115 protein-coding genes, 1 other RNA gene and 1 pseudogene (2 of these 117 cut by a window edge) are annotated in these 115,343 nt (G+C 52.2%); 39 read left to right on the top strand and 78 right to left on the bottom strand.

Annotated features, from left to right (window positions below; all coding sequences use genetic code 11):
• Positions 1-118: the end of a protealysin inhibitor emfourin gene (locus tag CRO33_RS14735; protein ID WP_034825682.1), read on the top strand. The gene continues 209 nt to the left of window position 1, outside the view; only the last 118 of its 327 coding nucleotides appear in the window; its start codon lies beyond the left edge, outside the window; its stop codon occupies positions 116-118.
• Positions 119-223: 105 nt separating this feature from the next.
• Positions 224-406 (top strand): general stress protein, encoded by a 183-nt coding sequence (locus tag CRO33_RS14740; RefSeq protein ID WP_045814915.1) that lies wholly within the window; start codon positions 224-226, stop codon positions 404-406.
• 88 nt (positions 407-494) lie between these two features.
• On the opposite strand, the gene CRO33_RS14745 is transcribed toward CRO33_RS14740, so the two are convergent.
• The 12 genes from CRO33_RS14745 to CRO33_RS14800 form a co-directional block, all read right to left on the bottom strand.
• Positions 495-2,933, bottom strand: a complete 2,439-nt coding sequence (locus tag CRO33_RS14745; RefSeq protein WP_097118604.1) for a glucose/quinate/shikimate family membrane-bound PQQ-dependent dehydrogenase — start codon at positions 2,931-2,933, stop codon at positions 495-497.
• A gap of 418 nt (positions 2,934-3,351) precedes the next feature.
• A complete protein-coding gene (gene der / locus CRO33_RS14750; RefSeq protein WP_034825679.1) occupies positions 3,352-4,845 on the bottom strand; it encodes a ribosome biogenesis GTPase Der in 1,494 nt (497 codons plus the stop codon).
• Positions 4,846-5,022: 177 nt separating this feature from the next.
• The gene (gene bamB, locus CRO33_RS14755; RefSeq protein WP_097118605.1) at positions 5,023-6,204 is read right to left on the bottom strand and encodes an outer membrane protein assembly factor BamB; all 1,182 of its coding nucleotides are present in this window, start codon (positions 6,202-6,204) and stop codon (positions 5,023-5,025) included.
• A 19-nt stretch (positions 6,205-6,223) separates the two neighbouring features.
• Positions 6,224-6,841 (bottom strand): YfgM family protein, encoded by a 618-nt coding sequence (locus CRO33_RS14760; protein ID WP_045814917.1) that lies wholly within the window; start codon positions 6,839-6,841, stop codon positions 6,224-6,226.
• 39 nt (positions 6,842-6,880) lie between these two features.
• On the bottom strand, positions 6,881-8,155 hold the full coding sequence (gene hisS / locus CRO33_RS14765) for a histidine--tRNA ligase (RefSeq protein WP_097118606.1): 1,275 nt from the start codon (positions 8,153-8,155) through the stop codon (positions 6,881-6,883).
• A gap of 106 nt (positions 8,156-8,261) precedes the next feature.
• Positions 8,262-9,383, bottom strand: coding sequence for a flavodoxin-dependent (E)-4-hydroxy-3-methylbut-2-enyl-diphosphate synthase (gene ispG, locus CRO33_RS14770; protein ID WP_034825671.1), 1,122 nt, complete (start codon positions 9,381-9,383; stop codon positions 8,262-8,264).
• A 38-nt stretch (positions 9,384-9,421) separates the two neighbouring features.
• Positions 9,422-10,438 carry a cytoskeleton protein RodZ gene (gene rodZ, locus CRO33_RS14775; protein ID WP_097118607.1) on the bottom strand — a complete coding sequence of 339 codons (1,017 nt, stop codon included), beginning with the start codon at positions 10,436-10,438 and terminating at the stop codon, positions 9,422-9,424.
• Positions 10,428-11,162, bottom strand: a complete 735-nt coding sequence (pilW, locus tag CRO33_RS14780; protein ID WP_097118608.1) for a type IV pilus biogenesis/stability protein PilW — start codon at positions 11,160-11,162, stop codon at positions 10,428-10,430. The genes rodZ and pilW overlap by 11 nt, the downstream gene beginning before the upstream one ends.
• Before the next feature lie 76 nt (positions 11,163-11,238).
• Complete coding sequence (locus CRO33_RS14785) at positions 11,239-12,408, bottom strand: bifunctional tRNA (adenosine(37)-C2)-methyltransferase TrmG/ribosomal RNA large subunit methyltransferase RlmN (RefSeq protein ID WP_034825665.1); 1,170 nt, start codon at positions 12,406-12,408, stop codon at positions 11,239-11,241.
• A 187-nt stretch (positions 12,409-12,595) separates the two neighbouring features.
• Positions 12,596-13,027, bottom strand: a complete 432-nt coding sequence (gene ndk, locus CRO33_RS14790; protein WP_007884899.1) for a nucleoside-diphosphate kinase — start codon at positions 13,025-13,027, stop codon at positions 12,596-12,598.
• A 169-nt stretch (positions 13,028-13,196) separates the two neighbouring features.
• On the bottom strand, positions 13,197-15,515 hold the full coding sequence (gene pbpC / locus CRO33_RS14795) for a peptidoglycan glycosyltransferase PbpC (protein WP_097118609.1): 2,319 nt from the start codon (positions 15,513-15,515) through the stop codon (positions 13,197-13,199).
• A gap of 6 nt (positions 15,516-15,521) precedes the next feature.
• Positions 15,522-20,408, bottom strand: coding sequence for an alpha-2-macroglobulin family protein (locus tag CRO33_RS14800; RefSeq protein ID WP_097118610.1), 4,887 nt, complete (start codon positions 20,406-20,408; stop codon positions 15,522-15,524).
• A 153-nt stretch (positions 20,409-20,561) separates the two neighbouring features.
• Between CRO33_RS14800 and sseA the strand changes: the two genes are divergently transcribed.
• Positions 20,562-21,404, top strand: coding sequence for a 3-mercaptopyruvate sulfurtransferase (sseA, locus tag CRO33_RS14805; RefSeq protein WP_058959144.1), 843 nt, complete (start codon positions 20,562-20,564; stop codon positions 21,402-21,404).
• 239 nt (positions 21,405-21,643) lie between these two features.
• On the opposite strand, the gene sseB is transcribed toward sseA, so the two are convergent.
• The 5 genes from sseB to trmJ all read right to left on the bottom strand — a co-directional run bounded on the left by sseB (position 21,644) and on the right by trmJ (position 26,636).
• Entirely contained in the window at positions 21,644-22,411 is a 768-nt protein-coding gene (sseB, locus tag CRO33_RS14810; RefSeq protein WP_097118611.1) for an enhanced serine sensitivity protein SseB, read from the bottom strand.
• Positions 22,412-22,651: 240 nt separating this feature from the next.
• Positions 22,652-23,938, bottom strand: coding sequence for an aminopeptidase PepB (gene pepB / locus CRO33_RS14815; protein ID WP_097118612.1), 1,287 nt, complete (start codon positions 23,936-23,938; stop codon positions 22,652-22,654).
• A 62-nt stretch (positions 23,939-24,000) separates the two neighbouring features.
• Entirely contained in the window at positions 24,001-25,170 is a 1,170-nt protein-coding gene (locus tag CRO33_RS14820; protein ID WP_058959147.1) for an IscS subfamily cysteine desulfurase, read from the bottom strand.
• Positions 25,171-25,259: 89 nt separating this feature from the next.
• Complete coding sequence (gene iscR, locus CRO33_RS14825) at positions 25,260-25,757, bottom strand: Fe-S cluster assembly transcriptional regulator IscR (protein ID WP_034825654.1); 498 nt, start codon at positions 25,755-25,757, stop codon at positions 25,260-25,262.
• A 135-nt stretch (positions 25,758-25,892) separates the two neighbouring features.
• Positions 25,893-26,636: a tRNA (cytosine(32)/uridine(32)-2'-O)-methyltransferase TrmJ gene (trmJ, locus tag CRO33_RS14830; protein WP_097118700.1), complete on the bottom strand. Its 744-nt coding sequence runs from the start codon at positions 26,634-26,636 to the stop codon at positions 25,893-25,895.
• 121 nt (positions 26,637-26,757) lie between these two features.
• Between trmJ and suhB the strand changes: the two genes are divergently transcribed.
• The gene (suhB, locus tag CRO33_RS14835) at positions 26,758-27,561 is read left to right on the top strand and encodes an inositol-1-monophosphatase (RefSeq protein ID WP_058959149.1); all 804 of its coding nucleotides are present in this window, start codon (positions 26,758-26,760) and stop codon (positions 27,559-27,561) included.
• A gap of 42 nt (positions 27,562-27,603) precedes the next feature.
• On the opposite strand, the gene CRO33_RS14840 is transcribed toward suhB, so the two are convergent.
• On the bottom strand, positions 27,604-28,587 hold the full coding sequence (locus CRO33_RS14840) for a nickel/cobalt transporter (protein WP_058959150.1): 984 nt from the start codon (positions 28,585-28,587) through the stop codon (positions 27,604-27,606).
• On the bottom strand, positions 28,578-29,204 hold the full coding sequence (locus CRO33_RS14845; RefSeq protein ID WP_058959151.1) for a DUF1007 family protein: 627 nt from the start codon (positions 29,202-29,204) through the stop codon (positions 28,578-28,580). Before CRO33_RS14845 ends, CRO33_RS14840 begins: the two co-directional genes overlap by 10 nt.
• Before the next feature lie 156 nt (positions 29,205-29,360).
• Between CRO33_RS14845 and csiE the strand changes: the two genes are divergently transcribed.
• Complete coding sequence (gene csiE, locus CRO33_RS14850) at positions 29,361-30,629, top strand: stationary phase inducible protein CsiE (protein ID WP_045814928.1); 1,269 nt, start codon at positions 29,361-29,363, stop codon at positions 30,627-30,629.
• Here csiE and CRO33_RS14855 read toward each other — a convergent pair.
• Together CRO33_RS14855 and glyA are read right to left on the bottom strand one after the other, a co-directional pair.
• The gene (locus CRO33_RS14855; protein WP_097118701.1) at positions 30,626-31,762 is read right to left on the bottom strand and encodes a 3-phenylpropionate MFS transporter; all 1,137 of its coding nucleotides are present in this window, start codon (positions 31,760-31,762) and stop codon (positions 30,626-30,628) included. The two genes, csiE and CRO33_RS14855, sit on opposite strands and share 4 nt — an antisense overlap.
• A gap of 286 nt (positions 31,763-32,048) precedes the next feature.
• Positions 32,049-33,302 carry a serine hydroxymethyltransferase gene (gene glyA, locus CRO33_RS14860; RefSeq protein WP_045814929.1) on the bottom strand — a complete coding sequence of 418 codons (1,254 nt, stop codon included), beginning with the start codon at positions 33,300-33,302 and terminating at the stop codon, positions 32,049-32,051.
• 338 nt (positions 33,303-33,640) lie between these two features.
• Between glyA and hmpA the strand changes: the two genes are divergently transcribed.
• Entirely contained in the window at positions 33,641-34,825 is a 1,185-nt protein-coding gene (gene hmpA, locus CRO33_RS14865; RefSeq protein WP_097118613.1) for an NO-inducible flavohemoprotein, read from the top strand.
• Between the two features lie 49 nt (positions 34,826-34,874).
• Here the strand turns inward: hmpA and glnB are convergent, their stop codons facing one another.
• The 5 genes from glnB to purL form a co-directional block, all read right to left on the bottom strand.
• A complete protein-coding gene (glnB, locus tag CRO33_RS14870) occupies positions 34,875-35,213 on the bottom strand; it encodes a nitrogen regulatory protein P-II (protein ID WP_034825643.1) in 339 nt (112 codons plus the stop codon).
• A 205-nt stretch (positions 35,214-35,418) separates the two neighbouring features.
• Positions 35,419-36,750, bottom strand: a complete 1,332-nt coding sequence (gene glrR / locus CRO33_RS14875; protein ID WP_058959153.1) for a two-component system response regulator GlrR — start codon at positions 36,748-36,750, stop codon at positions 35,419-35,421.
• Positions 36,751-36,752: 2 nt separating this feature from the next.
• Positions 36,753-37,424: a two-component system QseEF-associated lipoprotein QseG gene (gene qseG / locus CRO33_RS14880; protein ID WP_097118614.1), complete on the bottom strand. Its 672-nt coding sequence runs from the start codon at positions 37,422-37,424 to the stop codon at positions 36,753-36,755.
• 3 nt (positions 37,425-37,427) lie between these two features.
• Positions 37,428-38,855: a sensor histidine kinase gene (locus tag CRO33_RS14885; protein WP_097118615.1), complete on the bottom strand. Its 1,428-nt coding sequence runs from the start codon at positions 38,853-38,855 to the stop codon at positions 37,428-37,430.
• A gap of 660 nt (positions 38,856-39,515) precedes the next feature.
• A complete protein-coding gene (purL, locus tag CRO33_RS14895) occupies positions 39,516-43,406 on the bottom strand; it encodes a phosphoribosylformylglycinamidine synthase (RefSeq protein ID WP_097118617.1) in 3,891 nt (1,296 codons plus the stop codon).
• A 270-nt stretch (positions 43,407-43,676) separates the two neighbouring features.
• Here purL and mltF point away from each other — a divergent pair, with 270 nt between their 5' ends.
• Positions 43,677-45,134: a membrane-bound lytic murein transglycosylase MltF gene (gene mltF / locus CRO33_RS14900; RefSeq protein WP_058959158.1), complete on the top strand. Its 1,458-nt coding sequence runs from the start codon at positions 43,677-43,679 to the stop codon at positions 45,132-45,134.
• On the opposite strand, the gene tadA is transcribed toward mltF, so the two are convergent.
• Positions 45,131-45,625, bottom strand: a complete 495-nt coding sequence (gene tadA / locus CRO33_RS14905) for a tRNA adenosine(34) deaminase TadA (RefSeq protein WP_097118618.1) — start codon at positions 45,623-45,625, stop codon at positions 45,131-45,133. The genes mltF and tadA overlap by 4 nt on opposite strands.
• A 56-nt stretch (positions 45,626-45,681) precedes the next feature.
• Positions 45,682-46,320 (bottom strand): phosphatidylglycerophosphatase C, encoded by a 639-nt coding sequence (yfhb, locus tag CRO33_RS14910; RefSeq protein ID WP_097118619.1) that lies wholly within the window; start codon positions 46,318-46,320, stop codon positions 45,682-45,684.
• Between the two features lie 204 nt (positions 46,321-46,524).
• Here yfhb and CRO33_RS14915 point away from each other — a divergent pair, with 204 nt between their 5' ends.
• Positions 46,525-47,364, top strand: a complete 840-nt coding sequence (locus tag CRO33_RS14915) for a MurR/RpiR family transcriptional regulator (protein ID WP_034825629.1) — start codon at positions 46,525-46,527, stop codon at positions 47,362-47,364.
• Between the two features lie 411 nt (positions 47,365-47,775).
• Entirely contained in the window at positions 47,776-48,024 is a 249-nt protein-coding gene (locus CRO33_RS14920) for a YfhL family 4Fe-4S dicluster ferredoxin (protein WP_058959160.1), read from the top strand.
• Here CRO33_RS14920 and acpS read toward each other — a convergent pair.
• The 11 genes from acpS to rpoE all read right to left on the bottom strand — a co-directional run bounded on the left by acpS (position 48,021) and on the right by rpoE (position 57,386).
• Entirely contained in the window at positions 48,021-48,401 is a 381-nt protein-coding gene (acpS, locus tag CRO33_RS14925) for a holo-ACP synthase (RefSeq protein WP_034825626.1), read from the bottom strand. The genes CRO33_RS14920 and acpS overlap by 4 nt on opposite strands.
• A complete protein-coding gene (gene pdxJ, locus CRO33_RS14930; RefSeq protein WP_097118620.1) occupies positions 48,401-49,132 on the bottom strand; it encodes a pyridoxine 5'-phosphate synthase in 732 nt (243 codons plus the stop codon). Before pdxJ ends, acpS begins: the two co-directional genes overlap by 1 nt.
• 70 nt (positions 49,133-49,202) lie before the next feature.
• Complete coding sequence (gene recO, locus CRO33_RS14935; RefSeq protein WP_097118621.1) at positions 49,203-49,931, bottom strand: DNA repair protein RecO; 729 nt, start codon at positions 49,929-49,931, stop codon at positions 49,203-49,205.
• Between the two features lie 3 nt (positions 49,932-49,934).
• Positions 49,935-50,837 carry a GTPase Era gene (gene era / locus CRO33_RS14940; protein ID WP_034825620.1) on the bottom strand — a complete coding sequence of 301 codons (903 nt, stop codon included), beginning with the start codon at positions 50,835-50,837 and terminating at the stop codon, positions 49,935-49,937.
• 54 nt (positions 50,838-50,891) lie between these two features.
• Positions 50,892-51,572 carry a ribonuclease III gene (rnc, locus tag CRO33_RS14945; protein WP_034825618.1) on the bottom strand — a complete coding sequence of 227 codons (681 nt, stop codon included), beginning with the start codon at positions 51,570-51,572 and terminating at the stop codon, positions 50,892-50,894.
• A 132-nt stretch (positions 51,573-51,704) separates the two neighbouring features.
• A complete protein-coding gene (lepB, locus tag CRO33_RS14950; RefSeq protein ID WP_034825616.1) occupies positions 51,705-52,676 on the bottom strand; it encodes a signal peptidase I in 972 nt (323 codons plus the stop codon).
• 9 nt (positions 52,677-52,685) lie between these two features.
• Positions 52,686-54,485 carry a translation elongation factor 4 gene (gene lepA, locus CRO33_RS14955; protein WP_034825613.1) on the bottom strand — a complete coding sequence of 600 codons (1,800 nt, stop codon included), beginning with the start codon at positions 54,483-54,485 and terminating at the stop codon, positions 52,686-52,688.
• A gap of 218 nt (positions 54,486-54,703) precedes the next feature.
• Entirely contained in the window at positions 54,704-55,168 is a 465-nt protein-coding gene (gene rseC / locus CRO33_RS14960) for a SoxR-reducing system protein RseC (RefSeq protein ID WP_058959162.1), read from the bottom strand.
• Complete coding sequence (rseB, locus tag CRO33_RS14965; protein WP_097118622.1) at positions 55,165-56,121, bottom strand: sigma-E factor regulatory protein RseB; 957 nt, start codon at positions 56,119-56,121, stop codon at positions 55,165-55,167. The genes rseC and rseB overlap by 4 nt, the downstream gene beginning before the upstream one ends.
• A complete protein-coding gene (gene rseA, locus CRO33_RS14970; protein WP_034825605.1) occupies positions 56,121-56,780 on the bottom strand; it encodes an anti-sigma-E factor RseA in 660 nt (219 codons plus the stop codon). Before rseA ends, rseB begins: the two co-directional genes overlap by 1 nt.
• 27 nt (positions 56,781-56,807) lie before the next feature.
• Positions 56,808-57,386 (bottom strand): RNA polymerase sigma factor RpoE, encoded by a 579-nt coding sequence (gene rpoE, locus CRO33_RS14975; protein WP_038645348.1) that lies wholly within the window; start codon positions 57,384-57,386, stop codon positions 56,808-56,810.
• Between the two features lie 442 nt (positions 57,387-57,828).
• On the opposite strand from rpoE, the gene nadB reads away from it, so the two are divergent.
• Positions 57,829-59,448, top strand: coding sequence for an L-aspartate oxidase (gene nadB / locus CRO33_RS14980; protein ID WP_097118623.1), 1,620 nt, complete (start codon positions 57,829-57,831; stop codon positions 59,446-59,448).
• Here nadB and trmN read toward each other — a convergent pair.
• Positions 59,433-60,182, bottom strand: a complete 750-nt coding sequence (gene trmN, locus CRO33_RS14985; RefSeq protein WP_097118624.1) for a tRNA(1)(Val) (adenine(37)-N(6))-methyltransferase TrmN — start codon at positions 60,180-60,182, stop codon at positions 59,433-59,435. The genes nadB and trmN overlap by 16 nt on opposite strands.
• Before the next feature lie 137 nt (positions 60,183-60,319).
• Here trmN and srmB point away from each other — a divergent pair, with 137 nt between their 5' ends.
• Positions 60,320-61,648, top strand: a complete 1,329-nt coding sequence (srmB, locus tag CRO33_RS14990; protein WP_097118625.1) for an ATP-dependent RNA helicase SrmB — start codon at positions 60,320-60,322, stop codon at positions 61,646-61,648.
• Positions 61,649-61,845: 197 nt separating this feature from the next.
• Here srmB and grcA read toward each other — a convergent pair whose 3' ends face one another.
• Entirely contained in the window at positions 61,846-62,229 is a 384-nt protein-coding gene (gene grcA / locus CRO33_RS14995; protein ID WP_097118626.1) for an autonomous glycyl radical cofactor GrcA, read from the bottom strand.
• 264 nt (positions 62,230-62,493) lie between these two features.
• On the opposite strand from grcA, the gene ung reads away from it, so the two are divergent.
• Positions 62,494-63,171 carry a uracil-DNA glycosylase gene (gene ung, locus CRO33_RS15000; RefSeq protein WP_097118627.1) on the top strand — a complete coding sequence of 226 codons (678 nt, stop codon included), beginning with the start codon at positions 62,494-62,496 and terminating at the stop codon, positions 63,169-63,171.
• A gap of 49 nt (positions 63,172-63,220) precedes the next feature.
• On the opposite strand, the gene grpE is transcribed toward ung, so the two are convergent.
• Positions 63,221-63,799 (bottom strand): nucleotide exchange factor GrpE, encoded by a 579-nt coding sequence (grpE, locus tag CRO33_RS15005; protein ID WP_097118628.1) that lies wholly within the window; start codon positions 63,797-63,799, stop codon positions 63,221-63,223.
• 122 nt (positions 63,800-63,921) lie between these two features.
• Here grpE and nadK point away from each other — a divergent pair, with 122 nt between their 5' ends.
• The 3 genes from nadK to bamE all read left to right on the top strand — a co-directional run bounded on the left by nadK (position 63,922) and on the right by bamE (position 67,079).
• Positions 63,922-64,800, top strand: a complete 879-nt coding sequence (nadK, locus tag CRO33_RS15010) for an NAD(+) kinase (RefSeq protein WP_034825588.1) — start codon at positions 63,922-63,924, stop codon at positions 64,798-64,800.
• An 85-nt stretch (positions 64,801-64,885) separates the two neighbouring features.
• The gene (gene recN, locus CRO33_RS15015) at positions 64,886-66,547 is read left to right on the top strand and encodes a DNA repair protein RecN (protein ID WP_097118629.1); all 1,662 of its coding nucleotides are present in this window, start codon (positions 64,886-64,888) and stop codon (positions 66,545-66,547) included.
• Between the two features lie 184 nt (positions 66,548-66,731).
• On the top strand, positions 66,732-67,079 hold the full coding sequence (gene bamE / locus CRO33_RS15020; protein ID WP_034825584.1) for an outer membrane protein assembly factor BamE: 348 nt from the start codon (positions 66,732-66,734) through the stop codon (positions 67,077-67,079).
• Between the two features lie 53 nt (positions 67,080-67,132).
• Here the strand turns inward: bamE and CRO33_RS15025 are convergent, their stop codons facing one another.
• A complete protein-coding gene (locus CRO33_RS15025) occupies positions 67,133-67,423 on the bottom strand; it encodes an RnfH family protein (RefSeq protein ID WP_097118630.1) in 291 nt (96 codons plus the stop codon).
• Positions 67,416-67,850, bottom strand: coding sequence for a type II toxin-antitoxin system RatA family toxin (locus tag CRO33_RS15030; RefSeq protein WP_034825580.1), 435 nt, complete (start codon positions 67,848-67,850; stop codon positions 67,416-67,418). Before CRO33_RS15030 ends, CRO33_RS15025 begins: the two co-directional genes overlap by 8 nt.
• Positions 67,851-68,008: 158 nt before the next feature.
• Here CRO33_RS15030 and smpB point away from each other — a divergent pair, with 158 nt between their 5' ends.
• Together smpB and ssrA are read left to right on the top strand one after the other, a co-directional pair.
• Entirely contained in the window at positions 68,009-68,491 is a 483-nt protein-coding gene (smpB, locus tag CRO33_RS15035; protein ID WP_034825578.1) for an SsrA-binding protein SmpB, read from the top strand.
• 44 nt (positions 68,492-68,535) lie between these two features.
• Positions 68,536-68,897: a transfer-messenger RNA gene (ssrA, locus tag CRO33_RS15040) on the top strand.
• A 169-nt stretch (positions 68,898-69,066) separates the two neighbouring features.
• On the opposite strand, the gene CRO33_RS15045 is transcribed toward ssrA, so the two are convergent.
• The 19 genes and pseudogenes from CRO33_RS15045 to CRO33_RS15135 all read right to left on the bottom strand — a co-directional run bounded on the left by CRO33_RS15045 (position 69,067) and on the right by CRO33_RS15135 (position 87,563).
• Positions 69,067-72,465 carry a phage tail tip protein J-related protein gene (locus tag CRO33_RS15045; RefSeq protein ID WP_097118631.1) on the bottom strand — a complete coding sequence of 1,133 codons (3,399 nt, stop codon included), beginning with the start codon at positions 72,463-72,465 and terminating at the stop codon, positions 69,067-69,069.
• Positions 72,466-72,516: 51 nt separating this feature from the next.
• A complete protein-coding gene (locus CRO33_RS15050) occupies positions 72,517-73,203 on the bottom strand; it encodes a tail assembly protein (protein ID WP_441339540.1) in 687 nt (228 codons plus the stop codon).
• Positions 73,145-73,516: a C40 family peptidase gene (locus CRO33_RS15055; protein ID WP_097118633.1), complete on the bottom strand. Its 372-nt coding sequence runs from the start codon at positions 73,514-73,516 to the stop codon at positions 73,145-73,147. The genes CRO33_RS15050 and CRO33_RS15055 overlap by 59 nt, the downstream gene beginning before the upstream one ends.
• Positions 73,516-74,214: a phage minor tail protein L gene (locus CRO33_RS15060; RefSeq protein ID WP_097118634.1), complete on the bottom strand. Its 699-nt coding sequence runs from the start codon at positions 74,212-74,214 to the stop codon at positions 73,516-73,518. Before CRO33_RS15060 ends, CRO33_RS15055 begins: the two co-directional genes overlap by 1 nt.
• 10 nt (positions 74,215-74,224) lie before the next feature.
• On the bottom strand, positions 74,225-74,554 hold the full coding sequence (locus CRO33_RS15065; RefSeq protein ID WP_097118635.1) for a phage tail protein: 330 nt from the start codon (positions 74,552-74,554) through the stop codon (positions 74,225-74,227).
• Positions 74,554-77,130 carry a phage tail tape measure protein gene (locus CRO33_RS15070; RefSeq protein WP_097118636.1) on the bottom strand — a complete coding sequence of 859 codons (2,577 nt, stop codon included), beginning with the start codon at positions 77,128-77,130 and terminating at the stop codon, positions 74,554-74,556. Before CRO33_RS15070 ends, CRO33_RS15065 begins: the two co-directional genes overlap by 1 nt.
• A complete protein-coding gene (locus CRO33_RS15075; RefSeq protein WP_097118637.1) occupies positions 77,111-77,416 on the bottom strand; it encodes a phage tail assembly protein T in 306 nt (101 codons plus the stop codon). The genes CRO33_RS15070 and CRO33_RS15075 overlap by 20 nt, the downstream gene beginning before the upstream one ends.
• 8 nt (positions 77,417-77,424) lie before the next feature.
• The gene (gene gpG / locus CRO33_RS15080) at positions 77,425-77,823 is read right to left on the bottom strand and encodes a phage tail assembly chaperone G (RefSeq protein ID WP_097118638.1); all 399 of its coding nucleotides are present in this window, start codon (positions 77,821-77,823) and stop codon (positions 77,425-77,427) included.
• Positions 77,824-77,879: 56 nt separating this feature from the next.
• Positions 77,880-78,341, bottom strand: a pseudogene (locus tag CRO33_RS15085) (phage tail tube protein); the annotation flags it as partial.
• 9 nt (positions 78,342-78,350) lie between these two features.
• Positions 78,351-78,749, bottom strand: coding sequence for a phage tail terminator protein (gene gpU, locus CRO33_RS15090; RefSeq protein WP_097118640.1), 399 nt, complete (start codon positions 78,747-78,749; stop codon positions 78,351-78,353).
• The gene (locus CRO33_RS15095) at positions 78,746-79,312 is read right to left on the bottom strand and encodes a phage tail protein (protein WP_176505779.1); all 567 of its coding nucleotides are present in this window, start codon (positions 79,310-79,312) and stop codon (positions 78,746-78,748) included. Before CRO33_RS15095 ends, gpU begins: the two co-directional genes overlap by 4 nt.
• Positions 79,278-79,589 (bottom strand): hypothetical protein, encoded by a 312-nt coding sequence (locus CRO33_RS15100; protein ID WP_097118642.1) that lies wholly within the window; start codon positions 79,587-79,589, stop codon positions 79,278-79,280. Before CRO33_RS15100 ends, CRO33_RS15095 begins: the two co-directional genes overlap by 35 nt.
• On the bottom strand, positions 79,582-79,905 hold the full coding sequence (locus tag CRO33_RS15105) for a DUF2190 family protein (protein WP_097118643.1): 324 nt from the start codon (positions 79,903-79,905) through the stop codon (positions 79,582-79,584). Before CRO33_RS15105 ends, CRO33_RS15100 begins: the two co-directional genes overlap by 8 nt.
• A gap of 83 nt (positions 79,906-79,988) precedes the next feature.
• Entirely contained in the window at positions 79,989-81,914 is a 1,926-nt protein-coding gene (locus CRO33_RS15110) for a ClpP-like prohead protease/major capsid protein fusion protein (protein WP_255253280.1), read from the bottom strand.
• A gap of 13 nt (positions 81,915-81,927) precedes the next feature.
• The gene (locus CRO33_RS15115) at positions 81,928-83,433 is read right to left on the bottom strand and encodes a phage portal protein (protein ID WP_097118645.1); all 1,506 of its coding nucleotides are present in this window, start codon (positions 83,431-83,433) and stop codon (positions 81,928-81,930) included.
• Entirely contained in the window at positions 83,433-83,645 is a 213-nt protein-coding gene (locus tag CRO33_RS15120; RefSeq protein WP_097118646.1) for a hypothetical protein, read from the bottom strand. The genes CRO33_RS15115 and CRO33_RS15120 overlap by 1 nt, the downstream gene beginning before the upstream one ends.
• A complete protein-coding gene (locus tag CRO33_RS15125; RefSeq protein WP_097118647.1) occupies positions 83,642-85,741 on the bottom strand; it encodes a phage terminase large subunit family protein in 2,100 nt (699 codons plus the stop codon). Before CRO33_RS15125 ends, CRO33_RS15120 begins: the two co-directional genes overlap by 4 nt.
• Positions 85,738-86,250: a DUF1441 family protein gene (locus CRO33_RS15130; protein WP_097118648.1), complete on the bottom strand. Its 513-nt coding sequence runs from the start codon at positions 86,248-86,250 to the stop codon at positions 85,738-85,740. Before CRO33_RS15130 ends, CRO33_RS15125 begins: the two co-directional genes overlap by 4 nt.
• Positions 86,251-86,660: 410 nt before the next feature.
• Positions 86,661-87,563, bottom strand: a complete 903-nt coding sequence (locus CRO33_RS15135; protein ID WP_141399020.1) for a LysR family transcriptional regulator — start codon at positions 87,561-87,563, stop codon at positions 86,661-86,663.
• A 136-nt stretch (positions 87,564-87,699) separates the two neighbouring features.
• Here CRO33_RS15135 and CRO33_RS15140 point away from each other — a divergent pair, with 136 nt between their 5' ends.
• The gene (locus CRO33_RS15140; RefSeq protein WP_097118650.1) at positions 87,700-88,266 is read left to right on the top strand and encodes a UbiX family flavin prenyltransferase; all 567 of its coding nucleotides are present in this window, start codon (positions 87,700-87,702) and stop codon (positions 88,264-88,266) included.
• Positions 88,267-88,328: 62 nt separating this feature from the next.
• Positions 88,329-89,837 (top strand): UbiD family decarboxylase, encoded by a 1,509-nt coding sequence (locus CRO33_RS15145; RefSeq protein ID WP_097118651.1) that lies wholly within the window; start codon positions 88,329-88,331, stop codon positions 89,835-89,837.
• A 222-nt stretch (positions 89,838-90,059) separates the two neighbouring features.
• On the opposite strand, the gene CRO33_RS15150 is transcribed toward CRO33_RS15145, so the two are convergent.
• The 5 genes from CRO33_RS15150 to CRO33_RS15175 all read right to left on the bottom strand — a co-directional run bounded on the left by CRO33_RS15150 (position 90,060) and on the right by CRO33_RS15175 (position 92,225).
• Positions 90,060-90,401: a hypothetical protein gene (locus CRO33_RS15150; RefSeq protein WP_097118652.1), complete on the bottom strand. Its 342-nt coding sequence runs from the start codon at positions 90,399-90,401 to the stop codon at positions 90,060-90,062.
• A 98-nt stretch (positions 90,402-90,499) separates the two neighbouring features.
• On the bottom strand, positions 90,500-90,850 hold the full coding sequence (gene lysC, locus CRO33_RS15155; RefSeq protein ID WP_176505777.1) for an Rz1-like lysis system protein LysC: 351 nt from the start codon (positions 90,848-90,850) through the stop codon (positions 90,500-90,502).
• A 263-nt stretch (positions 90,851-91,113) separates the two neighbouring features.
• The gene (locus CRO33_RS24825) at positions 91,114-91,230 is read right to left on the bottom strand and encodes a hypothetical protein (RefSeq protein ID WP_097118702.1); all 117 of its coding nucleotides are present in this window, start codon (positions 91,228-91,230) and stop codon (positions 91,114-91,116) included.
• Positions 91,231-91,483: 253 nt separating this feature from the next.
• The gene (locus tag CRO33_RS15170) at positions 91,484-91,903 is read right to left on the bottom strand and encodes a structural protein (RefSeq protein ID WP_097118654.1); all 420 of its coding nucleotides are present in this window, start codon (positions 91,901-91,903) and stop codon (positions 91,484-91,486) included.
• The gene (locus CRO33_RS15175; RefSeq protein ID WP_097118703.1) at positions 91,890-92,225 is read right to left on the bottom strand and encodes a phage holin, lambda family; all 336 of its coding nucleotides are present in this window, start codon (positions 92,223-92,225) and stop codon (positions 91,890-91,892) included. Before CRO33_RS15175 ends, CRO33_RS15170 begins: the two co-directional genes overlap by 14 nt.
• Before the next feature lie 151 nt (positions 92,226-92,376).
• Between CRO33_RS15175 and CRO33_RS15180 the strand changes: the two genes are divergently transcribed.
• Entirely contained in the window at positions 92,377-92,907 is a 531-nt protein-coding gene (locus CRO33_RS15180; RefSeq protein ID WP_097118655.1) for a hypothetical protein, read from the top strand.
• 95 nt (positions 92,908-93,002) lie between these two features.
• Here the strand turns inward: CRO33_RS15180 and CRO33_RS15185 are convergent, their stop codons facing one another.
• From CRO33_RS15185 to CRO33_RS15195, 3 genes are all read right to left on the bottom strand, one after another.
• Positions 93,003-93,419: an antiterminator Q family protein gene (locus CRO33_RS15185; RefSeq protein WP_097118656.1), complete on the bottom strand. Its 417-nt coding sequence runs from the start codon at positions 93,417-93,419 to the stop codon at positions 93,003-93,005.
• Positions 93,420-93,575: 156 nt separating this feature from the next.
• Positions 93,576-94,226 (bottom strand): hypothetical protein, encoded by a 651-nt coding sequence (locus tag CRO33_RS15190; protein ID WP_097118657.1) that lies wholly within the window; start codon positions 94,224-94,226, stop codon positions 93,576-93,578.
• A 258-nt stretch (positions 94,227-94,484) separates the two neighbouring features.
• Positions 94,485-95,759 carry a hypothetical protein gene (locus tag CRO33_RS15195; RefSeq protein WP_097118658.1) on the bottom strand — a complete coding sequence of 425 codons (1,275 nt, stop codon included), beginning with the start codon at positions 95,757-95,759 and terminating at the stop codon, positions 94,485-94,487.
• 465 nt (positions 95,760-96,224) lie between these two features.
• Here CRO33_RS15195 and CRO33_RS15200 point away from each other — a divergent pair, with 465 nt between their 5' ends.
• From CRO33_RS15200 to CRO33_RS15230, 7 genes are all read left to right on the top strand, one after another.
• Positions 96,225-96,464 carry a hypothetical protein gene (locus CRO33_RS15200; protein ID WP_097118659.1) on the top strand — a complete coding sequence of 80 codons (240 nt, stop codon included), beginning with the start codon at positions 96,225-96,227 and terminating at the stop codon, positions 96,462-96,464.
• Positions 96,465-96,637: 173 nt separating this feature from the next.
• On the top strand, positions 96,638-97,273 hold the full coding sequence (locus tag CRO33_RS15205; RefSeq protein WP_255253276.1) for a hypothetical protein: 636 nt from the start codon (positions 96,638-96,640) through the stop codon (positions 97,271-97,273).
• Between the two features lie 349 nt (positions 97,274-97,622).
• Positions 97,623-98,768 carry a DNA cytosine methyltransferase gene (locus CRO33_RS15210; RefSeq protein WP_097118661.1) on the top strand — a complete coding sequence of 382 codons (1,146 nt, stop codon included), beginning with the start codon at positions 97,623-97,625 and terminating at the stop codon, positions 98,766-98,768.
• Positions 98,755-99,747, top strand: a complete 993-nt coding sequence (locus CRO33_RS15215; protein WP_097118662.1) for a DUF4928 family protein — start codon at positions 98,755-98,757, stop codon at positions 99,745-99,747. The genes CRO33_RS15210 and CRO33_RS15215 overlap by 14 nt, the downstream gene beginning before the upstream one ends.
• Before the next feature lie 194 nt (positions 99,748-99,941).
• Positions 99,942-100,640 (top strand): hypothetical protein, encoded by a 699-nt coding sequence (locus CRO33_RS15220; protein ID WP_097118663.1) that lies wholly within the window; start codon positions 99,942-99,944, stop codon positions 100,638-100,640.
• A gap of 9 nt (positions 100,641-100,649) precedes the next feature.
• Positions 100,650-102,257: a hypothetical protein gene (locus tag CRO33_RS15225; protein WP_255253277.1), complete on the top strand. Its 1,608-nt coding sequence runs from the start codon at positions 100,650-100,652 to the stop codon at positions 102,255-102,257.
• Positions 102,258-102,802: 545 nt separating this feature from the next.
• The gene (locus tag CRO33_RS15230) at positions 102,803-104,533 is read left to right on the top strand and encodes an anti-phage dCTP deaminase (protein WP_097118664.1); all 1,731 of its coding nucleotides are present in this window, start codon (positions 102,803-102,805) and stop codon (positions 104,531-104,533) included.
• 255 nt (positions 104,534-104,788) lie between these two features.
• On the opposite strand, the gene CRO33_RS24975 is transcribed toward CRO33_RS15230, so the two are convergent.
• The 7 genes from CRO33_RS24975 to CRO33_RS15260 all read right to left on the bottom strand — a co-directional run bounded on the left by CRO33_RS24975 (position 104,789) and on the right by CRO33_RS15260 (position 110,234).
• Positions 104,789-105,022 (bottom strand): replication protein P, encoded by a 234-nt coding sequence (locus CRO33_RS24975; protein WP_369682978.1) that lies wholly within the window; start codon positions 105,020-105,022, stop codon positions 104,789-104,791.
• A 167-nt stretch (positions 105,023-105,189) separates the two neighbouring features.
• The gene (locus CRO33_RS24420; RefSeq protein ID WP_141399021.1) at positions 105,190-106,371 is read right to left on the bottom strand and encodes a hypothetical protein; all 1,182 of its coding nucleotides are present in this window, start codon (positions 106,369-106,371) and stop codon (positions 105,190-105,192) included.
• Positions 106,372-106,903: 532 nt separating this feature from the next.
• On the bottom strand, positions 106,904-107,899 hold the full coding sequence (locus CRO33_RS15240; protein WP_097118666.1) for a hypothetical protein: 996 nt from the start codon (positions 107,897-107,899) through the stop codon (positions 106,904-106,906).
• Positions 107,900-108,034: 135 nt separating this feature from the next.
• Positions 108,035-108,736: a replication protein P gene (locus CRO33_RS15245; RefSeq protein ID WP_097118667.1), complete on the bottom strand. Its 702-nt coding sequence runs from the start codon at positions 108,734-108,736 to the stop codon at positions 108,035-108,037.
• Positions 108,733-109,545 carry a helix-turn-helix domain-containing protein gene (locus CRO33_RS24675; protein WP_097118668.1) on the bottom strand — a complete coding sequence of 271 codons (813 nt, stop codon included), beginning with the start codon at positions 109,543-109,545 and terminating at the stop codon, positions 108,733-108,735. The genes CRO33_RS15245 and CRO33_RS24675 overlap by 4 nt, the downstream gene beginning before the upstream one ends.
• Positions 109,546-109,569: 24 nt before the next feature.
• A complete protein-coding gene (locus CRO33_RS15255) occupies positions 109,570-109,881 on the bottom strand; it encodes a hypothetical protein (RefSeq protein ID WP_255253278.1) in 312 nt (103 codons plus the stop codon).
• Entirely contained in the window at positions 109,878-110,234 is a 357-nt protein-coding gene (locus tag CRO33_RS15260; RefSeq protein ID WP_097118670.1) for a helix-turn-helix domain-containing protein, read from the bottom strand. The genes CRO33_RS15255 and CRO33_RS15260 overlap by 4 nt, the downstream gene beginning before the upstream one ends.
• Before the next feature lie 95 nt (positions 110,235-110,329).
• On the opposite strand from CRO33_RS15260, the gene CRO33_RS15265 reads away from it, so the two are divergent.
• From CRO33_RS15265 to CRO33_RS15315, 12 genes are all read left to right on the top strand, one after another.
• Positions 110,330-110,962, top strand: a complete 633-nt coding sequence (locus CRO33_RS15265; RefSeq protein ID WP_097118671.1) for a S24 family peptidase — start codon at positions 110,330-110,332, stop codon at positions 110,960-110,962.
• Positions 110,963-111,263: 301 nt separating this feature from the next.
• Positions 111,264-111,641, top strand: a complete 378-nt coding sequence (locus CRO33_RS15270) for a hypothetical protein (protein WP_141399022.1) — start codon at positions 111,264-111,266, stop codon at positions 111,639-111,641.
• 216 nt (positions 111,642-111,857) lie between these two features.
• Positions 111,858-112,652, top strand: a complete 795-nt coding sequence (locus CRO33_RS15275) for a hypothetical protein (RefSeq protein ID WP_097118673.1) — start codon at positions 111,858-111,860, stop codon at positions 112,650-112,652.
• Between the two features lie 254 nt (positions 112,653-112,906).
• The gene (locus tag CRO33_RS15280; RefSeq protein ID WP_097118674.1) at positions 112,907-113,104 is read left to right on the top strand and encodes a hypothetical protein; all 198 of its coding nucleotides are present in this window, start codon (positions 112,907-112,909) and stop codon (positions 113,102-113,104) included.
• 76 nt (positions 113,105-113,180) lie between these two features.
• Entirely contained in the window at positions 113,181-113,441 is a 261-nt protein-coding gene (locus tag CRO33_RS15285; RefSeq protein WP_097118675.1) for a hypothetical protein, read from the top strand.
• Between the two features lie 81 nt (positions 113,442-113,522).
• Positions 113,523-113,729, top strand: coding sequence for a ParE family toxin-like protein (locus CRO33_RS24425; RefSeq protein WP_141399023.1), 207 nt, complete (start codon positions 113,523-113,525; stop codon positions 113,727-113,729).
• Positions 113,730-113,761: 32 nt separating this feature from the next.
• Positions 113,762-113,971 (top strand): hypothetical protein, encoded by a 210-nt coding sequence (locus tag CRO33_RS15290; protein WP_097118676.1) that lies wholly within the window; start codon positions 113,762-113,764, stop codon positions 113,969-113,971.
• A complete protein-coding gene (gene gamL / locus CRO33_RS15295; RefSeq protein ID WP_255253279.1) occupies positions 113,968-114,333 on the top strand; it encodes a host nuclease inhibitor GamL in 366 nt (121 codons plus the stop codon). Before CRO33_RS15290 ends, gamL begins: the two co-directional genes overlap by 4 nt.
• Positions 114,326-114,553 carry an ANR family transcriptional regulator gene (locus CRO33_RS15300; protein ID WP_097118677.1) on the top strand — a complete coding sequence of 76 codons (228 nt, stop codon included), beginning with the start codon at positions 114,326-114,328 and terminating at the stop codon, positions 114,551-114,553. Before gamL ends, CRO33_RS15300 begins: the two co-directional genes overlap by 8 nt.
• A gap of 198 nt (positions 114,554-114,751) precedes the next feature.
• Positions 114,752-114,904 carry a hypothetical protein gene (locus CRO33_RS24620; RefSeq protein ID WP_176505778.1) on the top strand — a complete coding sequence of 51 codons (153 nt, stop codon included), beginning with the start codon at positions 114,752-114,754 and terminating at the stop codon, positions 114,902-114,904.
• 77 nt (positions 114,905-114,981) lie between these two features.
• Positions 114,982-115,185 carry an excisionase gene (locus CRO33_RS24830; RefSeq protein ID WP_097118679.1) on the top strand — a complete coding sequence of 68 codons (204 nt, stop codon included), beginning with the start codon at positions 114,982-114,984 and terminating at the stop codon, positions 115,183-115,185.
• Positions 115,149-115,343, top strand: partial view of a site-specific integrase gene (locus tag CRO33_RS15315; RefSeq protein WP_097118680.1) — the beginning only. The gene runs 993 nt beyond the window's last position; only the first 195 of its 1,188 coding nucleotides appear in the window; its start codon is at positions 115,149-115,151; its stop codon lies off the right edge, out of view. The genes CRO33_RS24830 and CRO33_RS15315 overlap by 37 nt, the downstream gene beginning before the upstream one ends.

Here is a 115,343-nt window from a genome sequence, read left to right on the forward strand (position 1 = left end):
CTATTTTCGCATTCAAATCACCTATGCCACCCATCAAGAGGCGGGATCCATCGTGATTTTAATTCCAGAAACTGTGGCATCGCCAGAATTAGAGGCTCTCTGGCGCGACGGCCAGTGAAGAACTCGGAGATCTCCCAAGGCAACCTGTAACTTACTGACTATAATCATTAATGTGGCTAGCTAGTCCACATCGAAGAAAACACCCTTAGATGAGGTCTCTGCTATGACACAAAAAAAGCAACGAGGCGGTGCTGGGAACTTTGCAGAGGACCCAGAGCGTGCCAGGGAAGCCGGCAGTGCTGGCGGCAAAGTCAGTGGGGGCAATTTCAGAAACGATCCTGAAAGAGCCAGGGAAGCTGGAAGAAAAGGAGGTCAAAAAAGCCGTCGCCCCTCCAAGCAGCAGTGAATAAGGTACCTTAAGGAGTGAAGTGCGCCACGGATGGTTAATAAAAAAAGGCCGACATCATGATGTCGGCCTTTCTTCTTACTGAGGCTTACTTGCTGTCTGGCAACGCGTAAGCAATCACGTAATCACCACGGTCTGGTGACTGACGTGCACCACCTGCGGAGATCAGGATGTACTGTTTGCCATTTTTCGGCGAAACGTAGCTGATTGGGCCACCCTGGCTGCCGACTGGCAGACGAGCTTTCCATACTTCTTTACCGGTTGAGCTATCGAAGGCGCGCAGATAGTAATCCTGCGTACCGGCGATGAACACCAGGCCACCCTGAGTTGCCAAGGTGCCACCCAGCGTTGGCATACCGATTGGCATTTGTGCGCGCATCTTGATACCGAATGGACCGGTATCCTGCACGGTACCGACTGGCACCTGCCATACGATCTGACGGGTTTTCATGTCGATAGCTGACAGCGTACCAAAGGGTGGTGCCTGGCACGGAATACCCAGTGGAGACATGAAGCGGTTTTTGTTAACAGCGTAAGGGGTACCTTTCAGCGGAACTGCGCCCATACCGGTGTTGATCGCTTCACCGCCGTTGCTGGCAGCAGACTTAGTGGTGTCCTGAGGAATCATCTGTACCCACAGGCCCAGACGCATGTCGTTAACAAACATGTACTGGTTGTTCGGGTCAAACGAGATGCTGCCCCAGTTCATACCACCCAGTGAACCTGGGAAGCTGAGTGATTTGTCAGTGTCCGGAACAGTGAACAGTCCATCGTAACGCATGCCTTTAAAGGCAATACGGCACACCAATTGGTCGAACGGCGTCGCGCCCCACATGTCAGACTCGGTCAGCTTCTGGTTGCCGATGTTAGGCATTTCCACTGAGTGCGGCTGTGTTTTGGTGTACTGCTCGTTCGGGATATGGCCCTGCGGCATTGGCTGCTCTTCAACTTTCGTCAAAGGCTTGCCGGTCAGGCGATCCAACACCCAAATCATACCGGTTTTTGCACCGATAACGACGGCTGGCTTAGTGGTGCCATCCTTCATCGGGAAGTCAACCAGGCTCGGCTGCATTGGGAGGTCGAAGTCCCACAGATCGTTATGTACGGTCTGATAAACCCATTTTTGCTTGCCGGTAGTCGCATCCAGCGCCAGAATTGATGCGCCGTAGGTGTGATCCAGTTTGGTACGATTCGCACCCCACAGATCCACAGACGAGCTACCCATTGGCAGGAACACAGTGTTCATCGCCGGGTCGTATGACATCGGTGCCCATGAGTTCGGGGTACTACGGGTGTAGTCTTTGCCCGGCATCAGGATGGCATTCGGGTCATCGTTACCTGGGTCAAACGCCCAACGCATCTGACCGGTGATGACGTCAAAGCCGCGCAGTACGCCGCCAGGCATATCGGTCTGGACGTTATCCGCCACACGACCACCCACCACTACGGTGGTGCCGGCCAGCTGTGGTGCAGACGTCAGCTGATACTGTGGATCGGGCGCTTTACCCAGACCTTTTTTCAGGTCAACCACACCGTGGTCGCCGAAGTCTTCACAGAATTCACCGTTGTCAGCATTGATGGCAATCAGACGCGCATCAATGGTGTTCATTAGAATACGACGCTGACAGGTATCACCTGCCGCCAGAGCTGGCGCAGGAACCGGCGTTGAGCCAGGCTGTGTTGGCTGCTGTACGGGTTTGGTCGCATCGAAATACGCCAGACCACGGCAGCGGTTCCACACTTCTGCCTGTGCGTTGATTTCACGCTTCCAGATCTGCTTGCCAGTATCCGCTGCAACCGCAATCACGTTGTTGTGCGGGGTGCAAAGGTACAGGGTGTTGCCTACCTGCAGTGGCGTTTCCTGATCTTCCGCGCCGTTACCGGTTGGGCTGATCGGGGTATCGCCAGTGTGGAAGGTCCATGCAACCTGCAGGTCTTTTACGTTGTCACGGGTGATCTGGTCGATCGCCGCGAAACGGTCACCTTCAGGCGTGCGGCCGTAGCTGCTCCAGTCCTGCTGTGGTTTAGACTTGTCCACCGGAATCAGCGGCAGCTGTTTGCCTTCGAAAGCGACGGTTGGGTGCGGCTGGAACATCTGCACGAAAGTTGCCACCATGCCAACAGCGATAACTGCTGAAAGGACATAGGAAACTTTCGCCAGAGAGCTTTTGCCTTCACGCTTACGCAGCGCTGGCCAGGTCAGGAACGCCAGCAGCATCAGGCCTGCAGGCACCATCAGGCGTGAAACCAGCTGCCAGAAGTGGAAGCCCGCATCAAACAGCGCCCAAATCAGGGTGCCAACGAAGACCAGAATGAATAAGGTCACGGCGGATGATTTGCGACGGAAGAACTGAACCGCCGACAGCAACATCACAATACCGGAAATGAGGAAGTACCAGCTGCCGCCCAGAGCGACCAACTTGCCACCGCCGATCGCGAAGAACAGACCGACAGCCAGCAGGACCAGCCCGAACAATACAGACCAGATACTCAACCCTTTGCAGGGACGAGCGGAATTTTCTGCCATAACAAAAACTCTCCTGAAAAAATAACGCGCTGGTGCCGGCTAACAAGCTGTAGCCAGTAGCAATGCTCCTGCCAACGATGGGGGACAGGAACCAAACCGTTACGCTTTATTTTATATCTATTGGTACGGGTGCAATGCCCGTCATTCGGCGCTTGTGAGCAAGGACACATCGCAGGTGAGAGTGATTCTCGCTACAAGGCGGCAGGATTGTACCACCTGGTTCATTAGAAAGTGAACATCCATAACGAAGGAGTTACTGCGTAATAGCATTTTTGCTACAAAACCAGTCATAAGTTATTAATAAATATGAGGCTGAATCAAAGTGTAATTTTTGATGTTAAGGCGATATGTCAGGGATGATGAGCTTATCGTGCGGCATCAGGGCAAAAAATAAGGGCCCGTTTGGGCCCTCTTCACTTTAACGCTTATTCTTTTTCAGATGCGACATCAGTCGCTGGCGTTTGCGCTGCTGCGTCGGTGTCAGCAGGTTACGTTTGCCCGCGTACGGGTTGTCGCCTTCTTTAAACTGAATGCGAATCGGTGTGCCCATCACGTTGAGTGAGCGACGGAAGTAGTTCATCAGGTAACGTTTGTAGGAATCTGGCAGATCCTTCACCTGATTACCGTGAATCACCACGATCGGCGGGTTATAACCACCAGCATGGGCATACTTCAACTTCACGCGGCGACCACGCACCAGCGGCGGCTGATGGTCGTCAGAAGCCATGGTCATGATGCGCGTCAGCATCGCGGTGCCGACACGTTTGGTTGAGCAGTCGTAAGCTTCGGTCACGGATTCGAACAGGTTACCTACGCCACTGCCGTGCAGCGCCGAGATAAAGTGAATGCGCGCGAAATCGATAAAGCCCAGACGGAAGTCCAGCATCTCTTTCACTTCGTCACGCGCTTCCTGGGTCATGCCATCCCACTTGTTGACCACGATCACCAATGAGCGACCGCTGTTCAGGATAAAGCCGAGCAGTGACAGATCCTGATCGGAAATGCCTTCACGTGCATCAATCACCAGCATCACCACGTTGGCATCTTCAATGGCCTGCAGCGTTTTGATGACAGAGAATTTTTCTACGGTTTCGGTGATTTTTCCGCGTTTACGCACACCGGCGGTATCAATCAACACATACTCGCGCTCATCACGTTCCATTGGAATGTAGATGCTGTCACGCGTGGTGCCCGGCATATCGAAGACGACAACGCGGTCTTCACCCAGGATGCGGTTAGTCAGCGTTGACTTGCCGACGTTAGGACGGCCAACGATAGCCAGCTTGATCGGCAAGGTGGTCGGGTCGAAGTTTTCTTCTTCCTCTTCCGCCAACGCCTTCTCGTCCTCTTCTTCTTCTAACGCGGCCCAGTAAGCGGCGTTTTCTTCTTCTTCCGTCAACTCCACTTCCGGAACGGCTTCTTCCATCCATGGCAGCAACGCAGCTTCAAGCAGGTTGTTCACACCGCGGCCGTGCGAGGCCGCAATCGGATGAATGTCACCCAAGCCCAGCGCATAGAAATCCAGCACGGCAGCATCAGGATCGAGACCGTCAGTTTTGTTCGCGACCAGGAAGGTGGCTTTTTCGCGCGAACGTAGGTGATTGGCGATCTGTTGATCGGCCGGCATCACACCCGCACGCGCATCCACCAGGAACAGCACCACATCCGCTTCTTCAATCGCCAGCAGCGATTGTTCTGCCATGCGGTTTTCGACGCCTTCCTCGGTGCCATCAATACCGCCGGTATCAATAACAATGAATTCGCGCCCTTCCACTTCGGCGCGACCATATTTGCGATCGCGAGTCAGTCCAGGAAAATCCGCTACCAGCGCATCACGAGTGCGCGTTAAGCGGTTAAATAGCGTAGATTTTCCCACATTGGGACGCCCAACCAGCGCGACCACAGGTACCATAACACTTGCCTCAGTTTTAAAAATAAATCGCCCGAATGGCGTGATTATAACGACATTTGCCAGAAGGCGTCAGGCTGAAGGCGCTAAGAATACCATGCCTGACTAAAAACGAAACGGCCCCTGACGAATCAGGAGCCGTATTAGCGAGCAGGAAGCCGGTTCCTGCAAAGCCCAATCTTAACGAGTGATGGCGTAAACTTCGCCGCCCTTCGCCTGGATCAGCAGCTTGTCACCGGCAACCACCGGGTCAGTCTGGAAGCCATCGCTGTCCAGTTTCTGCTGCGCAACAAAGCGCCCGTCAAGGGTGTTAATCCAGTGCACATAACCTTCGCTATCGCCAACCACCAGATAACCGTTAAACAGCACTGGTGAAGTCAGGTTGCGATGCAGCAGATCGCTCTGGCGCCAGATGGCCACGCCACCGTCGGCATTGAGCGCAATCACGCGGTCATCCTGATCGACCAGGTAAATACGACCCGCATCAACCACCATGTCTTTCACGCCACCGATTTCGCGTTTCCACAGAATCTGGCCTGAACGCAGTTCCAGCGCGGTCAGATTACCGTTGTAAGCCAGCGCATAGATCACACCGTTAACCACAACCGGCGTCGTATCCACATCGCTCAGACGATCAATCTCTGTGGCGCCACTTGGTTGCGAAATACGCTGCTGCCAAATCAACTGCCCCTGGTTCATGATTACTGCACTCACGCGGCCATTGTCACCACCGACAATCGCACCACCGAATGCCACAGTCGGTGCAGATTCACCGCGCAGTGACAGCGCAGGCATATCGAGGTTGACGCTCCATTTGATCGCGCCAGTACTCTGGTCCAGCCCCTGCAACATACCGTTGCTGGTGTGGATCAGTACCAGGCCATCACTCACAACTGGACGCGACATCGCTTCACCGGCGACTTTCGTCTGCCAGGCGATGCTGCCATCGTTATTGTTCAGTGCAAAGACCTGGCCGCGCTCGCTGCCGATATAAATGCGATCGCTGGTAGCGGTAATACCGCCAGAGAGAAGAGCTGAGATGTTTTTCGAGAAGAAGCCGGTTTTCTCAGAGAGATCGACTTTCCATTTCTCTTTACCGTTGCTGGCATCCAGGGCTTTCACTACGCCAAAGCGGTCGGCCGCATAGACGGTACCGTCCTGCCAGGCTGGATGCAGATTGGAATAGAAATCGCCAACGCCATCACCCACCGAGGTGCTCCAGGCCGTCTGTGGCGTAAACTGGTTTTCCACTTTCGGCAGCGGAGCCATTTTTACTACATCTTCTTCGCCGCTGAACAGCGAGCAACCGCTGAGCAGAGTGACTGAAATCAGCCCTGGCAGCAGGTATTTACGTAATTCCATGTGCGCTCTCTTGACTGGCTTAACTTAAGTTATTCATCTTCATCTGCAGCATTTGCTTCAACGCAGGAGAGGCCTGCGATTCAGCACCTTTGCTCCAGGCATCACGTGCGCCCTGCTTGTCGCCTTTGCTCAGCAGTGCTTCGCCACGAATGTCCGCAATAATGGCTGTCCAGCCATCACCCTTAACATTGTTAAGAGTTGAAAGTGCGGCATCGGCCTGATTTTGCTGCAGTTGAATGCGTGCCAGACGCAGGTTAATCACCGCCTGCAGGTTGGCATCTTTGGTATCTTTCAGCCCGCTCTGAAGCAGCGTAATGGCTTTATCTAACTGATTTGCTTCAACGTACTGTTTCGCTAAATCGAGCGAAGCCAGTGCGCCATAAGTGTTGTTATTTTCATTGGCAAAGGCGGCAACCGCTTCCAGCGTTTGCGGCTTATCCGCCTGCATCGCAGTGGTCAGTTGTTGATACTGTGCCGACGCAGCTTTATCCGCACCATCCTGATGACTGGTCCAGAAACGCCAGCCACCCAGTGCAGCAATGCCGATGATCACACCCACAGCCAGCGCTTTGCCGTTGTTCGCAAAGAACTGACGCAGTGCGTCAACCTGTTCGTTTTCGTTGCTGTAAACTTCCACGCAATCCCTCTCCTTTAAATGGCTGTTGCAGTGCTGCGTTTACTGCAGCAGCGTGCGCAATGTCGCAGCGGCTTCGCTTTGGGCAACGGTTTGCTGATCGCCTGTGCTCAGGTTTTTAATCACGACCTGGCCCGCTTTCACTTCGTCTTCACCCAGCACCAGCGCAATGCGTGCGCCCCACTTGTCTGCACGGCCAAACTGCTTCTTGAAGTTACCACCACCGAAGTTGGTCATCAGCTTCAGCGCCGGATCTGCATCACGCAGTTTTTCCGCCAATTGCATCGCAGCGGACTGAACGCCCTGCCCCGAAGCGATAACATAGACATCAACAATGCGCGTCGGTTCAAATTCTGGATTAACCGCCTGGACCAGCAATACCAAACGCTCAAGACCCATGGCAAAACCGACCGCTGGCGTAGCGCGACCACCCAGCTGTTCAACCAGACCATCGTAGCGTCCACCGGCACACACGGTGCCCTGTGAACCTAAGCTGTTGGTCACCCACTCAAACACGGTGCGGTTGTAGTAATCGAGGCCACGCACCAGACGCTGGTTCACGGTGTAAGCGATACCCGCGTCATCCAGCAGGCTGCACAGCCCGTCGAAGTGCGCGCGTGAGTCTTCATCGAGATATTCATTCAGCGTCGGCGCATCGTTGAGTAACAGTTGGATGTCAGGGTTTTTGCTGTCGAGTACGCGCAGCGGATTGCTGTACATACGACGTTTGCAATCTTCATCCAGTTTGTCTTTGTGCTGCTCAAGGAAGGCCACCAGTGCGTCGCGGTAGTTCGCGCGCGCTTCCAGTGAGCCGATAGAGTTGAGTTCGAGACTCACGTGTTCAGCGATACCTAACGCTTTCCACCAGCGCGCGGTCATCATAATCAGTTCGGCGTCAATGTCCGGGCCTTGCAGACCAAACACTTCCGCACCAATCTGATGGAACTGGCGGTAACGACCTTTCTGCGGACGTTCGTAGCGGAACATCGGACCGATGTACCACAGACGCTGTTCCTGATTGTACAGCAGACCATGCTCAATACCGGCACGCACGCAGCCCGCGGTGCCTTCCGGACGCAGGGTCAGGCTTTCACCGTTGCGGTCGTCAAAGGTATACATCTCCTTTTCAACCACATCGGTGACTTCACCGATAGCGCGTTTAAATAGCGGGGTCTGCTCTACAATCGGCAAACGGATTTCGCTAAAGCCATAACTGGCCAGCACCTGCTTCAGGGTGCCCTCAATACGCTGCCAAATCGCAGTATCCGCCGGCAGGTAGTCGTTCATCCCACGGATCGCTTGAATATTCTTCGCCACGTTAGAATCTCTTAATACAAAAAAACCTGTCCGGCATCATACCTTATGAGGATGAAACCGCACAGGTTCAATCACAAACCGGCACGCGGCGGGCGCGCACCGTCCCTTATTTTTCCAGCTGCTGCACGTTAATGCGGCGGCTTTCATCCAGCATGCTGGCCTTGGCACGAATACGTGCTTCCAGCTGGTCGATCATATTGTCGTTATCGAGGCGATCGCGCTGACGCACACCGTCCTCGTAGAAACCACTTTTACGGCTACCGCCCGTCACGCCCATGGTCGAAACAGTGGCTTCGCCAGGACCGTTCACCACACAACCGATAATCGAGATATCCATTGGCGTGATGATGTCTTCGAGACGTTCTTCCAACGCATTCACCGTCCCAATCACATCAAATTCCTGACGTGAACAGGTTGGGCAGGCAATAAAGTTGATACCGCGTGATCGAATGCGCAGCGATTTCAGAATGTCGTAACCGACCTTGACTTCTTCCACCGGATCCGCCGCCAGCGAGATGCGCAGCGTATCGCCGATCCCTTCTGCCAGCAGCAAGCCCAGGCCAATCGCTGATTTTACTGAACCGGCGCGCGCGCCACCCGCTTCGGTAATACCGAGATGCAGTGGCTGATCGATGGCTTTTGCCAGCAGGCGATAAGATTCAACGGCCAGGAACACGTCAGAAGCTTTTACGCTCACTTTGAACTGATCAAAGTTGAGGCGATCGAGGTGATCAACATGGCGCATCGCGGATTCGAGCAGCGCCTGTGGCGTTGGCTCACCGTATTTTTCCTGCAGATCTTTTTCCAGTGAACCGGCATTTACGCCGATACGGATAGGGATGTTGTAATGACGGGCACAATCCACGACCTGGCGGATACGCTCATTGTTGCCGATATTGCCGGGGTTGATGCGCAGGCAGTCGACGCCATATTCGGCGACTTTCAGTGCGATACGATAGTCAAAATGAATGTCCGCCACCAGCGGCACATTGACCTGTTGCTTAATCAGTTTGAACGCTTCCGCCGCATCCATGGTCGGAACAGAGACGCGCACGATATCGACACCGACACGCTCAAGCTGGCGAATCTGGTTAACCGTGGCGTCCACATCCGTGGTGCGGGTGTTGGTCATTGACTGAACGGCAATGGGCGCACCATCACCAACCGGCACCTTGCCGACGTAAATCCGTGTTGATTTGCGACGGATAATGGGTGCTTCGTTATGCATATTCTCTCTCCACAATTACCCGGAAAGCGCGCTGCGCGTTATTGCGCACCCAGCGTCAGACGGGCAACCTGGTTATTACGGATAAAACGACTTAAATCAACGGGCTGATTCTGATATTGCACATCAACCGCACTCGGAGCGCCAATTTTCAGACGATACGGAGCCGTTCCGGACAAGCTGAGCTTACCGCCGCTACGTTGCAATCCGCTGAACAGCTTCTTGCCAGTAGCGTCGGTGACCTCCAGCCAGCAGTCGGCTTTGAAATTCATCACCACCGCATTTGGGTCACCTGCTGGCTGGCTTACCGCCGCGTTGCTGGTCGGCATTTGACCTGCTGGTACACTGTTGGCAGGTGCCGGAGAGGTGGCTGCTGGCGGTGCGTTATCGATCGGTGCCTGGCTCGGTGAAACCACGGCGTTATCGCTGCCGGTCGCAGGCGCAGTAGTGTTGGCAGCCGAAGCCGCGTTGTTGCTGGTACTCGGTGTCGCAACCGCACCTGCACCGTTATCCACCGGCGTACCGGCGGCATTGGTATCACTGTCAGTCGCGCTGTCAGTGCTGTTTTCACCCAGCGGAATAGACTGACTGTTATCGCTGCTGCTGCCATTCTGGTCAGCCATTGAGACCAGATCGGCCTGCGAGGCTTTATGGTTTTGCCACCACCACGCGCCGGTCAGACCAATGACCACAAAAATCACCAGCCAGGTGAAAATCATCAGCCAGCCATCACGCTTTTTACGGCGCTTACCTAACGAGAAGCTCTGCATTGGCTCAATTTTGGCCGCGCGCACGGGAGCCTGCTTCGCCATCATCGGCAACAGGTCATCTTCCGGCACATGCACCAGACGAGCATAAGAACGAATGTAACCGCGCAAGAACGTCGAAGCTAAATCAGCTGGCGACTTATCCTCTTCAATGTCTCGTACGGTAGAAAGTTTCAGGCACAGGCGTTCAGCGACATTTTGCTGAGTCAGCCCCATCTGCTCACGGGCCAGACGCAGGCGTTCACCTGTGGAATGTACTGCAGAATTCTCTTGAGTGGCTTCAGTATTCATTAGCTAAATAACGCTGGTACTGTATCGATTGTGGAAAACTTCGCGCCAACCGGTCGCCATAACGTGTAACGTCAGCAGCGTTTCCCTGTTGCGCGGCGAAACGTATTTGTAACCACTGGCTCTCTGCCGTTGCGGGCAAACGCTGGTGGTACACTTCTAATAGCAGCGGAACCGCCATGCGATCCTGCTGTTCAAGCCGCCTTTCCACTTCCAGAAGCAGTTGACTGCCCTGCTCCGGTGCGGCAATCAGCGCGTTGCTCAAAGACTCGCGCGCTGAGGCACTCTCTCCAGCCTGCAGGTAACAATAGCCCGAAAACAGAAATGCATCCTGACGAGCTTCGATTTCCTGTGCAGCCATCGCCAGCTTAAACTGTTGATGCGCTTCGCCATACTGCCTTAAACCGCAAAGAAACGCACCGTAATTGTTAGCGATGTAGCCATTCGCTGGCGCTAACTGCTGGGCGCGTTGGTAGTGCCAATGGGTCTGCGCGCTATTCTGCTGCGCCTGTGCCAGCCGCGCAAGCGCCAACGGCACACGATAATCTTGCGGTGCGGCCCGCTCAGCGCGTAATAAATTACGCTGTGCTGCAGCAAAATCTTTCACCGCCAGGTAGTGCAACCCTAGCTGTAGCCTGATATCCGCAGCGCCTTGCTGGACCGGTGGATTGACACAACCGGTTACAACAAAGCCCGCCAACAACACTGCCGATAATCCTTTGTGCATTTCAGTCTCTCCCTCTGACATTGAGAGGAGAGACTGGCACGGCTTACGCCCGGTGGGTATCACCAGGCGCCGTGTTTCAGAGCGCCTTCACAGAGATGGTTTCACCGGCCATTTTCTTACGCAAGGTGCGCTTGGTACGGTCGATAACGTCACCCGCTAACTGACCACAAGCCGCATCAATATCGTCGCCACGTGTTTTACGCACGATAGTGGTAAACCCATAATCCATCAGCACTTTGGAGAAACGATCGATACGGCTGTTGGAGCTACGGCCATATGGCGCGCCCGGGAACGGGTTCCATGGGATCAGGTTAATCTTGCACGGCGTCTCTTTCAGCAGTGCAGCCAGCTCATGCGCGTTGTCGGTGCTGTCATTGATGTGATCCAGCATCACGTACTCGATGGTCACGCGGCCCTGATTGGCGTTCGATTTCCCAATGTAGCGTTTAACCGCCGCGAGGAAGGTTTCGATGTTGTACTTTTTGTTGATCGGCACAATTTCGTCACGAATCGCATCGTTCGGTGCGTGCAGCGAAATCGCCAGTGCCACGTCGATCATATCGCCCAGCTTATCCAGTGCCGGCACGACACCCGAGGTAGACAGCGTCACGCGACGTTTTGACAGACCAAAACCGAAATCATCCAGCATGATGTCCATTGCTGGCACCACGTTGTTCAGGTTGAGCAACGGCTCGCCCATGCCCATCATCACCACGTTGGTGATCGGACGCTGGCCGGTAATTTTCGCCGCGCCGATAATTTTCGCCGCGCGCCATACCTGACCAATGATTTCGGAAACACGCAGGTTACGGTTGAAGCCCTGCTGCGCAGTCGAACAGAATTTGCACTCCAGCGCACAGCCTACCTGTGAAGAGACACACAGCGTTGCACGGTCAGCTTCCGGGATATACACGGTTTCGACCAGCTGATCGCCCACGCGAATCGCCCACTTGATAGTGCCATCGCTGGAACGCATCTCTTCCGCTACTTCCGGCGCACGGATTTCAGCGCGCTGCATCAATTTGCCACGCAGCACTTTGTTGATGTCAGTCATCTGCTCGAAATCATCGCAGCAGTAGTGGTACATCCACTTCATGACCTGATCGGCGCGGAACGGCTTTTCACCCATCTCTAAAAAGAATTCGCGCATCTGCTGACGGTTAAGATCCAGCAGGTTAATTTTTTCGTTTTTTGGGGAAACAACCACGGGGGAAGCGGACGACGGCGTCACAATCTGTTCGGACATAATGTTCTCTGGCCTCGTTGTTACACGTTACGGCTCTGGTTAAGAATAGGAAAAAAATAACGCCCTCGCTGAGCCAAGCTCAACAAGGGCGCATTATTGTACTACATCTGCTGCATGATGCCAGGGGAACGACTTTACCGATGATGAAAAGGTGTAAAGTCGTTTATCCGCATTGGCAGCAACGCACTTAGCGAGTGCGTGGGCAGACTTCGTTCTCTGCGAAGAAGTATGCGATTTCGCGTGCAGCAGATTCAGCTGAGTCAGAACCGTGGGTTGCGTTCTCAGTGAAGCTGTCAGCGTAGTCAGCACGCAGAGTACCGGCCAGTGCGTTGTCTGGGTTGGTTGCACCCATCAGATCACGGTGACGCTGAACGGCGTTTTCGCCTTCCAGAACAGAAACAACTACTGGACCAGAAGTCATGAACTCAACCAGACCATCGAAGAATGGACGGCCTTTGTGCTCAGCGTAGAAGCCTTCAGCCTGCTCTTTGGTCAGGTGCAGCATTTTTGCGCCAACGATTTTGAAGCCTGCGCTTTCGAAACGGTTGTAGATAGCACCAATCACGTTCTTAGCGACGGCGTTTGGTTTAACGATTGAGAAAGTACGTTCGATTGCCATGATGACCTCTAGTTAGCATCCTGAAGAAACCGGGAATTCGCTCCCGGTAAGAAAACGCGCCGATTATAGGGACATCATCGGGCGTTGCCTATTGCCGATTGGTGGAATTATCGAAAATAATTGATTTTTGTCGGGGCGAACACGCGCAAAATCTGGCATGCGCGGATATCTAACCCCGAATAAATGTGACGGATGCCAGTTGGCCCGCCTCATCCATCACCACCAGTTGATACTGGCCCGGTTCGCTGAGCACCAGCGCCGCACTGTTTTGTTCTGCCTTCTGTTCCACCGGTTGCCCGTTCAAAAACCACCAGCGCTGCGCCCCCTTTCCGCCCTGAACGGCCACCGGCAGCACCAATACCACTTTGCCTGGCAGCGGCTGCACACGCTGCCCCTCAATCACGCCGGTGATCAAGAGCGGTGGCGCACTGCCCTGATTTAAGGGTGGGCAGCGAGGATCAACAGGCGGCAGGCGCTGCTGGCGGCGTTCCGCCACTGGTAACCAGGGTTCCAGCGGCAGAGGCCACATCAAACGTTCGTGACTCTGCGCCTCGGGGCAATCGGCAGCCACGCGTAAGCCCTGCGGGTTTATCCAATAACGCTGACGTAAACCATTCACCCCTTCCTGACCGGGTGCCAACAGTGTCGGCGGCACGGTTTGATTCAGTATCCAGCTTTGGCGGCGCTGGCGGCAATTTTCGTCGCCCTGCGGCAAAGGTTGTCCTACGGGCCAGCAAATGCTCATGGCGCTGACGCTTTTCGGCCGAGGGTCGCGCGGTACGCCGTGCAGCGGCATATGCCCCGCCAGCAGGTTGTTAACCTGATTCATCACCGGTACCGCAGAGGCAAAGCCAAACTGCCCGGCAACCGGCGTGGCATCGGGCCTGCCAACCCACACGCCGATTAAATAGCGGGGCGTAATGCCAATCGTCCAGGCATCGCGATAGCCGTAACTGGTGCCGGTTTTCCAGGCCAGTGGTGCAATATCAGGAATGGCCGCGGATGGCAGCGCTTCGCCCGCCAGAATACGTCGCACAATCCAGGCTGCGCCCGGCGAAAGCAGTGGTCGCTCTTGTAATCGCTGATTGGGCAACCAGCGCAGCTGCGCGGCATTCCCCTGACGGGCAAAAGCGCTATAAGCCGCCACGATGTCATCGAGCCGCGCGCCCGTGCCGCCGAGCACCAGTGACAGATTCGGTTCGGATCCCGCCGGAAAGCGCAGGTTCAGACCGACATTGCGCAGGCGCGCCGCCACCGTTTTCGGGCCAAGCGCGTCCAGCAGTTGCACCGCTGGCAGGTTCAGTGAACGCTCCAGCGCCTCGCTGGCACTTACCGGACCGTGAAAACCGAAGTCAAAGTTTCCGGGGCGATAATCACCGAAACGGCGCGGCACATCCTGCAGCAGTGATTCACCGTGGATCAGGCCATCATCCAGCGCCATGCCATAAACAAAAGGTTTCAGCACCGATCCGGGCGATCGCACGCTGGAGATTATATCGACATGGCCAAAGCGACTGTCGTCATTGAATGACACCGAGCCAATATAGCCACGCACTTTCATATCCTGATGATCCACTACCAGCAGCGCCAGCGAGGTGCGTGGCGGCAACTGGGTTTTCATCGCTGACGCCAGACTCTCCAGTTCGCGCTGCAGCGACACATCGATGGTCGAGGTAATTTTGTTGTCGGGAGAGAGCGACAGCAGGCGGCGTGCCAGCAACGGTGCCATTTGCGGCGTTTGTCGCGGCGGCAACCAGATCGCTTCCTGTTTAATATCCGCCACATCCTGCGCCGACCACACCTGATATTCTGCCAGTCGATCCAGCACTTTATTGCGCGCCGCTTCCGCACGTTGCGGCCAGCGGTCCGGGCGCAGACGGCTCGGGGCCTGTGGCAGCACGGCGAGCAACGCTGCTTCACCTTTGGTGAGCTGAGATGGCGGCTTACCCAGCCACATCCAACTTGCTGCGCCAATGCCTTCCACCGTGCCGCCAAACGGCGCACGATTAAGATAGAGTGTGAGAATGTCACGCTTGGATAAATGCCACTCCAGCTGTAGCGCTCGCCAGGCCTGAACCACCTTACCACGCAGCGTACGCGGTTGTGGGTCGATCAATCGCGCTACCTGCATCGTTAGCGTGCTGCCGCCTGACACAATGCCGTGATGCAGCAGGTTTTGCCCGATGGCACGCACAATCGCCATCGGATTGATGCCGGGATGGTGCCAGAACCAGCGATCTTCGTAAGTGAGCAGCGCCTGAATATAGTCGGGCGAGACCTCCTCCAGCGTCACCGGATAGCGCCAGACGCCTTGCTTGTCGGCAAAGCGCCACAGCGGCGTGCCATCCTCCGCGACCACCACGCGTGCAGGTTGCACTTCCTGCAGCGGCAGGGGATCGAGTCGATCCAGTAGCCATATACCGACGAGCATCAGCAGTAAAAAAAGCGGCAGCCAGCGCCACCGCTTCAGTGCATGACCTTTTTTCATTACCGCTTAGCGCACATTCAGTTTTTCCGGCGTGATGCCAATCGCGCGCCACTCCGGCACATACATTGATTCGACCTGCGGAGGCGGCAGACGATAGCTACCCGGCGTCACCGCGCGTGCCAGATACAGCAGCGTGACTGGTGTGTAGCCATCCAGCGCCAGTGCCGCAACGAAGCGGTCATCACGGAACTCAATGTGTTTGATGTTGGCTTGCTGCATATCCATCATGCTCTCTTTCAGCGCATCGGCACTGTCGCCCAGACTGGCGCTGCTATCGCTCAGGTTCTGGTTTTCCAGTTCCAGTCCTGCAGGCAGTAAATCCACCACCAGCGCATCGCTCACCCGCTCGCTGGCCGTCACTTTCAACCGCACCACCAGCAATTCACCACTTTTCAGGTTGGTGAGGTCAGCTGGCTTACCGTCGAGGGTGAAATACTCGCGGGTGATCTTCAGCACGTTGCTGATTGGCGACGGTGCTGTTTGCGGATAACCCACCACATTGAGCGTGCCGTAAAGCGGCGAATTATTGTCGCTTTTCACCGACAAGCCCTGGCGTAGCTGATCTTCGCTGATGCCCATATTGAGCGTCTGATTGCTGCTCAGCGGCTCACTTCTGCCCTGCAATGTGGCTTGCCACTGTTCACCTTTGTGCTGCTGCAAGGTGCGAGCGGCGAGGAACAGCGCATTGTTTTCCTGGGTGGAGAACCAGCGCTGACCATGTACCGCTTTCGCCAGATCAATCAGTAATGGTCCCTGCATATCGGGCAGCAGTTGGTTTTCAGTGATGAGCGCAACAATCAGCGCGCGGTCACGCACCGGGCTGCCGTAATCACCCAACCAGCTGTTGGGTTTGCGCTCCAGCCCTATGCCCTGTGCCAGCGCCAACTGCGCACGCTGTTGATCGCCCATCAGTTTCAGCGCCACACCCAGTTGCACCAGCGCCAGACCTGATTTTGCCTGCTCACGCTTGTCGTACAGTGCACGCAATGCACCGAGCGGCGCCTGTTGCTGTCTTGCTAATACCAGCCCGGCGTAAGCTTGCACACTGAAACGCAATCCATCGGCATCGCTGCTCCAGCTGGTTTCTATTTGTGCCGGGTCCTGCAGATAGCGCAGCAAGCGTTCATCGGCGCGGCTGATCACCCCTTCCGGCACGCTGTAGCCCGCTTCACTGGCACGCAGCAGGAAATCGGTGACGTAAGCCGTCAACCAGAACTCCTCCTGACTCTCTTTGCTCCACAAGCCAAAGCTGCCATTACCACGCTGCATACCTGCCAGGCGCGCAATACCGGTTGCGATCGACGCCCGGCGCGCCTCGTCGGTGCTGGTTTTGATACCCAGCGCATCCAGCTGTGCTTTGTTGGTGAACACCGATGGCCAGATGCCGCTGGCGGTCTGCTCAAGGCAGCCGTAAGGATAGGCATACAGCTGGCTAATAAAGCTGGCAATATTCAGCGGCGGTCGATTGCTGAGCGACAGCTGCCCGGTCAGCGTATCCTTTTGCAGGCCGCTAAAGGCACTCGCCACCACCTGCCAGCTCTGCCCGGTTTGCATCACATTATCAAAACTCAGGGTTTGGGCGGGATAAGCCGGGCGCACGCCGATGGTCCATTTGCGCTCGCTGGGCTCCAGCGTCTCACCCGGCAGACTCATGCCGGAGACGTTGAGCTGCACCGCCCCCTCACCAAAGGCTCCCTGGGCTTTAACCGGGATTTGCAAGGTCGTGCGCGCACCTTTCGCCAGTTGCACGCTGGAAGTGACAGTGCCGTTCAGGGCGATCAGACCCTGCGTTGTTACGTCGACTTTTAGCGTCTGCGGCTGATCGGTCAGGTTGGTAAGATCCAGCGCCAGCGTCGACTGGTCACCGCTGGCCATAAAGCGCGGCGTCGCCAGTTCACTGATGAGCGGCGCGGCCACCACCATTTTGCGCTCCGCTGAGCCGAAGCTCTCTGCGCTCCATACCTGCGCCATCAAGCGTAACTCGCCATTAAAGGCCGGAATCGGGAGATCGATGGTGCCTTCGCCGTTGGCATCCAGCGTGACTGGCTGCAGCTGTTGTGCGACGATCTGCACATCGGTGACCGGCTTTTTACCGCCTCGCGACAGCGCATCGGCATCATCGCCGTCACCACCAAAGCGCAGTGCCGCCAGCTTGCCACCGCCTTCGATGAGCTGACCATAGACATCATATTGATCGGCGTTGTAACGCTTACGGCCAAAGAACGCGTCCCATGGATTTGGCGTTTTGTAATCAGTGATGCTCAACACGCCGCTGTCCACCGCTGACAGCAAGACCTGAACCTGCTTAGGTAACTCGCCGCCTTCACGGCTGGCTTTCACCTTCACTTTGACTGTCTGCTCAGGGCGGATTTTTTCAGGCGCATCCATCGCCAGATTGAGACGTCGCGCTTCGGTCGCCATCGGCAAATGCAGCAGCCCTACTGACCTTTTCGGCGTGGTGCCGTTGGCTTTATCGCCGTCACGCACCACGATGGCGCTGAGATAGAGATCGTGACGCTTCCAGCTCTCATTAATCGGTACATCAATGGTCGTGCCACCGGCAGGAACGTCGAGCGGCTGCCACCACAGCGTTCCGCTGCTGGATTCCACCATCAGATACCCTTTACCGGCAGCCGGTGATTCCACCTGTACTTTAGCGGTATCACCCGGTTGGTAGGCGCTTTTATCAATTTTCAGTTTGACCTGATCGGGACGTAACGCACCGGTGCCATCAGTGTTGTCCTGCCACCAGTAGCCCGCATTGAAGCGCACGCTACTGACAATGTTCTCTCCCGCATGCACCTCCAGACGATAGGTGCCCCACTCCACCGGGAAGCTGATTTTCTGGCTGCCGCCCGCGGCAATAGTGATGCGCTGCTCGTCTTCCCGCAGATCTTTTTGGTCATAACGCGACTGCCAACCTTCGCTGTCTGAGAAGCTCCAGAAGTAGTCACGGCGTTCGTGAATCAGGCGCACATCCAGATCCTGCGCCGCCAGTTTCTCGCCTTGCGGATTGGCATAAACAACATCAAATTCCGCCAGGCCGTTTTCAGGTACAGTCGGCTCATCGCGGTAACGATCGGTGCGATAGTCATAAACTGACTCACTGTTAAACAGTGGACGGATACCCGGCAGTGCAGGCGCGGGCCAGATCGATTGAGTCGCGCGACGTGTCACCGGACGCCCACCGGTTTCCAGCAGGCTGGCTTGCAGTATCAGGTTGAGCGGCGAATGACTTTCTGCCCAGCTGCTTTCCACGTTGAGCTGCAGTTTGCCGCTCTCATCCAGCTTTTCATCAACGTCATCGAGACTGCGTTTCAGATCTTCAGTGATATCGCCAAATTGATAGCCTGGCAGCGCTACCACAGCTTCACGCGCCGGGCGCAGGAACAGTTGCCCCTGCAACTCATTACCCGCCGCTGGTGCGCCATACAGATAACGGCCCTCAACATCAAAGGTCACTGAGGCGTCCGGTGCCAGCGGCTGTTCGCTGTTGCTCAATGCCAGCGCCATACGTTCTGGCAGGAAATCTTCGACATGGAACGACCAGCTACGCGGCTGGTTATCACCGCTGTTGATGCGCAGCGTCCATTCACCGGTCATGGCTGAAGCTGGAAGAGCAAAGCGCTGCTGGTACACACCGTTCTCCGGCTGCCAGACAAAGGTCTGGGTGACTTCACCATTAGGCTGCACCACTTCGGCTTTGACCGGTTGTGGCGGCAACGGCTTGCCATCGGCATCACGCAGCAGCGCATTAACGATCACCGTTTCACCGGGGCGATAGAGATCGCGCGGGCCGAACAGGAAGAACTGCTTGTCATAACCCTGCGGACCATCAATCGGGAATTCGGCGAGATCCAACGCCGGACGATTGAGATCGATCAGAGAGGTTTGCCCTTTCTGCGTTGCCAGCAGCAACTTGCCTTTGGCGTTGGCGGGCAGGCGCAGATGGCCATTGCTGTCACTGGTGCCACTCGCCAGCTGTTGGCCTTTCTCGTCCAGCAGTTGCACATTGACGTCATCTAGCGGTGCGCCATTGGCGAGGCTTTGCGTAAAGAGTTCCAGTTGATCCGGGAAGCTATGCAGCGATAAACCAATGTCACTGAGCGTAAACAGGGTTGCTGGCTGTGTGTAATTGTAGGTTCCGGCCTGTTTCATCACCGCCAGATAAACACCGGGCTGCTTGAGCGCATCCACATCGCTGAGCGGCAGCTGCATCTTCTCACGCGTGTTGCGGGCCGGATTGAGATCAAAACGTCCACTGTAGACCAGATCGGCATTTTTCAGTAAATCGCGTGATTCCCAGTACGACAGGTTATTACCGTAATTCCACAGGGCGAGAAAATCGGCCAGTACGGCGCTTTTCACCCGGAAGAAATCGACATCAATGTTGTTCACATTGAGTGCCAGCACCGGTAATCCCTGCGTCAGGCGCAGCGGCAGCAGTGATCCCCGGCTGGCGAAACCCACCATCGGCTGGATATCGCGGGTAGTCAGCGTCTGGCTGAAAGGGCTGGATAAGGTACTGCCATCGGCGGCCTTGAGGCCGGCATCGACGGTCACTGTTAATTTGCGCGACGGTTCAGGATGGCGGAAGCGTAGCGCCTTGCCATTTTGCGCCAGTTCCCAGCCGCCATCGACCTTACCGCTTTTCTCATCGCTGATATGGACCCGCGCGTTCAAGTCCTGTTTGCTATCGATGGCAGTATTGAAACTCAGCACCAGTGCTGATGCGCCATCCAGTTGCAGCTCGGAAAGGTCGATCACCGAGATCGTTTTCGCCGCATTTTGCACCACAGGCGTATCCTCAGCCTGCGCAGGCAGCAAAGCGCCGCCCAATAGTGTTCCGCCGATCAGCACGCTGAGCAGCAGTCGATTAACGCGTTTTGCCATGGTAAGTCCCTCACCAGCCCCAAAGGTTAAAATAGTGTGCTGCGCAATTTCACATCAACCTACTCACTTTAGCAACGATACCCTTGAGATAGCGTTCACATTCCCGGACACTGGTCCTTTCCGTTTTCTGATGATTGAGAAGAGGTTGTTGCGATGACAGCTCCCCTGTTTGTCTCTGCCGATTGGTTAAAAGAGCATTACACCGATGAAACGTTGCAGGTATTAGATGCGCGCATGTTGCCGCCAGGTCAGGAAGCGGTGCGTGATATCCAGGCGGAATATCTGGCAGGGCATTTGCCCGATGCGCCTTATTTCAATATCGAAGCTTTGTCCGATCACACCAGCGCTTACCCGCATATGATGCCGCGCCCGGAAGCTTTTGCCGTGGCGATGCGCGAACTGGGTGTTAATCAGGATAAACACCTGGTGGTGTATGACGAGGGCAACCTGTTCTCTGCACCCCGCGCATGGTGGATGTTGCGCGCCTTTGGCTGCGTCAATGTGTCGATTCTGGCGGGCGGTTTGCAGGGCTGGAAAGCGGCAGGCTTTGATGTCGCTTCAGGCCCAGTTAACCTGCCGGAAGGCGAGTTCGAAGCTCATTACGATCAGGGGCTGGTGAAACGCCTGACCGATGTGTTGTTGATCAGCCATGAAGGCGGCGCGCAGATCGTTGATGCCCGAGCGGCTAACCGCTTTAACGCAGAAGTGGATGAACCGCGTCCGGGCCTGCTGCGCGGGCACATCCCGAATAGCTTGAATATGCCGTGGAACAATCTTGTGGCGAACGGCGAGCTGAAACCGGCGGCTGAACTGCGCGATTTGTTTGAAAAAGCCGGCATTAAATTGGATCAGCCCATTATCGCCAGCTGCGGTTCGGGTGTAACGGCGGTGGTGGTGATTCTGGCACTAACCTCGCTGGGCGTGCGTGACGTCACCCTGTATGACGGATCCTGGGGCGAATGGGGTAGCCGCGACGATTTACCGATTGAGAAATAAAGTTTAGCTAGCCGATTAAACTGCTGAGCATGGCAATGAAGGGGGTTGCAGAACAAACTTCTGAGCCTGCTAATGATGATTTGACTACCGCGCAATAAATTGCGCCGCTACCCGATAAGTGCGATCTGTAGCGGCGCGATCAGATAAGTGCGATCCGTAGCGGCGCGATTTATCGCGCGTATCTTAAGCCGGACAATGGCTGTCAGATGCGCAATAAATTGCACCGCAGCTAGCGATGTTTAGATAATCCGCTGACTGCCTTTGAAGTCGCGCAGGAAACTCCCCCAGCGACGTTCATAAAATGGCGTGATGTGCGCGGTAAAGAAGTGGCTGACGCCTTTCTCGTCGACCACCACTTCGCAGATATCAATCGGTGCGTCATCCGTCAGCGTATCGGTTGCCACGCTGCCTGCCGCCTGAATAATCTCATCGATATTGCTATCGGCTTCGATACCGATCAGTAGATTCGGCTCTTCCATAGCATTCTCACGAATGCTGGCGATGTAAGCACGACGCACCTGTTTATATTTAGCAAACAGCTGCGTCAGAGAATCAATCATCTGCGCGGGCGGTTCAGCCACTTCCGACAGAAGCAGGGCATGGCCGCCTTCCAACACCGTTTGCTGACTCAGCGCACTGCCCTCTTCACCGATCAGATGGGCGATTTCACCTGGCGAAAACTCTTTACCCGCCGGTAATTTGGGATTGAGGAACAAGCTCTCACCCAGGGTCATTTCAAACAGCGTGCGCGCGGGCAGGCGCAGATAAGGCTGCTCTTCTTTAATTGCTTCGCCCATCGCCTCTTCTGAGGTGAAGAACGGGATAACGCTGCCGCCACCCTCTTTTTCCCAATGCAGCAATTCCACGGGCGAAGTGGCATCAAACTGCTCTGCAGGACTTTCACCTGGCACCCAAATGTCAGATTCCAGCAGCAGTTGAAAGAATTCCGGACGGTGCGCAGGCTCAGTGGCGGCCAGCTTTAGCACCTCTTCAAGACGATTGCTCATTTATCAAGTTCCAAAAAAACGGCAAGCTCATGCATGAGGTTTGCCGCTTAAGCGCTGTTCGGTCGCCATCAATGACGACCCTACACAATACTGATGAAGGATGCACATCAACGACGACCTGACGTAGGTTACACATCAATGGCGACCAGACGAAAGGTGCATGCACATCAATGGCGGCCTGACGTGGGTTACACATCTTTCTGCGACCTGACTTAGGGTTCGCATTGATGCGCGCCGGTTTTACTTCAGCAGCAGATTGGCAATAGTGCGCACACCCAGACCGGTGGCACCCGCTGACCACTGATCCACCGCGCTTTTACGGTAAGTGGCAGAACAGTCAATGTGCAGCCAACCCTGCTGATAGTTGCTAACGAAGTAAGAGAGGAACGCCGCCGCGCTGCTGGCGCCTGCTGCATGCGCAGGGCTGGCAATGTTGTTCAAATCGGCAAAGTTTGACGGCAGATGGCTGCGATGGAACTCCGCCAGCGGCAGACGCCAGAAGGCTTCGTTTTCACCAGTTGCACTGCCCAGCAGAGATTCCGCCAGTACATCGTCAAAGGTAAACAGGGCGTGATAATCGTTGCCCAGCGCCGTTTTCGCGGCACCGGTCAGGGTCGCGGCATCGATCAGCAGTTCAGGATTTTGCTCGCTGGCATCAATCAGGCCATCAGCCAGCACCAGGCGCCCTTCCGCATCGGTGTTCATCACTTCCACGGTTTTACCGTTACGATAGCGGATGATGTCGCCGAGACGGAACGCGTTACCGCTCACCATGTTGTCAGCACAGCACAGGAACAGCTTCACACGTTTGGTCAGGCCACGCGCAATCGCCAGCGCCAGCGCGCCAGTTACCGTTGCCGCACCGCCCATATCGGATTTCATCGAATCCATAAACGCGCTCTGCTTCAGGCTGTAACCACCGGTATCAAAGGTGATGCCTTTTCCGACCAGACAAGCGTATACCGGCGCATTTTCATCGCCGGTGGGGTTGAAGTCGAGCGCCAGCAGCACAGGTGCGCGAGTTGAACCACGGCCCACGGTGTGAATACCGGCATAACCCTGCTCACGCAGATCTTCGCCTTTGGTGATGCGATAGCTCACTGCGTCACCGCCCACTTCGCTGATCAGATCGATCGCGCTGTGCGCCAGTTGTTCCGGACTCAGATCTTCCGCTGGAAGGTTAATGGTGTCGCGCACCCAGTCAACGATCTTCAGACGACGATCAAATTCAGTTTGATCGTTTTCGCTTAATGCTGGCCACTCTACCTGGCGCTTGCCTTTCGGGCTGCGATAGCCTTGCCAGAATGCCCAGCACTTCTCTAAATCCCACTCTTCGCCGCTCAGGGCAACGTGGCGAATCCCCTGACCGTCCAGCTTACGCCCCGCGCGCTGGATGCTCATCAGCGCATCGGCGCCAGTCAGGTGAAGGGTCATGCCACTTTCAGTGCTGCTCAGCAGTGCTTTTTCACCCCAGCGCGCATCGGCGGCCTGGGAGCTGAGCGTAATTGTCATCGGTTGTGTTGTCATCGCGTGGCTCCGTTTGCGTTAGGTGTCACCTTACGCCAGAACCGGCGCAAGGGGTGCATGAATTAGCGGGACGTGGCGGGCGTTAATGCCCGTAAACGGCTTACCGCTTTATTGACCAGCTCAATGGCATAGTCAATTTCCTCTTCGGTAGTGAAGCGTCCCAGCGAGAAGCGCAGCGAGCTGTGTGCCAGCTCCTGCTCAACGCCCATGGCGCGCAGTACATAAGAGGGTTCGAGACTGGCCGAGGTACAGGCAGAACCGGACGACAGCGCCAGATCTTTCAGCGCCATAATCAGTGATTCGCCATCGACCTGAGCAAAACTGAGGTTGAGGATATTCGGTGCGCCCTGCTCCAGCGAACCGTTAATATTCACATTCTCTAACTGGCTGATGCCGTGCCACAGACGTTGGCGCATGGCTGCGAGACGCGCCATTTCACTGCTCATCTCTTCACGTGCAACGCGATACGCTTCGCCCATGCCCACGATTTGATGCACCGGCAAGGTTCCGGATCGCATACCGCGTTCATGACCGCCGCCGTGCATCTGCGCATCGATCTGTAATTTAGGTTTACGACGCACCCACAGCGCACCAATGCCTTTCGGACCGTAGATTTTATGCGCTGAAAACGACATCAGATCCACCGGCAGTGCCGCAACATCAATCGGCAATTTGCCGACGCTTTGGGTGGCATCAACATGAAACAGGATGTCACGCGCGCGGCACAAGGCTCCGAGCGCGGCGATATCCTGAATCACGCCGGTTTCGTTGTTCACATGCATCAGGGAAACCAGCACCGTGTCATCGCGCAGTGCGGCTTCCAGCATCGCAGGCGTGACAATGCCATCGCTGCCGGGTTGCAGATAGGTGACGTCGAAGCCTTCACGCTCCAGTTGCTGGCAGCTATCGAGCACTGCTTTGTGCTCAGTTTGACTGGTAATAATGTGTTTGCCGCGCGCCTGATGGAATTGAGCCGCGCCTTTAATGGCGAGGTTATCAGCTTCGGTGGCACCGGAAGTAAAAACGATTTCACGCGGATCGGCATTGACCAGCTCTGCAATCTGATTGCGCGCCACATCAACGGCTTCTTCTGCCTGCCAGCCAAAACGGTGAGAACGGGAAGCGGGGTTACCGAAGGTGCCATCCAAAGTAAGAAACTGCATCATTTTGGTGGCGACACGCGGATCGGCAGGCGTTGTCGCTGCGTAATCCAGGTAGATCGGTAATTTCATTGCGCTAAAACTCCGTATAAAAAATCATACGTCTTTATAGCACGATTCAGCCCCGGCTGTGTGAACAGCAAGGGCTGAAGGGGAGCGGATTAAGCACGCAGATTAACGTTAATGGTTTCCTGCATACGATGCTGCTGGAAGCGGCGAGTGTCGTTCATGTTCTGACGATCTGCCACATCCAGGATTTCCTGGTTGTTTACCAGTTCAGCCAGCGTGATGTTGTTGAGGAATTCGCTGATGCGTTCGCTCAGGTCACGCCACAGGACGTGAGTCAGGCAGCGCTCGCCACCCTGGCAGCCTTCTTTGCCCTGGCACTTGGTGGCATCAACAGATTCGTCAACCGCCGTGATCACCGCGCCAACGGCAATCGCGCCAGCATCTTTACCTAACAGATAACCGCCACCTGGACCACGAACGCTGGCCACTAAACCGTGCTTACGCAGACGTGAGAATAACTGCTCCAGATAGGAGAGCGAAATGCCCTGACGCTCAGAAATGTCAGCCAGCGGCACCGGGCCCTCGTTTGAGTGCAGTGCAACGTCCAGCATAGCGGTTACGGCATAACGTCCTTTGGATGTCAGTCTCATAGCATACAACCTCGTAAGCGTCCGTCCGGGTATCGGCGGGCTATCTGATGAATTGACGCCAGTCTGCCATTCCTGAGTAAAACGGTCAACTATTTAACCAAGTAATTTACTCAACTATTTAACCAACTGTTTTACTCAACTATTACCCTTATTACCTTTAGGCTTTTGGAACGAAGCCAGCATACCCCGCAGGATATTGAGTTCATCACGTTCCGGACGCGCGCGGGTGTAGAGACGGCGCAGTTTGCTCATCACCTGACTCGGGGTGCCTTCGCGGATAAAGCCGCTCTCCAGCATCATCTTCTCAATGTGTTGATAGAAGCGCTCCAAATCGTCCACCAAAGGATAAGGGGATTCTTCTTCTTGCGGTTGTGGGCTGGCTTTCTCCTGCGCATCCAGCCATGCCATACGCACTTCGTAAGCAATGATCTGCACTGCCATCGCCAGGTTTAGCGAGCTGTATTCCGGATTTGCCTGAATGGCGACGTGATAGTGGCACTTCTGCAACTCTTCGTTGGTCAGGCCCACACGTTCACGACCAAACACCAGTGCAACCGGTGCCTGCTGGCCCTCTTGCACGCTTTTGATACCGCATTCACGCGAATCCAGCATCGGCCAGGGCAGCGATCGGGAACGCGCGCTGGTGCCGACAACCAGGCTACAGCCCGCAATCGCTTCGTCCAGCGTATCCACGATTTTTGCATCGCCAATTACATCGCTGGCGCCGGCGGCAAGAGAGATGGCCTGCGAGTCAGGTTTGACCAGCGGGTTGACCAGATAAAGATTGGTTAAGCCCATGGTTTTCATGGCGCGAGCAACAGAGCCCATGTTGCCAGTGTGCGAGGTTTCAACCAGTACGATTCGGATATTTTGCAGCATAATAGTGAGCGGTGAGAAAATGATGGCGCGTAGCCTAGCATAAAAGCAGGACATTTGCTGAACACCCTGATATACTCCGCGCCGTTTTCACCCGTTCTTTAACATCCAGCGAGAGATACCGATGCATCCGATGCTCAACATCGCCGTGCGCGCAGCGCGCAAGGCCGGAAATTTAATTGCCAAGAATTATGAAACCCCGGACGCTGTCGAAGCCAGCCAGAAAGGCAGCAACGACTTCGTTACCAATGTTGACCGTGACGCAGAACGTCTGATTATCGAAGTGATTCGTAAATCCTACCCGCAACACTCCATCATCACCGAAGAAAGCGGTGAACTGGCGGGCGATGATCAGGACATTCAATGGGTAATCGATCCGCTGGATGGCACCACCAACTTCATCAAACGTTTACCACATTTCTCTGTATCTATCGCTGTGCGCATCAAAGGCCGCACCGAAGTGGCTGTGGTCTACGATCCAATGCGCAACGAACTGTTCACCGCTGTACGCGGTCAGGGCGCACAGCTCAATGGTTATCGTCTGCGTGGCAGCACCGCGCGTGACCTGGATGGCACCATCCTGGCAACCGGCTTCCCGTTCAAGCTGAAACAGCACGCAACCCCTTACATCAACATCGTGGGCAAACTGTTCACTCAATGTGCTGACTTCCGTCGCACCGGTTCTGCTGCGCTGGATCTGGCTTACGTGGCCGCTGGCCGCGTGGACGGTTTCTTTGAGATCGGTCTGAAGCCATGGGATTTCGCTGCGGGTGAACTGCTGGTACGTGAAGCGGGCGGCCTGGTGACAGACTTCACCGGCAACCATGGCTACATGATGTCAGGTAACATCGTTGCAGGTAACCCACGCGTTGTGAAAGCCATGCTGGCGACCATGCGTGAAGAACTGAGCGAAGCGCTGAAGCGCTAAGCACCAAAAAGGCGGATATCATATCCGCCTTTTTTTACGCCGTTAAAACGGTCGTAACCCGCTACTCATCATCGGCTGTGCGCTTTGCCACAGTAACCACCCTGCCAGTACCAGCAGAATCCCACCTGCTAATCCTAATGCCGGCATAATGATTTTCGCCCCGTGCGACATTGCACTGTTTGCCCCTAGCTTTTCAGCTAATCGCCGCGATCGTTGAACTAATAAGCCCATTGCGGAGACCGTGACCGCCGTACCGATGGCCATGGCCACCGCCGAGGCCACACCCCACGCATAAACACCAATCACCTTAGAAAACAGCAGCATCATGATGGCGCCAGAACAGGGACGCATGCCCATGGAGAACACTACCAGCGCCTGGGTTTTCCCGCTCACCGCGCGATCCATCTGTTCAGCACTCGGCAGATGCGCATGACCGCATCCGCAGTGTTCATCATGCTGGTGATGTGGGCGAATGGCGTGAATCTGAATCTTCGCCGACGCGGGACGTAATAGCGGAAGTAATGTACGCAGCGCACGCCAGCCGACCCACACGCCCAACGCCATCACCAGCAGATAACTGCCCTTCTCCAGCCAGTAACTGCCGAGATGCATTTGCCGCGATGAGGTTTGCAATACCACCAGCATCACTGTGACCAAACCAATCGCCACACCGCCTTGTAACAGTGCGGCCAGTAGCGTCAGTTTCATGCTGGTTTTCAGCTTCGCGGGATGCGTCGCCAGGAAGGTGCTGATCACCACTTTGCCGTGCCCTGGGCCCAGCGCGTGCAGCACACCATAAGCCAGGCTAAAAAGCATTAAAGTCACGCCCGCCTGCTGAGGCTGGTCAGCGACTTGTTGCAGGAGTTGGGTCATTTCGCGATTGAGGACTTTCTGCCACAACACGCTTTGCAGCAAAATTTGCGACCAGTGCTGCCACAGGGTATATCCGGCAGCAAGCATCACTATGGCCAGCAACCAAAGCGGCCACAGTCTGCGTGAACGAGAAGGCAGAGAAATCAATGACATGTCAGGGTTACCGTTTGCGCGAATTGCTGACCAAGATCCATGTCTTCCGGCGGCGCATCGGCTTTATCCAGCGACAGCGCATATTGCTTGAGCGAGTCATCCGGTTTGGGGGTGTGTAAGTCTATCTGGCAGTGTGCTTTTACGCCGTCGTCCATGGTTAATGCCTGTGGGTTATCGTAATACATATCAACAAAGTAGCTCGGATCGAAGGTCTGAATACGATACTGTTTCGCACTCAGCGACTGGGGTTCGCCAAACGGCACAATAAACTCCAGCACTGCTTTGTTGCCGTTGCGCGACAAATTGTACTCTTTGGGCAAATTCAGGAACTTCACCCGCGTTTTGTCCTGCCATACCTCTGAGAAGTAATGTTGCCCCAACACGTTCGCCATCACCTGCGCCGCCAGCTTTTTCCATACCACGTCACCGGGTTTCGCTTTGCCGGCATCGTAAAGCAGATCGGCTGAAGTAATTTCATCCATGGTCCACACCATTTTCATGCCTGTCAGGTGATCGTTTTCGCTGACAAACTCGTTTTTCATATCGATAAAGCTGTGCGGATGAGACCAGGCTGCAGCGCTGAACAACAGCGTAAAAGGAATGAGTGCAATTTTCATGTGTTATAAAGTAACAATTCTCAAGTGAAGATTATACTGGTCCAGAAAAACTGTGACCCGCCTAAAAGCTCTGAGCAAAAGTCACGACAAAGTGCAGGGTTACCGCGTGGAGTTAGCTATTCTTAACTCAAAAATGACCCGCGGATAATACTATTGATGAGTTCTGCACCTTCATCTGCACCACTCTTCAGCCGTGCCCAGCGTCGTTGTCATCTGCTATTGCTACTGTTTCTGCCTGCTCCCGCGCTAACGCTTGAAAAGCTCTGCCAGTTAAATGGTGTTGATCCTGCCGTTGCCCGACAGGATATCGCGGATGTCGGTGATGAGATACAGCGCTTCCATCAACTGGAGTTACACCAGATGGTGGATGGCAGCTTCCGCATACACGGGACGGAACTGGACAGGCGGCTCTGCCTGCTCCATTGGCTGCGACGCGCGCTGCGCCTGTCGCAGGATTTCGTCTGCGAACATTTTGCTCCCGTGCTGCGTCAGCGCCTGAAAGTCCTCAATATCGAAAAGGCGCTGTGGGATGAAACCAATCTGCAGGCGTTAATTCAACATTGCAGTCTGCGACTGAGCCGCGATTTCACGCCGCGCGATCGCCTGTTCCTGCAAATCTTTATGAAGTACGCGCTTTGCCAACGGCAAAATGCACTGTTTAATGAAAAACAGCGGGCATGGCTGGCAGCAAAAACCGAGCGTGCTGCCGCAGATGATGTGATTCACCACTGGCAGAAACGCTGCCATTTAGCGCCGGACGTTAGCGAAACCGACTTCTGGACGCTGCTGTTCAGTTTGATTCATGCGCCGGATGGGAATCAGCTTGAAGACCACCAGGCACAGCAGCTCATGCTGGCCGTAGAAGCGTTAATCGCCCGTTTTGAACAGCTGGCGCAGACACGCGTCAAAAATCAGCACGAGCTGAAATTGCAATTATTCACGCATCTGGCGCAAGCGCTGGATCGCAGTCACTTTGCCATTGGGATTGATAACAGTGTGGCATTGGACGTGGCACGTCTTTATCCACGTTTACTGCGCACCACCGAACGCGCGCTGTATCACTTTAGCAGTGATTTCGGCACGGAATTTAGCGCGGAGGAAGTGAGTCTGGTTGCAGTGTTGTTCGGTGCCTGGCTGATGCAGGATAGCGCACTGCAGGAGAAGCAGGTACTCCTGTTGACCGGCGCGGATGCGGCAATGGAACAATTACTGGAGCAGCAAATCCGCGAGATAACGCTGCTGCCAATCAACATCACTTATCAGGATATGCTGCACTTTCAACGAGAAGGTGCACCGCGTGACGTGGCGCTGGTGATCACACCCTACGCCACATCGTTACCGTTGTTTTCACCGCCGCTGATCCACGCCGAGCTGCCGCTGAGCTACCATCAGCAGCAACGCATTCGTCAACTGCTGGAAGCTTAAGCGGCGCGCGGACGAAGGAACAATGCAGGAAGCGCCACCAGTGCCATCACCCAGAACAGATGTCCCTGTAAATGGGTAAACAGCACACCGCTGATCATCGTCATCACGGCAATCCCGCCGCCCATCGCCAGTGCAGAGTAAAGCGACTGCAATCGAATCACCTCGGCCCCTTTGCGCGCGGCAATAAAGCGCATCGCTGCCAAATGGCATACGGTGAAGCTGCCACAATGCAAAATCTGAGCAGCAATGAGCAGCGGCAGCGCGGTGCTGGATCCCAGCATCACCCAGCGCACTAACGCACAGCAGCAAGAAAGCTGCAGCAAGTCGCGGGCACTCCAGCGACGGAACAGACGATTGCTCAGCGCGAAGATGACGATTTCCGCCACCACGCCCAACGACCATAGATAGCCAATCACCGATGCGGAATAACCTGCTTCCTGCCACCAGATAGCACTGAAGCTGTAATAAGCTGCATGTGCCCCCTGCATTAGCGTCACGCATAACATAAAGCGCCAGACCGCGTTCTCCCGTAGCATATCGCGCCACGCCGTCCAACCGCCGCTTGCCCCCTGCCGCGCATCACCTTGTGGCCGGGTTTTGGGTACTAACATCATGCCGCTAAGCATGGCCAGCAAGCCCACACTTAGCAGTGCCAGAATCGCCCGTGATGACCAGGCACTCACCAGCATCCCCGTCAGCGCAGAGCTAATCACAAACGCCAGCGAACCCCATAGCCGCACCGGGCCATAAGCCAGACCAATTTGCTGCGTCCAGGTCGCTGCCAGCGCATCGCTGAGCGGCACCAACGGCGAGAAAAACAGGTTGAAGCCCACCATGACCAGTAACAGCCATAACCATTGGTCGCCAAACCAGAAACCTAACGCAAAAAGGCACGTCATCAATGCCAGCAGCCGCAACGCCAGAATCAGCTGAGAAGGGTTTTTAACCTGCGAGGCGATCAGCAGGCTACCGACAAATCGCGCCACCATGCCGCAACCGAGCAGTAAGCCGATTTTTTCAGCATCCAGGCCTATGCCTTTGAGCCAGACGCTCCAGAAAGGTAAGTAGATTCCATAACAGAAGAAGTAGGTGAAGTAGCTGAGTCCCAGCCATCTGGCCGATCCGATGGTCATTTTGCCTCCCACAGGCATGTCAGCTGCGCCCGCAGCCCATTGGGCCGCTTCTTTGTCAGAGGCTTGAACAAAAGTGAAATGAAAGGTCGGGGAATCGCTTTTTCTGCGACAGGCTTCGTATCGGAAATCGTACCTCAGACGCCGTAATAACAAGGTCTGCGTGAACGCTTCATGTGCGGTGTGTGCGGTGTGTGCGGTGTGTGTTGACTCTATACAGCATGGGTCGCGTGCATAAAAAAAGGATGGCAAGCGCCATCCTCTTTAATCACATCAGCATGGTGCCAAATCAGGCATACACAGGCAGACGCGCACAGATATCGAGTACCTTCTGCTTGGTGCGCTCGATGGTCGCTTCGTCGTTGATGTTGTCCAGCACGTCAGCGATCCAGCCAGCCAGCTCACGCACGTCTGCTTCTTTGAAGCCACGGCGTGTCACTGCAGGCGTACCGATACGCACACCGGAGGTCACGAATGGGCTCTTCGGATCGTTAGGTACACTGTTTTTGTTCACAGTGATGTTAGCACGGCCCAGCGCGGCATCCGCTTCTTTACCGGTCAGGTTTTTGCTCACCAGATCGATCAGGAACAGGTGGTTATAAGTACCGCCTGAAACGATGTTGTAGCCACGCTCCAAAAGAACTTCAACCATTGCTTTGGCGTTTTTAGCCACTTGCTGCTGGTAAGATTTGAACTCTGGCTCCATTGCTTCTTTGAACGCCACCGCTTTACCCGCGATCACGTGCATCAGCGGGCCACCCTGTCCACCCGGGAATACCGCAGAGTTCAGTTTTTTGTACAGGTCTTCGTCACCGTTTTTCGCCAGAATCAGGCCACCACGTGGACCCGCCAGAGTCTTGTGGGTGGTTGAGGTCACGATGTGTGCATGCGGAACCGGGTTCGGGTAGACATCAGCGGCGATCAGACCGGCAACGTGTGCCATGTCAACGAACAGGTAAGCGCCCACGCTATCAGCGATTTCGCGCATTTTTGCCCAGTCACACACGCCAGAGTATGCAGAGAAACCACCGACGATCATTTTTGGCTTATGCGTTTTAGCCAGCTCAGCCAGTTCGTCGTAGTTGATTTTGCCGGTTTCGTCGATGCCGTAAGGGATGACGTTATACAGCTTGCCTGACAGGTTCACTGGTGAACCGTGCGTCAGGTGACCACCGTGCGCCAGGTTCATACCGAGGATGGTGTCGCCCGGCTGCAACAGCGCAGTATAAACCGCGAAGTTGGCCTGTGAGCCAGAGTGCGGCTGTACGTTGGCAAAGTCTGCGCCAAACAGCGCTTTCGCGCGATCGATTGCCAGCTGCTCAACGATATCAACGTATTCACATCCGCCGTAGTAGCGTTTGCCCGGATATCCTTCGGCATATTTGTTGGTGAGCTGTGAACCTTGCGCCTGCATAACGCGTGGGCTGGTGTAGTTTTCAGAAGCAATCAGTTCGATGTGCTCTTCCTGACGCACCTTCTCTTGCTCCATAGCCTGCCACAACTCGGCATCATAATCGGCAATGTTCATATCACGCTTTAACATCCGGCATCTCCTGACTAGCTAACTTTTTTAACGGCAGTTTAGGCCCCGGCAAGGGGCGAAGGCCAACAGTGTAAACGGTTTTGACAGGTGACGGTAGCGCCAATCCCCTCTTTTTACGCAAACGATTGGCACGGCGCTGGAACGGGTTTTTTACGCCTTTTTGCAATCCTGTAAATCACGATATTTGCTCACGCTGGAGAGGAATATTTTTCAGGTTTGTGGGCCAGCTTCCAGCTTCAGCACCTAACCCGCAATCAAAACAGGGGATTTACAGGCTAGATGAACGATCATAAGATGTATTTAAAATACATGTTTAAATTCACTGTGAGGCATTCACCATGCTTGATGCGCAAACTATCGCTACCGTAAAGTCTTCCCTGCCCGCTATTGCTCAGCTTGGCCCGCAACTCACTGGCCACTTCTACCAACGTTTGTTAACGGCACATCCGGAACTGAAAAACGTCTTCAACATGAATAATCAGCGCAGTGGCAATCAGCGTGAGGCGCTGTTTAATGCCATTGTCGCGTACGGCAGCAACCTGGAGAACCTGGCGGTGCTGCTGCCGGCGGTAGAGAAAATTGCACAGAAGCACACCAGCCTGAATATTCAGCCCGCGCAATATGCGGTAGTCGGTGAAACGTTGCTGGCCACCATCGAAGAGTTACTCAATCCCGGCGATGACGTCTTACAGGCGTGGGGCAAAGCTTACGGGGTGCTGGCGGATGTGTTTATCCAGCGTGAAGAGGCGATTTATTGCGCCTCAGAAGAGAAAGTCGGCGGCTGGCGTGGCGCGCGTGACTTCCGTATTCGCACCATCAACACTGAAAGCTCAGTAATTAAAAGTTTTGAGCTGGTACCTAACGATGGTCAGCCCGTCGCCGATTTCCTGCCCGGACAATATCTGGCTGTTAGTCTGCGACCTGAAGGAAGCGAAAATATCCAGCATCGCCAGTATTCACTCACCCATCTACCTAACGGTAAATCCTATCGTATCGCAGTGAAGCGCGAGGAACACGGCAGCGTTTCCGGTTGGCTGCACACCCATGCGAAGGTCGGTGATATTGTGCAATGTGCTGCACCGGCGGGTGATTTCTATTTGCAAACAAAGGGAACCGCGCCGATCACGCTGATTTCTGCCGGTGTGGGTCAAACTCCGATGCTGGCAATGTTAGCCAGCCTGGCTGAGCAGCAGTATGCGGGCGCGGTTAACTGGCTACATGCGGCCGAATGTGGTGCACAGCATGCTTTCGCGGATGAAGTGCAAGCCACAGGTGCTCGCCTGCCACATTTCACCAGCCATATCTGGTATCGCGAGCCGGAAAGCGTGGACAGTGGCCGTTTTGATGCGCAGGGATTCATGGACCTCGCAGGCATCTCCAGCCAATTGAATCAGGCCGACCGCCAGTTCTGGCTTTGCGGCCCTCTGCCATTTATGCAGTTTGTCGCGCGGCAGCTGGTCGATGCCGGTATCAGTGCCGATCGTATCCATTATGAAGTTTTTGGCCCGCACAAAGTGCTGTAAACAAAAAAGCCTGCATCATGCAGGCTTTTTAACAGGCTAACGAAGGGGCTTAGATCGCCTCTTCGTCCTCTTCACCGGTACGGATTCGCACCACGCGCGCCACGTCGAACACAAAGATTTTGCCGTCGCCGATTTTGCCGGTCTGCGCGGTATTCATAATGGCTTCAACGCAGGTGTCGACGATGTCATCACCGACCACCATTTCGATTTTCACTTTTGGCAGAAAATCGACCATGTACTCCGCGCCACGATACAGCTCAGTGTGGCCTTTCTGGCGACCAAAGCCCTTCACTTCACTGACCGTCATCCCGGTGATGCCCACTTCAGCCAACGCTTCGCGCACATCATCGAGTTTGAATGGTTTAATAATTGCATCGATCTTTTTCATGACAGATCCTTTTTTCACTCCCTCCATGATGGACGGATAACAAGTAGTATATACCCGTCCTGCTTCAAGTTGCAGAGGGGTTGGCGGCTCTCTTTTCCCCAAATCGCTTGAAGAAGTAAGCTCATCGGGATGCTTTCGTTTGCCGTCTGACTGCAACTCAAATTATTTGGGGTAGTCAATGGATGAATCAATATGCCGCAGCAAGCTACTCTTTAAATTCACTGGCGTCCAGCTCATGGCGTGACAGCAGCTTATAGAATTCTGTACGGTTACGTCCAGCCAGACGCGCAGCGTTGGTGACATTTCCTTTGGTCATTTGCAGCAATTTGCGCAGATAGTTGAGCTCAAATTGATTACGTGCCTCAACAAAGGTCGGCAGCGCGGTGTTTTCACCCGCTAACGCCTGTTCAACCAGCGCATCCCCAATCACGGGTGACGTGCTCAGCGCGACACACTGCTCAATCACGTTGACCAGCTGCCGCACGTTGCCAGGCCAACTGGCCCCCACTAAACGTTTCATCGCATCCACAGAGAAGCTGCGCACGAAGGGTTTATGGCGTTCGGCCGATTGGCGCAAGAGATGGTTCGCCAACAGCGGAATATCCTCTGCACGTTCATGTAGTGCGGGAATCTTCAGATTCACCACATTGAGGCGATAGTAGAGATCCTCGCGGAAACTCTTTTTCTCCATCGCTTTGGGCAGATCGCGATGGGTGGCCGAGATGATGCGCACGTTGATATCGACATCCCGATTACTGCCCAGCGGACGCACTTTTCGCTCCTGCAAGACGCGCAGGAGTTTGACCTGCAACGCCTGTGGCATATCACCAATTTCATCAAGAAACAGCGTGCCACCCTCCGCCGCCTGAAACAGCCCTTCACGCGCACTCACGGCACCGGTGAAAGCCCCTTTGGCGTGACCAAACAGCTCAGACTCCAGCAGTTGCTCCGGTAGCGCACCACAGTTAATGGCAATAAACGGCTTGTTTGCACGCGGGCTGGCGGCGTGAATCGCCTGAGCCAGCACTTCTTTTCCGGTACCGCTCTGGCCATTGATTAACACGCTGACGTCGGATTGCGCCACCATGTGCGCTTGATCCAGCAAACGCAGCATCAGTGGATTGCGCGTCACTACCGCTTCACGCCAGGTATCATCACTGACGGGCGCGCGCTGTGCTAACGCTTCATCAATGGCTTTATACAGCGCGTCACGATCCACCGGTTTCGTCAGGAAACTGAATACGCCCTGCTGCGTGGCAGAAACCGCTTCGGGGATCGAGCCGTGCGCCGTAAGAATGATCACCGGCAAACCCGCATGGCGTTTCTGGATTTCGCCAAATAACGCCAGTCCGTCCATTTCATCCATACGCAGATCGCTGATCACCAGATCAACTTTCTCTTTCTGCAACTGGCGCAGCGCATCCGGACCACTTGCGGCGGTGGTCACCTGATAGCCTTCACTGCTTAAGCGCATGCCAAGCAGTTTAAGCAGGCCGGGATCGTCATCCACCAGCAGTAAACGTGCAGACTGTTTCATGGTCACTGATCCTCACTTTGTGCATCACTGGCACCGTGCGATGTATCGCTGCTGTCCGCCGGTTTACGGGACGACAGCTGGCGTTCGATGTCAGTTAAGCGCTCAAGCTTACGCTGAGTCTCCTCCAGTGATTGACGCAGTTTGGTTTGCTGCTGGCGCAGGCTATCCAGCTCAGTATCGTGGCTTTGCTGGAGTGCAGCATAGCGGCTGCGTTCACCGCTTAACGCCAGCTGCGCCGCCTGATTACTACGCCACAACATTAATAACGGACGCACGGAGGCTGGATAGGAAGCGCTGTAGCCGTCTAGCGTATCGACGAACTGACGGCGCTCAAAGGGCGTCACATTGCCATTTGCCAGCAGAATGCCTTGTTTAAAAGCACGCGACCAGCCTTGTACTGGCCAGCGCCGTGCCTCAGCACGCGCTTCCGCTGGGGATAAACGCTCACCACAGTCGATAGCACGCTGCCAGTAGAGGGGGTTGCTCATGGCTGTTGGCGTTTCAATCTTCCACACGTTTTGACAATCGGTCGCCAGATAATCAGGCAGCCGCACTTCTGGCTCAGGAAGATTGGTGCCATCGTGTAACGCGCTGCCCGTGGACGGTGTCTGGCAAGCACTCAAGCCAAATGCCACCAACGCGCAGCTAAAAAGTTTAATCAGGGTGTGTTTCATTAATCAGGCATTCCCGGCGCTGGTCGTCAAAATGATTCGAAAACAGACATCCGCATCCTTGCGCGTTACCAATTGCAAATCGCCCTGCATCCTGCGCAGGCAATCTTTCGCGATGCTTAACCCCAGCCCGCTGCCTTTAACTGGCCCTTTGCGCTGCTGGCTGCCCTGAAAAAAGGGCTCAAAAATCATCGCCTGCTCTTCAGCCGGAATCGGTGTGCCGGTGTTCGCCACCTCAATCCACACCTGGTTGCCTTTCTGTTGGCTCTGCAGCCAGATGTTACCGGATTCGCTGCCGTAGTTCACGGCGTTCGAATAGAGGTTATCGATGACCCTTTGCAGCAATGATGCCTCTGCCAGACAGTGCGCCACCTGAAGATCAACATGGGTGGTGATCTGACGTGCACCGGCGGGCAATGAATGGATTTTAACGACCGCATCAACGATGTCATTGATTGCTACCGGCTCCAGCGCCATGGGGCCATCCGCCAGTTTGCGGTTGTAATCCAAAAGTTGTTCGATGAGACGCTGCAAATGGCGGCTGCTGGTATCAAGAATCGCGACCACTTCTTGCTGTTCCGCATTGAGCGGCCCAGCCACCTGATCGGCCAATAATTCCGTGCCTTCACGCAAGCTGGCAAGCGGGGTTTTCAGTTCGTGCGAGAGATGACGCAGAAACTCATGTCGCTGCTCTTCCAGCCAACTTAGGCGCTCGCTCAGCCACACGATGCGCTGACCGAGTGAGCGGATTTCACGCGGACCGCGAAAACTCACGCTGTCACCCAGCGCTTTGCCTTGCCCCAGTCGGTTAATCATCCGTTCAACGCGTTTAACCGGGCCGATGATCATGCCGGTAAACAGCAGCACCAGTGCCAGACTGATCAGAAACAGAATCAGCGCCTGCCAGCCGAAAAACTGGCCGCGATCGGCGATTTCGCGCTGAAGCTGCAAGCCACGCGAAAATACCACTTCACGCGTCGCCTGCACCATTTGCGCATTGGCATCAGAAAAATGTTCGAGGGCCGTTGCGGCTTTTGCCACTGGGTTACCGTTGTCGCACTGCACGCTGGCGAGCTGCGGCAAGGTTTCCTGCAACGCTTTGAAGGAAGGAAGATCCGGCAGGCTATCCGCATGGCTGGTGAGCATCTGACCGTACCGCGTCCACTGCGTCTGATAAAGCTTTTGCAAGGTGGCATCCCCTAACACGCAATATTGACGATAACTGCGCTCCAGCTCGAGCGCCGTGCGCGCCATCGCTTCGCTGCGGCGTACGTCGGTGAAGGTATTGCGATTGGTATCTGCGGCCTGATTACTGAGCGCAGACAAACTTTCCCAGGCTTGCCACGCCAGCACCAGCAATGGCAACAGGACCAGTAAAAAAGCCATCAAGACTAACTGCCGCAGGGATCGGGGAAACAGACGCCATCTCTTCACTACCGCGCATCCTTTAATGTGAGCTGCTGGCATGCTAACGAAGTATCAATAGGGAAGAAAGTACCGAAAGGAAAACGGCAGCCCTTTTGGGCTGCCGTGAGAGCGACGCCGCAGCATCGCTTGCAAAATAGGTGGAGCCTAACTCAACGTTGCGTCCGATGCTTGATAACGTTGCAAAGCAAGCGATTATCGGTTGGGTGGACGGCAGGCTCCGTTTGGTGCGTCATTCGAATTTTATGAGCTCAACCGCAGTGCGGGGCAATCATAGACAGGAGAATGAGCAACGCAGTGAGTATAGCAACTATCGTGCCAGAAATGAAATAGCATTGATTATCAGAGTAATGCGAGGTGTGACGCAGTTTTTTATGAAAAAGCGGACCGGCTGGTCTGGCGAAAGTGTCGCTGATCAGCAACGAGTTAGAGGATGAAAAATTGATCCAATATAAATCAATAATTTAAATGTCACCATTTAGCGACACATCAATATCGTGTTTGTCGCTAATTTCCGACAATTTTGCGAGCCAGCCAAAGTAGGTCATGGCGTAATGGATTGAGTGAGTGAGTGAGTGAGTGAGTGAGTGAGTGAGTGAGTGAGTGAGTCTGGACCAGCTGGCTAAAAGAAAGGCCGCCTTGCGGCGGCCTCTGATGCAGTCGGCTAAATTAGCCCAGCTGCTTGCGTGCGTTGCGGAAGATACGCATCCACGGGCTGTCTTCGCCCCACTCTGCTGGGTGCCAGGAGTTGCTCACGGTGCGGAACACACGCTCTGGGTGCGGCATCATAATGGTGACACGACCGCTTTCGTTGGTGACTGCAGTGATACCGTTCGGCGAGCCGTTCGGGTTGGCAGGGTAATTTTCGGTCACTTTACCGAAGTTGTCCACGAAGCGCAGCGCCACCAGACCTTTGCTTTCCAGCTGAGCCAGATGCGCACCGTCACGCACTTCTACGAAGCCTTCACCGTGCGACACGGCGATTGGCATATGAGAACCGGCCATGCCGTCCAGCAGCAACGATGGGCTCGCAGCCACTTCAACCAGGCTGAAACGTGCTTCAAACCGCTCTGACTGGTTACGTACAAAGCGTGGCCACAGTTCGCTGCCCGGAATCAGCTCACGCAGATTCGACATCATCTGGCAGCCGTTACATACGCCCAGCGCCAGCGTCTGTGGACGGTGGAAGAAGTTTTCGAACTCATCACGCACACGGCCGTTGAACAGAATCGACTTCGCCCAACCTTCACCGGCACCCAATACGTCACCGTAAGAGAAGCCACCGCACGCTACCAGCGCCTGGAACTCTTCCAGACCACGGCGGCCCGCCAGCAGGTCACTCATGTGCACATCGACAGCGGTGAAGCCAGCACGGTGGAAGGCAGCGGCCATCTCAACGTGGGAGTTCACGCCCTGCTCACGCAGAACGGCAACACGAGGACGCGCGCCTGTGGCGATCATCGGCGCAGCAACATCTTCCTCTGGCTTGAAGGTCAGATGAACGTTCAGGCCAGGATCGTTGTCGTCTTTCTTCGCTTCGTGCTCCTGATCGGCACAGGCAGGGTTGTCACGCAGACGCTGCATCTGCCAGGTGGTCTCTGCCCACCAGGTACGCAGCGTGGTACGGCTTTCGCTGTACACCGCGCTGTCACCAGAGCGGATCACAAAGCGATCGCCCGGCAGCGCCTGACCAATCACATGCACATTGCTGCTCAGACCATGGTCGGCAAACACTTTCTCAACGGCTGCACGATCAGCGGCATTAATCTGGATCACTGCACCCAACTCTTCGGTGAACAGTGCTGCCAGCGCATCGTTACCCAGCGCGGCGATATCGGCTTCGATACCGCAGTGACCGGTGAAAGCCATTTCTGCCAGTGTTACCAGCAGGCCGCCATCAGAACGGTCATGGTAAGCCAGTAGCTTCTGCTCGGCCACCAGCGCCTGAATGGCGTTGAAGAAGCCTGCCAGCTGCGATGCATCACGTACGTCGGCTGGCTTATCGCCTAACTGACGGTAAACCTGTGACAGCGCGGTAGCACCCAGGGTGTTTGCGCCGTTGCCCAAATCAATCAGCAACAGCAGGTTATCCTGGTCAGCTTGCAGTTGAGGCGTTACGGTGCGGCGCACATCTTCTACACGCGCAAAGGCGGTGATCACCAGCGACAGCGGCGAGGTCATCTCACGCTCTTCGGTGCCCTGCTGCCAGCGGGTTTTCATCGACATCGAGTCTTTGCCCACTGGAATCGTGATGCCCAGCGCCGGACAGAGTTCTTCACCAACCGCTTTCACTGCGGCATACAAACCGGCATCTTCGCCTGGGTGACCTGCTGCGGCCATCCAGTTTGCAGAGAGCTTCACGCGCTGCAGGGAACCAATCGAGGTGGCTGCCAGGTTGGTCAGCGCTTCACCGACCGCTAAACGGCCTGAGGCAGCGAAGTCCAGCAAGGCGACTGGAGCACGTTCGCCCAGTGAGAAGGCTTCGCCGTGATAGCTATCCAGGCTGGCGGTGGTCACTGCACAGTTCGCTACCGGGATCTGCCATGGGCCGACCATCTGGTCACGCGCCACCATACCGGTTACCGAACGGTCACCGATGGTAATCAGGAAGGTTTTCTCTGCCACAGTTGGCAGATGCAGTACGCGATTAACGGCATCTGCCACGGTAATGCCGTCACGCACCAGCGCATCGCCTTTGGCCTGCTGAGTGGCAACATCACGCGTCATCTTCGGCGTTTTGCCCAACAGCACGTCCAGCGGCATGTCGATAGGGTTGTTATCGAAGTGGCTATCCGCCAGGTTCAGGTGCAGCTCTTCGGTGGCTTCACCGATCACCGCATAAGGTGCACGCTCACGCTTACACAGCTCGTCAAACAGCGCCAGTTGAGCCGGTGCCACCGCCAGTACATAACGTTCCTGGGATTCGTTACACCACACTTCCAGCGGGCTCATGCCTGGCTCATCGTTGAGGATGTCACGCAGGTTGAAGTTGCCGCCACGGCCACCATCACTCACCAGCTCTGGCATCGCGTTAGACAGACCGCCAGCACCGACGTCGTGGATGAACAGAATCGGGTTGGCTTCGCCCAGCTGCCAGCAACGGTCGATCACTTCCTGGCAGCGACGCTCCATTTCCGGGTTGTCACGCTGGACAGATGCAAAATCCAGATCCGCATCAGACTGACCAGAGGCCATTGAAGAGGCTGCTCCGCCGCCGAGGCCAATGTTCATCGCGGGCCCGCCGAGCACGATCAGTTTCGCGCCGACGACGATCTCACCCTTCTGCACGTGGTCAGCACGGATGTTACCAATACCGCCCGCCAGCATGATCGGCTTATGGTAGCCACGCAGTTCTGAGCCATTATGGCTGTTCACGCGCTCTTCATAAGTACGGAAGTATCCGTTCAGTGCAGGACGGCCAAATTCGTTGTTGAACGCTGCGCCGCCCAGTGGGCCTTCAGTCATGATATCCAGCGCGGTAACAATACGCTCCGGCTTACCAAAATCTTCTTCCCACGGCTGTTCAAAACCCGGAATACGCAGGTTGGAAACGGAGAAACCGACCAGGCCCGCTTTCGGCTTCGCGCCACGTCCCGTTGCGCCTTCATCACGGATTTCACCACCGGAACCGGTCGCAGCACCTGGCCACGGGGAAATCGCGGTCGGGTGGTTATGGGTTTCCACCTTCATCAGGATATGCGCCTCTTCCTGATGGAAGGTGTATTCGCCCTTCTGAGCATCGGCGTAGAAGCGGCCCACTTTTGAACCTTCCATCACCGCGGCGTTGTCTTTATAAGCAGACAGAACGTGCTCAGGATTGTGTTCAAAGGTGTTTTTGATCATTTTAAACAGCGACTTCGGCTGTTTTTCACCGTCGATAATCCAGTCGGCGTTGAAGATTTTATGACGGCAGTGCTCTGAGTTTGCCTGAGCAAACATATAGAGCTCGATGTCGTTCGGATTGCGGCCCAGTTTGGTGAAGGCATTCAGCAAATAGTCGATTTCGTCATCGGCCAGTGCCAGGCCCAGCGTGGTGTTGGCCTGTTCCAGTGCAATGCGACCGGCACCCAGCACATCAACGCTTTTCAGCGGCTGTGGTTCATGATGTGCGAACAACTGCTGCGCATCATTCAGGTCACCGAACACGGTCTCCATCATGCGGTCATGCAGCAGGCTAGCCAGCTGTTGCCATTGCGCTTCCGTCAGCTGCGGCGCCTGCACATAGAAAGCCATACCGCGTTCGAGGCGGATAACCTGGGGCAGATCGCAGTTGTGCGCGATATCGGTGGCTTTTGATGACCACGGAGAAATGGTGCCGGGACGCGGCGTCACCAGTAACAGACGCCCTTGTGGCGCGTGCTCGGCGAGAGAAGGACCGTATTTCAGCAGACGTTGCAGGCGGGCATGTTCATCCGCACTGAGCGGTGCACTGACATCGGCAAAATGGACGTACTCGGCGTAAATATCACTCACTGGCAGGTGAGCGTCCTGAAAGCGGGTCAGCAGTTTGTTTACACGAAATGCCGACAGAGCGGGCGAACCACGCAGAATTTCCATCATCAAAGATCTCTCGTCTTCGAAGCGCCGGGCGACGCTTCATTGGGCGCAACAGGGGAAAACGGGCGGTATTATAGAGAAACAGCACGGGTTACGAAACCGTTTGCGCATAAAATCTGGCACTCAGCATTTGGCTGAATTTTGCACAATTCTTGCTATATAAGTTGCCCTGCTGCACTTTGTTGCGCAAAATGCCCCTCGCTCTGGGAGTAAAAACAACACAAATACTGCCTTTAAAAGACAGAGGCCTGTGAGCCATTACGAGACAACTATTTGAAACGCCTGAAAATAAACTATCTGTTTATCGGTCTGATCACCGTGCTGCTTGCGCTGGCACTGTGGCCTTCCATCCCCTGGTACGGGGGCGGAAAAGACGCGCTATCACAGATTAAATCACGTGGAGTGCTGCGCATCAGTACCGTCAACTCCCCGCTGACTTACTACACCATCAATAATGCACCAGCCGGTATGGATTACGAGCTGGCGAAACGCTTCGCCGATTATCTTGGCGTCAAACTTGAGGTTACGGTGCGTCCGAACCTCGGCGATCTGTTTGACGATCTGGATGATGGTAAGGCGGATTTGCTCGCAGCTGGGCTGATCTACAACGGTGAACGCCTTGCCCACTATCAAAGTGGACCGAGCTACTACTCTGTTTCGCAGCAGTTGGTGTACCGCATTGATAAGCCACGGCCGAAGAATCTCGGCGATTTGAAAGGCCGCCTGATTGTGCAGTCCGGTTCGGCATATCTGTCAACTTTACGTTCCGCAAAAGCTGACAGCTATCCCGATCTCGATTGGGCGATTTCTACCGATCAGGGACAGAAAGCGCTACTGGAAGCCGTCGCCGACGGCAAGCTGGATTACACCGTGGGCGATTCGGTCACCATCGGCTTATTGCAGCGCATCCATCCGCAGCTGGCCGTAGCATTCGACATCACCGATGAAGAACCGGTCACCTGGTATCTGCCACGCAGTGATGATGACAGTCTGAATGCGGCAATGCTCGACTTCTACAGCCAGATGGGCGAAGAAGGCACAATGGCGCGCCTCGAAGAGAAGTATCTCGGTCACGTTGGCACTTTTGATTACGTGGATACCCGCACCTTCCTGCGCGCGATTGATAACACGTTGCCGGATATCAAACCGCTGTTTGAGAAATACGCGGCGAGCATGGACTGGCGTCTGCTGGCAGCCATCTCTTATCAGGAGTCGCACTGGAATCCGCAGGCGACCTCACCGACCGGCGTGCGCGGCATGATGATGTTGACGCGTAACACCGCTGACAGCCTCGACGTCAACGATCGCCTTGATCCTGAGCAGAGCATCCGTGGCGGCAGCGAATACCTGCAACGTATGATGGAGAAGGTGCCGGACACCATTCCTGATGATGAACGCATCTGGTTTGCATTGGCGGCGTATAACATGGGCTATGCGCACATGCTGGATGCCCGCAAGCTGACGGCCAAACAAGGCGGTAATCCTGATAGCTGGGCCGATGTCAAACAGCGTCTGCCGATGCTAAGCCAGAAGCGATATTACGCGCAAACCTCCTACGGTTACGCGCGCGGCCATGAAGCTTACAACTATGTCGAGAACATCCGTAAGTATCAGATCAGTCTGGTGGGATATCTGCAGGAGCAGGAGAAGCGCATCGCTCAGCAGTCGGCGCTGGAAGCGGAATTGGGCGCCGGTTACCCGGCGGTCGAACCTAAGATTGCGATGAACTAACCTTCGCGCTGCGCCTGGCGCAGCGCTTTCTTTTGCTCACGGCGCATGCGGAAGAAGTCACTCAACATTCCGGCACACTCTTCTGCCAGCACACCGCAATCAATCTGAATCTGATGATTCATACCTGGATGACCAATCACGTCCATGAGCGAGCCCGCTGCGCCCGTTTTCTCATCCTTTGCGCCATATACAAGCCGCGTAATGCGACTGTGCACCATCGCACCGGCGCACATCACGCAGGGTTCCAGCGTCACATACAACGTGGTATCAAGCAGGCGATAGTTTTCGAGGATTTTGCCGCCCTGCCGCAGCGCCATGATTTCGGCATGCGCGGTCGGGTCGCACTGACCAATCGGTCGATTCCAGCCTTCGCCAATCACTTTATCACCCTGCACTAATACCGCGCCGACCGGCACTTCGCCCTGTTCCCACGCGCGACGCGCCAGCTCCAGCGCATGGCGCATCCAATATTCATCAGTTTGTGGGTTCACCGGGCAGCTCCTGCGGATTTAAAGGCGGCGCATTATAGACGGAATCGCCGCATGATTCACTCCAGCTGTTGCAGCTCACCGCGAGGTGTCACCCGCCAGCGATGCTGGCAGAAGAACAGCAGCGGGTTATCCTGTTTACTGTCGCTGTAACCGCTGTAGAGTTGCAATGGTGTACCAATCTTCTCTTCGAGTTGAGCGACCTTCTCATGCCCGAGGCAACGCATGGCCAGCACGCGTCCCCCTAAACCGGGTTGCATCTGACTGGCAATCAGCTGTACGCGCGGCAAGAAGGCTGAATCAAAATAAACCTGCTCCACCAGCGATTGCGGCGAACCGGTGATCAACCACACATCCGCATCATCGCTACTGAGATAATCGGTCAGACGTTGTTGCACCACCGGAAAGGCGGTAACACGCTGACGGAACCATGTCGCGAACTCCGCTTCACGCTGACGCAGGCATTGCTCACTGTGGCCGAAGGTAATGGCCCACAGCAGCAAGCTCATCGGCCAGCGTGCGGCGTGTCCTTTAAACAGCATTCCCAGGCCAATTACCGGCAACAGCGGCACCACCAGCAACAGGTTGATCGGCTGGCGTCGCAGCAGATAACGCATAAAGGTGCCAAACATGTCCTGCTGATGCAGCGTGCCATCCAGATCGAAAAACACCACGCGGCGTTGCGTACCCTTTGTCAAACTCCTCTCCTTATCTTTCCTTTCTACGGCTTGCCCTACAGTGTAGCCAGCTTCAACGGCGGGGGCGAAAGCAGTCATTTTTAATTCCAATGGCCACAATGCCAGCTGAATAGTTTATTCTTTGTGTCGGCGTGCTGTCATTAAAACCTGATGGTGCGAAAAGAGACTAAGCTCAAGCGGGATTAGATGGATTAAGGATCGAACATGAGTTCATTGCTGCGAATTCGCCAGCTCTACCCTCGACTGGCGCTAAATGAGCGTCGGCTGGCGGATTTTTTGCTGTCGCAGCCGGATCGGGCACGGCATCTGAGTTCACAAAAACTGGCTGAGGAATCGGGCGTCAGCCAGTCGAGCGTGGTGAAGTTTGCCCAAAAATTGGGCTATAAGGGATTCCCTGCGCTGAAACTGGCACTGAGTGAGTCGCTGGCGGATCGCGACGCCATCACCGTGCACAATCATATTCTTAGCGACGATCCCCTCAAAGTGGTCGGCGAAAAATTACTGACTGAGAAGATTTCCGCTATCCGCGCCACGCTGGATATCAACAGCGAAGAGAAATTGCTGCAAACCCTGCAATTGCTGAAAAACGCCAACCGCATTTTGTTAGTGGGCATCGGTGCGTCGGGGTTAGTGGCGAAAGATTTCTCATGGAAGCTGATGAAGATTGGCATCAACGCGGTAGCCGAGCAGGATATGCATGCTTTACTGGCGAGCGTGCAGGCGATGGCACCGGGGGATGTGCTGCTGGCGATTTCCTATACCGGCGAGCGGCGTGAGATTAACCTTGCGGCACAGGAAGCCGCGCAGCTGGGGGTCGACGTGCTGGCGTTTACCGGCTTTACCCCCAACTCGCTGCAACAGTGCGCTTCCATATGCTTGTACACCGTTGCCGAGGAGCAAAGCACGCGCAGTGCCGCAATCTCATCCACCAGTGCACAACTAGCGTTGACTGACCTGCTGTTTATGGCGTTGGTACAAAACGATCCAGAACGCGCTTCAAGCCACATAAGGCACAGTGAAGAACTGGTCAAAAAACTGGTGTGATACAAAAAAAGCCGTCATTCGGCCTTTTTACTTTGCGAAGCAGAATCGTGACGACAGGCCTGGCGGCTCGCATGCTGCAAGTTATGCAGGCACTCATCGCATAAAGCGGCATCATCAGACATCCAGCGAGCCAGCCACCCTCGCGCAACTCCACACTGAATGCATTGCTGCTTTAAAAACATTTCTTTCAACGAGTTAATTTTTATCATGGTGCTTACGACAAACATTTATGCGGATAATTACCGCACAAAATGATAACTCGGAGTATTCCTAATTCCTATCTAACCTTTGATGAATTTTGCTTGAGTGACGCAATCCTCGCTTTGTTTGATCCCGCGCAATAAACCATGCGACCTTATAAGCCGGTTTTATGATAAGGTGCGCGCCTTCTTTCTCAGGCTAACGGCGATCATGGCTTTACTCATTACGGCGAAATGCATCAATTGCGATATGTGCGAACCTGAATGCCCGAACCAGGCCATCAGTTTAGGTGAGGCGATCTATGAGATTGATGTCGACCGCTGCACCGAATGCGTGGGCCATTATGATGTGCCGACCTGCCAAAGCGTCTGCCCGATTGATAACACCATCATTTCTGACCCACAGCACCCGGAAACCCGTGAGGCGCTGTGGGAGAAATTTGTCGTGTTGCACCCTTAGTCTTCGATGATCACCGTTGCGCAGGCGTAGTGGCGCTCATCGGCCAGCGTGACATGCACATGTTTCACGCCCAACTGGCTGGCAATCACTTTTGCCTGTTCGAAAAAGCGTAAGCCCGGTTTGCCAAGCGCGTCGTTGTACACTTCGAATTGATTAAAGGCCAGACCACCGCGAATGCCTGTACCAAAGGCTTTGGCCGCCGCTTCTTTCACCGCAAAACGTTTGGCAAGAAAGCGCACCGGTTGCTGGTGCGCCTGATATTGCTGCCACTCGGCTTCGCTCAAGACGCGACGCGCCAGACGATCGCCGGATCGCTCAATCACACCGGCAATACGTTCGATTTCAACGATGTCGCTGCCGAGTCCGAGAATCGCCATTAACGACGCGCTTCCCGCATCAGCTGCTTCATCTCTGACACCGCATCCGCCAGGCCACTGAACAGCGCACGGCCAATGATGGCGTGACCAATGTTTAGCTCATGCATCTCCGGCAGTTCAGCGATGGGTTGCACGTTGTGATACGTCAGACCGTGACCGGCGTTAACCTTCAAACCGAGGCTGGCTGCAAATGTGGCTGCTTTGCGAATACGCGATAATTCGGCTTCACGCTCCAGCCCTTCCGGTGCTTCCGCATAGGCGCCAGTGTGGATCTCAATGTAAGGCGCGCCGCTGGCAACGGCCGCTTCAATCTGGCGGTGGTCGGCATCGATGAACAGCGACACCAGAATACCCGCTTCGCTCAGCAGGCGAACCGCAGCATTGATTTTGTCCTGCTGACCCGCCACATCTAATCCGCCTTCAGTGGTCACTTCCTGGCGCTTTTCCGGCACCAGACACACGAAGTGCGGCTTGATATCACAGGCAATGTCGATCATCTCATCGGTCACCGCCATCTCCAGATTCATACGTGTCTGGATGGTGTCGCGCAGAATACGCACATCGCGATCGTTGATATGACGACGATCTTCACGCAGGTGCACAGTGATGCCATCTGCGCCCGCCTGTTCAGAAACAAACGCCGCCTGGACTGGATCGGGATAATTCGTGCCACGTGCGTTACGTACGGTGGCGATGTGGTCAATGTTGACCCCTAACAGCAACTCAGCCATGACAATCCTTAAATAGGTTCAGTGTGTTTGCAGTGTACCGTGCTGAGCATATCAGGCGGTACGACCAGCGCTAGTCGTTTGCCACATCGGGCTTCTTTTTGGGCACAAACTGGCGAAACAGTTCCTGGCTCTTCAGCGGTTTACCGCCCAGATAAGGCTTGAGCGCCATACGCGTGAAGCGCTTGGCAGCACGCAGGCTGTCGGCATCGGGAAACTCGCGTTCCCACAGCGCACGCAACTGGCGACCGGTAAAACTGCGTTGGTTCACCACCAGGCTGGCGATAAACCCCTTCTCTTCACGATAACTGTACGTCATGCCGTCATCGATCTCTTCACCACTGCCCGCACAGTGCAGGAAATCCACGCCGTAACCCAGGTGGCCCAGCAGCGCCAGTTCAAAGCGACGCAGCGCCGGTTCAGGCGTGCCACTGCCTGCGGCCAGCATCTGGATGCAATTGAGATAGTCAAAGAAGAGGTCGGAGAAAGGAATTTCCTGCTCAAGCACGCGAGACAGCAGTTCGTTAACGTACAACCCGCAGTAAAGCGTGATGCCACTGAGCGGTAAGGCCAGCGACACCGCTTCGGCGCTGCGCAGCGTTTTAACTTCGCCACGTCCACCCCAGCGCACCAGCAGCGGCGTGAAGGGTTGGAGTGCACCTTTGAGTTGGGAACGGCGCGAGCGTGCGCCTTTGGCCAGGACGCGGACGCGCCCTTCGCTTTCGCTGAACAGATCGAGCAGGAGGCTGGTTTCGCTGTAAGGGCGACTATGCAGCACAAAGGCGCGTTGCCAGCCTTCCATCAATTATTCGTCTGTATAGCCCAGGCTGCGCAGTGCACGTTCGTCATCCGCCCAACCCGATTTCACTTTAACCCACAGTTCGAGATGCACTTTGGCTTCAAACATCTCTTCCATGTCTTTACGCGCTTCAATACCGATGGTTTTAATCTTGGCGCCTTTGTTGCCAATCACCATCTTCTTCTGCCCTTCGCGCTCGACGAGGATCAGACCGTTGATGTCATAGCCACCACGATCGTTAGAGACGAACTGTTCGATTTCCACGGTCACTGAGTAAGGCAGTTCCGCACCGAGGAAGCGCATCAGTTTTTCACGGATGATCTCAGACGCCATAAAGCGCTGTGAACGATCGGTGATGTAATCTTCCGGGAAGTGATGGTCAGATTTCGGCAGGCATTTACGCGCGATAGCGGCAATGGCATCAACGTTCTTACCGCTTTCTGCCGAGATCGGTACAATCTCAAGGAAATTCATCTGCTGGCTCAGGAACTGCAGGTGTGGCAGCAGAATGGTTTTATCCTGAATGTTATCGACCTTGTTAACCGCCAGCACCACCGGCACTTTGCCGTCGCGCAGCTTGTTCAAGACCATTTCGTCGTCCGGCGTCCAGCGGGTGCCCTCAACAACAAAAATCACCAGCTCCACATCACCAATTGAGCTGCTGGCAGCACGGTTCATCAGGCGGTTAATCGCCCGCTTCTCTTCCATGTGCAGCCCGGGAGTATCCACGTAAATCGCCTGATAAGCGCCTTCAGTGTGAATACCCATGATGCGGTGACGCGTGGTTTGCGGTTTACGCGAGGTGATCGACACTTTCTGCCCCAGTAATTGGTTCAGTAAGGTGGATTTGCCAACGTTAGGTCGGCCAACAATCGCGATAAAGCCGCTGTGTGTTTCTATTTCGCTCATTCGAGTCCTGACTTGAGCAGCGTCGCTGTCGACGCTGCGATATGACTATGTATTTTATTCGAGACCAAGCTTAATTAATGCCTGTTCAGCGGCAGCTTGCTCTGCTTTACGGCGGCTGGAACCTACACCCACCACCGGTTCTGCCATGCCACTCACCTGACAGTGAATGGTGAATTCCTGATCGTGGGCTTCGCCACGCACCTGCACCACCAGATAAGAAGGCAGCGGCAGGTGACGCCCTTGCAGAAACTCCTGCAGACGCGTTTTTGGATCTTTTTGCTTATCACCCGGGCTGATTTCATCAAGGCGATTTTGGTACCAATCGAGAATCAGTTTCTCAACGGTTTGAATGTTGCTGTCGAGGAAGATACCGCCAATCAGCGCTTCAACCGTATCAGCAAGAATCGATTCGCGACGGAAACCGCCACTCTTCAACTCGCCCGGTCCAAGACGTAAACATTCGCCAAGTTCAAACTCACGCGCCATCTCTGCCAGGGTATTGCCCCGCACCAGCGTAGCGCGCATGCGGCTCATGTCACCTTCATCCACACGTGGGAAGCGGTGATAAAGCGCATTGGCAATCACATAGCTGAGAATGGAATCGCCAAGAAACTCAAGACGTTCATTGTGCTTACTGCTGGCACTGCGGTGAGTCAATGCTTGCTGCAGTAGTTCCGGATGAGTAAAAGTGTAGCCCAGTTTGCGCTGCAGCTTGTTAATAAGGATGGGGTTCATGCGATTCCAGTTATTCTGTGCGTCTGTAACTCTGCATACGAAACAGGGCTGAGGTTCCAACACGTTCTGTTTCGTTTGCAGTGGCCCCCCGAAAGAGGCCAACCGTGTTGCCCACCGCAGTGGGCATAATGCTTAGTGGATTCCGCCGATGCGACTTAAGCGCACGCCCGTTGGCCACTGTCCTTCTTGTTTCTCAAAGCTCATCCAGATAGCCACCGCTTTACCGACAAGATTCTTCTCAGGCACAAAGCCCCAGTAGCGGCTGTCGGCGCTGTTATCGCGGTTATCACCCATCATGAAATATTGCCCTTCCGGCACGATCCACGTGGATTGCGGCTGACCCGGCTGCTGATAATACATGCTTGCCTGGCTCTGCGCTTCGTTTACTAACAGGATATCGTGCGTCACCGTGCCCAACGTCTCTTTACGTGTTCCCAGACGCAGGCCGCCCTTCATGGTTTCGCCCTGTGGTGCTTCAAAGAAGCCGTTACCGGTTTCATTGCCATCAAAGCCGCTGAAGGTTTGAATGAAGCGGCTTGGCTCCACGTTGGTATAGGTGATCGGCAACGCGGTATCGCATTTGCCCGTGCCACAACCCGGGTTAACCGTCAGCGTTTTACTGTAAGGATCAAACACCACTTTGTCGCCCGGCAGACCGATCACACGTTTAATGTAATCGACGCTCGGATCTTTCGGGTATTTAAACACCGCCACATCACCACGCTGCGGATGACCCGTTGGGATCAGCGTGGTTTGAGTAATCGGATCTTTGATTCCGTAAGCAAACTTCTCCACCAGAATAAAATCACCAATCAGCAACGTCGGCATCATGGAACCTGATGGGATCTGGAACGGCTCAAAAATAAATGAGCGAACGATCAGTACCACTGCCAGCACCGGGAACACCGATGCCGCCGTTTCTACCCAGCCTGGCTGAGCCGCCACTTTGGCCAGCGTTTTGCCGTCCAATGTGTTGCCCGCCTGCGCTTGTGCAGCTGCCTGCTTAGCACGACGCGCCGGAGCCCACTTAAAGCGATCGATACACCAGATAACACCCGTTATAAGCGTGGCGATCACCAGAATCAGGGCGAACATATTAGCCATTAAAGTTCCTTATTTGCTGTCTTTACCGACATGCAGAATGGCAAGGAATGCTTCCTGCGGCAGCTCAACGTTGCCGACCTGCTTCATTCGCTTCTTACCGTCTTTCTGCTTCTGCAACAGTTTCTTCTTACGGCTCACGTCACCGCCATAGCATTTCGCCAGGACGTTTTTACGCAGCTGCTTGACCGTTGAGCGAGCGATAATGTGGTTGCCGATTGCCGCCTGAATCGCAATATCGAACTGCTGACGTGGGATCAGATCTTTCATCTTCTCCACGAGGTCGCGGCCACGATACTGAGAGTTATCACGGTGGGTAATCAGCGCCAGCGCATCAACACGTTCTGAGTTAATCATCACGTCGACACGCACCATGTCAGAGGCCTGGAAACGTTTAAAGTTATAGTCCAGCGATGCATAGCCGCGAGACGTTGATTTCAGACGGTCGAAGAAGTCGAGTACCACTTCTGCCATCGGGATTTCATAGGTCAGCGCAACCTGTTTACCGTGGTAAACCATGTTGGTCTGCACACCGCGTTTCTCAATACACAGGGTGATGACGTTGCCGAGGAATTCCTGCGGCAGCAGCATATGACACTCGGCGATCGGTTCGCGCAGTTCTTCAATATTGTTCAGCGGTGGCAGCTTCGAAGGGCTGTCAACATAGACTGTCTGGCCGTCGGTGGTGATGACTTCATAAACTACCGTTGGCGCTGTAGTAATCAGGTCGAGATCGTATTCACGCTCCAGACGTTCCTGAATGATCTCCATGTGCAGCAGACCGAGGAAGCCGATGCGGAAGCCGAAGCCCAGCGCCGTTGAGCTTTCTGGCTCATAGAACAGTGAGGCATCGTTGAGGCTCAGTTTGCCCAGCGCATCACGGAACGCTTCATAATCATCAGAGCTGATCGGGAACAGGCCAGCATATACCTGTGGCTTCACTTTCTTAAAGCCTGGCAGGACATGTTCAGCAGGATTGCGTTGCAGCGTCAGGGTGTCACCGACTGGCGCGCCCATGATGTCTTTGATAGCGCAAACCAACCAGCCTACTTCACCGCAGTTCAGTTCATTACGGTCAACCTGTTTCGGTGTAAAGATGCCTAAGCGATCAGCGTTATAGGTCTGACCGGTGCTCATCACCTTCACTTTGTCGCCTTTACGCAGCGTACCGTTCTTGATACGAATCAGTGACACAACGCCCAGGTAGTTATCGAACCATGAGTCGATGATCAGCGCCTGCAGTGGGCCTTCCGGATCACCTTCCGGTGGTGGGATATCACGCACCAGACGCTCAAGCACATCCGGAACGCCAACGCCGGTTTTCGCCGAGCAGCGCACGGCATCAGCCGCATCAATACCAACGATATCTTCAATCTCTTCCGCCACGCGCTCAGGATCGGCCGCAGGCAAGTCGATTTTGTTCAGAACCGGTACCACTTCCAGATCCATTTCCATTGCGGTGTAGCAGTTCGCCAGCGTCTGTGCTTCAACGCCCTGACCTGCATCGACCACCAGCAAAGCCCCTTCACAAGCCGCTAAAGAGCGGGAAACTTCATAGGAGAAGTCAACGTGGCCGGGAGTATCGATAAAATTGAGCTGGTAAGTTTCACCGTTCAGCGCTTTGTAATCGAGCGTGACGCTTTGCGCTTTGATGGTAATGCCGCGCTCGCGCTCCAGATCCATAGAATCCAGAACCTGCGCCGCCATCTCACGATCGCTGAGGCCACCACAAATCTGAATCAAGCGGTCAGAGAGCGTTGATTTGCCGTGGTCGATGTGTGCGATGATGGAGAAATTTCGTATGTGCTTCATTTATATGAATATCTTCACGTAAAAAATCAGTGGAAAACTTGAGCACAGACACATTCAGGAAAGTGAGCTTTACCCGGAATCCTGTCAGCCTCATTAATGACGACGCATATTACACTGTTAACGCCGCGCGTTAAAGAATGGAACTGTGGGGAATCGCAACAGATTTCAGCGGGTAAGCCTAAATGAAAAAGCCGCGCATTGCGCGGCCCTGGCAGGGATCAACCTTCATTTTCTACGCGCATGGCATCGGGCGGTAACGCAACGCTGAGGATGATCGGCTGAAAGGCTTCCCGATGACCGAACACGCTGGAAACCCCTTTAGCCACAATAAAGCCACCGATGCCGCCTAACAGTGCACCGCAGGCCGCCGCCAGATCGCTGTGGAACAGCATCTGAAACAGACCTGCCACTAAAAACAGGCCAAACAGCGGCGTCATGTAAACCAGCAGCGCTGAACCCAGCAGACTGCTTTCACGGATACCCAATTCAATGCGCTGTCCGGGCTGTAAAGGCTCCGGGCTGGCAATGGTCATGACATGAGCATTTTTCGGCCCAAGTTGATTGAGCGCGTGGCTGCCGCAGCCTTTGCGGGCTGAACAGCTGTTACAGGAGGTTTTCGCTTCCGAGTGCAGCGTGGCAATGCCTTTTTCCCACGCCACCACGGTGGCCCATTCTCTCATCATTTTTGTGCACCTGAATCTATGCTGTCCGCGATACGTTTGGCCGTTGCAGGCGGTAATTCGCCCACCACGGTGATTTCACGATTATCGCGCACTTCTGTCTGCACCGTACGACGCCCAGTGCGCAATGACTGCGGCACACTGCTTTTATCGGCAGGCGTAATGTTGATAGCAAAGCTAAATAAGCCATCGCTGTACAGACGAGATTCTACGGTTTTATTCATGGCTGGCATATCGCGGCGACTCTGCGAAATCAGTGTCATACCCGCTGGCAACCAGCCTGGCTGCCAGCTGAGCTGCACTTTATCGCCCGCTGGTAATGACAGCGTTGGCGGCAGATTGGCTTTTTCCAGTCCCTGCATCAGATTACGCACGCCTTCATCCACCGCAAAGCTGATGACACGGAACTGCTCCAGCGTTTCACCATCACGATCCAGCAAATCAATGCGTAGCGGCAATTTAGTATCAACATCCAGCCACACGACATAGCTGTAGCGCGTGCCATCACGCGACACGATGCGTACCACTTCGCACATTTGATCGGCCATACGTGAACGTCCTACCGGAATAAAATCGTAGGCATCACCAAGGCGGGAGAAATCAGCAAACATCAATGCAGGCAGCGCATCAATAATGTGATTGCCCGGTAGTGAGAAAGGATCAAGTCCAGGCTCGAAGTAGCTGATGTCATTGCCACGTTGAATCACTTCACGACGCGGCCCATCCATCTGCAACAGTTGGGCAAAGATACGATTATCGATAACTGCATGACGATAGCGCAGAGATTCAATGCCAAGACGAGAGACATTGATGTAGGCGAATTCGTAGTTGAGGTTCTGGCTTGCCTGCTCCATCTGCTGTAACAACGCCCCGGAAGCAGATGTCTGCGCCGGGGCGGTGGAGGACCAAAGCAGGCTGCCTGCCAGCAGGCTAACGGCACACCAAAATTGCTTCATTACTGCTGTTGAGTTCCTAACGACTGATTTCCGGGAACATTAGCTTGCGCCTGCTGTGGATCATTCTTTTCATCGAACTGAACCTGATCAGCATGCAGACGGCGTTGCAGTTCATAGTCCTGCAGCATGGCATTCACACGACGACGCTGTTCCTGTACCTGCTGGTTAGAGCTATTGGTGTCAAACGCGTCAGAAGGGACACCAAGACTGACAGGAGAAGCTTTACCCATCATCGGCAGCGTATTAAACGCTGGAGAGTCTGAGGTTTCCGTTGCACTGCTGCCAGGCTGAGTATTGTAGTGCTGAACACCGACAATCACCGCCAGCGATACGCAGGCAGCCACACCAATCTGCGCCAGTTGTGCAGTCCAGGTGCCGCCACGACGCCAGAACGGCATTTTCTCCCAGCGTGATGGCTCAGGCTGCGCTTCAGGAATCAGCGGAGTCACTTTGCGCAATGGCTCATTTTCAATGGCCGCTGCAACACGCGCGGAGATATCAAAATGCAGCACTTCACCGACATCACCTCGTAAGGTGTCGCGGATTAGATGGTAGCTCTCCCAGCTTTTTTGAAGATCTGCATCCTTCGACAACGACGCCAGCAGCTCGTTATCGAGAGTTTCACCATCCATTAAAGCGGAAAGTTTTTCTTTCTGCATGCTTTGGTACCCTTCCAGTAGCCGTTATCACTGACGTTGGATAAGCGGTTGAACTTTATTATCAATGGCCTCTCGGGCACGGAAGATACGCGAACGAACCGTACCCACCGGGCAATCCATGATGGCGGCAATCTCTTCGTAACTTAAACCATCCAACTCCCTGAGGGTGATGGCCATACGCAGATCTTCGGGAAGCGCCTCAATGGTCCGAAAAACAATTTGTTTCAGTTCCTCTGACAACATTAAGTTCTCAGGGTTCGAAATTTCTTTTAATGCTCCCGCACTTTCGAAATTTTCTGCATCGATAGCATCCACATCGCTGGACGGCGGACGACGCCCCTGAGCCACTAAATAGTTTTTTGCTGTATTCACCGCAATGCGGTACAGCCATGTATAAAAGGCGCTATCGCCACGGAAAGATTCCAGTGCGCGATACGCTTTAATAAAGGATTCCTGAACCACATCAGGCACATCGCCTGAAGGAACATAACGTGAAACCAGGCTCGCCACTTTATGCTGGTATCGAATCACCAGTAAATTAAATGACTTTTGATCTCCCTTCTGAACCCGCTCAACGAGAACCTGATCCGTTAACTGCTCGCTCATCCGAGGTAATGTCTCCCCAAATCTCTTTTTATGCGTAAGTGAACTGCCAGCACATCTCATTGTTCTGAGCAAGCATGCGCTTAGAGTCATATGTTGGCCTGAAGTTCACCACGACCAGATATTTTCCGTATCGGAACCACGACATCATTGTTGTTGATTGTCTTTCAGTGTAGCGACTGGCTACGCCGTTGGCGTCATTTGCGGCACCGATAATCGCTGGGAGAGTACCCTATGACGCCCTAATTTTCACCTTTATTACCTGAATTTTCAGAGTGTTTGGTATAAAAAACACGATGTGCTTATTTTCGGACATAACTTACTGAAATCGCGTGATTATGTCGCCGCTCTGGATAATTTTACCGCGTAATTTGTTCAAAATACTTCACAGGACCGGCTTCCAGGCTTATGCTCGGGAAACCTTTTGTTTAGTAAATTAAACACCATGACATCGAATCCTGATTACCAATGTGATGTGTTAATTGTGGGTAGCGGTGCTGCAGGCCTCTCTCTGGCGCTGCGACTGGCACCCTATTACCAGGTGACCGTGTTAAGCAAAGCACAGGTGAACGAAGGTTCGACGCTGTATGCCCAGGGCGGTATCGCCGCGGTGTTTGATGAAACAGACAGCATTGAATCTCACGTCGAAGACACATTAATTGCCGGTGCAGGCTTATGTGAGCGCGAAACCGTGAGCTTTATCGCCAGCAATGCGCGCCATTGCGTGCAGTGGTTGATTGATAACGGCGTGGCCTTCGACAAGGAACCACAAGGTGACGGCGAAGCGCGTTACCATCTGACGCGCGAAGGTGGTCACAGCCATCGTCGAATCCTGCACAGCGCCGATGCCACTGGCCGCGCGGTGGAAACCACGCTGGTGAGCCAGGCGCTGAGCCATCCCAACATCCGTATTATTGAACGCACTAACGCCGTTGATTTAATTCTTTCCGACAAACTGGGGCTGCCGGGCAAGCGTCGGGTGGTGGGCGCGTGGATCTGGAACCGCAATCGCGAACAGGTGGAAACCTGTCGTGCTCGTGCGGTGGTACTGGCCACTGGCGGTGCAGCAAAAGTGTATCAGTACACCACCAACCCGGATGTGGCCTCTGGTGATGGTATTGCGATGGCATGGCGTGCTGGCTGCCGTGTCGCCAATCTGGAATTCAATCAGTTCCACCCCACCTGTTTATTCCATCCTCAGGCACAGAACTTTTTGCTCACGGAAGCGTTGCGCGGCGAAGGCGCATGGCTGTTGCGCCCGGATGGTACCCGTTTTATGCCTGATTTTGACGAGCGCGCTGAACTGGCCCCGCGCGATATCGTGGCGCGCGCTATCGATCATGAAATGAAGCGTTTGGGTGTCGATTGCATGTATCTGGATATCAGCCATCAGCCAGAGAGTTTTGTCCGCGCGCACTTCCCGATGATCTACGAGAAATTGCTGACCTTCGGACTGGACCTGACCAAACAGCCAATTCCCATCGTTCCTGCCGCCCACTACACCTGCGGCGGCGTGATGGTGGATCAGCAGGGCCGCACCGATGTTGATGGGCTATATGCCATTGGCGAGGTGAGCTATACCGGCCTGCACGGTGCCAATCGTATGGCATCGAATTCTTTGCTGGAGTGTCTGGTGTATGGCTGGTCTGCGGCAGAAGACATGATTCGCCGCTTGCCGGATGTTGCCGCCGTCGAGCAACTGCCGGCCTGGGATGAAAGCCGGGTCGATGACGCGGACGAACGCGTAGTGATTCAGCACAACTGGCATGAACTGCGCCTGTTCATGTGGGATTACATGGGAATTGTGCGCACCACCAAAAGGCTTGAGCGCGCACTGCGCAGAATTAATTTACTGCAGCAGGAGATCGATGAGTATTACGCGCATTTCCGCCTATCCAATAACCTGCTGGAGTTACGCAATCTGGTGCAGGTGGCGGAGTTGATGGTGCGCTGTGCGCTGGAACGTAAAGAGAGCCGCGGCCTGCACTATACGCCTGATTATCCCGATCAACTCCTGGAAGCTTTACCGACTCAACTCCAGCCAGAGCATTATCGGAACAGATAGAAATCACTCACCAGACTCAGCCAGTCAGCCGAGTAGCTCTTATCTTCATCACGAATGGCGAGACGTTCCAGCAACGTTTCGCCTGCCGTGGGCGAGAAACCTAACACCAGACGATTCGGCGGACGATGCGCGTAAGCCGCCACGTCGTAGCGATATCGCAGATGCCAGCCTTCAGCCAGCGCCAGCGGGATGAGATTTTCTCCCGCATCCTCGGGCAGCACCACGCAAAAAATCCCCTCTTCTTCAATTAGCTGAGCGGCACAGCGCAATAGCGTGGGATGATCCAGGGTGGTGGTACTGCGCGCGCTATCACGCTCTGCGCTGGCTGACGCCGTTCCCGGCGCAAAAAAAGGTGGGTTGCTGACAATCAGGGAGTAGCGTTTTTCCGATTGCTCGCTCCAGCTGACGATGTCCTGTTGATGTACAGTGATGCGATCAGCCCAGGGAGAAGCCTGCACGTTTTCCGCAGCCTGGCTAGCCGCACTGGCTTCCAGCTCGACGGCATCCAGCATCACCTGTTGTGGCGTACGCTGTGCCAGCATCAGCGCAATCAATCCGCTGCCGCAGCCAATATCCAGAATTCGTCGCGCGCCTGCAACTGGCGCCCAGGCACCCAGTAACACGCCATCGGTGCCGACTTTCATCGCACAGCGATCATGCGCCACGAAAAATTGCTTAAAGGTAAAACCATCTTTTCTTAACATTGCCCGCGTCTGCGGCTGGTCCTGAGACATACTTCACTACCGTTGAATTATCTACTGCGGGGAGTGTAACGTGGTCGTGAGGGGAATTCACCTTCACCTGCTGCACACAAACAGATGAAGATTATGTCTGTTCTGTCTATAATCAGCGCCCCAAACTGAGGTAGACCATGACCGTAACCACATTCTCCGAACTCGAACTCGACGAAAGCCTGCTGCAAGCGCTGCAGGAAAAAGGCTTCACGCGCCCCACTGCCATTCAGGCTGAGACCATTCCTGCCGCGCTGGAAGGCCGTGACGTTCTGGGTTCGGCGCCAACCGGAACGGGGAAAACCGCTGCTTTTCTGCTGCCCGCTTTACAGCATCTGCTCGACTTCCCACGCAAAAAATCGGGCCCGCCACGTATTTTGATCCTCACGCCAACCCGCGAACTGGCGATGCAGGTTGCCGATCACGCACGTGAGTTGGCTAAACACACGCACCTGGATATCGCTACCATCACCGGTGGTGTGGCTTATATGAACCACGCCGAAGTGTTCAGCGAAAACCAGGACATCGTGGTGGCCACCACCGGTCGCCTGCTGCAGTACATCAAAGAAGAAAACTTTGACTGCCGCGCCGTAGAAACGCTGATTCTGGATGAAGCCGACCGCATGGTCGACATGGGCTTCGCGCAGGATATTGAAACCATCGCTGCGGAAACCCGCTGGCGCAAACAGACGCTGCTGTTCTCCGCCACGCTGGAAGGCGAGAACATCAAAGATTTTGCCGAGCGTCTGCTGAACGATCCGGTATCAATTGAAGCGGATCCCAGCAAAAGCGAACGCAAGAAGATTCAACAGTGGTTTTATCGTGCTGACAACCTTGAGCACAAAACCAAGCTGCTGGTGCACCTGTTAAAACAGCCTGAAGCCAAGCGCGTGGTGGTGTTTGTGCGTAAGCGTGAGCGCCTGCATGAACTGGTGACCTGGCTGCACGAAGCCGGCATTCGTACCAGCTATCTTGAAGGTGAGATGGTGCAGGTAAACCGCAATGAAGCGATTAAGCGTATCAATGAAAATCGCGTCAATGTAATGATTGCGACGGATGTTGCGGCACGCGGTATCGACATTGATGACGTTACTCACGTCATCAACTATGACCTGCCTCTTACTGCCGATATCTACTTACACCGCATTGGTCGTACGGCGCGTGCTGGCCGTAAAGGCACGGCGATTTCGTTGGTTGAGGCACATGATCATATGCTGCTGGGTAAAATTACCCGCTATATCAACGAGCCGATCAAAGCGCGCATCATTGAAGAACTGCGCCCGGAATCACGTGCGCCAAGTGCTAAAGTGACAGGAAAACCGTCGAAAAAAGCTCTTGCGAAGCGTAAAGAGCGCAAAGAGAAAGAAGCTGAAAAACCGCGTGTTAAACAACGTCATCGCGACACCAAAAATGTCGGTAAACGTCGTAAGGCAAGCGGCAGCAGCACACCAGAGAGCGGTGCAGAATAAATCAGCACGCACTCAATAAAGCGCCTCTGATGAGGCGTTTTTTTTATCTTTAGCCTGCCAAAATAACGCTTCGGTTATATTTTTGCTGTGAATCCCCTTTCCGGCATTCCCTTTCAGGATCGATAAAGACAAAAAAGCCGCGCCGAAGGGTATCGGCGCGGCCTGGATTGCTGTGTGACTTTTCGTCAGCCGATCAATTACAGACTTTCAGTGAAAGTACGGGTAATCACATCGCGCTGCTGTTCAGGGGTAAGCGCATTAAAGCGCACCGCATAACCAGACACACGAATGGTAAGCTGCGGATATTTTTCCGGATGCTTAACCGCATCTTCTAAGGTTTCGCGACGCAGCACGTTGACGTTCAGGTGCTGGCCACCCTCAACACGCACCTCGGGTTTCTGCTCCAGCGGGATTTCACGGTAAGCAATGTCGCCCAGATCGCTGATCGCAACGATCTGATCTTCCGTGAAATCGCCTTTTGCACACAGGCAGCGAGCTTCCGCTTTCTCATCATCCAGCAACCAGAATGAGTTCAGCAGTTGTGGGTTATTGGCCTGAGTAATTTGAATACCGGTAATCATAGTGACCTCCAGGGCTTTAGTGCGCGATGTTTCCTATCACGCGGTGTATCCATTGATCTGACACATTGATATACCACCGGGGATTTGCCGCCGTTTTGACCTGTATCAATTATGCTGGCAAGCGAAATGCGCTTCATCGCTAACAAATTGATTTACAACCATTACGCATAAAAACTTTTTCTGTATTTTTTCAAATTATTTTTACCCTTCTACTGCCGCGTGCGACACGTTAAGCTAGGCGCAAAATTTTGCAGGGAGTTAACGATGGCTGAGAAGCTGACCTGGCACGACGTGCTGGCTGAAGAGAAAGAAAAACCTTACTTCGTCGAAACCTTAAAAGCGGTCGCCAACGAACGTGCCGCAGGTGTGACCGTGTATCCGCCGCAAAAAGACGTATTCAATGCCTTCCGTCTGACTGAACTGGATGACATCAAGGTGGTGATTCTGGGCCAGGATCCCTATCACGGCCCGAATCAGGCGCACGGTCTGGCGTTCTCCGTGCTTCCCGGCGTGCCCACGCCTCCTTCACTGCTGAATATGTACAAAGAATTGGAGCAGGATATTGCGGGCTTTACGCGCCCACAGCACGGCTTCCTCGAAAGCTGGGCCACACAAGGTGTGATGCTGCTGAACACGGTGCTCACGGTAGAAGCCAGTAAAGCGCATTCCCACGCGCGATTCGGCTGGGAAACCTTTACGGACAATGTGATAAGCGCGATCAATCAACATCGTGAAGGCGTGATTTTCCTGCTGTGGGGTTCGCATGCGCACAAGAAAGGCAGCATTATCGATACGCAACGTCACCATGTTTTGAAAGCGCCGCATCCCTCACCGCTTTCCGCCCATCGCGGCTTTTTTGGCAGTAAGCACTTCTCGCAGGCGAACGCGCTGTTAATCCAGTCGGGCCAGACGCCCATCGACTGGGTGCCTGTCCTGCCTTAGAAATAAAGACGGCCGCAATCAGCGGCCGTTTTTGTATTCAGCAGGGTAATCAGCCCTTGGCTTTGGTTACTGCCACCATCGCTGGGCGCAACAGGCGACCATTGAGGGTATAACCACGCTGCATCACCATCAGTACACGGTTCGGTGCCATGTCTTCTGATTCAATCATCGACATCGCCTGATGCACATCCGGGTTGAATGGCACGTTGGTTTCCCCGACCACTTCAACACCATACTTACGCACGGCACCCAGCAGGGATTTCAGCGTCAGTTCGATGCCTTCAATCATCGAAGCCAGTTCGGTGTTCTCTTTATCAGCCACTTCCAGCGCGCGCTCGAGGCTATCAATCACTGGCAGCAGTTCGTTGGCAAATTTTTCCAGCGCAAACTTGTGCGCTTTTTCCACATCCATTTCGGCACGGCGACGGATGTTCTCAATCTCCGCCTGAGCGCGCAGCTGTGCTTCACGCACGCCACCTTGCGACTGGGCTAATTCCGCTTCCAGTTGCGCGATACGCTCATCACGCGGATCCACCTCAGTTGCCGTCTCTGCGTCCACGTGCTGCTGATCCTGTTGAATTTCGTCTGAGACTTGCTCGTTAGGGGTGTTCTGTTCTTTACTACTCATGAATTTCTCCGCGTTTTGCACATTCATCTCGCTGGTTGGCTTATTATGGGGATCAGTTTGACGGTTTCAAGTGAACCCATCACATTGCCTGGCCGTTTTGGCTTATGAGGAACACGCGCTAAATGAACAAACACTTTAACTGCATTGGGATTGTCGGCCATCCGCGCCATCCTACTGCGTTAACCACCCATGAAATGCTCTGGCGCTGGCTGACAGCAAAAGGCTATGAGGTGATCGTCGAGCAGCAGATTGCGCGCGAATTGAACCTGAAAGATGTGGAAACCGGCAGCCTGGCGGAAATCGGCCAACGCGCCGATTTAGCCGTGGTAGTGGGCGGTGATGGCAATATGTTGGGCGCGGCACGCGTGCTGGCACGTTATGACATCAAAGTGATTGGGATTAACCGCGGTAATCTCGGTTTTCTCACCGATCTCGATCCCGATAACGCACAGCAACAGCTGGATGATGTGCTGCAAGGCGAATACTTTGTTGAAAGCCGTTTCCTGCTGGAGGCGCAGGTGTGCAAAGAAGCGTGCTCGCCGCGGATCGGAAGTGCCATTAATGAAGTGGTGCTGCATCCGGGGAAAGTGGCGCACATGATTGAATTCGAGGTGTATATCGATGAGGTCTTTGCGTTTTCCCAGCGTTCGGATGGCTTAATCATCTCGACGCCCACTGGTTCCACCGCCTATTCCCTCTCAGCGGGCGGCCCGATTCTCACGCCATCGCTGGATGCCATCGCCATTGTGCCGATGTTCCCGCATACGCTTTCTGCGCGCCCGCTGGTGATCAACAGCAGCAGCACAATCCGTCTGCGTTTTTCATCTCTGCGTAGCGACCTGGAAATCAGCTGCGATAGCCAGATTGCGTTACCTATCCAGGAAGGAGAAGATGTGTTGATTCGCCGCAGCGCGCATCATCTCAACCTAATCCATCCTAAAAATTACAATTATTTTAATACGTTAAGCTCAAAACTGGGCTGGTCAAAAAAATTGTTCTGAAAATCACCGCCAGCCACTTTACTGTATAAAAAACCAGTTTATACTGTATGAAAAACCATATCTGTTTTTACATACAGGTGATTTCATGCTGGCACAACTGACCATCAGTAACTTTGCTATCGTTCGTGAACTGGAGATCGACTTTCATCGTGGGATGACAGCGATCACGGGGGAAACCGGCGCAGGTAAATCCATCGCAATTGATGCGCTGGGCCTGTGCCTGGGCGGCCGTTCTGAAGCAGATATGGTGCGTCAGGGTGCCAGTCGTGCCGATATCTGCGCGCGTTTCCAGCTCAAAGCCTCACCTTCTGCACAGCGCTGGCTGATGGAGAATCAGCTCGATGAAGGCAACGAATGCCTGCTGCGCCGCGTGATCAGTGCCGATGGCCGCTCTCGTGGCTTCATCAATGGCACTTCGGTGCCGCTGTCACAACTGCGTGAACTCGGACAGCTGCTGATTCAAATCCACGGCCAGCATGCGCACCAGCTGCTACTCAAGCCAGACCACCAAAAACATCTGCTGGATGCTTATGCGGCTCATGATGACCTGCTTGATGAGATGCGTCAGCACTACCAGCGCTGGCATCAAAGCTGCCGTGCGCTGGCTCAGCATCAGCAGCTGTCACAGGAGCGTGAAGCACGCCGTGAACTGCTGCAATATCAGCTGAAAGAACTGAATGAATTTGCCCCGCAGCCGGGCGAATTTGAGCAGATTGATGAAGAGTACAAACGCCTCGCCAACAGCGGCCAACTGCTCTCTACGAGTCAGCAGGCACTGCAAATTCTCGCCGATAGCGATGACACCAACCTGCAAAGCTTGCTGTATAGCGCGCGCAATATGCTCGGCGAATTAGTATCGCTGGATGACAAGGTGAGCGGCGTGTTCAATTTGCTGGAAGAGGCAGCGATTCAACTGAGCGAAGCCAGCGACGAACTGCGCCACTATTGTGAACGTTTGGATCTCGATCCCAATCGTCTGCATGAACTGGAACAACGTTTGTCACGCCAGATTGCCCTCTCACGTAAACATCATGTGTCGCCAGAAACCTTGCCGGTGCTGTATCAGCAGCTGCTGGACGAAGCAGAACAACTGTCGCAGCAAGAGAGCGATCAGGAAACGCTGCAAAATGAAGTGGGTTCACACCATCTGGCGGCGGTGGCCTGCGCGGAAAAACTGCATCAGCTGCGTGAGCAGGCGGCACATGAACTCAGCCAGTTGATCACCCAGAGCATGCGTACTCTGTCGATGCCGCACGGTCAGTTTGCCATTGAGCTGGAGTTCAAAGCCGATCAACTCACGGCAGATGGTGCTACACGCATTGATTTCCGCGTGACCACTAACCCAGGTCAACCGTTGCAACCACTCGGCAAAGTGGCATCAGGGGGTGAGCTGTCGCGTATTGCGCTGGCGATTCAGGTGATCACCGCACAGAAAATGGAAACGCCGGCCATGATCTTCGATGAAGTGGATGTCGGTATCAGTGGCCCAACGGCTGCGGTCGTCGGTCAGATGCTGCGTCAACTCGGCGAATCCACCCAGGTGATGTGTGTGACGCACTTGCCGCAGGTTGCCGGTTGTGGACATCAGCACTTCTACGTCAGCAAAGAGACCGATGGCGAGATGACCGAAACCCATATGCAGCCGCTGGATAAACGAGCCCGCCTGCAGGAACTGGCACGTTTGTTAGGCGGTAGCGAAGTCACGCGCAACACGCTGGCCAACGCAAAAGAACTTTTAGCAGCCTGATTCCGCACTTTTTTCTGGCCTGGTGGTCATATGCTTGCTCTGTAGAGGTTTCCAATAGGACAAAGGTTTATTATCATCGGCAGTTATATCGCCATAATAAAGCCTGCCGTAAGCAGAGTTCAGAATTTGATGGCAACAAAACAGCCTGACAAAAGGCGTTTGGCCCCAGAAAAGGAATGTATAGATGCGCTGTAAAACGCTGACTGCCGCGGCAGTGGTAATGTTGATGATGACCGCCGGATGTTCCACCCTTGAGCGCGTTGTATATCGTCCGGATATCAATCAGGGCAATTACCTGGTCGCCAACGATGTTTCGAAGATTCACACCGGCATGACGCAGCAGCAGGTTGCCTACACTCTCGGCACACCGATGATGCACGATCCGTTTGGCAGCAATGTCTGGTATTACGTGTTCCGTCAGGAACCGGGCCATGAAGGCGTGAAGCAGCAAACCCTGACGCTGACCTTTGACAGTAACGGTACGCTGACCAATATCGATAACAAACCGAAACTCACTGGCAAAGAAGGCTAAGTGATCGGCAACAAAAAAGGCGCTTAAGCGCCTTTTTTGTGTCTGTCATTCCGCTACTTGTTGTTAGCCGAACGTTCTGCCCGCTGGCGACGCATTTCTTTGGGATCCGCAATCAGTGGACGATAAATCTCCACGCGATCGCCATCCTGAACCGCATCACCCAACTTTACTGGCCGGCTGAAAATACCCACCTTGTTATTTGCCAGGTCGATGTCTTTGCGCAGTGATAACAAGCCCGAGGCTTTAATCGCCTGTTCGACGGTCGCGCCCTCTTCAAGCGTTACCGAACGCAGATACTGCTTGTTGGGCAGCGCATAAACTACCTCAACGGTGATATCAGGCACGGTAAACCTCTTTCGCGCGCTGACTGAACGCTTGCACCATGCTGTTGGCCAATTCTTTGAAGATACGCCCAAAGGCCATTTCAACCAGCATGTTGGTGAATTCGAAGTCGAGGCTCAGCTCCACTTTGCAGGCATCATCACCCAGAGACGTGAAGTGCCATCCACCGGTCAGCTTGCGGAACGGACCATCAACCAACTGCATTAAAATGCTCTGATTGCTGATCAACGTGTTGCGGGTGGTAAAGGTTTTACTGATGCCCGCTTTCGAGACATCTACCGCTGCCGTCATCTGATTTCCGCTGTTATCCAGCACGCGGCTGCCGGTGCAGCCCGGAAGAAACTGAGGATAAGCGTCCACATCATTCACGAGCTGATACATCTGCTCAGCGCTATAGGGGACCAACGCCGAACGGCTAATCTGGGCCATAATGGTTCCTGTTCATCACAAAACCGTTGAATAATACCATTTTCGGACACCAAACAAAATTCACGGGTTTGCCAGCTGTGCTAAAATAGTGTGTTTTTTACCGCCCCCAGGACAGGGGGATGCGCCCACAGACTGAGTGATGTAGACTACGCCGCACTATGACAAAGAAAAAAGCTCACAAACCCGGTTCAGCCACTATTGCCCTCAACAAACGCGCTCGCCACGAATACTTCATTGAAGAAGAGTTCGAAGCGGGGATGTCGCTACAGGGATGGGAAGTTAAATCACTCCGCGCCGGTAAAGCCAATATCAGCGACAGCTACATTTTGCTGCGCGATGGCGAAGCCTATCTGTTCGGTTCCACTTTCCAGCCGCTGGCGGTTGCCTCTACGCACGTGGTGTGTGACCCCACGCGTAGCCGCAAGCTGTTGCTGAAGCAGCGCGAACTCGATTCGCTTTACGGCCGAGTCAACCGCGAAGGTTTCACAGTGGTTGCACTGTCGATGTACTGGAAAAACGCATGGGCCAAGCTGAAGATCGGTGTGGCGCGCGGTAAGAAAGAACACGACAAGCGTAACGATGTGAAAGATCGCGAATGGCAGATGGATAAAGCACGTATTATGAAGAATTCAAAGCGTTAAGCACTGGATTCATCCGTCACTATTCTGTAGTATAAGAAGTTCTTGGGGCTGATTCTGGACTCGACGGGATTGTGAAGCCTTAGGTGCATGTCGAGGGGCGGTTTGCCTCGTTAAAAGCCGCAAAAAAATAGTCGCAAACGACGAAAACTACGCTTTAGCAGCTTAATAACCTGCCAAGAGCCCTCTCTCCCTAGCTTCCGCTCTTAAGACGGGGATCAAGAGAGGTCAAACCCAAAAGAGATCGTGTGGATGCCTTGCCTGGGGTTGAAGCACTAAATCTAATCAGGCTAGTTTGTCAGTAGCGTGTCTGTCCGCAGCTGGCCGGCGAATGTAAAGACTGACTAAACATGTAGTACCGACGGTGTAGTAATTTCGGACGCGGGTTCAACTCCCGCCAGCTCCACCAAAAAAAGTTGGACAGTGGGAAGACAACGACTTGTAAGTCAACACGTTAACCACTGCGTCCGGGCAGGAACCAGCCTGAAACCGGACAAACCGAGATACGCAAAAGAGCCCCGGCTCCTGAGCGACAAAAAAGCCCGCGCAAGCGGGCTTTTTTGTGTCTGTATCTTTTATTACACGCTTCCGCTTGTGATAAAAGCATTTCCCGCCCGATAGACAGCGAAGCGGGGTACCTCGCCTGCTGGCGGCTTGCAGTATACCGATGAAGAGCGGTAAGAATCGCCAATCTTCATCATCAGTGCATGCTGCTTACCACGGCCAATCGCTGGCAGTCTGATGCCCTGTAGCCTGAAATTCATGCCCGGCAGCCGCCCCTTATTTCCCGTATCGGCCTTACAGAGATGTTTTTCTTCACCCTCGCTACTTAAAAGAAGATGAAATTGCTGCCTCTGACTCCGGCATTCAGCCGTCACGGTCAGATTTGTATCCAGAATGCGATCAAAGTTTTCGCCCGCAATGTGAAAGATGACGTGCCATCCACCGGTGTCTGACCAGCTGAATTTGCCGGACGGCAAATCAATCCCGCCAGACTGTGCGTTGTAAATATCCCCGGTAATGTGCTTCGCATCCAGCGTCCCATCAATGGTGCAGGTGTCCTTAATGAGTACATTATCCAGCTCCCCCTTTAACGCACGGATCGTTCCACTGATGTCCGCTTTTTTTGCCGTAAGCTTTCCTTCAGGTGTCAGCTCAAACGCGGGCGGCGTACCGCTGCCGGTAATGCTGACCGCCTGCAGTTTTTTGATAAGGGCTTCATCAAAGAATATCCGGTCGTCCTCAATCACCAGGGCGGGAGAGTGATTACCGTTCCGGGGATTGACGAACGCCACGCGATCCGCGGCCATTAAAATCTGGCTCTGCATTCCGTCAGGCTTTTCCTCAATCCCCATGCCGAAGCCCGCCAGGCAGTACTTACCGTCTCTTAGCTGCTGCATCTTCACTGACCACAAGGAATTAAGATGTCCCTGCGTATCAGTCCAGCTCTTACTGATTTCCTCGATTTTCGACGCGCCCTTACCGAGCACCGTCATTTTCTGAAGTAAATCTTTTCCCAGGTGAGTGTCGGTAATTTTGTGTTTAAAGAATTCCAGGTAGCCATCGGCATCTTCGCTGGCACGTGCGATTTTCTCAAGGTAGTCCGATTTACCCAACGGATTCACGCTTCGCACATAGAAGTAATAATTCCTATCATGCTTTAACCCGTCTTTTATCCAGCTGGTGCCCTCCCCGAGATACTGCGCCTGAGTTTCCACATCGGCGGAATTCGTAATTTTGTGGGTGGCAAAATAAAATTCATAACGGACGGTGGCGTCATAAACGGCCTGATGCGGTACCAGCGTTACCTGGAAATAGCCTGGTGTCACGTCAACGGACACGGGAGGCTCTGGTGCGGCGACCGTAATGCCGGTCATAACCGGTTCACTTTTCTGCCCGGCCTCATTAAGAGACCAGACGGACACCCTGTAGCCCCCGGGGTCAGGGAGCGTGAACGTACATTCAGGCTTGTCCACCCTGTGACTGAACACAAGGTTACCCGAAGCGTCATCGCCGCGCGTGACCCGGATGTCAAATCGCGCGCTGCTGAGGGTGCGCAGGATTTCCCATCGGGCGATGGCATGAATGTGGCCGGATGAGGCGCTGACGCTGACATGAAGATGCCGGACAGCGGGCGGTAACATGCCGTGCTCGCTGGCCGGGGGTTCTGAAAAGCGCCTGCCTTCGTCTACCCGTGCTTGCTTTTCCGGGCAGTGCTGAAGCGCAGTCACGGCATAGCCGCCGTTTTCGCTTTCACGAATGGCCACACAGCGAAACAGGCGCTGCCGCAGACCCGGCAGTTTCAGTCCCCAGACGCTTAATGACATTATGCCTTCAGGCATGCTGTCCACTTCGACACAGTCAGGTTCGGGATGGCCGGTCACGCTGACGGTCACAGGCTGTCCGGTCTCGCTTATCAGATTCAGCGTGGCGCGCCCCTTTCCTGGAAGAGACACAGGGCGGTCAAGCCTGAGTAGTTTTTTCTCAGGCTCTGCGGCAATGATCCGGCCACCGGTTGCGGTCCCGGCATAATCGTTGTCGCAAATTTCGAAGATATCACCAGGGATATGACGCAGCCCTTCAGCCCCCACACAAAAATCGACGGTCTGGGTTTCCAGCAATTCGGTCTCAATAATCCATAATCCGTGACGGTGTGCCTGCCCCCGACTGGTACAACCAAACGCATCGACTTTCAGCAGGTTTCGCCCGTAGCGTTTTATGGCCTCACGGTCTTCCACCAGCTCAACCGACGGCTGCCAGTTATTATGGGGATCAATAAAGCGCACCTCGATCGCGTTGTGACGGTCCTTCAGTGCGCTGAAGCTGTAGTGAAACTGGCCACCGGCCACGCTGGGATTGGTGTAAGTCCAGACAGTGTCTGAGGGCGCATCCGGAATAAATGTCAGCCGCTGGCCGTTCCATACGGGCATGCAGCGCATCATGGCGCAGAAATCACTGATGGCATCAAACGTCTTTCGCTGCTGCGTGAGCCAGGCGTTGCAGCGGATACGCGGCTCCTGTCCGCCATACCCGTCACCAACGCTTACATCACAGTATCGAGCAATGTTATACAGCGCCCACTTATCGACATCGGCAATGCCCATCCGCCTGCCCAGACCATAACGCGGGTGCGTCAGCAGGTCATACAGACACCATGCCGGGTTGTCCGTCCAGGCTTCCTTAAAATCGCCGTACCAGCGATCGCTGGCATAGCTTCGCGTCAAGGGATCGTAGGTAACAGGCACCTTTACCAGTCGTCCTCGCATCTGATAACTACGCTGTGCCCGCTGGTTGCCTGATCTTTCTGAATCAATCTTCAGCCCCACGACCGCCGTGCAGGGATAGCACTGCCGGATATCGGTGATTTCTGTATAAGAAGACCAGAAGGTTTTATTGAACAGGTGGTTATCGGTACTGTCCGTCGTCACGCGTTGTACACGAACATCAAAGGGAGGTGTTGGCAGGTCTTCAAGAACGACTGAAAACGCATACGGCTCATGCGTACAACCCTTCACGGTGATGTCTTTTTCTGTTTTCCAGCCTGCAGGATGCCGAATATGAATCTGCAGGTTAACCGATGTATCCTGCGTTTCGCCTTTTTTGTTGACCGAGAAAAGCTGGTGAACGCCCAGCGTTAGGCGAAGCCGGTCGGTTTCTTTTCCATCCACCGTGCGGGTGACGGCATACTGCGCGGTGACGTCAGCATTAATCAGCTTTTCCCGGGCTGATGACTCAAAACCGCTCAGCGGTGGCTGTTCAGCGGTTCCGGCATGAAAATGCATGTTCACGCCCTGTATGTTTACCTGTCCGTCCGTTCCCAGCACAGGGGTGCCGTTAACTAATACACTCTTCAGGCCGCTGACTGGGCCCGCAATGGGCCCCTCGCTGATAATATCGATGACACTCAGAACCTGAGATGAGCGTAGATTGTCAGATTTGTCATGTGGCGTTTTATCGTGATGATGGAAGATGCTCATGAATTCATCCTGCGGGAAATGAGCAGGGATGCACCCTTTTCTGTCTCCCGATTAATGGCCAATAACAATTGTCTTACCCTCCCCACTCAAATCCCGGGTGGCGATCTCCTGAGAAATCACGCGTGACCCCACTCGCATTTCCCCATACAGGACCGGTACCGGTGTGCCCTGGGCCATCATGTTTTCTGTACCAGAAAACCATGAGCTTTTTCGGTTTAGATCATCAGCGGTTGCTGGCCGGGGTGCCAGTAACTGCGCTGCGCCGCCCAGCATCAGGCTGGCCCCCAGAGAAAATGCGGCCCCACTCAGCGAAAGCGTCGTCGCCCCCAAAGTCCAGGCGAAAGCGTTCAGGCCAGGGATAAATGACGCCGCAATGAGCGCAGCTCCCGCAAACAGCTGAAGCAGCCCCCGCCGTGAAGCCCCTTGCAGACGGGGAACCAGATGAACAACGGCACCGGCCGGAAGTTTTTCATGCAGACGGGCATGCAGGTTGCCAGTATCAAGATCGCTGCCGACGATACGTACCTGATAAAGACCTTCACGAAACTGGCGTCTGAACTCACCGGACTGCATCACCAGCGCATGCAGCGCCTCTGCCGCCGTCATCACATGCAGATCAATACGCCTGCCAAACCGGGCAAGATTGCCATACAGGCACACCCGGACGGACCGGGCGGTTTCAGGGGAGGCTGTGCTCATTTTCATCTTCCGCTCCAAAACAATAAATTTGGCCTTCACACACCAGCCACCAGCTGCAGGCGCTGTGCGTCATTGCGGCTTTGTCCGCAGGACTCAGTTCAGGTGGCCCATCAGGATGGCTGTGAACCAGCGCGATAATCGTGCCGGCGGCAGAGGCACTCAGGTAATCTTCAGGCGCGATCAGAAAGTGCTGACAGGGGTCAGCGGACGCGTTAATGCAGGGGAGATACTGATGACCGTCCGGTGTCCGGATGATCAGGCCACAGCACTCCTCCGGGTGACAAGCGCGGGCATGACACAGGATCGCTTTCGTCAGGCGTTCGCGTGTTACGGCACTGAATGTGTATGTCATTACGCAGAACACGTCTCAATCGACAGAAACCCGCCAAAGCGCCTGATGTTATGCCGTAGACGGCAACCTGCCGCACAGTTGCCGCAGTGATCCTGGACAATGTCTGTCACGGGCTGGCCATTGCTGTCTGCGACAGCCGGCCCGGCGTAACCGCACTCTGCGGAGCGGTATGCCCAGGGGCAGAGGTCAGCCAGCATAATGCGCCCGGGACACATCAGTCCGTCGGTTTCCGTCGGCACGGCCAGGATAAACCGGGCCGTCAGAGACGTGAGTTCCGCCAGCTGCTCGATAACATAACGACTGACGACTTCCTGCTGCGGATCCGCGTCCGGATTACCGAGCCTGAAATTTACCGCGTCCAGAAAGCGGGCGCAGACTGAACGGCGAGTGACCGTTGCACCCACGAGGCTCTGATACGCTTCGGCCAGACCCGTCACAATGCCATACAGATTGGAGACCACGAGCGACGGCCGTGCTGCCGCCCCCCTGCCGCTCATACTGCTCTCTTCCATTCTGACGGGATATGGCCGGTATCGACGCTTTTGCCAGACAACCGATTTACCGTATTCGTTCTGCTCGTTGCAGAAGAAATAACGCTGACCGCCGGTTGCCGACAGATCGGCTTCCCAGAGGTCGATTCGGGCAGACGACGCTGTCCGGATAAGTTCGCTCAGTGTATGAGCAGGGATCGTATTCATTCAGGCTACCTCATGCCGGAACCCGTTCAAATTCGCCGGTTATTTCCGTGCGCTTTGCCATTCTCACTGCTGACCAGCGTCGGCAGATAAAGATCGCGGGTGCTGGCTGGCCTGGCGGCTGCCATAAAAATGCACTGACGCCACCGTGTTGCGAGAGAAAGTCATCCACAGCCTGCATAGTCGCGTGCGGCCCCGACAGCATGATGCTATAGCGGCTTTGCACGCCATTTATGCCATCCGCGCGCCGCTGCTCATACCCGTCACCAAAGCGGATAGTCTGCACGCGCGGCTCACGCTCCGTGCGCATGCCCGGCCTGACTTTCCAGCTAAAGGTTTTCATCAGGCACGGCCTCCGCTCATCATGCCGCCGTCACGCTGCTGCTGCAGGAAGAAATCCTTCGCGCCCTGGCGCCCCAGCTCGTATATCATTCTGGCGGCCTCCGGCCCGAGCTGCCCGTTGCGGCCATCGTTGTGAATGGTTACGTTAAAGGTAGGTGCGTATTTCATGCCAGCCCCCGTCATTCTTGCCACCACGCCAAGCTTGCCGTCGGCACCACGACGCAGGGGAAAAATGCCCTCCGGTCCGGCTTCCCCCATAACGCCAGCGCCGTGGGCAAACGCAAACAGTGTCGGCGTACGCACCACCGTTCCGCTGAAAGCACGAAGCCCCCGTGAATGAAAGACGCCCCCCTGCGCGTGAAATGACAGCGCCTGTTGTTTAAGCAGGCCGGAGAAGATATCCACGCCTTTCACCAACGTCATTTTCACCAGCACCTGGGTGAGCATGCTCAATACTGACCGGGTAAAGTCGCGAAAACCGGCCTTCCCCTCCGTCAGCAGGGTGCTCAGCTGTGTACTCAATCCGTCCAGCGCACGTGAGGAAACCTCCTTTATCCGACTGTTTGCATCAAGTGCCGCATCACGGTATTCAGCCCACCCGCTTTTTGCGCCCGCCAGCCAGTCAGCCCGGAGCTTTTCTTCAGCCTGCCAGGTCTTTTGCTGCGCCTTCAGCACCGCTGACAGAACGTCTGGTGCCTCCGAATACGTGGCACTGAGCCGGACAACGCTGGCATGCTGCTGCGCCTCCCGGGCCGACAGGCCGTGTTCAAGCGCCGCAATTTCTGCCTGCCGCGTGCGCTGCTGCTCCGTAAATTTTCCAGCCTGCGCCTGAAGCTGATTCATGCGTTCCTGAAGCGCAACTTCATCCCCCAGCATGGCCAGTTTTTCCTGCTGAAGCAGGACGCTGGCTTTGGCAGTAATCAGGGATTTTTCCTCACGACTCAGCTGACGCTTCTGTGCCGCCGCTTCAAGAACATGGAATTTAGCCTGAGAAGCCCAGAGGTTTTTGCGCTGCTGGCTGACAATACCGGCTTCCTGATGTGTTTTCAGTGCATGAAGCCGGGCCTGCAGCGCCAGCATGTCGGCCTGCGCCTTTTCGCCTGCGAGGGCAGCCGCCGACGGCTGATGTGCGTCCCGCCGTTTTCGGCGGCCTGAGACAAGCGTGTCATAGCGCTGTTTTTCACGGCGCATCGCCTCCTCTTTAACCTCACGGGATGCCCATGAATGGCGGATAACTGACAGCGCGCGCTGATGTTTTTCCTCTTCCGTTTCGTACTGCTTTTTCAGGCTCTGGTCAGCATCGAAACGGCGCTTCTTACGGATTTCCGCATCCTGCTCTGCTTTATCCCGGGCGGCCTTCAGATCACGCTGAAACTTTTGGTCTTCCAGCCGGGAAAGCCTGTCCCTGTCCCGTTGCATGACAGGTATCCAGGCTTTGCCCAGACCCTTTCCACCCGCGTTCAGTTTCTCCTTTAAAGCAGCAATCTGCTCTTCAAGCGATCGCTCCCGTCCGATGCCCAGCATGACATCCCAGGCACCCGCAGCCGTCTCCCCCAGCCATTTCCAGGTTTTCTCAAGCGTCCCCAGACTCTGCGTGACCTCATTACTTCGGGTTCGCATTGCTTGCGCATAGCGATCCATGGCCAGCGCTGCCGCATCCGTTTCACGCCCCTGTTCAGCCAGACGGGTGATGTTTTCCAGCTCGGCTTCCGTCAGAAAGTGCAGGGATTTATCCAGCTCGCGAACGGCAGCCACAGGTGTGTCCTGAAGCCGTGCAAACTGCCGGATAGTTTCTTCTGTGGCCTGACCGGTTACGGCTTTAAGACGGGCCGCAACATCAGCGACCTGCCTGATGTGCTGCTCGCTGAACAAACCTGAGCCAGTAACCTCTGCCAGTACGTCTGCGGCTTCATGCTGAGTGATACCGTTTCCCTTCAGAGTCCGGCTCATCACCTGCAGCGCTGAGGTTGTGTGGGCGGCATAGTGACCGGTCAGGATCAGGGCTTTATTGAATGCTTCCGCTTCCTGGCTGCCCTGATACCACGCCCTGCCCAGCCCCCAGACAGCGGCGGCAATACCACCAACAACGCCTGCCACGCCCAGGCCGCGCAGGGTCATCAGCTTCTCAATCCACCCGGCATTGTTGGCGAGCGTAATACCGGAACCACGAAGCGCACCAAAATTTCCCCTGGCCACTTCACCAAGTAAAACACCAAGTTCGCGTCGCGCCGCCGCGCTCTCGAGGCCCAGCGAATGCGTCTTCTGACGCGCCGATTCCAGCTTACGGATATAGATATCTGCCGCATTACCCAGTCCCAGCTGTGCCGCACGCGTTCTCAAAAGCTCTTCACGTGAAAGTCGCTGTGTGGCCAGCTGCGCTTTCAGCTGGCTGAGAAAACGGGCTTTTGCCTGGGAGGCCAGCACTTCAGCGCGTGAGGCAGAAGAAACCTGCTTCGCGGTGCGCCCGGCCTGCTGCCCCGCATTTTTCAGCTGCCGCTCGACCCGCCCCATCTGTTCGTGAAAACGGGTGGTTTCAGCACCAAGGTTTACGACGAGGTCAGCAATCTGCTGGGACATGCCGTTCTCCTCCCATGGATTCTGCCATAGCCATCAGCATGTCATCTGTCATGCGTTCATCGGGTCCCGATGGGGCTAGCAGGCTGAAATCTTCGGCCTTTAATGTGCTGTCACCGGCGGTGAGCGCAACCAGCGTACTGCTGAGTGCAGCAAATTCAGCATCCAGCAGACGGTGGCTGAAAGGCGTATGCGAGAAATAGCGCTGCCAGTCGGACAGCTCAGATGACGTCATCTCGCTCAGCATGCGGTGCCAGTCCGGGCGCTGAAACTCGTGGGCCAGACACATGATAAATTTCAGCTCCCGGCCGACTGCTTTACTTCCGGGCCCTCCGCTGCCTCATATTCCCGCTGTTCTTCTGCCTTCACATCGACGTCGAGACCGCTGAGCATCATCACCTTCTCGGCTGCCTGAGACAGCGCTTTTTCAGGCCAGTCGGACAAGATCTGGTGATAAATCTCCTCCACGTCCGCTTCGCGGTTACCGTTCCAGCGCGCCCGGGAGACAAGCCAGGCGTTAGACTCAGTATTGAGCCGTACCAGTGCGGCCCCTTTACCAGCCTCCGTCGTATTTTGCTCACTCTCAGCCAGCAGTCTGGCAATACATTCAAAGTATTCAGCGCGCTGTAATGCCGTGAGTTCGTACAGTTCGGCCTGCTCAAAACCGTAATAAAAAACTGTTTTTTCCAGAAACATCAGCGTTCACCTTCATGGGGGATATTATCAGGGCCGGGGGCTGGTTTTACCGGTATCTCTTCAGCCAGAACCGGCCGGCCGCTATTTGTGACTTTGATGGTTCGCGTAATGACTTCTTTTGCAGGAATAGTCTTGCCCAGGCTGCTGACCCATCCCCGGAACAGATCGACCGTGCCGTTTGGATAACGAATTTTGTAATAGCGGACCTCCCCGCTGTGAAACCAGCTCAGTAAATCCTTCTGCCCCTGCTCGCCGGGTTTCCACGCAAGCGTAATACTGGCTTCGCCTGCCGACTTCTCGCCCTGCGCTGTGGCTTTCCAGTCGGCATCCGGATCGTCCAGCCATGTGTCGTCGTAACTCTCTGCGCTGATTTCGCCTGGTTGCAGCTCGCGGATCTGAGCCAGTCGCGTCCAGCCGTTATCGTCCAGCGGTTTAGCGGTGGCATCGCCGTTGCCGGTAAAAATCAGCAGTGTGGTACCTGCGCCTTTAACGGACGCAAGGGGATTTGGTGTCGCCATAGTGACTCCTTACATTTGATAGGTAATGAGATAAGTCAGATCGGCTGAACCCCAGCTCGCCATTTCACTGTCCCGCTGCCAGTCATAACTCTGCGGCGTGAGCGTCTCAATCACGGATGAAAGTGCCGGTACATTAACGAGAGCCGGAAGAATATGACGTTCAACCCACTCATCCAGTGCCGTATCCGGTTGGGTTGCCCGGAGGAATACTTCAATATGCAGCGTAGCCTGCCAGGCTTCTGCATCCAGATAGTTACCGCTGTAGCGGGCGTCTGACAGATAAACGGCTACGGCGGGCAGTTCTTTTTCATCAATAAAAACGGGGCGGCCATCATGAAAGGCCGCCCCGCTGATGTGGGACTTAAGCGCATCCGTGAGGGTGCGCCTGATTTCAGCATGTTTTTTCATAACCTCCTCCTCAGGTACAGCCTCAGCTGGTATTTTAGCGCGGCGGCCAGTTCAGCCTGCATATCCGTTTCCAGCAGCTGCCGGCTTTGTTTCTGATAGCTCTCCGTCAGCGGTCCGGACAGCGGGATTTTTACAACCTGAACCGGGTAGCGACTGCGGCCGGTGCGCTGCAGTACATGCCAGCGGCCGTTAGCCAGTTGCTGTATAAATGCATTCCGGAAAGTAAACCGCCCGATTTTCAGCACGCTGCCGTGCCGGCCGGACACTGTTTTTCGCCGGGACAGCTGCAGACGGGCCGTGCCCAGATTGATAGCTGGCAAATCCCCGCGGTTAACGACCAGTCGCGCGGTCGGATCAGCATGGCCGGGCATGGCCGGGCGTAGCCGGACACGCTGCCTGACCAGCTTCTGGGGAACGCTCGTCTCCTTTGCAACCTCGCGTGTGCAGCGCGTAATGACGCGACGGGCTACACGGTTCACCGCCTGCGCCAGCGCGCGGGGCACCAGCTGACGATCGAGCTCATGCAGGTTATTCAGTGCCTGTTTCAGTCCCTGCACGTTTATCCTCCTCAAGCCAGATTTGCGGCTTGCCGTTGTAAAACTGCCAGCGGGTTACCCGCCAGTGTTTCTCCTGCCATTCAACCCGATCATGTCGTTCGGGCTGATAAGCCCGGTCGAAGACAATTAACGACACGCCCTCTCCGGACAGGGGTCCCATGTCAGCCGTAAAGGCATGTTCAGCTGCGCATATCGTTCGTCCATTAATTACCACGGCCTGACCGAACCGGCGTGCGGTGACATCGTCCATCCTGTCAGTCAGACGGAAAAACGGGCTAGCCAAAAAGCTTAACGGCCACTACGGCCGCCTTACTGTCGGCATTTTCCCAGGCGGTACCTAAGGGCACGGCCCCCTCGGTCTTGCTGGCTACCACCTGATGGCCCTGCTCATAAACAGGCTTGCCGATCTGCACAGAGACATCTGCTTTTTTCGGCAAGGTGAAGACGCCTTCCGCCAGGCCAGTTCCGGCGCAACCTTTCGGGGTATCGGTTACGGCAATAACGATACGATCCCCCACATGCACCATATCGCCGCTTTTATAGTCTTCGTCCGCAATGAACGTCAGCGTCTTGCCATCCTGCACATAATTTTTTGCCATGCTTCTTCTCCTTCACGGTTCCTGATGACCGGATTTCAGGCATAAAAAAAGCCCTTTCGGGCATTCAGATTTTTTACGACATATCAGGCAACGCACTGCACCAGACCACGATAGTCAATCGGCGCAACGCCGGCATCAATACGCACTTTGGTGGTGACACCATCAGCAGTAAAGCCTTCCGTCTGGTCAATAAATGGCGTATCAACACCGTTGAGGTAAGCCACCTCAATCGTGTCCGAGCCCTTTGCGGCAGCCAGATAGAACGTGCTCTGGCTGGCGTCGTCCAGACGCGGTTCGGCAATCACCGTCGCGAAATTCTGCACGGGGTTAATGATACCGGCGTTGATGTCGGCGCCTTTAACAGACGTTGAGCGGATGACCTGGCTGGCAGTAGACTCCATGGCCGTCGGTACCAGCACAAAAGCCGGGCGGATGTTGAGATGGCGTTCGCCCTCTTTCTGGCGGCGCATCATCTGGCGGGCTTTGTCCAGAGACGCCACGTCCATTGCCGCTGCTTTCAGCACGTTGGCATGACGCGCGCTTTCAAACAACGGCACATTATCGGTGGAAAGATTCGGGTTAGTGGTCAGAATGGCGTAAACCAGATCCGCCACGGTAGCTTTTGCGGCGCGGCCCAGCTTCATGGGGACATCGGTCAGCATGCTCAGGTCATCATTGATAATGGCCTGGCGCGTGATGCTGAACAGCTCACCGTAAGTGGCCAGAGCAATCGTGGCCTGCTTGTCTGACGTCGTGACGTATTTGTATTCCGCCCCCTCGCGGACCTGACGCAGGGAGGGAAAACCGCCCAAACCCACACGGTGCGCGATTTTGAAATCGGAAAGCTGTCCCTTTTTGGTCCACTCACCGAACGTCTCAGGCGCCTCTTCCCAGCCCTGTAGAAGGGATTTGTAGGACACATCCAGCATGATATTGCCATAATCGGACGTGCTGTGCGTAAACGCCAGCCCGACGATCTGCACCGGGTTATAACTGGCCACACCGAAGCCCCGTTCGGTCAGCGACAGGCGCGCATGTTCACGAAGCGTCATGCCGTTGTAAGGGTTATCCGGCTGGAGTGGCTCATACCCGGCCCGCGCCATGATGGCCTGCCGGATGCCGTCACCGGTAAAATTCCCGTTTCCGGCATAGATGTGAGGTGCGGCTGATTTGTTAGACGGCGTGCTGTCTTTGCCCATCTGCGTCAGCAGCTTCTCGCGTGCCAGCTCAAGCGTGCACGTCGGATCCGCGATGCAGGCTGCCTGCAGGGCACTGTATTTATCACCGAACATCCCAAACAGGTCACTGAGCGCCCGTGCGCGGACACGCTGTTCTTCAATGAACTGTTCACGTAAACCCGCTTCGTTCACACCTGCCTGAGGTGGAGCAGGATCATGCGTCAGGCTGTTCTGCGGCGGCGTCAGCATATTGCGAAGGTTTTCTGGCATTTTTTCGTACTCCTCGATACGTTTTGAATCAATGCGGGCCATTGCCTGAACGACGGGCACCAGCTGGTCAGCGAAGCCCAGTGAGACGCACTGGGTTCCGTCCATCCAGGTCTCTTCTTTCAGCATCCCGGCGATAACCTCATGGGCCAGCCCTGTTTTGGCGGCATAAGCCGGGATGAGCACAGCTTCTGTTTTATCCAGTAGCTCAGCGAAATCACGCATGTCATCGGCATCACCGCCCGCGACCGCCCAGGGTTTATGGATCATCATGAAACTGTTGGCCGGCATGATGACCGGATTACCGACCATGGCGATGACGGAGGCCATCGACGCGGCCACGCCGTCGACATGAACCGTAATGGCAGCAGGGTGATATTTGAGTGCGTTAAAAATGGCGATCCCTTCAAAAATGCTGCCACCCGGCGAATTGATATGAAGGTTGATGTGTTTAATCTCGCCGAGTGCCTGGAGGTCGCTGATAAACTGTTTTGCCGACACCCCCTGAAAACCGATTTCGTCATAGATATAAATTTCTGCCTCAGTTTCGCCCCGTGCAGCCATCCGGAACCAGGATTCAGTCTTCTTCACCTGTGTCGCCTGACGCTGGCTTATCTGCTTTACTTTCTCGGTCACTGCTGACTCCTTTGTCGTTTGCCGGGTCAGTGTCAAACACCAGCCCCTCTTTCTGGTTTTCATCGACTTCCGCTTTGCGGCGACGTTTAACCTCATCAGGGTTGCGCCCGCATGCCCGTGCCCAGTCGGATTCGGTTGCCGCCCCACCCCGTATCTGAATCTTCCAGGCAGTCGCCTCTTTCACAGGGTCGATCCAGGGCATACCCGGTCCCGAGTAAATGGCGTCATACAATGTGGAAAGTTCGATATCTACGGGTGGCTTAATCACACCCGCTGCAAGCGCCTGTTTCAGCCATGCGCGATAAACCGGCCGGGTGACAGCAGCAATAAAACAGTCCTGCAGAATGAGATATCCGTCCGTAGACTCCACCAGCTCCTGCCGCTGCGCGCTGTATGTGCCGTTGTAATTGCGGGCTGTGCTCGAAAAGCTCAGACGTGTACCGGCAGCCACGGCACGCAGCTGCCCGTTCCGGAATGTTTCAAGGTTGGTGTTGGGCCGGTCTGACTTGATCATGCCAATCTCTTCACCCTGCCGGAGATCGTCATACAACATGCCCGGCTGAATAGTCAGTTCACGCTCACTGCTGCCACTCAGGCTTTCTGAATAGTCCTGCCCGTCACCTTTTTTGATGTACATCCCCAGAGCAGCGGCGATGCGCGCGGCCACCATTTCGCTTTCTTCATAATCTTTTAGTGCGCTCAGGCGGATCATCACACCGGACAGGATGGTAATGCCCCTCACCTGGTGCAGACGCCGTGCAAATTTAAGATGCAGCATGGCGTCAGAAGACACCTCTTTGGTATCAGAGAGCAAACCGCTGACGGGGAGATTTTTATAGACCTGATACTTAAGCGGCTTACCCCACTCGTTCAGCCAGACGCCCTGGATGAGCCCGGCGGCAGGATCGGAGTTCATGGTCACGAAATCTGGCTCAAGTGCTTCAAGCCAGAAAGGTACGCCGCCATCTGCCCTGAGTCCGGCACCATGGCCGCTCACCAGCTGAGCAAAAACCTCTCCGTCTCTGAGCCAGGTGCGCAGCATCAGACGCTCCAGTACTGGCCGGGAAAACTCGCCGGTGACATCAGGCCGCAGTGACCATTCACCCCATTTTTTGCGTATGGTTTTCACCAGCTCCGTGGCCACACGGCCGTCTTTCAGCAGCGGATGCGGGTCAACGATGATGCCTTTTGCGCCGATAACACGCTCTTCCAGCTTGTCCAGTATGCCAATCACCAGGTCATGATTCGCATCCAGCGCCCGGGCCTGCTGACGAAGGGAAACCGCCCCGGCCTGACTGAGCTGGTTGGCGGAGCGTGTTTCGCGTCTGGCCTTGTGGGTGCGGGTGGGAAGCGCGGCTTCGTAGGCGCGGATCTGCATGCGGGCACGCAGCCTGGCAGCCTTCCACGACGGCGAAAAAACACCGATTGCATTATCCAGGAATGACATCAGAACCTCGCTAAACGATATCCCGTCTGACCACAGTGTTTTTTAAGGTATCCGGCCAGGCGGCGCTCCCACTCCTGCCGTCCCTTTCGAATGTCTGTCAGATTCTCCATCGTCATGGACTGCCCGTTCAGCATGATGGTTTTGCCGCTCAGTACGGCAACCTCTGCCTCGGTGTAATAGCGGATCATGGCTTCCACATCGCTCTGGTTCATATCCAGCCTCCGTTTGTCATCCAGGGATTGTTGGTCATGTCGGGAGTCGGGCCTGATGAGGATTTGCGGGTACGGGCTTTCAGTGGCGGAGACGCACTTTCCAGAGTGTTGTCTGTATCACTGTCTTCAAGCCAGGTTTCCCGACGAGCCCATGAAGGTGCATCGGGCCATTTGACTTTTTCGTAGCCATGCAGAATGACCAGCGCATCGGCATAGACGAGCAGGTCAAACCCTTCATTGGCTCCCCGCCCCGGTTTACGCCACCGGCCTTCTGGCGAGCGCTCCTCATATGTGAGTTCGTCGTAAAACCAGCTCCCGATCCAGGCCGGAAAATGAATGTAATTGGGCCCCGGAGCTTCACGCCACAGCGCGTTGTTCACCCGGTCCTTGAGCGCATCGGTCTGGAGCAGATAAAGCGGAACATCCCCCGCGGCCTTTGCCCGGCGCGCTGAGCGTCCGGTATTGTCAGGCCATGTCCGGGTGATCAGCTTTTCACGCTTATGGCTGTCGCCCTTGAAAAGATAAACACGCTTTCCTTCCCCCTCCCGACGACATTTTCGCCAGAAGCGATAGGCGTTGTCGGTCACACCGTCCTCGCCTCCCGAATCCACAGCCATCGCCATAAGGGACATTCGTTTTGACGGATCGCTGGCCAGCGCCCAGGTTTTGTACAGCACGTCCGAGAGAAGCAGCTCCCAGTCCTCAGGGTAACTGCCGGGATCGAGAGGACGGCTTTCGCCAAGGTCATCGCTGCGTAACGAATGACGGATGTTGTAGCGGTCAACGACCCATCGTTCTCCCATCGAGCCGTATCCGGTTATCTGCACCACGAAACGACGATGCCGGCCGCCCTGCACATCAACGGTCGCAACAAGAAACCTCACCCCGTCTGCAACCGTTCGCTCGGGAATATCCTCTGCCCGGCTCTCCAGATGTTCTCCCTTACGTTGTTCAAGGGCGGACCGGGGAAAATAAGGCCTGCCGAAATCCGTATTGAAGACGGCTTTAAGGGTTTCTTCACTGCCTGTTGCCTGATACTCCTGTTCGGCAGTGAGATATTTATAAATCAGCTGAGTCCATGTCTGATATGCCGCCGCTGGCCCCTCCATCCAGAAAGAGGCAATCCGGGACTGGCGTGCCTTCCCGCTGAGTTGCCCCTCACGATCCATGCTCTGCCCGTCACGCAGCCAGACGCCGCGGCTATTCAGGACACGTTTCATATCGGGTTCAATCAGTTCAGAGCAGGCCGGACACTGCAGACGTGCAGCCTCACTGCCCAGTACCGGATCGGTATAGCCGCGATAGCCTGTAATACTGGCTATTTCCGGCTGGAAATATTCCCCACAATGCGGGCACGGCCAGTACCACCGTCGGCGATCCCCCCGGTTATATAACGAGAGGATCCCTGTTGCTGGCGGTGCTTCATGTGGCGTCGAAGCCTTCCATTTCGTATCGCAAATATCCCGGCCCGGGGAGCTCTCCACCAGCGTCATGCCAGCTGACATAAAGGTGGTGGTGCGTTTGGACGCCAGGGAAAAACCATCCCCCTCTCCGTCTATATCATCGGGCCAGCGGTCATAGTCAGTGAGTGCAACATATCGATAATCGGATGAGGACATGATATTGACGGATGGCCAGCCAATTTTCAGGTAGTTGCCGGCGCGAAAAGTCCGGTCATGCACATTATTATCGCTGGCGCGTGGGCTGAGACGTCTATAAAGCTCAGGGCTGCAGCGAAAAGTGCGTTCAAGGCGTTTCTTAGAATGTTCGCGCGCCTTTTCTTCAGTCATCTGTATCAGCAGGAAATCAGCCGGGTCGCAGACCACAGAATAGGTTATCCAGCCATCAATCAGACCCAGCGTTTTACCCGTCCGCGCGGGGCCGACAAAAACTACCGCGTCATAATTGCGCGACGTCAGGCAGTTCATGGGTTCAACAATATAGGGTGTCAGCGTCGCATCCCAGGGGAGTGAACTGCCGCCACCCAAAGGCACGCGCATGTAACGTTTAACCGCATCAGCTACCGGCATTCGATGCGGAGCCTTGAAGAGTTCGGATACGTCTTGACGTATCTCAGCAGCTGAGGCGTATGTCATGGCTCACTCTCTTCGATAATATCTGCACTGCGGATCTCCGCAGCCAGTGATTCCCGAATTTCATCAACAATGCTTTGTGCTTCTGAAATCTGATGCGGAGACCATCCGCGATCGCGCTCCAGCCTGTCAGGCCATGTATCCAGTACCTGTAAAACAGACTTCGCCATCATGGCCATCTCGCGATGTACTTCATTAGCAGGTACGAGCTGGCTGAGCGCAGCTTCAAGCTTTACGCGCTCATTCTCAGACTGAAACCAGTCCTTCCGGGATTTAGGATCCATGCGAGAGGGATCATGAAGTGTTTCAGGTGTGGCTGCTTCGTCAGGAGTAAAGAGAACAGGACCGATGTCTTTGAGGGCATAGACCGGGTTTCCACGAATGTTTCCGGCGGATGCAATCTGCGCGTTCATGATTTTCTTTCTGACTGTCTTGCGATCTATGCCGAACGCTTCAGCAATTTTCGCAATACTCCAGTTATAGGCATCCCCGATTCTGCTGATGTCTGACATTCCTCACCTCAACACACCAGCTCAGTTACGGATTTCCTTTTTAATATCATGTAATTAACCGCTATCCACCTGTCCCTGCTTTTGGCGAAATGGACACCTCAAAACCTGATTTAGTTCTTATATTCAATTAGTTACGACACGTGGTGGTGTCCCTATGAAAATCGCAAAACTAGCCGTTTTCTGCGGGGCCGCCGCCTCGTGGATGAGGTACCCCGCCGGGAGGACCCGCCCATTTTTTGTCCAGCACCGCTGGTGTGATCATCCGGAATGGCGCGTTCCACCCGCCGGTGCGTCAGGGAGAAATGGCAGGCCTGCATACGGGCAGAATATCCGTTTTAATCCATCACCTTCAGGAAATGCGGTAAGGGGTGATCCTCCAGGGTCGTCGGTGAAGACCTGAATCGTGCGGATCACGGCATCCCGGGAGAACTGAACTGTGACTGAATAAGTTTGGTGAAGCGTCGTACAGCCTGGCTGTCATACCCTGTCTTCCAGCACAGGAACAAAGCCGTTTCGGGTCTGGCGTCGGTGAGGTCCAGAACGGCAACGTCATGGCGTATAACGCTCAGCTGAGAGGTCGGTATAAATGTGACACCCAACCCTAAAGCAGCCAGATCAACCGCAGTATTCACATCGCGTACACGGACCACCCGGGCAGGAATGAGCTCGTACTCTGCATAAAGGTTCAGCACCGTCCCTGCCAGACCGACGCCTTCCGGATCGTCCTGGATAATCAGGGTTTCCCCGGCAAGCAACGTCATGTTTACCGACGGCCCGCGGAGCTGTGCATGATTATCCGCGACCACCAGCTTAAGGGGAGACCGTTGTATCAGGCGATGAGTGATAAAGCGATCCGCTGGCATCGGTCCACGGATCACCCCTACATCCAGCTCACCATTCTGAAGCAGGCTGAACTGTTCACTCACGCTGAACTCCCTGACCTCAAGGCGCACGTCCGGAGAGGATGAGCGGAATTCCCTGATGGCGCTCACGACAGGCGTCTCCAGTACAGATGTTCCGACATAGCCCAGCCTCAGGACCGTTGCGCCCCCGGCAGCAATATGCTTAACCGTGGTTGATAAGCGCTCCAGCTGCTGCACGGTGCGCGTGACTTCCGCCATGAGCATCATTCCTGCAGGCGTCAGGCTGACGTGCCGCTTGTTCCTCTCAAACAACCTTATCCCCCAGCTCTGCTCCAGCGACTGAATATGCTGTGTCAGGGCTGGCTGGGTGATACAGACTTCAGCGGCCGCTTTTCCGAAATGGAGCGTGCGCCCCAGCGCCAGAAATGAATTCAGTTTTCTCTTATCCATACCCACCTGATAACCAACCCTTATTAACAAAGGTTAATTCCTGATTGGGAAGTTATCAATGAAGTCATTACAGTCAGGTCTTCTTGTTAAACAGGCCGGACAGGGTCAACCGAGCGGCCAGATTTAAGGATGACATATGAGGATCATAGTCGGAGTGACGGGCGCTACGGGTGCACCGCTAGCCGTCGCGCTCCTGAAAAAACTCAGTGCGATACCTGATGTTGAAACCCATCTCATTATTTCACGATGGGGTAAGACCACGCTGGAACATGAGACGGGTCTGCACCTGAATGAAATTAAAGCGATGGCAGACGTGTATCATAATGCGGGCGATCAGGCTGCAACACTCTCTTCCGGGTCGTTCATTACCGACGGGATGATTATCATCCCCTGCAGTATGAAAACGCTGGCTGGCATTCGCAGCGGTTATGCGGAAGGTCTGATTGGCCGCGCAGCTGATGTCATCCTTAAAGAACAGCGCAAGCTTGTGCTTGTGCCGCGTGAAACGCCCCTCAATACCCTTCATCTTGAAAATATGCTCGCGCTGTCCCGGATGGGAGTCAGCATCATTCCGCCCGTTCCGGCCTGGTATAACCACCCATCCACCCTTGCCGATGTCGAACAGCACATTGCCGGGCGCGTCCTCGATCAGTTCGGCATCAATATGCCCGACGCGACGCGCTGGCAGGGCCTCAGCCGATGAGCGCCTGGCATATTCACAGTCCCTTACAACATGCACTTCCCTAATAGCTTTCAGGAGTCATTATGTCAGATATTAAGCAAAGCCAGCCGGCTAACCAGACCTGGGATTTACGATCTGCCCTGAAGATCCTCAGCCAATACGAGAATGAATATGTCGAAACCAGCGAGCCGGTTGACCCTGCTGCTGAGCTGTCAGGCGTTTATCGCTATGTCGGAGCCGCTGGTACCGTGATGCGCCCGACCCGGACGGGGCCGGCGATGGTGTTTAACAGGATTAAAGGCTATGACAACTTCCGGGTTTTGATCGGATTACTGGCGTCCCGTCAGCGTGTTGCTCGCCTTTTCGGCGTACCGAAGGAAGAACTGGCGCAGCTCCTGCGTAAATCCGTCCATTCAGCGATAGCGCCCGTGGTGATCCCGGCAGAACAGGCCGTGTGCCAGGAGGTCGTTCATCTCGCTTCGGATGATGGTTTTGATATCCGCACGTTGCTGCCGGCCCCCACCAACACCCCTGAAGATGCAGGTCCCTATTTTACGATGGGTATGTGTTACGCGGCTGACCCGGAAACAGGCGAACATGATGTCACCATCCATCGTTTGTGCGTGCAGGGACGTGATGAGATTTCAATGTATTTCGTGCCGGGTCGCCATCTCGATCAGTTCCGGATGAAAGCGGAGCAGGACGGACAGGCACTGCCCATCACCATCAGCATTGGCGTCGATCCGGCCATCGAAATTGGTGCCTGCTTTGAGCCACCCACTACCCCTCTGGGCTTTGACGAGCTTGCAATTGCAGGCGGCCTTAGGGGGCGCGCCGTTGAGCTTGTCCAGGGCGTATCGGTGAACGCAAGGGCAATAGCCAATGCTGAAATTGTCATTGAAGGCGAGCTGATACCGGATTACCGGGTGCAGGAGGACCAGCATACGCACAGCGGTAAAGCGATGCCGGAATTCCCGGGATATACCGGAGAGGCTCAGGCCGCGGTACCGGTCATCAAGGTTAAGGCCGTAACGCACCGTAAAAATCCTATTCTTCAGACCTGCATCGGGCCGAGCGACGAACATACGAATCTTGCCGGCATTCCGACTGAAGCCAGCATTCTGGATATGGTCGAAAGAGCGCTGCCGGGGCTGGTTAAAAATGTGCATTGCCCGTCACCAGGCACCGGTAAGTACATGGCCGTCATGCAGATTAACAAGCGTGGCCTCCAGGATGAAGGGCGCCAGCGACAGGCAGCCCTGCTGGCATTCTCCGCTTTCTCAGAGCTAAAACACGTTTTTCTTGTTGATGAAGACGTCGATATTTTTGATTTGAGCGATGTCATATGGGCGATGACGACGCGTTATCAGGGCGATGTGGATACCATTTTTATACCGGGCGTCCGCTGTCATCCGCTTGACCCTTCCCAGGATCCGGCATTCAGCCCTTCCATCCGCGCACCGGGCATTACGTGCAAGACTATCTATGACTGTACGGTTCCCTATGCGCTCAAGTCTGACTTTCAGCGATCACAGTTTATGGAAGTAGATGTCAGCCGGTTTCTGCCGGGATTTGCTACCGGACAGCCATAACATGGCCCCGCAGTGAAGGACTCTGATAACAGCATCTGAGCCTAAAATCTTTATTTTCAGGTAAGAATTGAGATTACGCTCCCCTGCCCATCAGGCCGCTCAAAGTGTACGAAGGAGAGCTGAGCGACCTTAATGATGATTTGAACCTGGTGTCCAGAACGGGAGGGTAGCAAGCCTGTGGGCTAAGCTACCCTGCCTGACAATTGAAGTGAAAATCCCGGGCTATCCATTCTCGCGCTGCTGAAGTTTGTTTTGCTCATAACGCTTCACCCGCTCTTCATTCTCTTTTATTTTCTCCTTAAACCACATACCGGCACACCCCGGCTGGCTTGGAATAAGACAGTAAATCTGTTCAGCCTTCTCTGGCTCATGTTCTCCCCAGAATAATGCTGACTTCTCTCCTGACGAGATTGAGTTGTTTTTGTCCTCGCCATAAACGCTGTTTGATGAGAACAAAGAGTCGATATTCCCGGGGGCATAGGGTATGCCTGGTGAAGCCCATACCGCCGAACATTGAAGCATGATAAGAAACGGGGTACAGGCAGGATTTTTTATTAGTCGCATGTCAGAAAGTCCTCTTAAATGACTCAAATAACTTCGACTTCCTAATAAAACGCCAGGTTCCTGAGACACCTGAGAAAATCACAAGCATTTACCGCCTGTTATACCTTCGGCTGATTCTTTCTGGCTGTGTCCCCTGCACACCACGTCATGCGTTGACATGGCGGGCCCTGAATTCCCAGCGCCTTTGATTCAAGCCCTGCCCGGTTTTCTTCAGCTTTACGGATAGCGGCCTTATCCAGGTTGCAGTTCTCAATTACCGTCAGAAGCTTTTCGTTTAGCTCCAGGCTGTCACCGTAAGTCATGTGCACTGGGATATCCGGGACGTCACAGTCCACCAGCCATTCCGGTGGTAACGGGATCACGGGAGCGGGCACGAATTCTGTCTCTGTGCGCGCGCAGCTGGTCAGCAGCACCGTCAGGCACAGGATGGTGAGCACAGTCGTCTTCATGCATCTCCTTCCTGATGCGGGCAATGCGCCTCTCGCTTTCAGCATCATTGCTGCGCCTGTCTTCATGGGTGATCCGGGCTATATCCTGAAACAGCATGACTGCTGCCAGTGTGTTTGTGAGGACAGACTGAGATTTCAGTTGTTCATTTCGGGCGTTACGCTCAGCCTTTTGAGCCTGGAGCATTTCATTATGGAAATGATAAGTAGTCCCACAGAGCATAAGAATAAAAATAAAGAGCAATATGAACAGGCATTTATTCACTTTACCACCAGCGGATAGCCCATATAAAAATAGCAATCGCAATAAGCCGGATAGCGAAAGCAGCCGCTTCAGTCAATTCAGGGTTATCTGGCGCTTCAAGTTCGAGACCATTTTTCATAGTTAACCTCAACAGTATTCGTTTATAGTTCACCTATGTTCCTCGTTAGTTGTGTAACGCTGGAAAGCAGAAGCCCCGGAGTGCGGTCAACACCCCGGGGCTTCGATATATTTAGCTTTGTTTGAGAAATTTACTTCATAGAGACCCCACCCACTATCAGCCCCCCTCTATTCTTTCTTTACCAACGAACAGCATTAACCAGGCTTGATAGCCCTTCAGAATGAAACCGAACCACATCAATGAAAACCGCAGATTACTCATCTGCCAGTTCCTCCGCTCTTTTAAGTACGGCGGCATCGTATGGCTGACATCCGTTTTCGTGAACGATAATGGCCCGGATGAGTTTCAACCTCGTATTGCCGTCCATGAGATCAATATGCTGATGGGCCGGGATACCGGTTACCGTGGACACACTATCAATGTAAGCCTGCGTGTCATTTTCTTCGGGCGGTGCCCAGCGGTGAATTATACCGGAGATCGTGTTGAGAGCATGCTGCGTCTGATAGTGGGTAAGGATGATCATCATGGCCCTTATGCCATATTCAGGGCTGACGAACTGGCAGAAGTCTTTGTCTGTGCGCTGAGATTCAGGAACGAGACCCCGCCACTGATCACACCATCGGATATTGCCAGGATTATTGTTGCGTATGCCCCGAGCATTACTGACTGTCATCTTTCACACCAATACGATTACCGATAAAGCGCAGGACAAAGGCACGAAGAGAATCTACTCCGATAAACCCGACCGCTCCGCCGATTGCTATGGTTGCCGTGCGTGGCCAGTCAAGATATCCCAGCCCGGAAGCAACGGTTAGTGTCAGTGCACCGCAAAGCAGACCTTCCAGAATCATTCTTCTCCAGCCTCCCCCCGTATAGGCTATTCGCAATACAGCCATAAACATGGCCAGCAGAATAGCCCCCACAGGCGTTTCACCCCGCCACCAGCACTGGATTAGTTCGGACAAGCCTGGCAAGTTATGCGGTTGGGTTTGCATTTCATTCTCCAGACGTCTGACTGACATCAAAAAAAGAAAAGCCTGCTTACGCAGGCTAATATGGTACATCATATTGAATTAAATCATCTTTGGTGCAGCCATCGGTCAGTTCACGTTAAATCAATCTGACCGGAAACTTTTAAGGATCAGTATGCGGCTCTTTCACGGCACATCTTTCAGTGCATCCCAGGGCATTGTCAGTAAGGGAAAAATTCTTCACATAATTGAGCGCACCTATGACGAATCTTCGCTCCTGCCTACCACAGATGGGTTTGTCTATTTGACTGACAATATTGGATACGCAATTTATGTGGCGAACAAAGAGGCCATATTTCGTAAGGAACAATTCCTGTCAGTGTTTCAGGCAGAGGTGAACGAGAATGAACTCTTGCCGGATTTTGATGAACTCGAATATGTTTACAGAGTCGCTCGAAAGGACGCAGCGCATTTCACCTACGCTGACTCTTTGAATAAAGCGCAGTCATGCTGCATCGCAAGAAGTCTGAATCTTTCTGGAGACATCAGCAAACAGCTGGTGCTGCCTTCTAGCATTAATCTCAGTGATCCGTTACGCCCTCTGACCCGAGAATTGATCATGCTCAGAAAGCACGGGGATCATCTTAGGGCTGTTGAGATGCTTCAGGGGCTTGTCTGGAACAGCTTCGGGGTCCCTGGCAAATAGTGAGTTCCGTGGATTGAAGCCGGCTATATTCAGGGATAAATGCTGGGGTATAAGCACTAACCCAATGAACCGACTTTGACAGAATACGCGGTGTTTTACGTACGTAAAGTCGTTTCACATTGATTTGGGCGCGGTGTGTATTGCACATGCCGGTCCATTTCCAGTGAAACATTAAGCATCACGAGCATGCCTTCAATCATTCCCTCTGCCTTTTGCAGTTTCTTACCTATATGGCCATCTGAGCACTGGTGCTTTCGCGCCAGACTCATGAAGGTATGCCCAAGAACGTAGTAGTCCACCAGCAGGTCGTGAAGGTCTTCATTCCTGGTCCGCAATTTTGCGACACAACGACTGATGATAAGCGCATCCTCATCACAGCACTGGGGGAGTGAGGAGCCTCTTTTTGGGAGAAGATTTTTAAAGCCAGCCGCGACTGGATACCAGACCAGTTTCTCTGGATTATTCTTCGCCCAGCCTCCCCAGCGTTCCAGTATTTGTTGAACATCCCGCATCAGGTAAACTCCAGCACAGAGCCATCAAGAAGATATCAGCATGATGGTACGCCATCTTTCTGCGACTTTCATAGCCTTCTCACACGTCAGGGAGTTGACCCTGAAAAAGCGGTGACCTCTTCAAAAAACATTTCAGTAAACCTCAGCTCAATTGAATTACAGCCACTCTGGCTTGACCTCAACAAGACTTAACGCTGAATTGATTTTCTTAATCCTTTTTTTACCTGGGGTCACGGATAAGCAATAAAAGGTAACCATCTCGCATGCCAGTGCCAGCATTAAAAAAAACAAAAAAGCAGAGGAGTGCTCATACTTCAAATTGACCAACATACTTGCATATATAAAGAATACAAATAACACTGCACATGCCAATGCCAGCAAACGTTCAAACCAAAATGAAAAGCCAAATACCCTGGCGGGAACAACGCTAAAGTTCCCGTTTTGAATCACCAGAGAGCCCTGAACCTTGAGAAGGTCATTGAAAAGAGACTTGTCGTCCAGCTTTCCATAGATATAGGAAAGAAACGCCCTGTTTATAGCTATTTTAGACTTAAGTACGTTTTGCAGAACCTCATTAGCTATTCTGCTTGAAATGAGGGACTTGTCATCATCAGACAGATATCTACCAAATTTTTCCAGATATCGGATGTTTGCAAGAATATTTTTGTCCTTTACCTTGCTGTAATTTCTGAAAAACCGCTTTAAAGCAGTGATAGCCGTAGCACAAACTGCAAGAATGATTCCGCCAGTCTTCGATACAGGCTCAAAATGTTCAACAATAAACGAAAAGAATTCTGATACATGCATTAAATCATTTCCAATGAATGATGGTAAAAAGTAAATCAGGTTGAGAATGTATGAACACTAATAAAACTGCCCATTTAGCACAACATCTTTGTACATATAGATTTCTGTCTGTACTGATTACGCCATGAATAAAACTGATTGATTTGTGGTTATGTAATCAGTGGCTGTTTAAGTGAGCAAGATCCCAGGCAGGCCACATGTTAAGGATGCAGCTTCGTTCACGCGGCAGCAGTATCGCCAGATGACATCTATGTATATTTACTTCAATCGCTCATCAGGCGTGCGCCATTTCAGAAGACGCTGAAGCGCCGTTTCACCCTGCATAAACTCTCTGGCCGCCTTGAGGCGTTCTCTGAGCTTTTCCTGCAGAACGGGGTCACAGTTTTCTATGTCTTTCTCAGCGTCCATGAAGAATTGCCCGACGCGCATATCTTCGGCCCACCGGGTCATGATGCCCTGCAGTTCATTGACGCTGTCTTTATAAGCCTCTTCCTTCCGCCGGATGACTTCACGCTTCTCATACTCAATTATCTGCAGTTCGATACGCTTACGCTGTGCCTCTGCGCGTTCTTTCTGTGCCTGGATTTCTTTCCTCATGATGGGCACGGCTGACTGCGCCGCTTTTATCATTTTGGGTATCTGACTTATCAGGCCACAGTTTTTGGTTTGTGTGAAAACCTGATGCCAGCCTTCAGGCTCATACGGCGAGTAAAGCTGAATCCGGAATCGCCCACAGGGGATATGCCGCCGGCTGTAGTAACCCAGGTCGGCTGAGTTTTTACCACGGGACCAGCTAATCATCTTTTCATCCCGCACATAACGACCCTTTACCTGTTTAGTCGGTACCTCTTCAGTCATCTCCACCAGCGAGAAACCCACATTTAAGCCTTCTATGCAGATGACGCTCACATTGGATGGCCTCCACAGTGATGTGAACATGAAAACCCGGCCACCATCCTCACTGACAGTGATATCTTTTCGGTGCAGACCCTCACTCATATCAGCCAGCCTGATGCGCAAACCATCCTTCTCAGCTGCTGCAAACAGCTTAAGCAGGAAAGTCTCAGCATCAGTCAGCCCCGTGTCGGTAACATTCACGTCGAGCAGTTTTCGCTTTGATGGCTTGTAATAGCCCAGCTCAGTAATTTGAGATTTGACCAAAATCTCTTTGGTAGCGGAAAACAACTGCGCCCCCTGGATGGAGCGATTAGGTGATTTTTGCCTGCCCTTCGGAACTGACTTTGGAACGGAGGGTAATAGTTGCTCGCCTTCTGGTTCAGTTGCTTGCTGTACATCAGGCTGATTAGGGGGGTTGATACTTTCCTTATCTTTGTATGGAAGTAATGAAGGAACAGGCGGTGCAATACCTTTAGCAACCGCACGCCAGTAACCGTCCAAAGGCCGGGGAACTTGGAGTTCAACGCATCTGGCAATTAGCGTTTGCTCGCTAATTTTAAAAGTCATGACTATTTCACCAGCTGGTTTAGACCAAACCAACTCATACAAAGATTGTCTGTTGCTTGGAAGCTGCATGCCATGTTCCTCCTGATCCTTATGGGTGGTTCAAATTAGCAAATTCTCGACTTAACGTTAGCCTTTAAGCATCGGACTATGACAACGTTAGGCTGTGGGCTGTGGGCTGTGGTTTGTGGGCTGAGGGTGCTTAAGCGATGCAGATAACTTTGTAAGGCGACAAGTCTTTCGCAAGTTTTGGTGAAACTTTAAACAATAAATTTTATCGTAATGGGCACGTTTTGAACTTGATTAAATCACTCCCCACAACTTAAGTTAATGGTGCATGCACAGACAAAATGATGTGAATTAGAGCTTAATAATTTAGTTATTAAATGACAGAACTTTAAGGGATAAGATCTGTCCAATCTGTACAGAAAAAGCGCTTCGTACATAAGCTCATCTGTGCTAGACTTCGCCGCCCCTTGGGGCAGTACCTGTAAGCGGTTATGAACCCGTTTATGTGGGAAGGTTAAGGAGGCTCATATGCAAGATTTAGTGATGAAAATGTTTGGCTTAAACGGTTATGTGAGAGGCGGTAAAGCTATGGCTGACCGTTTGGAAAAATCAGGAGTCAAAGACATCGCCGTTGTAGGCCGCGGGTCGGTAATTGTGCGTAATGAGAATGGTGAAAAGATGTCTCACTATCGCGAGGCCGCTAAGCGGTTTGTTGAGAAGGACGCTCCGGCTGTCGCCGCCGGGAGCAGGGAAAATGACGACGACTAATGTTTGCGCTTCTCATAATTCCATTGCTCGCAAGCGGGCAAATAATAATTTCCTCACCTTACAGAATTAAAACCTACTTTCGTTTACATAGATATGATGGCCAACTTCTTTATATGAAGGTGGCCACATATGGCATATGGTGCCTAATCATTTCTATCTGTGCTGCATACCTTATGAAATGGTCAATCCCAGGCTTCACGTTAGCCACTTGGTTGACAACATTGATCGACCTCAGTAACGATCCTAAAGAAAATAGGTTGGCCTCATGGCTGATTCTTTTGTCTCTGAGTATGGTATTGGTTGCCGTGGCATGGACTCAAGCATCTAGGTTCGGCATATACTTAGCGGCTAACATTCTGAGCGGCTTTAAAAATGACAATGGTCAAATTGCTTTCTTTAAACAGGTAATAAAGCTGTCAGCTCTGAGAGAACTACTCTCAGATGGTTCACTTGGACAGTTGTTTTTCGATTCCGCAACCAAGGACAAGCCGGTGCTAATCAGCCTAAAAAGTCGTAAAGTTTATGTCGGCACGGTAAATATGATTAGCGAACCAAACGAGAAACAAGGCCCTAATCTTGAAGTTTCAATCAATCCGATAATGTCTGGGTATAGAGAAAAAGATAATTTAAGAGTTCTTTTTTCTAATGATTACAGCCAGTTGAATGATGTTGATACAAGTGTAATCTTTCCAATGAGTGAAGTGGCTCAAGCCTCATGGTTTGATATGGATACCCATGAAAAGGTTGATAACAATCGAGAACAAAAACCGATTTCTACACGAAAAAGTAAACGGTTAAATCGACGATGAAGTTAAACCCGAGAATGCCGGGCTGACCTGCCCCATTTAAAGGTTTGCTCGCTAATCTTAAAGTTAGTGACTATTTCATGAGCAGGCTTTGGCCAAACCAATTCATACAAAGATTGTCTGTTTTCCGGAAGCTGCATAGCATGCTACTCCTCATCCTCATGGGTTAACATAACCCAAATTAACACTTACCTTTCCTTATCGATGCTATGTGATTAATACCCTTGCTATTGGCTGTCAGGCAACAAACACAGCTCAATTCTTCGAACAAAAGCACTCATTAGCACCTGTTTACCAGTGCCTGTCAGAGCAGTTTATGGGATGATGAGGGGATGAATATGGGGGAAATTGCGTGAACATAATACCAATCCGTCGCGAGTCCGAATGGACTGCTTTGGAATTCTTTGCTGGTATAGGTCTGGCCAGAGCCGGTATGGAACAGGCAGGGATCAAAACTGTTTGGGCAAATGATTATGATGTAAACAAAAAGGCAATGTATGAAGGCCACTGGCAGTCTGGAGATTTCCTGCTCGCTGACATTCATGCTTTAAAAAGCGAAGAATTACCTGCCGCTAATGTTGCCTGGGCATCTTCCCCCTGCACAGATTTGAGCCTGGCGGGTAAACGCGTTGGCTTACGTGGTGGCCGTGAGTCATCGGCATTTTTCGGTTTTACAGATTTAATCGCAGGAATGCATGAGCGCCAACCTGAGGTGATCGTGCTGGAGAACGTTATCGGACTTGCCTCTTCTCACGAAAGAGAAGACTTAAGGGCCGCGGTAAAAGAATTTAACGCCCTTGGCTATTTCGTCGATGCGATCACGCTGGATGCTCGCCGGTTTGTCCCTCAGTCACGTCCCCGGCTCTTCATCATCGGGGTCAAAAACCCTGTAAATGGCGGTGAACAGGATACGTGCTTAAGACCTGACTGGCTTTCATGGCTTCACAAAGATCCAGAACTGAATACTTTCATGATGCCGTTGCCGAAAGCCCCTGATCTGCTCAGTCATGGTTTCACTGACGAAATTGAAACCATTCCGGACAATGATGCCCGCTGGTGGAGCGCTGAGAAGGTCGCTCTCTTTCGGGAATCGATGGCAACTGTACAACGTGAGCGTCTGGAGCAGTTTGTCAGCATGACCGGCATTACAGCTCGTACTGCATATCGCCGTACGCGTAATGGCATCCCGGTATGGGAAATGAGGGCCGAGGATATTTCCGGTTGCCTCCGTACCCCTCGTGGCGGCTCTTCTAAACAGGCTGTCGTTATGATGGGTAATGGATTACTAAAAATTCGCTGGATGACTGGGCTTGAATACGCTCGTCTTATGGGTGCCGGCTGGTACACGCTTGATAATTTGCGTGATTCCAATATCCAGTACGGCTTCGGGGATGCTGTTGTAGTACCCGCGGTAGGCTGGGTAGCAAAAAATATGATAATCCCTCATCTTGAAGCATCAGCTAAATCACATGGAAAAATAGTGAATGAACAAACTTAGCCCTACTGAGGCATATCTGGAAGCCGCACGAAATTGGTACGAAAATCAGCGCGCTCAAAATGGTTCTATGAATACCAATGTCATGAATGCCGGATTGATCGTCTCTCGCATGATGGCTGATGGTATGCCTATCACGGATGACAGACTTTATAGTGACGGTAAAAGCCAGGTTCGTGGATTGAGTGGACCTGCTATCGCGAAGATTCTCGAGCAACATGGTGAGACGCGGATTTTCACTCGGGAAGGCGGCCGCACCTCAAGAGGAACCGTCTTTCTTGCTGCAGCTATCAGGGACGTGCTAAACGACACCCAAGTTTCAGCAAGTGAGCCCGTTAATGTAATTGATGCTTCATCCCAGCTTGAAGCATTTTTTACCAAGTGTGTTCGGCTGGATTACTTCGATAAGCAGAGAATCACTGTCGATATCGATCACACGAAACCCCTCTCTTCTGTCGTCAGCGATATACTCAAAGCAGCTGCAGAGCGCTCTGATAAGCCTACGGGTGCCGTGCTTCAACATCTCGTGGGAGCTAAACTGCAGTTACGTTTTCCGGAAGAAAAGATCGGTTTAGACAGGGCTAACGCTGCTGATATGCACACTGACCGAGAAGGTGATTTTCAGGTAGGCACAACGGCATTTCATGTCACTACAGCCCCGATGGAAAAGCTGATTTCTCGTTGTGTGGAAAACAAACGTGCTGGATACAGGCCTGTAATTTTAACACTTGAAAGTAAAGTTCAGGCTGCACGACAAATGGCCGATAACGTAAGTATGTCCGAACAGATATCGGTGCAATCCGCAGAAATTTTCATAGGTACCAATATTGAAGAAATTGCAACCTATGATGGCGATCGCATTCGTGAAGGTCTTGCTAGGCTGATACGTACTTATAACACCCGCATTGAAAAAATTGAAATCGACAAATCTTTAAAGATAGATGAGCCTCGTTGGATTTTTAACTTATTATCCGAGGTATAAAATCACTACCTATATACTTTAGTAAGTTCTTATTCAAACATTATATTTTTATGAACTTTATAATTAAAATAATTATGGTTTCTTTGAAATCACATGCAACTGAAAATTGCATTAATAACTCAAGTAAAATATTTTAATCAAACACCCCTCACCTTTAGATATTAGAATGCAGCCCTAAAAGGATTGATTGAATTATGGATATACAGGAATACTTCTCAAGAATAAAATCTGAGTCTCAATTGGTTTTCGAAAACTCTATAATTCAAAAACAGAAGCTAGGTAAACTTCACCATTTATCGTCATGCATACATGATTTCTCAAGTCTTATTCATGATAAGCATGAAAAAAAAATTCTTGAAACAGTAAGCGCACAGCTTGAATCTTCTAATTTTAGCTTAGCGATAGGACTTTATCGGCAGGCTTTTTCATCCCTTAGGCTAGCACTGGAAATGGGATTAGGAGCCATATATTTTTCAACAAGTAAACTTGAAATGCATGAGTGGCTTGACGGAAGAATGGATATCAAATGGTCAATACTTATAGATGAGGAGAATGGTGTTTTATCTAAGCGATTTGTTAAAACCTTCTTCTTAGAAATGTTAGATATCGCTGAAGGGTTTAGAACGCGAGCTAAGAGTGCCTATAGGAAATTATCTGAATATGTTCATGGAAACAATGAAACCTGGTCAGAGGGCAGTATTAAAATAAAATATAATGAAGAAGTTTTCCTGAAATACTGTGAGCTTTACGAGATTGTCACTGAGACAATATTATTTACTTCAATGTGCAGATATGCCAAAGATTTTGATGATTCTGAGCGAGAATCCATACAGTTTTTAAATGAAGAATTTAGCCATATCCAACAAATCAGAGATTATTTCGGTAGATCATAGGGAAATATAATGAGTGAATTTTATCTACGTACTGAGAGTATCAAGCAAACAGATATTATGTCCTTATCGGTGGTGAATTCTGCTGACAGAGGAATTTTGGATGCTTTAAAATCCAATGAACCCTGCCTCCTAGAGGGATCGAGGGGAACTGGTAAATCTTTTCTTATGAGGGTAGCCGAATTAGAGCTTGAAGATGGGAATAAAGCATGTGTAACAGTTTTCGTTCCATTCAACAAAAGCTCATTAATCACTACTGATGATAGCCTCCAATTTTATCATTGGATGATGGCAAAAACGTTGAAATACTTACTCAATAAACTGAGAAAACTAGGTTTAGTTGTTTCAGGATTGACTGCAAATCTTTTAAGTAATGATAATAATGATTCTGAAGAAAGAGTGGAGTTAAGCCTTAAAAATATTGTCCGTCTTTTCGAAGATTCTTATAAAGATAATAAATCTGTTGACATATCCTCTTTACCTGATATTGAAGAAGTAAAAGAGGCGATACAAACTATATGTGAAGAAAATGAGTTGGACAGGATCGTTTTCTTTTTTGATGAAGCGGCTCATGTTTTTAGGCCGGAGCAACAGAGACAGTTTTTTAGTTTATTCAAAGATCTGCGTTCACCATATATTACCTGCAATGCAGCCATTTATCCCGGAGTGACTCACTTTGGAGATTCATTTGAGCTTATACACGATTGTATATATAAAAAATTAGAGCGAAGCATTTCAGATCCAGACTACCTTGATTATTTTAAAGATATCGTTTGCAAACAATCAGATGATTCATTGAAAGATGAGATTGAATCACAAAGAGATCTGTTTAACACGTTGGCCCTCTCGTCGGGTGGAAATCCGAGAATGTTACTGAGGACATTACAAGATTTACCCAAAATTAATACTAAGGGTGTGAACGGCATAATAAAATCTTTTTATCGCACTCAAATATGGTCTGAACATACTGATTTAGGTGAGAAATATAAAGGTCATCGAGAGGTAATTGACTGGGGGAGAGATTTTCTAGAAAATTCAGTGATCCCTAGAGTTGAAGAGTATAATAAAACCCGAAGAGAAAAGGGAACGGAAGAATCTACTATCTACTTTTGGATCCATAAAGATGCTCCGGAATCTGTGAAGGAGGCTTTAAGACTACTAACATATACAGGGATAATTCGAAAAATTGATAGTTCCTATAGAGCAACTAGATCTGAGCTAGGTAGCAGATATGAGATTAAGTATGGTTGTATGCTTTCATTAGAGAGCACACCTCACTCAGACTCAAAAGACTTTTATAAAAATCTTGCTATTAAAAAGTTTCCTGAATTTGGTAAAAATCATCCTACATACGCTGGGAGTGAAAAATTACTAAAAAAAGATGAACAGCAATATGAAGAGTCGTTGAGGTCGCTATTACAAAAGTCAATTGATGTGCTAGTTGCATTGACTGATTGGCAAAAAGAAAAATTAAAATCAGTAGGTATCAATACTATCGAGGAGCTACATAATAATTCCGAGGATAGTTTAATAGAAAAAATATATGGTGTAGGTCCTGCAAGAGCACGCTCTATGAAAAACACAGCTACAGCTGAGCTTCTTGAGTACATTTCTGGATAAATATAAATTGAAAGGGACTATGCTGGGTAGTGTAGTCCCTAGTTGATTAAACACCTAACTACATATCGTGTGAATTAACGCATTTTTTTCGATTTAGTTATAGCTGCTTGAATAACTTCATAAATACTCTTGGAAGCATACTTCCAACAAATAGATCTTCTCTACGCTTATGGGAACTAGATTTTAATTTTTTAAGTATAAAATTGAGCTCCACTGCAATCTTCACTGCCTCCATTCTAAAAGCTATAAACGTGCATGAAGTTGTTATATTTAAATTTAATGATTAGCATGGTTAATGCTTTCCCCCCTTTATAAATAATTAATATTTATTTTCATCGAAAAAAAATCAACCAAGAATAAAATCAAATAAATATCAATAAGTTAATCATTTCATAAATAAATTTGACTTAATTACTAACATTAAATAAATGAATATTTTATATAGGTTTTATTTTTATTTTTCCTTGATATTTTGAGATTTTTCTTAATAATTTAAAGATTATCCACATCAATAGTGATGTGTTATCTCATGATGGAAAACAGCAATGGCGGAACAGAAATTTGTAAGTGAGCTATTTCTAGAGAATAACCAGTTCATTCTGGTTGGCTTAACCGGAAGAACTGGATCAGGCTGCACTACAACTGCAAACATTCTAGAAAGTAAAGACATATCATTTCCCGACTTAAATAGCTTAAGTGATTTCTACAGCGGTTTAGATATGAGACGTTATGCTATAGTCAAAAAATTCGCTGAAGCTAATTGGGAAAACTTTTACTCAATAAAAGTTAGCGATCTTATATCAATATATCTATTACTATTACCATCAACAAAAATAAGTGATTTCATTCAATTTTGTGGTTCCAATGTCACTAAAAGAGCAAGTGACCATTTGGTTAAAAATGGTGCCTTAGCAAAAAGCTTATTAAAAACTAAGCACACTGGTATCATAAGACAACTATTGGACCATCAGTCAGAAATAAATTTCAACGATCAAAAAACCAAGCGAACCTTTATAAGAATACTACAGCTAGTTAGGAAGTTCACTAGAGATCTCAAGTCAGAATTAAATACCCTAGAGTCAGGACTATATGTTTCGGTATATCAATCTGCCGGTAAATCGATTAGAAGAATTGGAAAGATTGATGCAGATTATGAAAGTAAGGATTTTCTACCAAGCTCTGTATTTCACTTGCCGGAAACCATAAACAGAGTCATCAAATGTATCAGAAAGTTCAAAAACGAGCGAGCCTACATAGTTATCGATGCTATAAGAAATCCATATGAAGCCAAATTCTTTAAAGATCGTTATGCAGCATTCCATTTAGTTTCGATTAATGCCCCTGATGAGCACAGGACAAAGTATCTCCAAAAACTCCATAAATTTTCATCCGAACAAATCGCGAAAATTGATGATGAAGAGTCGGGAAAAGGAGAGAGTGAATACAAGCACCTAACTAATCCAAATGTTAAAAAATGCATAGAGATATCAGACATTCATTTATTTAATCCTAAGAATGAATATGATAACGATAATGTTTTGAAGGCGCAGATAGCTTGGTACATTGCTTTAATGCAACACCCAGGGTTAATTTCTCCGACTTCAATGGAAAGGGTCATGCAAGTAGCCTACACTGTAAAATTAAACTCAGGATGCATTTCAAGACAAGTTGGTGCGGTAGTGACTGATAATGATAACTCCATTAAATCAGTCGGCTGGAACGATGTAGCTAAAGGTCAAATTCCGTGTGCTATGAGATCGATTGACGGATTAATGAATGACTTCCATTCGGAAACATATAGCCATTACGAAAGAAACAATCAACGTTTTAGAGTTAAGGCTAAGGAATTTTATGAAACATTCAAACCAGTAATTCAAGAATCAAACTCTTTTAAAGGAAGGAATATTTCCTATTGTTTTAAAGATATACATAATAGTATTGATAACAACAGTAACCAAGTTCATACTAGAGCGTTACATGCAGAAGAGAATGCATTTTTGCAACTAGCTAAATATGGTGGTACTGGTATTGTTGGTGGAAAGCTTTATACGACAGCAAGCCCGTGTGAGTTATGTGCAAAAAAAGCTTATCAACTTGGTATTTCCCAAGTTATTTTTATCGACCCTTATCCAGGGATTACACAAGATCATATAATAAATATTGGCACAATGCCGCCTGAACTAATTCAATTTAGAGGTGCAATTGGCAAGGCATATCACCGCCTTTACGAGCAAGTTATCCCAATAAAAGATGAGTTAGATTATTTATTAAAGTAAGGGAATAATATTAGATTGCAATGTATGAATGATACCTTCGTTGGTTAGATTTTTATAATTTGATATTTTATTCAACCTGTAAGATAACCCTCACCATAAGCATGCATTTTTTTCATAAGCGCTGTCACATTTATGTGCCAGCGTCGTTAAAGTAATCAATGGCACTAATAAATTCTCAACTATAACTCGAGGCGGAAGAATTCTATCTCCGCCCTTTATTCACTTGGCCGTTCTATGTAGTTCGGTTCGCCATTTTTACACGCAGCTCTGACTTCCCGAGCATTTTGCGCACATCTGACTGTGAAAGGTTGTAACCAACCAGTAATGAGCATTTGCTTTCCACGGATAAGCTTCTGGGGAGTTATCCAGACCGCGTCGCACGCTGTAGAGCAAGACTAATACATAAAGCATGTGTTCATCTGGCAAACCTGCATGTCTACTCTCTCCATTTAGTACTAAACAATCAAATGACCGAATTAAATTAGATATTTATCGCTCCCACCTTTTCCCAAGAATATCTATCAAGTGAAATTTTTCCGAAACTTCATCTTCAGAATCTTTTAGTACGTTGGTAACCAATGCAGTAAAAAGCTTAAGGTGGCGAGAAATATAAAAATCCTCACTATCAATTTAATAATCTACATTTATTAATTTTTTCATTCTGGCATGATGAAATTTTCATAGTGACGCTCCAGATGATGACTATGGCATTGACCAACAAAAGTTCCATCAGGGAAGAAACTAACATTTTCAAAATAGCTATTCTCATAGCTCTCATAATGTTCTATACCTGAATACCTTAACAAAGACTCATCATTACCTTGCAAAAGACTTTCAATGGATCGCATTAATGAATATTCCACGCCTGCTACCACTAACATATTCTTACCTATTTTCTCCCATCTCAAAATAACACAACACTTACCACAAATATATGTAACTCTTAATGACTTCCTTGTGAGGTTTATAAGTGATTTTAAATCACCATTTTCATTGTTATAAAGTATTTTCGCTATATCAAAGTAACTTAACAAAGCAAACCAAGCTGAATAGTTTTTCCTTTTAACCCATAAGCTATCTAAATTTAATTCTTTAAATTCGTTTCCACTTGGAGGGTCTACATAACTAATTGATGAATTGATGGGTTGGCTGAACCCTCGTAATGCAGAATGAGAAGCATATCCTTTACCTACTCTCGTCACACTGTTTACCAAAGGTATAACTTGCTTTGTTAATGCCTCTTTAAGCTTTCTTTTAACAAATGAAGTTTCGTGTGTTTGTAAAGTCGAGGATGCTTTTGACTCAATGATAGCTCTGTTATTAGTGTGATCTTCAAAAAGAAAATCAGCAACCTTTGATTTTTTATTACCATTTAAGGAAGTGAAATGAGCATTATATTTTTTTATATAAGGATCAGAGGCCAAATGGCCAACAAATCTGTAGCCTAAATGATGTGCTAGCATTATTGTTAAACCTTGTCCTAATCGCCCTGTATAGCTTGTAAGGCTTACATCATTTAAAACACTATTAATATTGTCAATCAATCTAATGTTATCATTGGCCGATATTTTAAGCAGAGAATTACCCGACAGTAAAAAACCTAGACATGGGGACATAAAATTATTAATAATTAAATAATCTGTTTTTACTACAGCGTGAGCTAAATTCCACAGCGAAAAGGACATTTCCCCACGAAAATTAGCATATGAAGTCCATTGTGGGTTATCAGGTAATTTTTGCATCATTACATTTGACTGATGCCACTCATACAAGTCTATTTTTATAACCTTAGAACTCTTCTTAAATGTACGAACAAACTCCCACATAATCCTGAGCATGATAAACCCTTTCAAATTAACGTAAAATGAAATAGTCAGTATATATTTTAAAAATTACACCCCATTGCTACTAATTGCTTAATACACCTGTTTTTCTTAAATGAAACGCCTCAATCAAAAAATATCACCTTACTCTTTCACCACATTGAGATCCGCTGTGCAAATATTTAATCCGCTGCGCACGTATAAATTACTTCTGCTCCGTACTCAACAATTTAAGGTGTCTCTCAAGCAAACTTGCCGCTGGTTGATACTCTGGTTCATTCGTAACCTCTCGCCCAGGAAACGCGTAGGCTTCAATCATCGAACAGTATTAGGCTTCCCCGCCAGAGGTTTGATTATCGCAATTTCAGAAGATGGAAGTAATGCCGCTCTCGAGGAAGGCGGCTAACTTTGAGTATTTTACTGCTTCATCTTGCCGTGATTTCTTCAGAGTAAGGTTCATAAATATAGCAAAAAAAATTTATAAATTACGAGAATTATCTTCAATTATTTCAATTCCCTAATGATATTAAAAATCACATGAATTATTTCATTCACCCTCAATTTTTTCAACAACAAATCCATCCTGCCTGAAAAACTTAAGAACTCTGTCAATATTAACTATCCCCCATTGATTCGATATTACAACAAGCTCACCGGATGCAAGTTGTATAGCGTCATTCATATGGTAACGATTTTTCCTGCCATCACTTACCGAATCGACTAGGGCAATCGTCCTATTCTTTATAACGCCTTCAAGCTTGCTTTTAATGTCGTCAAGGCTAGCTGGGTTTTCTTTTTTTATCCAATCAGTAAAAATTTCCAAAGCTAACTTTCTTTTATTCAATTCAAGCCCTTTATATTTATAGCTTGAATAGTCCTTTTCCGTTTTGCTTAGACTTGCAATTTGCTCTGTTCTTTTCTCTCTGAACCTTACTTGATATTCATTTAGTTCAGGTACGGGTATGATCTGTTCAGCATTAATTAAAACATCCCCTTTGAAGTTATAAGGAGTAATTTTAACACAACTGATATCAACGCCTTTATCCCTTAACCAAATTGCTGTAGTTGTGAGTTCTTTGCTAAATCCTGCAGATGCCAGAATAATTCTAACATCCTTTCCGAACTCAACAAGCTCAGTGTCCTGAAGTTCGACAAAATCTAGGATCCCCTCCCTGGCATCAATTTCTAATCCATTTTTTGAGAGGTAGTCCTGATAATATTCACATGCTTTTGAAAAGCTCATTGTTGAAATCATCGCGGCGTACCGCAGTGCCTGAAGCTCCATATGAGCCCCGAACTCATCTCGTTTCAATTCGATGACTATGAGATTTGCTTGCTTATCAATAGCAAGAATGTCTATTCTGCGGCGGCTATCCTCCCAATCAGAAAACTCTTCAGCAATGACGAGACAGTCGGGAGCCAAAATGGCAATATTATTCTTAATTGCTTCCTGTAAATCATATCGTTCTTGTAGCCCTTCGATAGTGAACGTTGTTCTATCTAACGGCGTTAAAGTCTTGTTTGATATATTATAGAGAGCCACATAAACTCCTTTTTATGTAATAGTGACTGCGCAGTGATCATATAGCGGTTATTTGAAGTGAATATACATTCCTTTCTGACAGTAATTCAATTGAAAAATTAATATTTCAAAGTTTAGAGATTTGCATGCTCAAGCTTAGTGCCGGGTACCTTTAGCCTTTAACATCGCTTTCATCCTCATGATATGTTCAAGAGCCGTATCAGTACTGACTGGCACATACAGCTTTTCAACCAGAGGGCGAGGCGGATGAATACATTCGCCTACCTTTATCCGTTTGGCCATCTTACTCAACTCACTACGGCATTTTCCACGCAGCTCTGACTCGCTGAGACATTTGGCGCGCATCTGGCTGTACAAGCTTGTGACCATCCAGTAATGGGTGTTTTCCTGCCATGGATAAGCCTCAGGGGAGCTATACAGACCACGACGTGCGCTGTAGCGCATCACCATGTCATACAGCGCATTCTCATCCGGCAAACCAGCAGCACCACTTTCACCGTCTTTGCACCAGCGGATAAACTGCCCGGGAGATGGCCAGAACGGTGAGCCGCTCGCTCGCGCACGTCTCATCCCTGCCGATAGCTGCTGCTTTGAGGTGATACCGTTTTCGACAAATGCAGCTATCCACTGGCGCTTTGCTGCGGCTTCATCACGAGGGTCTTTCAGCGTGGTGCTGATCGACGCCGGAAAGACCAGCTTCAGACTGCGGAAGAGTATGTCCACCAGCTGCTCGACGGACGAATCTACACAACGGTTGTCCTTCGGCCCAAAGGTGCCTGCCAGACCGGGGACTTCGACTTGCTGCTGCGCGTCGAAAACAGCTTCGCGATTTGTCATAAGAAATTATTCTCCCACTCGCTGAGATCGTTCCAGTGTGGCTGACTTGCTCCGCCTGGCGGTAGCTGACCCCGCCACGCAGCTTGTTTGTTCTGGTAGCTGAGCTTCTGGCTGGCCGTGATAAACCAATTTTTGGGTTTTGCATGTGAAAACTCGATATCGAGTTTCTGTAGCTCGTAAACCAGGTCCACGTTTGTGTAGAGCTTTTGCCACGATGCGAAGTCTGCGTGGTTGAGCTTCACGATGTTGCCTTCGAATGCATATCGCGATCGGGGTATGAATTCCGCATTCGTTGCGTGAGCAACGGGTGTTATGTTTTTAGGTTCTTTGACTGGTTCAAAAGAGTGACTGGTTATGGGGGCAGCTCCTGCCCCACCCCCTCGGTCAGCTCCTGCCCCACCCCCGGTCAGCTCCTGACCCACCCCGGGCAGCTCCTGCCCTACCCCCCGGTCAGCTCCTGACCCACCCCGGTCAGATTCTGCCCCACTAATTTTAATCAAGCCCTCGCTTGAATTAGTTTCCCTAGAAACGACCTCCACCGGTTTATTCAGGGTGATGTGAAACAGATTCGACTGGTTTAGCACACCATTTTTACGAAACTCCCGGCGCACGAGCCCCATGTTCTCCAGCTCTTTGATATGGCTTTTAACTGTTGATCGGCCAATCTCGCACTGATCAGCGATGTGTTGATACGAAGGCCAGCATTCACCTTTGTCATTCGCGTTGTCTGCAAGCTTGATCAACACCAGCTTTCGGATGGGGTTTCCCACTTTGATGCTCATCGCTTGAGCCATGAGTGTCATGCTCATAAAAGCTCCGTTATAAAATGGTGGTCAAAGAATCTGGTCGTCAGGAACTGCGGGATCACTCGGCGCTTTACTGGTTCGGTCCAATTCATACTCGGCGAACTGAATAGCTACATGCAGCAGCCATCGGTACTGTTCCAGCGGTATTTTCATCTCCCCTGGCAATACAAAGTCATGGATCCCGCTGGCAGCGAGGGTTTCCATGATTTCCGGGTACTTTTCAGTGCGGCGCAGGATCGTTGAATCTGCCACCCCTAAACGTTTAGCAACCTCGGTCTGTCGAGTGTTTAGTAATGCTTTGTGAGCTGTTGATAACAGCCGCTGGCTAATGTTGTTCATATCTGCACATTTGCGCGATTTTGCGTTATGCATTCCTTAGTCTCCTGCTGCTCTGAGGTTGGGATTAATCGCCTGTAAGAATGAAGAGTATTAATGCACTTCTTGCGGGTATGAGTCTGATCTTTAATGCTTTGTTCCCTGATTGTTGAGTGAATGGAAGTACCCGTTAATAACCAGCTGATTTCGCAGTTGAGGGCTAAGGCGATTTCAAAAAGAAATCTTGGCTTTTTGGTAAGTCCAGATTCAATTTGATGAATTGATTGCTGCTTGATACCTACCAGGTCAGCAAGTTCTCTTTGGGACATCTTTAGTTTTTTACGCTTATCTTTGATTCGCTCAGCAATACTTTCCACATTACCTCCACAGTTTTGCCTGTAAAATAATACAGCCTTGGCTGTTTGTAAAATACAGTTTTACTTGTGAGAATGTGATACAAGGAGAATTGTGTATGAATCTTTCAAATAGAATCAAAAAGCGTCGATTAGATTTACATCTAAGTCAGACTGAAGCAGCAAACCGCGCCGGTATTAAGCAGCAATCTTGGGCCAGCTTAGAGAGTGGTACTACTAAATTTCCCCGCAACCTGCATGGTATTGCCAAGGCTTTAGAATGTAGTGCTGAATGGTTATTGAATGGAGGAATTTTTGCTGAAGAGAAGGCCATTACAACATCTGTCATTCCTGTTTTAGATGGATTTGACAAGCTAACCGCTGATTATAAAGAAAAAATTCAAAACCCTGATTCCGAAAATGAATTCATTCTGTCAGAGAGAACAGATACAAAAAGTTTGGTGGCTTTCAGGATCACTGATGAATCGATGGAGCCCGCATTCTTTAAGGGCGACATAGTTATCATTGATACATCGACTAAGCCTGCTCCAGGCGAATTCATCGTAGCTTCGGATTTTGATAAGGCTTTTTTATTCCGAAAATTCCGTGAGTTAGATAACATATCTCCTCACAACGCAGGTTTTTCTCTCATTCCAATGAACAGCGACTTTCCAGTTGTAACTGTTATTGATCAGATGATTAAGATAATTGGCACGATGGTTGAACAAAGAATCTATCGTAAAAGACGTTAAAATTCATAATGTTACCTAGAATCACAACCTCCTCCTGCAGCACATGAACTATAGCCCCTCAATAAATACAGTTTAAACTGTTGACAACTTACAGTCTAATTTGTATTTTCTTTCTAACGATGTGCGTACCTGTCACCTGTTATCTTTCCCTTGGACGACGGGTGCTTCGCTAAACCCTAATTATTTGCCAGCTCTTTAAAAACGAGCAGGAAGCTCTATGGCAGGTGCCGAGAACGCACCGAACCTCAGGTTACTGAGTGCATTGTTGCGACTGTGCAGCCAGTAACTTAGCGGGGGATGTATGGCAAATATCAGCTATGGCAGATCTGTTAAACCTGTGGTGAAGGATAACGCCAGAACACGTCGGCATATGCGTCGCATGGTTGAGGCGATTGTGTGCTGCAAGATTGCAGAGATTCTGGCTGCTGAGCTGGGATGGGAAACACCAGCACGGACTACTGAACTCAGCCGGGCGGATAAGCATTGCAGGCGAAGAGTAAGTGATCGCATCAGTAAGGCTGTGGAGACAGATACGGAGTATCACAAACAGATTCTGGCTGGCGCTGCGAAGTACGTTGAGTACCGCATCAACAGCAAATATCAGAAGGTCTGTAACGAAGCCGGGCGCCAGATTCATGCAGAACAGAAGCCGCGACGCAGAAGCTTACCGCTGAATTAACCTTTTCATTCCAGTCCGGTGTTGTTAAAGGTAGGTGTGCGATAGAAAACATCCCTTTTCACAAAAAATCAATAATGGAAGTAATGCTATAAAAAAGCAAAAAAAACATAAATAGTGAAAAATATAAATAAACTAAATTCGAGATTAAATCATCTTTTATTTTTTTTAATAATGGAATACAATCCATTACCCCCACCTAATTACACTGAGGTTACAATGGAAATCAAAAAGGTCATTGAATGGAAAGAAAGAATAAATGAAATAACTTTTTTCTTTAACGCCCCTGTACTTGGCAGTACAGGTCAAAAAAATATATCAATTTTGATTTTTGTCAGCACATTATGTGCTCTTTACAAACTTGGCCTGATAACTATCGAGAATGCCCAGTTTCATGGAATTACTTTTAATTTATTGAAGTCACCCCTGCTATTGCCTTTACTGTATGTTTGCTTTATTGCATCCCTGCTTATTACATATAACCGAGCACGCTTAGATTACTTAAACTGGAAGCGGCTTGCTGTCGTTAATCATTTGAAAACAAAACAGCTAACCTTAGAAATAACAACGGAAAGTAAAAGAGCTTACGATATTTTCGATGAACGCGCCAAGAATTGTCAAAGCATCACTCAAAAGTATACTTCTGAATATGAAAAACTCTTAATCATAAGACAAGAGATGTATGTAAAAAAATTCGACATAGAAAATAAATTGACATTTAGCATGCTTGATAAAACTATGTTAGAAAAGCAGCGAGAAGACATCTCTAAGTCAATCTCAAAAAATGAGGCTGAATCCGAGAAGGTTGCTCTTAAAATCAAAGAAACTAGCGATACGTTCGACAATGCAACCAGCATTTATTATGAAACCCAACAGAATATAGGACCAAACCTAGATGGCTTAATGTTCTCAGTAAAAAAAGCCAACAAAAAGTTATTTAATTTTTTCTTTCAAGAACTTTCCTTCGCCATTGTCACTTCTTTAGCAGCCATTTATTACTTAGCAATAGCATAAAATGCAGTTATTTGCCCTGTACATGGCGTTCCAAAGACAACTTTAACTCCCTTAAAGATGATCGAAAAAAATAATAGCGTTACACAAGGCGGCAATCAATTCGGAAACCAGAAAACCATTATCAATGCTGCTTACTAGCTTCCTCGCGTTAGTTTAAAAAACAAAGATATTTTCACCTCGCCTGATGTGGTTAAAAGCAGGCATACGCACCGTCCACCGGGGCGGTTTTTTTACGTCTAAATCCGGAGGAACCCATGAATAAAAACACCCCATCAAAAGTTCTGACCCAGAAAGAAATGCAACGTCTCGCGCTTATCCATGTGCAGGCCTATGTGAATGCCTGCCACTGCCAGTCCCGCACTGATGTGCTTCAGGCACTGACTCACTGGCAAGATGTAGGCGCTGAAATGGCGGACTTCATTCGCCACACACGCATCATCATCATCCACTAACCCAGACTGAACACCCTTCACTTATTTCCAGTGCCACCCTGCCTGGCAAGGCAATCACCTGACCCGGAGGTCACCAATGCAAAATCGTGAAGCAGCCCAATGCGCAACTGAGTCCCTGCTCTCAGCCGCGAAGATCATTACCGGTTCGTTCGAAAAACTGGACGCACTTGAGCAGGAAGGCAAAGTCACTGAGGAGGAATCAGACCGTTACCAGTTTCACGTTATGGAATCGCTGGATGACATGTTTGAATCGGTCCTGAAGCCGATTTTTGAGATCCACCCTGACCTGCGTCCGCCATGCCCCTGCTGTGATTCAGCCGAAGAAGAAGAAAACTGAGACAACGTTTTTACCGTTCGCCTGAACCGGCCGCCTGCATAGGCGGCTTTTCTAAAACTTAAGCGGAGGCATAAGACTGATATGGCCAAACCTCAGTCACCCGTTCGAATAAGGCAACGTGCCAGACAAAAACTGACGCAGTGGCATGCCGGTACACTGCGTGCACGAAAAACATACCGCTACCGCTATTTAACGATACCCGTCTCGCCCGGCTGGCGCCTGTTATCTAAAGACAATGGCCACCACTGGGCATTGCTCAGCCACGCTGACTACGACAACCAGATTTAGCTCCCTCCCCATCAGACAGAGGAACATTTCCCATGCTGCATTCACACATCAGGGGCGATGCCGCTTTTGCTCGCCCGTTTTACGCCATTCACTCCAGCGAATCTGCGCCGGAAAACATGCTGACAAGCGCCCGTTTCACCTCTTCGCCTCCGCCAGCATTGCCACCCCAGCCACCGCTGCCGCTGCTGCAGAAAGGGGTGTATTGGGTCACTGAAATCCTTTTGCAGGAGGATAAATCATGATGCCCTATGTCCAGCTGGAGCATCGCCGGCATGAGCTCAGTGCGGAAGAACAGGACATCATCAAAAAAGAGCAGTGGATTGATGATGAAACCGACCGACTGCTTCAGCGTTTTCCAGCGTACCTTTCTGGCTTTCGTCACTGGCGGCAGGACGCTGAAGTCAGGGCGTGCTGTGAACAGGCCGAGGCGGAAGTGGCGTATCGGGATTTCATCTGGAAACTGGCTTACGGACAGGCGCAGCGCAACTACGCGCACGTCCGGGCTGTTGAACGTATCCTCAAGCCCAACCGGTCAGCCGGATGTTACTCCGGATTTAACAAGCCGGGTGTCATCAGCCAGTACGGAGAGGATAACCATGAATAGCGGTTTTTCCGGCAAGAAAAGTTCGCCCTATATGCGTCTGGCCATTATCGCTGCAGAAGCTGAGAGTGCCGGCGCATACGGATTTGCCGCCACCGCATGGGCGGCGGCAGCCGGACTGGCCCGACGTGACACAAATCGCCGGTGGGCGGAGGAACGCTCAGCGCTCTGTAATAACGCGCTGATGCGTGACTGGGGTCGTATTGAAAGTGAAGAGGAGTAATAACATGTTTTGTTTTTTTGACACCCTTTGTAAGCCCCCTGCAGCGGCAGACGGCAACCACCTGATTGCAATCCTGCTCATTACGTCAGGGCTGTGTCTTCAGCTGATCATAACGGTCATCGCCTTTTATCTGGCCCTGAGCGAACGTGATGATGCAGTTTCTCATGACAGAAAATCCTGCGTTTCTGAGGAATAGCCATGGGCAACGTATCTTTATTTCGCTGGCTCAGCACAGCCCGTCAGTACAGTTTTCTTTTTTTTCTTGCTATGACAGTAGGCGCGGGGCTGATAACTGGAATGCTGGGTGTCGCCACACTCGCATCTGTTCTGATTGCCCTGATCAGCCGCTAAACCCGGTGCCCGGTTTTACGCCGGGCACCCTTTCTGACTGCCCCTCTCGCGGGACAGCCTCACTCTGAGAGGTAGATATGCTGAATCTGCACTGCGTGCCAATTTCAATGTATTGCAAACAAACAGGAGAAACGCCCGAAGCGGTGACCAAACGCGTTCTGCGTGGGTTCTGGCTGGAGGGGAAACATGTTCTGAAGGTCAATGGGGCCAAAGAACGCTGGATTGATTTAGAAGAGGTAAACAAATGGGCACGACAAACGTCCGACTGCCACGCGGAGTGACCCTTCGCAAACATCGAAATGATGACACGATCAATATTACGTTCACCTATAAAGGAGTGAAGTGCAGAGAGCCGCTATCTCATCTGGCGGTCAATCCCAAAAACATTAAATACGCGGAGAGATTACTGGGAGAAATTTATAACAACATCGGGCGGGGA

It is taken from the genome of Pantoea sp. GL120224-02 (genome assembly GCF_900215395.1).
Lineage (GTDB): Bacteria > Pseudomonadota > Gammaproteobacteria > Enterobacterales > Enterobacteriaceae > Pantoea > Pantoea communis.

Bases quoted from the DNA above. Each gene is read 5' to 3' on its own strand.
- CRO33_RS14740 (WP_045814915.1), top strand. From the start codon at position 224: ATGACACAAAAAAAGCAACGAGGCGGTGCTGGGAACTTTGCAGAGGAC.
- CRO33_RS14745 (WP_097118604.1), bottom strand. From the start codon at position 2,933: ATGGCAGAAAATTCCGCTCGTCCCTGCAAAGGGTTGAGTATCTGGTCT.
- der (WP_034825679.1), bottom strand. From the start codon at position 4,845: ATGGTACCTGTGGTCGCGCTGGTTGGGCGTCCCAATGTGGGAAAATCT.
- bamB (WP_097118605.1), bottom strand. From the start codon at position 6,204: ATGGAATTACGTAAATACCTGCTGCCAGGGCTGATTTCAGTCACTCTG.
- ispG (WP_034825671.1), bottom strand. From the start codon at position 9,383: ATGCATAACGAAGCACCCATTATCCGTCGCAAATCAACACGGATTTAC.
- rodZ (WP_097118607.1), bottom strand. From the start codon at position 10,438: ATGAATACTGAAGCCACTCAAGAGAATTCTGCAGTACATTCCACAGGT.
- pilW (WP_097118608.1), bottom strand. From the start codon at position 11,162: ATGCACAAAGGATTATCGGCAGTGTTGTTGGCGGGCTTTGTTGTAACC.
- CRO33_RS14785 (WP_034825665.1), bottom strand. From the start codon at position 12,408: ATGTCCGAACAGATTGTGACGCCGTCGTCCGCTTCCCCCGTGGTTGTT.
- ndk (WP_007884899.1), bottom strand. From the start codon at position 13,027: ATGGCAATCGAACGTACTTTCTCAATCGTTAAACCAAACGCCGTCGCT.
- pbpC (WP_097118609.1), bottom strand. From the start codon at position 15,515: ATGAAAAAAGGTCATGCACTGAAGCGGTGGCGCTGGCTGCCGCTTTTT.
- CRO33_RS14800 (WP_097118610.1), bottom strand. From the start codon at position 20,408: ATGGCAAAACGCGTTAATCGACTGCTGCTCAGCGTGCTGATCGGCGGA.
- sseA (WP_058959144.1), top strand. From the start codon at position 20,562: ATGACAGCTCCCCTGTTTGTCTCTGCCGATTGGTTAAAAGAGCATTAC.
- sseB (WP_097118611.1), bottom strand. From the start codon at position 22,411: ATGAGCAATCGTCTTGAAGAGGTGCTAAAGCTGGCCGCCACTGAGCCT.
- pepB (WP_097118612.1), bottom strand. From the start codon at position 23,938: ATGACAACACAACCGATGACAATTACGCTCAGCTCCCAGGCCGCCGAT.
- CRO33_RS14820 (WP_058959147.1), bottom strand. From the start codon at position 25,170: ATGAAATTACCGATCTACCTGGATTACGCAGCGACAACGCCTGCCGAT.
- iscR (WP_034825654.1), bottom strand. From the start codon at position 25,757: ATGAGACTGACATCCAAAGGACGTTATGCCGTAACCGCTATGCTGGAC.
- trmJ (WP_097118700.1), bottom strand. From the start codon at position 26,636: ATGCTGCAAAATATCCGAATCGTACTGGTTGAAACCTCGCACACTGGC.
- suhB (WP_058959149.1), top strand. From the start codon at position 26,758: ATGCATCCGATGCTCAACATCGCCGTGCGCGCAGCGCGCAAGGCCGGA.
- CRO33_RS14840 (WP_058959150.1), bottom strand. From the start codon at position 28,587: ATGTCATTGATTTCTCTGCCTTCTCGTTCACGCAGACTGTGGCCGCTT.
- CRO33_RS14845 (WP_058959151.1), bottom strand. From the start codon at position 29,204: ATGAAAATTGCACTCATTCCTTTTACGCTGTTGTTCAGCGCTGCAGCC.
- csiE (WP_045814928.1), top strand. From the start codon at position 29,361: ATGAGTTCTGCACCTTCATCTGCACCACTCTTCAGCCGTGCCCAGCGT.
- CRO33_RS14855 (WP_097118701.1), bottom strand. From the start codon at position 31,762: ATGACCATCGGATCGGCCAGATGGCTGGGACTCAGCTACTTCACCTAC.
- glyA (WP_045814929.1), bottom strand. From the start codon at position 33,302: ATGTTAAAGCGTGATATGAACATTGCCGATTATGATGCCGAGTTGTGG.
- hmpA (WP_097118613.1), top strand. From the start codon at position 33,641: ATGCTTGATGCGCAAACTATCGCTACCGTAAAGTCTTCCCTGCCCGCT.
- glnB (WP_034825643.1), bottom strand. From the start codon at position 35,213: ATGAAAAAGATCGATGCAATTATTAAACCATTCAAACTCGATGATGTG.
- glrR (WP_058959153.1), bottom strand. From the start codon at position 36,750: ATGAAACAGTCTGCACGTTTACTGCTGGTGGATGACGATCCCGGCCTG.
- qseG (WP_097118614.1), bottom strand. From the start codon at position 37,424: ATGAAACACACCCTGATTAAACTTTTTAGCTGCGCGTTGGTGGCATTT.
- purL (WP_097118617.1), bottom strand. From the start codon at position 43,406: ATGATGGAAATTCTGCGTGGTTCGCCCGCTCTGTCGGCATTTCGTGTA.
- CRO33_RS14915 (WP_034825629.1), top strand. From the start codon at position 46,525: ATGAGTTCATTGCTGCGAATTCGCCAGCTCTACCCTCGACTGGCGCTA.
- CRO33_RS14920 (WP_058959160.1), top strand. From the start codon at position 47,776: ATGGCTTTACTCATTACGGCGAAATGCATCAATTGCGATATGTGCGAA.
- acpS (WP_034825626.1), bottom strand. From the start codon at position 48,401: ATGGCGATTCTCGGACTCGGCAGCGACATCGTTGAAATCGAACGTATT.
- pdxJ (WP_097118620.1), bottom strand. From the start codon at position 49,132: ATGGCTGAGTTGCTGTTAGGGGTCAACATTGACCACATCGCCACCGTA.
- recO (WP_097118621.1), bottom strand. From the start codon at position 49,931: ATGGAAGGCTGGCAACGCGCCTTTGTGCTGCATAGTCGCCCTTACAGC.
- era (WP_034825620.1), bottom strand. From the start codon at position 50,837: ATGAGCGAAATAGAAACACACAGCGGCTTTATCGCGATTGTTGGCCGA.
- rnc (WP_034825618.1), bottom strand. From the start codon at position 51,572: ATGAACCCCATCCTTATTAACAAGCTGCAGCGCAAACTGGGCTACACT.
- lepB (WP_034825616.1), bottom strand. From the start codon at position 52,676: ATGGCTAATATGTTCGCCCTGATTCTGGTGATCGCCACGCTTATAACG.
- lepA (WP_034825613.1), bottom strand. From the start codon at position 54,485: ATGAAGCACATACGAAATTTCTCCATCATCGCACACATCGACCACGGC.
- rseC (WP_058959162.1), bottom strand. From the start codon at position 55,168: ATGATGAGAGAATGGGCCACCGTGGTGGCGTGGGAAAAAGGCATTGCC.
- rseB (WP_097118622.1), bottom strand. From the start codon at position 56,121: ATGAAGCAATTTTGGTGTGCCGTTAGCCTGCTGGCAGGCAGCCTGCTT.
- rseA (WP_034825605.1), bottom strand. From the start codon at position 56,780: ATGCAGAAAGAAAAACTTTCCGCTTTAATGGATGGTGAAACTCTCGAT.
- rpoE (WP_038645348.1), bottom strand. From the start codon at position 57,386: ATGAGCGAGCAGTTAACGGATCAGGTTCTCGTTGAGCGGGTTCAGAAG.
- nadB (WP_097118623.1), top strand. From the start codon at position 57,829: ATGACATCGAATCCTGATTACCAATGTGATGTGTTAATTGTGGGTAGC.
- trmN (WP_097118624.1), bottom strand. From the start codon at position 60,182: ATGTCTCAGGACCAGCCGCAGACGCGGGCAATGTTAAGAAAAGATGGT.
- srmB (WP_097118625.1), top strand. From the start codon at position 60,320: ATGACCGTAACCACATTCTCCGAACTCGAACTCGACGAAAGCCTGCTG.
- grcA (WP_097118626.1), bottom strand. From the start codon at position 62,229: ATGATTACCGGTATTCAAATTACTCAGGCCAATAACCCACAACTGCTG.
- ung (WP_097118627.1), top strand. From the start codon at position 62,494: ATGGCTGAGAAGCTGACCTGGCACGACGTGCTGGCTGAAGAGAAAGAA.
- grpE (WP_097118628.1), bottom strand. From the start codon at position 63,799: ATGAGTAGTAAAGAACAGAACACCCCTAACGAGCAAGTCTCAGACGAA.
- nadK (WP_034825588.1), top strand. From the start codon at position 63,922: ATGAACAAACACTTTAACTGCATTGGGATTGTCGGCCATCCGCGCCAT.
- recN (WP_097118629.1), top strand. From the start codon at position 64,886: ATGCTGGCACAACTGACCATCAGTAACTTTGCTATCGTTCGTGAACTG.
- bamE (WP_034825584.1), top strand. From the start codon at position 66,732: ATGCGCTGTAAAACGCTGACTGCCGCGGCAGTGGTAATGTTGATGATG.
- CRO33_RS15030 (WP_034825580.1), bottom strand. From the start codon at position 67,850: ATGGCCCAGATTAGCCGTTCGGCGTTGGTCCCCTATAGCGCTGAGCAG.
- smpB (WP_034825578.1), top strand. From the start codon at position 68,009: ATGACAAAGAAAAAAGCTCACAAACCCGGTTCAGCCACTATTGCCCTC.
- CRO33_RS15045 (WP_097118631.1), bottom strand. From the start codon at position 72,465: ATGAGCATCTTCCATCATCACGATAAAACGCCACATGACAAATCTGAC.
- CRO33_RS15055 (WP_097118633.1), bottom strand. From the start codon at position 73,516: ATGACATACACATTCAGTGCCGTAACACGCGAACGCCTGACGAAAGCG.
- CRO33_RS15060 (WP_097118634.1), bottom strand. From the start codon at position 74,214: ATGAATACGATCCCTGCTCATACACTGAGCGAACTTATCCGGACAGCG.
- CRO33_RS15065 (WP_097118635.1), bottom strand. From the start codon at position 74,554: ATGAAAACCTTTAGCTGGAAAGTCAGGCCGGGCATGCGCACGGAGCGT.
- CRO33_RS15070 (WP_097118636.1), bottom strand. From the start codon at position 77,130: ATGTCCCAGCAGATTGCTGACCTCGTCGTAAACCTTGGTGCTGAAACC.
- CRO33_RS15075 (WP_097118637.1), bottom strand. From the start codon at position 77,416: ATGTGTCTGGCCCACGAGTTTCAGCGCCCGGACTGGCACCGCATGCTG.
- gpG (WP_097118638.1), bottom strand. From the start codon at position 77,823: ATGTTTCTGGAAAAAACAGTTTTTTATTACGGTTTTGAGCAGGCCGAA.
- gpU (WP_097118640.1), bottom strand. From the start codon at position 78,749: ATGAAAAAACATGCTGAAATCAGGCGCACCCTCACGGATGCGCTTAAG.
- CRO33_RS15105 (WP_097118643.1), bottom strand. From the start codon at position 79,905: ATGGCAAAAAATTATGTGCAGGATGGCAAGACGCTGACGTTCATTGCG.
- CRO33_RS15110 (WP_255253280.1), bottom strand. From the start codon at position 81,914: ATGGCTGCACGGGGCGAAACTGAGGCAGAAATTTATATCTATGACGAA.
- CRO33_RS15115 (WP_097118645.1), bottom strand. From the start codon at position 83,433: ATGTCATTCCTGGATAATGCAATCGGTGTTTTTTCGCCGTCGTGGAAG.
- CRO33_RS15120 (WP_097118646.1), bottom strand. From the start codon at position 83,645: ATGAACCAGAGCGATGTGGAAGCCATGATCCGCTATTACACCGAGGCA.
- CRO33_RS15125 (WP_097118647.1), bottom strand. From the start codon at position 85,741: ATGACATACGCCTCAGCTGCTGAGATACGTCAAGACGTATCCGAACTC.
- CRO33_RS15130 (WP_097118648.1), bottom strand. From the start codon at position 86,250: ATGTCAGACATCAGCAGAATCGGGGATGCCTATAACTGGAGTATTGCG.
- CRO33_RS15135 (WP_141399020.1), bottom strand. From the start codon at position 87,563: ATGGATAAGAGAAAACTGAATTCATTTCTGGCGCTGGGGCGCACGCTC.
- CRO33_RS15140 (WP_097118650.1), top strand. From the start codon at position 87,700: ATGAGGATCATAGTCGGAGTGACGGGCGCTACGGGTGCACCGCTAGCC.
- CRO33_RS15145 (WP_097118651.1), top strand. From the start codon at position 88,329: ATGTCAGATATTAAGCAAAGCCAGCCGGCTAACCAGACCTGGGATTTA.
- CRO33_RS15150 (WP_097118652.1), bottom strand. From the start codon at position 90,401: ATGCGACTAATAAAAAATCCTGCCTGTACCCCGTTTCTTATCATGCTT.
- lysC (WP_176505777.1), bottom strand. From the start codon at position 90,850: ATGAAGACGACTGTGCTCACCATCCTGTGCCTGACGGTGCTGCTGACC.
- CRO33_RS24825 (WP_097118702.1), bottom strand. From the start codon at position 91,230: ATGAAAAATGGTCTCGAACTTGAAGCGCCAGATAACCCTGAATTGACT.
- CRO33_RS15170 (WP_097118654.1), bottom strand. From the start codon at position 91,903: ATGACAGTCAGTAATGCTCGGGGCATACGCAACAATAATCCTGGCAAT.
- CRO33_RS15175 (WP_097118703.1), bottom strand. From the start codon at position 92,225: ATGCAAACCCAACCGCATAACTTGCCAGGCTTGTCCGAACTAATCCAG.
- CRO33_RS15180 (WP_097118655.1), top strand. From the start codon at position 92,377: ATGCGGCTCTTTCACGGCACATCTTTCAGTGCATCCCAGGGCATTGTC.
- CRO33_RS15185 (WP_097118656.1), bottom strand. From the start codon at position 93,419: ATGCGGGATGTTCAACAAATACTGGAACGCTGGGGAGGCTGGGCGAAG.
- CRO33_RS15190 (WP_097118657.1), bottom strand. From the start codon at position 94,226: ATGCATGTATCAGAATTCTTTTCGTTTATTGTTGAACATTTTGAGCCT.
- CRO33_RS15195 (WP_097118658.1), bottom strand. From the start codon at position 95,759: ATGCAGCTTCCAAGCAACAGACAATCTTTGTATGAGTTGGTTTGGTCT.
- CRO33_RS15200 (WP_097118659.1), top strand. From the start codon at position 96,225: ATGCAAGATTTAGTGATGAAAATGTTTGGCTTAAACGGTTATGTGAGA.
- CRO33_RS15205 (WP_255253276.1), top strand. From the start codon at position 96,638: ATGAAATGGTCAATCCCAGGCTTCACGTTAGCCACTTGGTTGACAACA.
- CRO33_RS15215 (WP_097118662.1), top strand. From the start codon at position 98,755: ATGAACAAACTTAGCCCTACTGAGGCATATCTGGAAGCCGCACGAAAT.
- CRO33_RS15220 (WP_097118663.1), top strand. From the start codon at position 99,942: ATGGATATACAGGAATACTTCTCAAGAATAAAATCTGAGTCTCAATTG.
- CRO33_RS15225 (WP_255253277.1), top strand. From the start codon at position 100,650: ATGAGTGAATTTTATCTACGTACTGAGAGTATCAAGCAAACAGATATT.
- CRO33_RS15230 (WP_097118664.1), top strand. From the start codon at position 102,803: ATGGCGGAACAGAAATTTGTAAGTGAGCTATTTCTAGAGAATAACCAG.
- CRO33_RS24420 (WP_141399021.1), bottom strand. From the start codon at position 106,371: ATGCTCAGGATTATGTGGGAGTTTGTTCGTACATTTAAGAAGAGTTCT.
- CRO33_RS15245 (WP_097118667.1), bottom strand. From the start codon at position 108,736: ATGACAAATCGCGAAGCTGTTTTCGACGCGCAGCAGCAAGTCGAAGTC.
- CRO33_RS24675 (WP_097118668.1), bottom strand. From the start codon at position 109,545: ATGAGCATGACACTCATGGCTCAAGCGATGAGCATCAAAGTGGGAAAC.
- CRO33_RS15255 (WP_255253278.1), bottom strand. From the start codon at position 109,881: ATGAACAACATTAGCCAGCGGCTGTTATCAACAGCTCACAAAGCATTA.
- CRO33_RS15265 (WP_097118671.1), top strand. From the start codon at position 110,330: ATGAATCTTTCAAATAGAATCAAAAAGCGTCGATTAGATTTACATCTA.
- CRO33_RS15270 (WP_141399022.1), top strand. From the start codon at position 111,264: ATGGCAAATATCAGCTATGGCAGATCTGTTAAACCTGTGGTGAAGGAT.
- CRO33_RS15275 (WP_097118673.1), top strand. From the start codon at position 111,858: ATGGAAATCAAAAAGGTCATTGAATGGAAAGAAAGAATAAATGAAATA.
- CRO33_RS15280 (WP_097118674.1), top strand. From the start codon at position 112,907: ATGAATAAAAACACCCCATCAAAAGTTCTGACCCAGAAAGAAATGCAA.
- CRO33_RS15285 (WP_097118675.1), top strand. From the start codon at position 113,181: ATGCAAAATCGTGAAGCAGCCCAATGCGCAACTGAGTCCCTGCTCTCA.
- CRO33_RS24425 (WP_141399023.1), top strand. From the start codon at position 113,523: ATGGCCAAACCTCAGTCACCCGTTCGAATAAGGCAACGTGCCAGACAA.
- CRO33_RS15290 (WP_097118676.1), top strand. From the start codon at position 113,762: ATGCTGCATTCACACATCAGGGGCGATGCCGCTTTTGCTCGCCCGTTT.
- gamL (WP_255253279.1), top strand. From the start codon at position 113,968: ATGATGCCCTATGTCCAGCTGGAGCATCGCCGGCATGAGCTCAGTGCG.
- CRO33_RS15300 (WP_097118677.1), top strand. From the start codon at position 114,326: ATGAATAGCGGTTTTTCCGGCAAGAAAAGTTCGCCCTATATGCGTCTG.
- CRO33_RS24620 (WP_176505778.1), top strand. From the start codon at position 114,752: ATGGGCAACGTATCTTTATTTCGCTGGCTCAGCACAGCCCGTCAGTAC.
- CRO33_RS24830 (WP_097118679.1), top strand. From the start codon at position 114,982: ATGCTGAATCTGCACTGCGTGCCAATTTCAATGTATTGCAAACAAACA.